Consider the following 115343-nt stretch of genomic DNA (forward strand, 5'->3'; position numbering starts at 1 on the left):
TCAGCACGAGCACGGCGATCAGGACAGCGAGGAAAATCAGACCGTATTTAATAAAATATTTTTTGCCGATCGTATCGTGCGTCCCGATGAAAAAGCTGCCTTTTCCCCCGTCGGGAAATAGAAAATCGTGATGCCTCAGCAGGTAATAATTGTTATCCAGTTGGGAATCCGTCAAGCCCGAATAGTAACTGAAAGCCGGCAGCGAATTCAGCACATCCGGGTGATTCATCGTGGGCGAAATATACAGGATCTGCTCGTCCTTGCGGATAATGAGGCCCATATTCACACGCTCGACAAGAGCTTCCCACTGCTTCCACTGCCCGGGATCGCCGGCGCTTTTGGGGTCCATCGCAATGGCGCTGCGGATTTTGTTGTAATTGTCATCTTCCATCTGGGCGACTTCCTTGAGCGGATTGCCGTGGGTAATGTCGATATGGTATTCCCTTTTGAGATCCTGGATGAGCATAAAATACAGCCCGGTTACAGTCAGTCCGACCAGAATAAGCGGGATGACCAGCATGGCTATGTAGGAAAGCAGCAGCCGGGTACGGATGGACATGAACGTCTCTCCCTTGCTTTGATTTTCGATTGTAAACCGGCCGGCCGTCTAACCGCATGCAGCCGGACCGCAGCCGTAAAAGCGTATGTCCTCAATATACTACGCCGCAGGCCGTGCGGGAAGCTCGGTAACACACGCAGCAAAGAAAAAGGGTCCGCCGGCCTAAACCGGAACAGACCCTTACCCCGAACATCCGACCCTTTTGTAAGTAACACAAGATTAGTTCAGTTTGCCTGTAAAATGCCGATGACGCCTATTTCGTTCTCATCCGGATCCAGCAGACCGAACCGGTCCCGGTTGAACTCTCTGGTAAGCGCGGACAGCTTAATCCCGCCGGCCCGCAGCGTCTCGAAGTCGTTCCGGGGGTCCGTCGATCCGATCGTAAACGCCATATGAGCCAAGGCGGAGAAACGCGGAGTCTCAAACACGCACACGTTTATATTATCAAAGGAAACCGCTTCCACTTCCTTATCCAGGGCAGGGAGCTTGTAAGCGAACCGGTGCTGAACAATGGCGCCCAGCTGGTTTTCGAACCACTCTACGGAGCGCTGCAGATCACGGACGGGCAGGAACGCTCCGCCAAGCCGGATAGCTCCTTCGGTCCCCGAGTAAGCTTCTTCTCTCCAGCCGACGATGCCGATGGGATTGCGGTCCGGATCGCTGATTTTGAAACCCTGCATATGGTGAAAAGGAGCGAGTTCTTCCACGATCTCCACTCCGCTTCCGGTCATGGTCCGGTAAGCCTTCTCCGCATCGTAAACGTTCACGTTGAAGGGAGCCTCGTCGTACCGGTTAAGCTCTTTCTGCTGAACTAAGGTGAGACAGGTTCCTTCAAGGAAGGAGAGCCTGGCATGCCGCTCGTCCCGGCCCAGTAAACGAAGGCCCAGCACCTGCTCGTACCAGGGCACCGACCGCTTCAAATCGGTGACGGGCACGAATACATCCACCAGTTTGGTAAAAGTCATTGTAATTCCTCCTGAGCGTTGATGGAACTCCGGGCGCCCTTGTCTCGCTGCGCCCTCCAACCTGTTCCGAACGCCCGGAATTTCTCTAGATTCCTTCATCTATTGTACCTTGTTTTGTATCAATACACACGATGTACAATATCCTCGAAATCCGGCTCCTGCATATGTACGTCGGCAATTTCGCCCCAACCGCCGGCAAGCTGCAGAACCTCCATCGGGCCGATGTCCGTGCGGTTGAATTCCAGCACAAGTTTTTCTTTCTCCGCGGCAGTGACACGGAACGGGTACTCCTTGCCCGCCTCTCCGCTCGCAAACCCGCTCGCTCCCCGGTACCGGATCGTCATAATCGTCGGCAGCCCGATCCGCCGCCGCATGCCTTCCACGGTACCGTCATATCCGATGGTACCGTCGTTGATGACGATCACGCGCTCGCAAAGCTGCTCGATATCGTCCATATCGTGCGTGGTGAGCAAGATCGTTTTGCCCGCTTCTTTGTTCAGCTTATGCAGAAAGCCGCGGATGCTCTGCTTGGCCGCTACATCCAAGCCGATTGTCGGCTCGTCGAGGAAGAGGATGTCCGGATCGTGCAGCATGGCGGCCGCCAGATCCGCCCTCATCCTCTGACCGAGCGAGAGCTTGCGGACCGGCGTATCCATAAATTCGCCGAGGCCGAGAAGCTCGCCGAGATCCGCAAGCTTTCGCTTCAGGTCCTCATCCCGGACCCTGTACATAGCCGCAAGGATCTCGTAGGAGTCACGGACCGGCAGGTCCCACCAGAGCTGGCTTCTCTGGCCGAACACGACGCCCAGCTTGGCGACCACCCGTCTGCGGTCGCGCTGCGGGCTGAGGCCGGAGATCCGCACTTCTCCCGAAGTCGGATGCAGAATGCCCGTGAGCATTTTGATCGTCGTGGATTTTCCGGCCCCGTTAGGACCGATAAACCCTACGAAGTCTCCCTGGCCGATCGTGAAATTAACGTCGTTCACCGCCGTTTTGGACCGGTATTCCCTGGACAGCAGGCTTCTCAGACCGGCCATCCGCCCTTGTCGGACGATCGGCGTACGAAACGTTTTGTTTAAATTCGTCGCGGTAATCAAAAATTTCCCCTCCTTCTGTTCCCGCTTTCACTCAGCGCATCATGTCTTTGATCCATTCCGTCAGACTCCGGCTTGTGCCGTAGCCGTAATTGAAGAGTTTGCGGGTTTCTTCAAACCGTTTCTCCGCCATCTCCGTACCCATTACGACGGAAACCAGCCTCCGGCCGTCCCGGACCGCCGTTCCCGTAAAGCAGTACCCGGCCTGATCCGTAAACCCGGTCTTCAGCCCGTCGGCGCCCGGATAGGAGAAGGAATCGTTCGTATGCGGCAGCATGCGGTTGGTCGTTTTCAGCGTCTCGAACCTTCCCGGCAGGCTATAGTCCGCCTTAGCGGTCAGTTCCAGAATGCCGGGATGCTCCCGGATAAGATAGACCGCGAGCTTGGCCGCGTCTTTGGCCGTCATGAGCGTCTCTCCCGTATTTTTCTTGGGAGCGAAGGGTCCCAGATCGGCGCGCGTCAGCCCGCTTGCGTTGGCGAATACCGTTTTATCGGATAGGCCGATTTCTTCCGCTTTCGCGTTCATTTTCACCACAAATTCATCCTCTGTTCCGCCGAGGTGCTCGGCCACCGCTACTGCGGCATCGTTGGCGGACACGATGGCCATGGCGGCCAGCATATCTTTAAGGGAAAGTTTCTCTCCGGTCTCAAGCCCGATCTGGGCACCGGTCACCTCGCTGGCGTACCGACTCGTTGTCACCTGGTCATCCCAAGAAGCACGGCCCGCTTTCACTTCCTCGTAAACGAGCAGTTCCGTCATCATCTTGGACATGGAAGCCGGGGGGAGGCTCTCCTCCGCGTTCCGCTCGTAAATCACGCGGCCGCTTTCCGCTTCCATCAACAAGGCGGACCTGGCATTGATAGCAGGTTCCGCATGCTTTCTTTCATTCCACAACCAGATACCGGCGACCGCGAGGACGGCCAGCAGCAGGACTCTCCGTTTGATCCGTTTCACGTCGTCACTCCGCTCCTTCGGTTCTTGTCTATGTCTCTCTATGTAGAAAGACGAACCAAGCCCCCAAAAAGACTCGCCTCCTTCGTTAAGACGGCCCAGGGATCTTATCGGGCGGTTCTCATGCAGAGACCCGGCAGCAGCCGCTTTGCCGGTTCTGCAAGAGTCCGCGGGAGCGACGAGGCGTGGAACGGCGTTCCGACTTCTCTACGTTCCTGTGCTCTGGTAACGTGAAATGCCCAACTTCCACAGCCTTCCGGCCAGCAGGACGAAGACGAAGGCCATGACCGCTACCGCAGCCAAAGCCCATGTGCCGTACTCATGCCGGATGATGACGGAAGCCGGCACATAGTTGGCCAATCCGACCGGAAGGAACGTCAGCAGAATGTAGCGGAGCCAGCCGGGGTATACGTCCAACGGATACTGGGCGGCGGATCTTGCAGCGTCCTCCGTCACGTTCTGGAGTTCCTCGATCCGGGTGAGCCAGAAACCGGCCGAGGCCGTAGCCAGTCCGATGGCGAACAGGATAAGGGCTCCGGAGCCGACGGCGACGACTGTCAGCGGCACGGCCTGCCAACCGATCTGGCCCGTACGCATCATATGGGTCATCGCATACGCGAGGATGAACAGGCCTTGCCCGAACTCTCCGACCAGCAGGCGGAAATTTTGAGTCATCAGCACGAAAAGCACCGGCAGGGGCCGGATCAGAAGAGCGTCCATGTCTCCGCTCACCAGGTATTTTTCCAGATGATGCACATCGGAGGCCAGAGACCGGTAGATCGCTTTGGACAGCAGGATCACCGCGTACAAATAAGCCACCTCATGCAGCGACCAGCCCTTTACGCTTCCGAAGCGGTCCAGCACAAGCGCCACCATCAGAAACTCCGCCACATTCACAAGAGCCGCCATCAATGAAGAGAAAATAAAGTTGAACTTGTACTGCATCCGGCTTCTTAATGAGGCCCGGATCAGCAGCATATACATCCGCAGTCCGCTTCTCATCCTCCCTGCACCTCCAGCTTTTTGCGCATCGCGCCTGTCGCCAGCATGCATAATCCCGTAAAAAGAACGCACCAAAACAGCGCTGCCGGCAGAGCGGCAGGCGTCGTTCTTTCCGTGAACAGCGAAACCGGAACATACAGCAAATAGGGATACGGAGTCAGCCAGCTAAGCTGGCTAAGCCAGGCGGGAAGCCATTCCAGCGGGATAAAGAAGCCGGAAAGCAGCATGGAGAACGCATAGTTCACCCAGTAAAGCCAGCGGGATTCGGTCGTCCACATGGCGGCGGCGCCGATCAGGTAATTCATGCAAATGGAAATATAAGCGGCGAGCAGAAGCGATAGAGCGGTCCAGCCGTAAACGGAGAGCTTCCCGGGAACCGGGATCGAAAACAGGAAAAAATAGAGGATGTAGATCGGAAGAAATTTGTACACGAACTGGTACGCGATTTGTCCCCATTCCCGGTACATCTTATGTAGAAACAGGGGGACGGGACGCATCAGATCCAGAGCAATTTGTCCGGTGCGTACGGACTGCTCCATGCCGAGACCGTTCGTGATGAAGAGCACCAGCCATAAAGAGGCCTGGTTGAAGGCGATATACGCGGTCATTCCCTGGACCCCGTATTCTCCGAGCGAATGACTCTCTCCTATACCTGCCCACAGGGACACGTAAACAAATCCGAACATAAAGCTGGACACGTTATGAATCATATGCGCGCCCCGGTACTGCAAATTCCGCGCGTAAGCTTTACGCGCCAAGACAGAAAAAAGCATCCAACACCTCCGGTTCATCAGTAGACGATCGTTTCAGCGTGAAATGCGTGTAGAGGGATTTCATCTTACCAAATGCCACCAATAAAAATCAACCCCGGAATTAGATTCAATTTACTCTTTCCGACAGTAAAGAAATATAGGATGATAAACTGGAAGCCGGAATCCGGAACTGAAAGATTCTAAAGGTAAGAGAGGAAGCTGTCACCGTGGAAATAACCAAAACCGCTAAGCTTAAAAAGGCGATCTCGGAAGGCGGCATTTATAAATCGTTATTTCAGCATCACCCCGATGCTATTTACGTCATGGATACACAAGGACGTTATTTGGACGCCAACCCTGCCGCGGAGCGGATCAGCGGCTATTCCAGAGAAGAATTCATACAGCTCGGCCGGGAAACTCTTTTTAGCGAGCACGCCGAACAGGGCAGAACCTATTTCGAGCGGGCGCTGCGGGGCGAAACGCCAAACTTCGAGGTGGAATTTTGCCGGAAAGACGAAGCCGTATTCCATGTAGAAATTACCTATATTCCGATCATCGCGGACGGAGAAATAGTCGGCGTCTACGGAATGGGCCGGGATATCACGGAGCAGAAGACCGTCCGCAGCAAGCTGCAGGAGTGCGAAATTCTTTACAACCTGATCTCCGAAAACGCGGGCGACATTATTACGTTCACGAATCCCCTAGGGATTTGCGAATATGTGTCCCCCTCTATTCATAAATTGCTCGGGTATGAACCCGAGGAAATCGAAGGGACCTCTATCGGCGATTATTACATTCCCGAAGAAATCAAATCCGGCTGCTCCGAAAGCCCGAGTGATGACACCGATTTGCTCACAGGGCGCTTCCGGCATAAAGAGGGACATTACCTCTGGTTTGAAACGACCGTGAAAGCCGTCCGCAACGCCGAAGGACAAGTGGAGAAAATTCTCGGCATCGGACGCGACATTACCGAACGCCAAAAAATGGAGGATAGGATCCGGGCCAGCGAGAAGCAGTACAGGCTTATCTCCGAAAATTCACTGGATTTTATTTCGCGCCACTCCGCCGACGAACAGGCGCTCTATCTGTACGCATCCCCCGCCTGCCTTTCTTTGCTCGGGTACGAGCCGGAAGAGCTCATCGGAACGAGCGCATACGACTATTTTCACCTGGATGATGTGTTTCTCGTTACCGAGTATTTGCAGGCGAATCTCGCCGAGGTCGGCATGTATACCGTCTCCTACCGCATCCGGCGCAAGAACGGAGAGTACATCTGGTTCGAAAGCAGCGGCCGTTACACGTATGACGAGAACAGCGGGATCGTTCAGGAAATCATCGCGATTTCCCGCGATATTACCGAACGCAAAATTGCGGAGAACAAGCTGAAAGTAAGCGAGCAGAGATACAAGTCCCTCTTCGACTATAATCCATCCAGCGTTTACTCGTTCGACCTCGAAGGCAACTACGTTTCCTTAAACGCCAACTTGGCGAGAATGACCGGATTCAGCCGCAAAGAACTGCTCCATCACTCGTTTACTTCCCTGATCGAGCCGTCTCTGTTGGAGAAAACCTTAACCCATTTCCATAACGCGAAACGGGGCATCCCGCAAAACTACGAAACGACGCTGATCCGCAAGGACGCGTCGCTCATTGATATCAGTGTCACGAACGTTCCAATCGTCGTCGACGATGAAATCGTAGGCGTATACGGAATTGCCAGCGATATTACGGAAAGAAAAAAGTATGTCAAAGAAATCGAGCATCTGAGCTACCAACATTCCCTAATTCTCGGTTCCGTGTCGGAGGGCATTTACGGACTGGACCGGGACGGCAGCGTCATGTTCGTCAATCCGGCGGGAGCGTCGATGCTCGCATACTCGCAGGAAGAGCTGATCGGGGTCAATATCCACGACAGCATCCATCATACGAAAGCGGACGGAAGCGATTATCCCCACCAAGATTGTCCGATTCACGCCACTATGAAGGACGGGCTTTCCCGGCTTGTTCAAGAAGAGGTTTTCTGGAGGAAGGACGGGTCGAGCTTCCTAGTCGAATACAGGATCAATCCCCTCTACGACAAAGGGGAGATTATGGGAGCGGTCGTCGTTTTTACCGATATCACCGATGAAAGAGAAATTATCCGCGCCAAAGAAATCGCCGAGCAGGCCGCCCGGGCGAAATCGGAGTTCCTCGCGATGATGAGCCATGAAATCCGTACGCCGATGAACGGCATCATGGGGATGACCGATCTCCTGCTGGATACAAGGTTAGACGAAGAACAGCGGGATTATGCCGAAATCATCCGTGAAAGCAGCGATGCCCTGCTGCAGATTTTGAATGACATTCTGGATTTCAGCAAAATCGACGCAGGCAAAATGACGCTCATTATGGAGCCGTTCGATCTTCATGCTGTCGTGAAGAGTACACTGGAACTTTTCGCTCCGAAGGCCGCCGAGAAAAAGCTGGAGCTTATCTCCACGATCGAGCCGGATGTTCCGCATCTATACATGGGGGATGCCTCCAGGGTGCGCCAGGTGCTCGTTAATCTCGTCGGGAACGCGCTGAAATTTACGGACAGCGGTTCTGTCGTTGTCTCCGTGGAAAGTCTGGCCGCCGTGAAATCCAAACCCGTTCTGCTCGGGTTTTCCGTCGCCGATACGGGCGTGGGCATTCCCGCCGACAAGCTGGATCACCTGTTCCAGTCTTTCTCCCAGCTGCATCCGGTGCTGAACCGTAAATATGGCGGCACGGGACTCGGCCTGTCGATCTGCAAACGGCTTGTCGAACTCATGGGCGGAACGATCTCCGTGGAAAGCAAGGAAGGCGCGGGGTCTGTTTTCCGTTTCACCCTTCCGAACGCTCAGATAAAACAACAAGAAACCGAGGAAGAACAGGCGCTGGGCGAAGAACAAGAGGAATGGATGATCTCCCAGTTGAATTCCCGGCCCGCTCCGCTTAAAATTCTCGTGGTGGAAGATCACCCCGTAAACCGTCAACTGTTCATCAAGTTCCTCGAAAAGCTCGGTTACGGGGCGGATATTGCGGAGAACGGGATGGAAGCCGTTGAAGCCGTTACAAGGACGGAGTACGACCTTGTTTTTATGGACATGCAGATGCCGGTCATGGACGGGCTGCAGGCTACCCGGCTGATCCGCCAACTTCTGCCCACCGGCCGGTATCCCGTCATTATCGCCGTTACCGCATCCGCACGTCCGGCCGATAAAGAAAAATGCCTGGAGAGCGGCATGCAGGATTTTATCTCCAAGCCGATTCTCTTCGATGAAGTGAAACGGATATTCAGCCTTTGGGGCCGAAAGAACGACCGGGAAAGCCCGGATCAATAGTCCCCTCCGTTCCAATCATTCGGATTCATTCCGGGCTCTGCCGGGTAACGATGGGTAATCCACTTTTAAGGGAGGTTGCCTGTAATGACACGAAAAGCAAGAGGTGTTTTTCAATCAAGCGGGGATGCCCTTCGCGCTATCGAAGCGTTAAAAGAACACGGCTACAGAGACGAAGATATTTCCGTACTCGCCAAACATAGAGAAGAATTCGGACCTTACACGGAAAGACAGGAAATTGCGGGTAAGGAGGATACGAAGGCGGAAAAAGGCGCCATCGGCGGAGCCGCTATCGGCAGTGCCGCGGGACTGATCGCGGGAATCGGCCTGATGGCCGTACCGGGCATCGGCCCTATTCTGGCCGCGGGACCTCTGGCTGCCGCCTTATCCGGTGCGGCGATCGGAGCCGGAGCGGGCGGCGTAACGGGCGCGCTTGTCGGTGCGGGGATACCCGAGGAAGAGATCGAGAATTATCACAGCCATGTAGAACGCGGAGATATTCTCATCGTGGTCGATACCCCGGAGGACAAGTGGGAGCTTGTAAACGGGATTCTCCGGGAAAACCGTGACGGCAGCCGCGCCGCCGGTGAGCATTCGAAGAGTGACGTGTACGAAGCCACTCCCCACGCCGTCCACGATGATCCCGATCTTCTGAGCAATAAGGAAGATGTCAATTTCCGCCGGTAACGGAGAGCGGTGAGTCTTCACCGGCTTTATCGAATGCCGACAGCCTGCGGCGGTAGTTTCGCGGGCGCAGCAGGGCTGGTTCTCAAGCGTGTTTTGCCGCTTGGGGGCCAGCCCTGCTTTTTGCGCGTGAAAAGAGGAGCTAACCGAGGAAATAAGGAGATTTGCAGCATTTAGGTGGAGGATGTATAAAAGCTATCCGCTCCGGCAAGGCTGTTACTAGATTGCTAGATTCGAACGGGAAACGGAGCGATAGAGATGATGAGAAGCGTGATGACGAAGAGCACCTTACAAAAGAGCGCGCGGACGCAGCTGCGGTGCGGACGGAAGCCGAACCGCGCCGAAGCGGGACAACCCGCTGCAGCGGGACCGCAGGCAGAGCCGCGGCGTGGTAACCCGGCGCGCGGGCTGCTCTGGGGCATCGCGCTGTTGGCCGCGCTGCTGCTCGCCGGCTGGTCTGCCGCCGCGAAACCGACGGCCGCGGACGCAGGCCGCTCCGACCTTGCCGCGCTGCTGGCCGCCGCAGACGGCGTGCTTGCGCCGGACGCCGCCGTCACGCTGCGCTACGCGGCTCCGCTGCCTGCCGCGGCAGGTGACGACGCGCTCGCCGCAGCGGGCGACGCGCTGGCTGCGCGGCTGTCGCTGCCGGCAGGCACCGTCAGCCGCGCTTCCGGCCACGCCGTCTACGCCACGGCCGCTGCGGCGGGCGGCGGCTCTGCGGCGGGCGGCGGCTCTGCGGCGGGCGGCGGCTCTGCGGCGGGCGGCGGCTCTGCGGCGGGCGGCGGCTCTGCGGCGGGCGGCGGCTCTGCGGCGGGCGGCGGCGGGCTGTCGCTGCAGCTCGCCCGCCTTGACGACGGCAGCGCGTTCGTCATCGCCCGGCTGGAGGCGCGCGCAGCCGACGGCCTCCCGGCCCTGGAAGCGCGCCGGGAAAGCCTGGAGGCCGCCCTGCAAGCGGCAAGTGTGCAGGCGGACTGCAACGTCGTCCTGCAGGGAGCCGCAGCCCGGCCTTCGGCAGGAGCCGCGGCTCAGGCCGACGGGCTCCAGGCGCTGCTTGCGAAGCGGCTCGGCGCCGCTCCGCTGGAGCGTTATGCCGACGGAGAGACCGTCAGTATAACGATGGGCGTGCCCAAGCTCCACGCTTCCGTAATCAGCGGCGGCAAACGCGTCAATCTGCAGGCCGCGGTTCACACGGTAACTGAAAGTGGACTGCAGCGTATCACAATTGGCACGCCGGTCATTACAACCGAATACTGAACTCATGCCGTTATTTTAATACGTTCTGCTGCGGTTCCATATCTTCTGCCTGACTACTTACCGTTGTTCCCGCTCTAAATCCGTACCTGCTTCCTTCGTCAAACAGCCCTATGTCCGTATCCCATGCTCCTCTTTTACCAACCTGCCGCAGTTCTATCTTCTCCACGCCACGCAAGCCAGGCAAGCTGCATGAAATGCGGCTTGCCTTTAACGAATCGCATCGTATGTGCACCCTGCGGCTCGGTTTACCCAGCGATCCTTTTAATCCAAGACCGGAAGAAAATTTTTTCAAAAATTAGCGTCTAACTAGCGGAATCCGTTTAAGTAATTTTACCGGCAAGTGCGCAGCGGCAGCAGGAATCTTGAGCACAGCTCATGCCTGACCGGAGCGCAGCCACACCCTTATCGTGGGCATCATGCGAGACACCCGACGGGTCCATACTTTAATCCAAGTTTTATTGAAATCGCTTACAATTATAATCCGGGAGGCGGTACAATGACACTGCGTTTTTTTCAATGGTTCGGTAAATGGAGTTTTCCGGAAGGTTTCGGACGTAGAGTAGCGGCAGGCCTAATTATAACGGCCGTCCTTGTCTCCCTGGTATTAAGCGCGCTGCTAAACAGGCTCGTGCCGGGTTCCATGACATATGGCGAACTGATGACCCGCTCGCAGCCCGCTTCCTTTTATCTGCCTGACGAAGATTTCACTTACCGCGACCAGAGCGTCATTGAATCGTTTACCCGCCTGGCCCTCACCAAGCAAGCTTTGCGGAAAGAAGAAGCAACCTCCGCCTTTATTCCCGGCAAGGAACCTCTCCGGCTTTCTTATGAAAATTCCAAAGGCCGGATTATTCTCGTCGACGCGGATGGCCGGATTTATACGCCGGTATCCAAAGCGGAGTTCCGCAATGAGTCCCGCCTGCACTGGCTCTGGTGGAAGCTGGATACCGGCCGATCGTCCTACCTGTATTACGTTACCGAGCCTGACGCGGCTGTAGCCCGGCTGGCCGAACAGATCAAAAATTCGGCTCCGGCATTAGGAGCGGCGGGCTGAACACTTAACATCATGCCCTGCCGAAGAACGTTGTTCTTTGCTCCTCGCCCAAGCCCTTTCTTTACCCGCTGCTTTTTTTTCACAGCGCACGGCTATCCCGACCCCCTGCAGAAAACCCGGCCTTCCGGTATGCGCCGCGTCCGGTTCCGGCGGTTTCCTCCCCGGGGCCTTTTTCAGCTTTCGAGCAGTGCAATCAGCTTTTGCAGGAGAACCGGTTCTTCATCCCGGAATTGGTCGAACCGGAGCCTCAACCGTTCATACATTCCCTTATCCTCGCGGAATTCATGGCGAATGTACTGGTCCCTCAGCTTCATTGCTCTTTTGGCCAGATCTTTATAGCCTTCCACAAGCTCCTCGTCATACGGAATGATCCCCTCATTCACGAGATATTCGATCCGCTCGCTCATCATTTTTTTATGCTCCCACAAGAGATGAAGGTGCCGCACATCGTTGCGGACTCCCAGCCGGGGATCGTTTTGCTCTACGGCGTCATAGTACATCTGCAAATAGTCGTATACCCTGATTCCGAAAGCTTCATCCTCGTCCGGGTTGTAATTGATCCGGTTTAAGCGGGTCTCCCCGTTAAGATAGTCGCGCAATTGGTCGATCGCGGCTATTTTGTCAAAAGGATAGTGGAATTCCGCCTCGTATTTGTAAAAATACGTATGGTGATCGGACGTTTGCCCCTCCTTCAGCAGCTTTTTCATGGAATTTACGGCATCGAGAAACTCTTCGAAAGTAATTTCCAGATTGCGGTATACTCCCGTATTGTCGAACATGGAGGCATAAAAGATCCGTTCTTCCCAATTGAATCCGTACAGAAAAAGGTGATGGGGAAACGGTTCCTGCTGATAGCAAGCTGCCGGCGACAGCCTGGATTCGTCCAAAAAAACAATACAGTAATACTCGTTACGGATCTGATCCGCAAAAAATTTCGGCCAATCATCCAGCGCCAGATTTTCCATAAACGTATAATTGACGGTGCATGTGAGCAAGAACGGGTTGTTGAAATTCAGTTCATTGGGCTCGCCCCGGAAAAAGTCGACGTAGCACTGCCTGCCGTCCTCCAAAAACTTCTTCGTGCAGGACAACTGGATAAAATTGCTGTAAAACCAGGGAATCGTTTCTTCGTGTCCGCTCGTAATGGAAAGTGTGTAGCCCCACCGCAAAAAACCTTTAAGTGGCGGATTCGATAACGGAAGCTGAACGGCGTTCATCTGATTCTCCCCTTTCTGAGATGTAATCCGGAATGGTGACCGGCAGAGTTCCGGCAGGCTCCGATATGCCCGTCAGAACACGGGCCAGGGCCTGCAGGCTATACGGATGATGCTCGTAGCAGGCCAGGAAGCCTTTGGCCTCCGGGAATGCAGCTAGATCGACGGGGTTGCGCAGGGAGACCGGAATGACTTTGGCGCCGCCCTTCAGCAGCTCGCGGACCAGTGCAGTTTGTCCAGGATTGGAAGCCGTGTGGAAAATGCCGGCGACGATCTGCCCGTATCGCTGCGCTTCGGAAGCCATGGCCGCAATCTCATCCGGCCCCGGGCTGGTCCCGTACACGCGCTCCGTGAGATTCGCCCCGATAAAAGGGCGCAGAAAGCCCGCCAGGGTAGCATCGTGTACCGGCTCGTCTTCGGATTTGCAGGCAGCCGTAATGTGCGGCCAGAGTACCAGCGTGTCGACGTCCGGAGACAGCCTGCAGAAATCCGGCTCACGGTTGACGGCCGTGATGCTTTCCTCGCGGAGCCGCTCTATCGTCCCCAGCGTCTGCGGATTCTCCAGCAGAAGCTGCGCTTCTTCCCAGCTGCGCTCCCGCAGCTCTCCGATGCGGCGCTCTTTCAGGCGAAGAATACGCTCCACGGAAGCGTCGATCCGCTCCTCCGTCAGACGCCCGTCCGCCACGGCACGCTCCAGAGCCGCCACCGCCTCCAATTGGCTTTCGTACGTGTGGCTGACGAGCAGAAGATCCGCTCCGGCCATCATGGCCCGGACGACTGCCTCGCCCACGCCGATTCCCTGCGTCACGGCGTCCATTTCCATGCAGTCGGTCACGATAAGCCCGTCGAAGCCCAGCTCCTCCCGCAGCAGTCCCGTCAGGACTTCCCGGGAGAGCGTGGCCGGAACAGCCTCGCCGCCGGTGAGCAGCGGAATACCGACGTGGGCCGTCATAACGGCTTCGGCCCCGGTCAGGGCTGCCCGTTGGAACGGCACAAGCTCCACCGACCGCAGCCGTTCGAGGGAATGCCTCACGACCGGCAGTTCCGCGTGGGAATCCGTCTCCGTATCTCCGTGCCCCGGAAAATGCTTGATGACGGAGGCGACCCCACCGTCCTGAAAGCCGAGCATGGCGGCGATCCCCAGCTCGGAGACTAGTTCGGCATCGTCTCCGAACGAACGGACATCAATGATCGGATTTCGCGGATTGATGTTGATGTCCACCACCGGCGCGAAATTCATATTGATGCCCAGCGCCTTCAGCTCTTCCGCCGTGCCTTTGGCGGCTTCGTAGAGCAGCCCGGGATTACGTGCCGCTCCCAGCGCCATCGCCGCAGGCAGCTGCGCAATCCCCTGCCTTACCCGGACTACCATGCCACCCTCCTGGTCCGTCCCGATCCACAGCGGTATGCCCGTCACCGCCACAGCCATCCGCTGAAGTTCTTCCGTTAAAGCGAAAGCTTGCCCCGGGTTGTCCAGGTTGCGGGAAAAGAGCACGACCCCACCGGCCAAATGGTTCTGCAAAAGGTCCCGGATATTCGCATCCGGTGTAAGACCTTCGAAACCGGCCATAAGCAGCTGGCCTATTTTCTCCTTAAGCGTAAGCTCGTTACACGCTCTCATTGAGTTGCCTCCTCTGCCGTTACATTTGCGACCAATCGAACAAAACGCCCATGACATCGGACTTCCGCCCGGCGAGCCGGGAATACACCGATACGGCTTCGAGCGGGCTTACTTCCTCGCTAATGAGACTTGCGACGTCCAGCTTTCCGCGACGGAGGGATTCGAATATGAATCCGTTCATGTCCGCTTCCGTCCAGCCTTTAAACCCTTCCATCATCCGGCCGTGAATCCCCAGTATGCTGACCGAATTAAAGACGACTTTCGGCCCGATGGTCTGCTTCGAAGGTTCTGTCGAGTCCCCCAGCAGGATCACTTTGCCGAGGTCCCGGGTGAGCTGCGTACAGTGCGGCAGTACAGCGTAGGAGCCCGTGACATCGTACACCGTGTCCAGCATCCTGCCTCCGGTGAGCTCTTCCACGGATCCGAATGCTTCGGCCACCGGAAGATCCAGCAGATCCGTCGCCCCGTTTCGGCGGGCTTGATCCAGACGGGAGCTCTCCGGCGCAATCGCGATAATTTGGCGCGCACCGCTCGAATTCAGATACTGCACCACGAGCTGGCCGATAAGACCGAGCCCGACGACGCCCACTCTTTCGCCGAATGCGGGCTCGGCGCGCAGGACACCCAGCAGGGCGACTTTCGCGATCTGCGTAAAAACCGCCTCTTCGTCAAGAACCGTATCGGGAATAAGCGCCGCTTCCCGGTAATCGGCCAGGAAGTACTGGCGGTGTCCGGCTGGGCAGATAATCCTGTCGCCGGTTTGGATTCCTTCCACCCCGCTGCCCGTCCGCAGCACTTCCGCCGCCATGGAGTAGCCCGGATAGAACGGATAGCGGACCCAAGAGGACCAGACTGTTCCCTCGTCGAAGCGCCCTCTCAGACAGGCCAATTCCGTGCCCGTACTGATCAGCGACTTTTTGGCCGCACATAAAATTTGTCCCGGTCCCGGCTCGGGCACCTTCTCCTCCAGCAGCTCGATCCGGCCCGGCTCCTGAAATACGCAGTTTAACGAGGTGTATCCCTCACTTGTCGCAACATCCGGCATGCTTTGGCACTTCCTTTTCTAAGTGTAGGATGGGAATCCAGAATTCTTCGAAAAAATTTTTCCGCCGGAAGCTCCCTTGCAGACCCGGCACGGGGCGCCAGCTCAGGCACGGAGCGCCAGCTCAAGCACAGGGCGCCAGCTCAAGCACAGAGCGCCAGCTCAAGCACAGGGCGCCAGCTCAAGCACAGAGCGCCAGCTCAAACACAGAGCGCTAGCTCAGTCACAGAGCGCCAGCTCAGGCACGGGGCAGCGGCTGGCTCCAGCAGGAGGCGATCTTCGTGCATACTGCCCGCCCCGGCCGTTTATCGGCCTCAGAGCCGTCTTAGCTGCTCGCGCTGCTATACCCCCTGACGGCTTGTTTCCAGAGCAGCCGTACGGCAGCGAAGAGCAGCAGCGATCCGGCCAGCGCCAGCCCCGCATAGAGCCAGCTGAGCTGCCCGAGCAGGAACATCGGTCCGAAATTGGTAATCAGGAACAGAGGAATAACAAAGGTGCCGATCCGGCGGACCCAGGCCGGGTAAATGGCCATCGGAAAATTGTTGGCGTCCCAGACGGAATGGGCGATCTCCGACACCGAGCCCGTTTGGACGAACCAGAACGACAGCAGCGCCGGAATAATCATCAGGCAGTACGTGATGACAACGGAGACGACGAGCAGCAGGGCAAATCCCGCGAGCTGTATGAACGACAGCGGAATATCCATGGCGTGCCAGCCGATACCGACCATCACGAACCCGACCAGAATGTCGGGGATCGGGAGCGCCAGATCCACATAGCGCAGGGAAGCCATGAACTGGAGAGAAACCGGTTTCGTCAACATGAGGTCTAGCGAACCGTCTTTGATATACTCGGGAATTTTCATGAAATTTGTAAAAAACAGGCCGACATAAATTCCGGTCGCCACGGTATGCATCCCTATAAATAGCAGCAGCCCTTCGGGCGGTATCCCGTCTACATGAAGATCGGTACGGAACACGACGAGCACATACAGCAGCTTGGCGAGCAGGTAGACGGATTCGACCAGCAGGCTCATTATAAAATTGCCTCTGAACTCCATCTGGGCAATGAGGCAATTTTTGATGAACATGCCGTACAGGTGCGCGTATTTTCTCATGATCTTAAACATATGGAACGTCCGCTACCCCCCAACCGCCGAATATTTCTTCATGGATACGCGCCACGTCAGGCGGGAAAGCCAGAAGAACAGCAGAATCCACCCGCACTGGATCAGCAGCCCCTGGTACATGGCCGCCGCTTCCGTCTTGCCGCTGAGAACATTGACCGGAAAATAAATCGTATACGGGAACGGCGTATATTGAAGCGCCTTCACAACCGTTTCCCCGAAAATCTCCAAAGGAAACATGCCTCCGCTCAAGATATTGACAAGCAGACTTGAAATGACGAAAAAATACGAGATTTCATGCAGATAAAAGGCGCTGGCGCAGATGCAATAGGCGATCAGAAAGTTGAGCAGAAGCGCCCCGCACAGCGTGAAGGCAAACAAGATCAGCCGTACGGCCTCCACATCGAGCACTTCCCTGGCGGACGCAATCCAGATAATCCCGATAAGCAGAAGCGCCGTAATTCCGTAATAGATCGCCTTCTGCCCGAAAAAGGACACCAGCCGATAACCGAAGTAGCTGACCGGTTTGATCAAGTATTTGTTAAGACCGCCGTTTTTGATATCGTCGGCAATCTGGTGCTCGAACTGGGTAGCGATCAGCTTGGACACCAGACCCGCCAAAATGGTGTACAAAATAATTTGCCCGTACGAGTACGAGAACAGCGCCGCCTGGCCGGAATGCCGGTACACCGCCGTCCAGATGAAATACTGAACAAGGATCGGAAAAGCGGCTCCCAGCAGACCGAGAAAGAAGTGAAACCGGTATTCCATCGAATGCTGGATGCCCATCGAAAAAACCGCCATGTACAATTTACGTCTGTTCATCCGACGGATTCCTTGCGGTAGAGCATCGAAATGCTTTCCTCGATCGGCACGTCTTCGATTGTCCAGTCGACGATCGGAAACGCATCGAGCACGGCGCGCGACACTTCCTTCAAGCGGTGCTTCGGCAGCTCCAGAACGGCATTGTAGCCGTCTCCGCTGACGAGTTTGCCGAATTTGACCAACCGCTGCTCGGCAACGGGCTCTGAGAACTGCAGCCGGATAATTTTCTGCTCGCCGAAAAGATCGTTGATCTTATGGAGGTCCCCGTCATACAGCAGACTTCCTTCGTTAATGATGATCGTCCGCTTGCACAGGTCCTCCACATCCTTCATGTAGTGGCTCGTCAGCAGAATCGTCGCGCCGAACTGCTCATTGTAATATTTCAGAAACTCCCTGACCTTCTTCTGGGAAGGAAAATCGAGGCCGATCGTCGGCTCGTCCAGATAAAGCAGCCGGGGCCGGTGGATAAGAGCGGCGATCAGCTCCATCTTCATCCGTTCACCCAGGGATAGCCGGCGCACCTGCACGTTCAGCAGCTCCTGAACATCCAGCATTTCCGATAACTCGGCGAGGCTCCGGCGGTAAAGATCGTCGTCCACGTCATAGATACATTTGTTCAGATAAATCGACTCGCTCGCGGGAAGATCCCACCAAAGCTGGTTTTTCTGGCCCATCACTATGGAAAAAAGCCGTTTGAATTCGTTTTTCCTCTCCCACGGCACATAGCCGAGCACGTCGGCTTCCCCGCCGGTGGGATACAGAATGCCCGACAGCATTTTGAGGGTCGTGGTTTTACCCGCCCCGTTGGGTCCGAGAAACCCGACGCACTCGCCGGGGCCGATGTCGAAGGAAACGGATTTAACCGCTTCCTTCACCAGCGACTTGCGGGCGAATAAATTTTTCAGAGAATTTTTAAGCCCGGCTTCTTTCCGGTAATACACGAACGATTTGTGCAGTTCCCGCACACGGATGAAGTCCATCCCTGCCCCTCCTGAACGATTGCCTGTTTTGCCTGATTGGGCGGCATAAAGTTTAAACGTTTAAATTCCGTTGTTATAAAGCAGTACGCATTTGGAGCAAATCGGCATTAGACCGCAGGCCAGAATTTCGCGCTGCTTGCGGAGATCGTCGCCGTGGAAAATATCCGCCACGCTTTCTTCATTCAAGTTGCCGACGCTGAATTCCGGGAAAAATTTGCACGGATTCACTTTGCCGTCCGGCATAACGTCCATCCGGTTGGAGATCGAAAAGCACTTCGTCCGTTTCATGGCCGGCTTCTCGCTGCCCCGGACAAAGTCTTCCACTTCCTCCGGCTCCAGAGCGGGCTGGTAGCGGACTCGAACATTCCATACCCGGGAATTGACGCGGTTCAGTTCAGCGATCAGCGTGTCATAATTGTCGGGCGAGATGTGGAACGTGAACGAATGCCAGCTGTTCTTGTGGCCTTCTTCGAAACGGGCGGCCAGGTGCGGGAAATGGGCATCGAAGTAGGTGTCCATTTTCTCCGCCGTATCGGTGGGGATGTACCAAGGGAAGCAGAAGTAGACGGAATCGACGCCCATTTCTTCGAAGTATTCCATAAAGCTGTACAACTGGCCGACCATCTGGTCGTTTACGGTCAAGGCTACGGACACCTTGCCTTTGTACACGCCCTGCTTTTGCAGATCCAGAAGGAGTTGGACGGCGTGAATCACTTTCTTGAACGTGCCTTTGCCCCGGATCGCGTCATTCTCCTTCTCGAAGCCTTCCAGGCTGACCAGCATGACGAGATTTTCCGACATTTTCAGAATGGAATCCAGCTTCTGCTCAATGAGAATGGCATTCGTGCAAATGGTCGTGTACCGGTCTTCTTTGGCCAGCAATTCCGCCAGTTCATCGAACTTGGAGTAGAATAACGGCTCTCCGCCCCACAGGAATACACGCGATTTGCGTTCTCTTGTTTCAGCCAGAAGCTTCTCCACGACGGGAATCTCGATTTCATCGTTCTTCACTTCTTTGGCAAAACCGTGATGGAAGCCGTCCGGATTCCATTCGAAGCAGTGTTTGCAGCGCAGGTTACAGCCGTTATTAAGCTTGATTCCGATCTCGTAAGGCACGGGAGCCGCATAAGCCGGATCTTCCCTGCGCTTCCTTCCCGTTTCCGCCAGCGGAACCAGGGTCCTTTTCATATTTTTGAACGTAAGTTGGTCAAACGTAACTGCTGTTTTCGGCTGCATAAGTGTTCCTCCCAAAATGGTTGATTTTTGACCGCTGCTCCAGCAATCGTGTGCAAATTCCCTTCAGCAGATGTTCCGAAAAATCCCGGGCTTTCCACTCCGCAAAACGGATACCGAATCCGCAGGACTCCCAGTAGGTTGAATTATGAAGCTCATGGTCGCCGAACGGCTCCAGCATGACAAAAGGGATTCCGAACGACAGCGAATCGTTCAGGGTAGCTCCCCCCGGCTTGCTGATGATTGCTGCGCAATTGCGCATCAGGTCCGTGTAAATGGAGTAATCCCGGAGCGGGTACTCCCGGAGAACGCCGTCCTCACGGACATAACGGACCATCGGCGGAAACGTATGCCGCCCCTGTGCATCCCGGCTCCACGGATCCCAAGAGGCATCCGTTCCGAAGTAGCGCGTAAACCCATCGTCCTCCTCCACCTCGGAGGGGTCATAGACGATCACATCGAGCCGGCGCCCGAGCGCACGGAGTTCTCGGATCGTCTCGGCGTAAGTGCCGATCCCCCAGCCGCCTCCGTGGATCAGAATGCTTCCGGCACGCTGCCCGTAAGGCAGGGGCTCCGCTTCGTCCGAAGCGATGTAGCCGCCCGGGGACAGCTCCGAAGGCTCGTAGAACCAGACGTTGTCGTAGCCGGGATACAGCTGCTTGTGCACTTTAAACGATGGCGTATCCCACGCGTCCAGCCGGATCAGCCGGATATCCAGGGGCCGGCCGGCAGCCGCCTTGTAACGCTCCAGGATCGGCAGCCAGAAGCCGGTGAACACCGCAAACCGGGTATTACCGTCCCGCATCCAGTCCTCGAGCAGCCTCAGGACCGCTTCCTCGTTCAGGGAAGTGTCGACGGGCCTAGCCAGCTTATGCCCCATACGGGCTACGGAGAAGTCCGCATGGAACGCTTTTTTGGTAGCCCGGATCTTGTTCCGGACTTCTTCGTGATACAAGTTCTCCAGAACTTGAACGTCGGATCCGACTCCTCTGCCCTGCAGGTACGTGTGCAGATGCATAGCCGGAATGTATGCGCCGAGCGAATTCCCCGACGCCAGCAAGGTAACCGAAGATGAATTCATGCGCAGCTCCCGAGTTGCAGATTTAGTTGTACACTTTAACGGATAACCCGGCGAGAACGTGCCGCAAGCTTTCGATCAGTTCGCTGCGGTGTTCGTCGTCACGGCCGACCACCGATACATACAGCCGTCCCTTCGGCATGCCTCGTTTGTTCAGCGTTCCCTCGGCCATGCGGCGGCGGGTCAGAATCTCGTTGACTATCACGGTATTGGATGAAAGAGGAACGATCCCGTACCCGCCGGGGGCCGCCAGCAGCAGACCGGATGCGCGCAGAGCGTGCAGCAGACTGCCGAACGCGAAGTCTTCCGGAAAACCGAGGGAAAGGAACGTAAGCCAACCCGTACGGCCGTGCTTCTCCCAGCATTTATCGAGATAAGCGTTAATGAGGCCCATGGACTTGCGGGCGTTAATCTCCACAATGGATACGACTTCCCCATCTTCCAGTATCATGGAGTCAAAGCAGACGAAGCCGTGGTAGCCGTCCTCCGCCAGAAGCCGGAGCGCTTTCTCCATGACGCCGAAATAGCCGGCGTTCTCCAGAAGGGAAATAAACGCTTCGTCCGCTTTGATCGACCCGCCGTAATTTTGCTGATGGTTGATCATCCGCTGAACGGAGATGAATTCCATCTCCCCGCTCTCCCGGATGAGCCAGTGAGAGCTGAAATCGACTGCTTTCTTCAGCAGAGGCTCCAGCAGGAAATGAGAACGCAGTCCGCTTCCCTCCTGCTTACGCAGGTGGTCCGCAATCCTCCGCTGCATCGCTTCGCTATCGATGAGCAGATTGCCCTTGCCCGAAACGCCGAAGGGATCTTTCAGCAGGTAAGGCCCCTGCTTCAGAAGCGCATTCCCGGCAGTCTCCACTTCCGCTGCGCTGTCCGCCTCCGTGCCGTAACACTTCTCGCCGATTCTGGCCAAGAGACGGTTGGAGTACATCTTCGAATTGACGCGTACAACCGTCTCCAGGTCCGGCAGAGGCTCCAGCGGGCCGGCAGCCCGCAGGTATTCTTCCGTCTCCGCCGTAATGGCGTACGGAGACAAGATGCCGGCCGCACCGGTGACTCCGGTCTCTTCCGCCGATTGCGCTTGCCGGGAAGCTCCGTCGGCACTCGCCGGGGCGAAGGGCTCCGGCTGCCCCGCACCGGCGGAATAACCGGAACCGGCGGCCTGCAGCACCCTGTTTTCCGGATTAACAAGCTTGGCTTTGTCGGCCGCAAGCCGGAACACACACCGCTTGAAATCGTCCTGTACCGGCAGAGGCTCCCGCTCGTCGTTCAAATCATAGAGATAACGGTTCCGGAAGGAGAAGCCTAACCCGTCCAGGTACTCGTGCAGCGCTGGGTCGATTTTGCATCGGCTGTATAAAATATCGTCCGGTCCGCAGAACGGAAACAACAGGTCGTCCATACACAGGACGATCGATTCGCGGTCTTTATCGGGCATAGCCGGCAGCCGGGCCAGATCCGGATCCCTCCAGCGCGTTTCGGGATCGAAGGTTCCCATAACGGTTTTCGGAATCACGCCCGCCTCACTGCTTGACATCTTCGTACAGCGGCTGCGCCTGAGACTGGCAGCTTTTCAAAAAAGAGATAAACGCTTCGATCGACTGGAGATGCTCGTAATCGAACTGGTCGTAGTCGATGGCCACGTTCAGCTGATCCTCGACTTTCAGCATAAACTGGATCATTTGCAGAGAATCGAGGCCTATATCGTTGTTAAGGTCCGTTGCGGGGGACAGGGAATGACGGAGTTCCGGCTGATCTTCTTTGATAGCGCACAAAATGTCTACGATTTTATCGTACATGACTACACTCCTTTAAAGGGTTAATGTGTGAGGGTGCAACCGAGTTCTTGTGTTCACGAACTCCAATACAAACGATAACCTGTTCGCTGTCTCCCCTCCTTTTTCCATATGTTACAATTATTATCCTCCGGCTGTTAAAAGCTGTCAATGTTTACAATCCTGTATATTTATTAAGTTTTGTTTACAGAAATATTAAATATGTCGCTTATGCAGGCTTTTTCTGCCCTTTTATAGAGGGAGCAACGAATAGACACGGTTGGAAAATCGTGTTAATCGGGTCTGTCCCGTTTCATCCTTTTCCCCTCCGGTTAAGAAGAAATACAACAGAACAAGAGAGGAGAATGAGTCATGAAATCTTCCTTGATGCAAAAGGTTGCGACAGGAGTTTTAGTGGCGGTGCTCCCGAAACTCGTTGACATGGCCTTCGAAAAAATGAGAAACAAAAAACAGAGCCGCGTCCAGTAACGGACAACAGCCCTGTCTGCCTCCGGGCAGCTGACTTCCTCACACCGTTCATGCCTGTCAGGCGCGCTGTACAAGGCCGGAACGTTCGCATAGAAGAAAGCGTGAAAAAAATCCCTTCTTAAAGTAGACAAAGTTTACTTCGGAGGGATTTTTTTGATGTTTTTTTAAGTTCTGGCCGGGTGCTATCTAGACATAAAAAATATGGTAAAATATACAAATATGATCGTAATTTTGGTTTATTTTCTTTACCCGGAGGTGATGGTTTGATTGCTCTTCTGTATTCATCCCTGAGCATTATCGCATTGATAGCTATAAAATACCTAAACTTCAGTCGCGAGATTCGTGTTACCACGGCGTGCTTGCTTATCGCTGCTGCCCTCGTCTGTGCCTATCTGGATTACAAAAAAAACAAACGTTTTAACTCTTACATGAAAAACGTCAGTATAACTTACTTGATTTTTATCGCGATTTTCGCGTATGCAGCGGTGAGTCTGTAAATGTTCATCCGATTTTCTCCCCCTTGCAAGCATAAAAAGCCCCCTGACGGAACACTTGAGTGTGTCCGTTTACGGAGGCTTTTCGATGTTTAATTCTTAGTTCCGTACGCGTTCATTCCACTACCCCTTGACCGCGCCGGCAACCATGCCCTTCATGATCTGCTCCTGGAACGCCAGGTAGATCAGAATGGTCGGGATAACCGAGATGGCCATGGCCGCCATCGTCAGCCTGTAGTCCGTGCCGAAGCCGGTAGCGAACTGCGACAAGCTGAGCGGAAGCGTCTTGAGGGACGGCTTGTTGATAAACACGAGCGCGAACGCGAAATCGTTCCAGTAGCGCAGGAACGCGAGAATTCCGACGGTGGACAGCGCGGGAACGGACAGGGGCAGCAGCATTTTGGTGAAAATGCCCCAGTAGCCCGTACCGTCGATCAGCGCCGCTTCCTCGATTTCCTTCGGCACCGACGTCATGTAGGCCGCGATGATGAAGATGGCTACCGGCAGTTCAAAGGCGACGTACGGCAGAATCAGCGCGCCGTACGTATCGAGCATGCCGATTTTTTTCAGCATGATGAACAGCGGCACAAGCGTACTGTGCACGGGAATGAGCATGCCAAGCAGGAAGTAGCCCATCAGCGGTCCGCGCATGCGGAACGAGAAGCGGGAGAGCACGAATGCGGTCAGCGCGCCGATCGCCAGGGTAAGCACCAGCGCAACCAGCGTGACGATCGCCGAGTTGATAATGGCCGTCTCGATGTCGGCCACTTTCCAGGCCTGCACGAAGTTGTCCCATTTCCATTCCGCCGGAAGGCCGAACGGCTTGTCGAAAAATTCGTCGTTGGTCTTGAATGCGCTGATAAACAGCCAGATCAGCGGGTACAGCGTAACGAGCGCATATATCGCGAGCAAAATATTTAAAATCGAGCTTTTGGCGAACTTGCCAAAAACGTTCTCTCTACGGGCGGGTTCCGTCCCTTTCACGGGAGGAACGGCGGTTCCGGTCATCTGTGGCATACTAGCCCTCCTCCTTTCGTCATACAGCCTGATTCCGTCTCATGAGACGCTGGCTTCCGGCGATCAGCACCAGGCTGATAATGATGATCAGCGTGGAAATGGCGCTGCCGTAACCGAAGCGGTAGACGGAGAACGTGTTGTTGTACATATAGGAGGCGAGCAGTTCCGTTGAATGCGCAGGACCGCCCCCGGTCATGACATAGATCAGGTCGAAAGCTTTCAAGCTTCCCGAAATACAAAGCACGATCGTGACCTTCACGGTATCCCAGATCATCGGCAGCGTAACGGAGAACAGCTTGCGGCTTCCCGTCGCCCCGTCGATCATGGCGGCATCGTCAATATCCGAAGGAATATTTTGAAGCGCCGCGATAAACATAATCAGATAAGGCCCGATATAGTTCCAGATAATCGGAACGGTCAGCGCGAGCATGGATACCGATTTGTCGGAAAGCCAGGCTTTCTTCCACGATTCCAGCCCCACCGCATCCAGCAGGAAATTCAGAATCCCGATTTGCGGGTGATAAATGTAGCTCCAAATAATCCCGACAACGACCGACGAAAGCACCATCGGCATAAATACCGCCGAACGGATGAAACGCTGGAAAAAGTTGCTCTTGCGCAGCACCAGGGCCAGCACGAGCGCGATCGGCACTTGTCCGAAGACGGAGGCCGCTACCACGATCAGGTTATTTTTTAACGCGAGCCAGAAGATCGGATCCTTCAGGGCTTCGACATAGTTATCAAATCCGTTGAACTTGGCTTCTCCAATCCCTTTCCAGTCGAAAAACCCGTAATACGCCGACCAGAAAATCGGGATAATGACAAATACGCTGTAAATAAGCAGCGCAGGCAGGAGACCAAGCACGATAAAGTTGGTCCTTCTTGACGAGGAAGTCATGGCGTCTCTCCCCTCCTGTTGGTGTACCTTCTAGGCGGTTCAAAAAGAATTTCTACTAAACCTATCAGGAAGTATGGTTATTCGCCGGTGAAGCAGCGTGCGGAAACAGCTTCAGACTGCGTAACGCGAGCAGACTGCGAGACTTATTTCCGCCGTGCTTTCATACCGGGAATTCCGTGTGCCCGGCTTTTCACCGGGATCGTTCTTTTTATGAGTTCAATCGTCCGAAAATTTTCCGGCTTCCCGGCCGCGCCGATATCCGGCCGTCCGTTGTTCCGGCAGGTCTTTCTCCGCCGTTCTGGCTCTCTCCGATTCTCTTTGTTAAAAACGGGGCGACTGGCGCCCCGCTTCTTCTACTTTCGGAATCCTGTTATTTGCCGAGGGACTTCGCCTGTGCATCCTGCAGTTTCTTCGCTACATCTTCCGCTTTGCCGCCCATCAGAAGCTCCTGAATGCCGTTGTTGATCACTTCGGAAGCCGCCGAGGAAAGCTGGGAATCATAAACCGGCGTACGTTTTACCTGGCCGACCAGGTCGTTCACTTTCGCGAAAAGAGTGGAAACCTTGCTCTTATCCAGCTCGACTTTATAGGAGACCAACTGGTTGGACTCCAGCGTGCGCTTCTGCGCCTCCGGTCCGGCCAACGCCTGGATCAGCTTGTCAGCCGCTTCTTTCTTCGCGCCCTCCACTTTCTTGTTGAGGCCCAGGCCTATGCCTACAACGCCGGAGAGGGATTGCGGATCGCCTTTGCCGTTAGGAACGGAAGGCAGCACCGTGACTTCGATGTTGTTCAACGCTTCCGGCTGCGCGCCGTTGGTCAGGTTGGTCAGCGCCCATCCGCCGTCGATCATCATAGCCGCTTTGCCTTGTGCAAACATTTGCTCCATTTGCGTGTTGTCGATGGAGTTGAAGCCTTCCTGGAAAGCTCCCGCCTTGCCGAGATCCTGCAGCGCTTTCAAAGCGGATACGAATTCGGGATCCGTGAACTTCGCGCCGTCTTGTGCCGCCGCTTTCATAAACCATTCCGTACCGGTGTAACGGTCTGCCAGAGAGCTCAGGATACTGGACTGCGCAAGCCATGCCGCTTTATTGCCGAGGGCGATCGGGGTAATTTTCTTGGATTTGAACGTTTCGACCGCTTTCATCATTTCATCCCAAGTTTTTGGTACCGTTACGCCGTTATCGTCAAAAATTTTCTTGTTGTAGTAAAGGATAGAGGTCGGGGACAGCGACATCGGAATGCTGTATACTTTGCCGTCTACCGTAAAATCGTCGAAGGAGTTCGGGAGGAAACCGTTCTTCCATTCCGCATTTTTATCGAGCAGATCGCCCACAGGCTGAAGCAAGTTACCGCTTACAAATTCTTTGGTCATAGCGCCCGGCCACATCTGGAACAGGTCCGGCATTTCGTTTGCCGCTGCAACCGTTTTCAAACGCGTTTTGTAACCGTCCGGCGGAATTGCCTGTACTTCAAGCTCCACATTCGGGTTCGCTTTTTTGTATTCTTCCACAATCGCCCGCATCGTTTTGGCGCGTGCGTCTTCACCCGTAAAGTTGTGCCACAGGGAAAGCTTTACTTTCTCGGTTCCTTTAGCGGCGTCGCCCGTGCCCGTTGCTGCCGGCTCTTTGCTGCATGCGGATAACAATGAGAGTGACAGAATCAACGCAATACCTGTTTTTGCCGTTTTTTTCATCATGTGTAACCCCTCCTTATCTCTATTCTTTTTTAGTATAAAAGGGGACGGCCATTGTCAAAAGGGGAGTGATTTCGGGGATAGGGTGGGGTAAATTCAGCCTTTTTATACGCCTCCCCCATCCAATACCTGGAAAACAAGAAGGCCCCTACGATGCCGGCAAGCATCGTGGAGCCATATGTAAACCCTGGCAGGCCCGGGTTTATCCAGACCTTTCGGCTCCCCATTGCCCTGCAAGGCTCGAATCTACTAAATTTAAGAAGGTAAAAATTTCCAGCATTCAACCCGATACCCGCGTTCAAAAGCAAGTATCCGGCCAACCGGCCGGCCCCCGCTTCCCATGCTTTACTGCTTGCCTTCGCTTCGCGCACGGAATTCCGTCGGCGTCTGTCCCGTGTATTTTTTGAACAGCTGGCTGAAATATTTAATATCCTCGTAGCCGACCTTCTTGGCCACCTCGCTGACCTTGACGGGGGTTTCGCTTAAAATTTCGGCGGCCCGGCGGATGCGCTCCCTCATGACGAATTCAATGTAGTTTACGCCCGTTTCCCGTTTGAAAACTTCACTGAAATGATTCGGATGAACATGCACGTGCCCCGCCACCTGCTGGAGAGTCAAGGTCCGCTCGAGATTATCCTGGATATAGGCTATCGCCCGCTTGATATAGAGAACGCCGTCTTCGGACACGTATTGATAGTAGGTTTCCATAATGACGCGCAGCCGCAGGTACAAGTTCTCCTGGAGATCGCTCTGTCCTTGGGTGCCCGTGCCGTCTCCCGGAAGTTTGTCTCCCTGAGCACGTTTGGCCGGGTCCTGATCGGGCAGACGGGGAAGCTGCGGCATGCCGAGCGCAGCCGCGGTCCGTTCCAGCCACCGGTGGGCCGCAACGACGAGCGAATCCGAGTAAGCCTTCAGCGAAGCGGGCGTTGCCTCGGCGTCGGCGATCTCGCCGTCCAACGCCTTCTGCACGAAGTGGCGCAGCTCGATCGGATTGCCGTTCTTCAGGAGAATCGTCATTTCCGATTCTTCCTCCTTTGAGCAGACCGTGCGCCCGCCCTTGCGGCCCTCTACCGCTTCGTAGGCAAGCAGCGTCTCCGCCCCCGCGAAGCCGCGGAACGATGAGGTATAGACCGCCTCCCGGTAGGATCGGGGCACCTGCTGGAGCCCGTTCACCCGCGAGCCTGCGGAGGTGAACAATACGCACTTGAGCTTGTCCGAGACGCGGCCGAGCCTGCTGCGCAGAGCATCCGCGTCCCTGCTGTCCGCCCGGAGCAGAACGACGATGTCGTCTCTGCGCCGCAGGGTTTCGCAGGGCAGCAGTTCTCCGAGCATGTTGTCGACGGCGAACTGGAGCAGACTTCCCGAAGCGCGGCTGTCGCCCCAGCCCTGTACGCTGATCAGGAGTACCTGCAGGCACACGCCCGCGGCCGCTTCCGGCAGGTGAGGCAGGCCGAGCTTGGTCAGCACCTGGGGCACCTGCTCCAGCGAATCGGCGTCGTCGATGCCTTCGGTCATAAGACGCTCCAGCAGCCCGCTGCGGAAGGCGCGGCGCTGCATATTGTCCGCTTTGCGGGCATCCCACTTGCTCACAATGCGCTGCTTCGCTTTCATCACGGCCCGGATAATTTCTTCCGGCCGGCTCGATTTCAGCAAATAATCGCCTATGCCGCCGCGGATAGCCTGCTGGACGTAAGCAAAATCGTCGTAGCCCGTCAGCACGATAATTTCGCTGTCCGGGAGCATCTGCTTCACCTTCTCGGCCATCGTGATTCCGTCCATTCCGCCCATGCGGATGTCCGTCAGCACGATATGGGGATGCTCGGCGGCGGCACGCTCCAGCACTTCTTCCGCCGACTCCGCGGCCGGAAGAAGACGGAAGCCCAGCTCTTCCCACTGAATGACCGTGCTTAAACCGGTGCGGATAATGACTTCGTCATCGACAATCAGAATATTCATGCCGTCCCCGCCCCTTCTGCAATCGGTATCATAAATGTGATCACCGTGCCTTCTCCGACGATGCTGCGGATATGCAGCCCCGCCTCGCTGCCGTAATGAAGCTGCAGCCTCCGGTGGACGTTGCGCAGCCCGTAACTGCCCGGCACGACAGGCTCGTCCGCCGCAGACAAAGCCGCCCGGATTTCGTTCAATTTATCGGGTTCGATTCCTACTCCGGTATCTTCCACCATAAAAGTCAGCTCCGTGCCCATCCGCTGCGCGTAGACGCGGATACTGCCTTTTTCGCGCTGCTTCTGGATGCCATGAATGAGCGCATTCTCGATGAGCGGCTGAAGAAGCAGTTTCAATACCGGCTTCTGCCGGATATCCTGATCCACGACAAACTCGATATCGAATTTGTCGGGATAGCGGACGGCCTGGATGGCGGCATAGTGCTCGGCGTGAGCGACTTCCTGCTGCACCTCGCAGTACTCCGCCCCTTTGTTCAGGCTGAACCGCAGAAAATCACTGAGATGGCCGACCATCTCGGCAATTTTCATATCCTGGCTCATCAGAGCCATCCAGTGGACCGAGGAGAGGGTATTGTACAGAAAATGCGGATGAATCTGTGCTTGAAGAGCGAGCATGTCGGCCTCCTTTTTCCGCGCTTCATTCAGCTTCACCTGTTCGGTCAGCCGTTCTATCCGGTCGCTTAACCGGTTGTAGCTCCGCATAAGCTGCCCGACCTCGTCGGCCGAAGTGACCGGAAGGGCTTTCATAGGTTCCTCCGGGTCGGTGTCTTTGAGGAACCGGGTCAGCATAAGCAGCGGTTTCGTCACGCGCTGGACGAAGAAGATCACGAGCGAGGCGACCAGAACTACCGCAATAGCGACCGCCGCCGCGGTTAAGAGCAGCACGTAACGGTTCTGCTCGCGGAAGTTTTTGTACGGCATAATGCCGACCAGCTTCCAGTCCACGCCGGGCACCGTATCGTACAACACCGTATTTCTATCGGTGCCCTGCCCCACATTAAAAGACCCCGAGGTCCCTGTTATACCGGGCATACCCGGCATCCATTCGGACAGAGGACGGTTCAGCCATTCCATTCCGGCACCGGCAATGATTTTGCCCTGTTCGTTCACGAGCAGGACGCTGCCGCCTTCGCTGATGTTCGATTTCCGCAAGGTATCGGCAATCACTTGCTGGTCCAGGCTGATGGTGAGACTGCCCAGATGGGCGAATGTATTCACGCTGCGGATGGGCCGCACCAGGGAAATCACATTTTTCTCGCCGATAGTGGTCTGGTTCTTATACAGCGGCGTCCACCATTTCGGCCGGTTTCCGGGCTCCGTATCTTTGGGACCCGGCCAGGGCGGCATGCCGGAGCTGACGATGCTTGTATTGGATAAGGAGGGAAGCTCTCTCGCCGAGTCTATAGTGATTTCGGCAATATAAGGTTTCGAAAACGCCAGGTTGGTCAGAAACCCTATAATAATGGTAGGTTTGAGCGCATCCCACTGGGTATCGGACAAATACTGCTGCACGTCTCTCTGCCCGATCAGGAAGATCGACATGTTCTCTACATCCTGGACCATAAGCTCCATGTTGGTTCTCATCTGGGTCAGAAGCCCGAAACCGGACTGCTTCGCCTTTTCTTCCGTAACCGACGAAGCGATTTGATAGGAAAATATTCCGAAAGACAACAGCGGAATTCCTATGGATACCAGCATCAGAAACGATAGTTTCCGCTTGAGCGAACGGTCCAGCCAGCGCCTCATTTTCTATCCCTCGCTTGTTAAATGTTCAGATATGTCGAAATAGGTAGATAGCACCATCCTAACATACATTCCGGTCCGTTATCCTAACTTTTTAAGCCTTTCCCCGAGCCATACAATTTCCAATTATGCCGAAAAAGGGTATAATAGTAGAAACGTCCGAGTTTCCCGTCTACTAAAAAAGGCATCGGAATGATGCTGGCAAAGGAGGTCACCCTATCATGAATCATGAGGAAACGGGCAGACGCCTTTTTCAGATGGCGGAGGATTTAGCGGAGTATGTGACTCAGCTTCAATACAAGTATCAGCCGGATCTGGTAGAACGGTTCGGCGAACGCGGACGTTTGCTGACGATTCAAGACTCCGGTTACAGCATCAAGTATCTGGCTGAGAGCGTCTATATGCAAAGTCCCGACTTGTTCAATCACTACACATCCTGGATAACGGAGCTTCTGTCCGGCTACCAAGTATCCAGGGAAGACGTGGCGCTGAATTTCCAGATGATCGAACAAGCGATTCACGCTCATTTCGAGGACGCGGATCGCGCATTGATTTGCGAGTACCTCGAAGTCGGATTCCATCAGATTCAAACAGCCCGGACTTCGGAGACCTTCTTATCCGAAGAGCGGCCTTTCTCGGAAACGGCAATCGCTTATACCGAAACTATCCTTCGGGCGGACCGCCGCGAGGCGTTGAAGCTCATTTTAACGAAGCTGGAGGAAGGCATGGCGATAGCCGACCTGTACCTTCATGTCTTTCAACCGTCTCAACGTGAAATCGGCCGGCTGTGGCAGACCAATCAGATTACCGTCGCACAGGAGCACTTGTGCACGGCTGCCACACAGATGATAATGTCGCACTTGTATCCGCACTTATTTGCAACCGAGCGCAGCGGTAACACGATGGTGGCCGCCTGCGTGGGACAGGAGCTGCATGAAATCGGATTACGCATGGTCGCCGATCTTTTCGAACTGAACGGTTGGGACACCTACTATCTGGGCGCCAATGTCCCTACGCGCAGTTTGATCCGCACCCTTGTCGAGAAGAAAGCACAATTAGTCGCCATCTCGGCGACAATGACGTTTCACGTGCATCTGGTGGAAGAGCTAATTGCCGAAATCCGCAGCAGTGAAGCAGGACAATATGTGCACATTCTGGTGGGCGGACTGCCGTTCAATATTGACCGCGATCTCTGGCGTAAGGTCGGAGCCGACGGTTATGCGAACGACGCGCAGGAGGCCATTCGGCTGGCGGACCACTGGAAACACCACCGTATCGGAAACGAATTAGCCCGGTCCAATTGAGACCGCTCGTTTACCGAGGAAGGAGGATTCCGCGTGGATCCCAATATGAAAACAGAGGATGAACGCCTGGAGATCACTCATTATCGTCAAACGATTGAGAAGCTTTCCCAGCAGGTAATTCAAGCGCGACAGCGCGAAGAACAAGCCCTTACCGAATTCAGCTCCCTGAACAACGAGCTGGTCACGCTGCAGAGGCAGCTTTCCAAAACAAATGTAGAACTGATACAGTCCAAGGCGGAAGCCGAAAGAGCCAACGAGGCGAAAAGCATGTTTCTTGCCACCATGAGCCATGAAATCCGCACACCTATGAACGGCATTCTCGGTATGGCCGAGCTCCTCGCCGACACTCTGCAAACCGAAGAGCAGCAACAGTCCATAGCCATCATAGAAGAATCCGCTTCACTTCTCCTGACGATCATCAACGATATTCTCGATCTTTCCAAAATCGAAGCCGGCCATATGCAGCCGGAACCGGAAACTTTCGAAGTCCGAAAACTCCTTAATCACGCCCTGAGACTCCTGGAACCGAACGCTTCCCGTAAGCGAAATAAGCTGAGGGGGACCGTCGATGAATCCGTCGGCCAATTTCTGACCGGAGATGCAGGAAGAATCCGACAAATTCTGATTAATTTAGCGGGAAATGCCATTAAATTTACCGACGACGGCGAAGTTCATATCCGGATCCGTGTGCTTCAAAGCTCGTCCACCTCCCAGACTCTGCGCTTTGAAGTAACGGATACGGGAGTCGGTATCCCGGAAGAACACGTCAATCGTGTGTTCGAGCCGTTTTACCAGGCCCATACCGAGCGGGAAGACGCCCAGAAGAGCACCGGCCTCGGATTATCGATCTGCAAGCGGCTTGTCGAGTGGATGGAAGGCCGCATCGACGTGACGAGCAAGGTAGGCATAGGTTCCTCCTTCTGGTTCGAGCTGCAGCTCGCGCTTCCGTCGGAAGCCGAGTACCGACAGGAAGCGGCGGCCGCGCTGCAGGTTAACGGAAGCGGCATCGGCCCCGCCTTCACGGACGAAGAGCGGAGCCAGCCTCTTCTGCTCGTCGAAGACAACGCCATCAACCGCCAGGTTGCCCTTCTTCAGCTCCAGAAGCTGGGCTTCATGCACATCGACACGGCGATCAACGGCGAAGAAGCTCTGGAAGCGCGCTCCCGCAAAGACTATGCGCTCGTGCTGATGGATTCGCAGATGCCCGTCATGGACGGACTCCAGGCGACCCAGCTTATCCGCGAATGGGAGAATGCCCGCCGGCATCCGCGGAGCGCCATCGTCGCGCTCACGGCAAGCGCCATGCAAAGCGACCGCCTACGCTGCCTGGAAGCCGGTATGGACGACTTCTTGACGAAGCCGATCCAGCTGTCGAAGCTTCAGTCCGTCATCCGCAGATGGCTTCCTGCCGGTCCGCCCGAGCCCGTGAACGAGCATGTGCTCATACCGGAGGTTATCCAGGAGCTCAACGGGCTGGATGAACCCGGCTCTCCCGGCGTGCTGGCCATGCTGCTCGGCATGTACCAGGAACAGACGCCTTCCAAGCTGAATCAGCTGGAAGAAAAAATGCGGGCGGGCGATCTGACCGCCGTTCAATATATTGCCCATGACCTTAAATCGACAAGTCTTAGCCTAGGGATCGATCAATTTTCGAAGCTGATCGAGAAAATCGAGAATCAGGCCAAGAACGGAGCCGTTCATCTATCAGGTACCATCTTTAAAGAGCTGTGGCAGGCCTACGATAAAGCTTGCCGGGAACTCAAAGCATTTCTCTAAATGTCCTAAAATAGCTGTCTAAAGGCTGGCGGAGAACGATATGAAATGTCGAAAACGAAAGAACCTACCCTGAATGGCGTTTAAACTTCCCGAAGTTTGAACGCCATTTTCATTTGCCGAAAGGCTTGTCCATGATAGACGGAATAACACCGATTTGATTCTCGCCCCGCTTCATGAACAGCTACCGGAATAACTCACTATTATAGATAGCGGGGGATATCAATGAAAAACGAGAAAACCCAGCAAGCGGCCGGTTATTTGTCGGACAAGTACGAAGGTCACTCGGTTATCCTTAACGGCTGGATGCTCACGGACACCCTCTCTCCGCAAGCCGGACAGGAGGATCTCTCGGAACTTATCGGGCATATCGCCGAGAGCCTACCTGAACCTGACAAGGACGTTCGGCGGAACGCCCTTTTTTCGTTCCTGCTTCATTAGAGGGATAGTCCGCTATTTTTCGGGGAAAAGATAAGCTTTTGAAACGGACACGTTCAAGCGGAGATCCGGCGAAATTTGTATTCCCTATCCGCAGCCTGTAAAATTTATAACAACCGTACTTTCGAAAATCCGGCCAGCAGTCTGGCCGGTTAGGAGGATTTATTGTGATTGTGGATATAAAAAATATGAAAAGCTGGGCGCATTTTCTGCTCACCTACAAATTTGCCCTGGATGAAGTCGGCACGAAGCTGCAAATCCTGAACGAGGAGTTCCAGTTCATTCACGACTACAACCCCATCGAGCATATGAAAACGAGAATCAAATCGGCCGAAAGTATCGCCACCAAGCTTAAACGCAAAAATCTCGAGATCACGATGGACAACACCCGCTCGTATATCCGGGACATTGCCGGAATCCGCATCATCTGCTCGTTCTCAACCGACATCTACCGGATCTATGACATGATCTGCGGCCAGAACGATGTGCGGGTCGTTCAGACGAAGGACTACATCAAGCATCCGAAGCCCAACGGCTATCAAAGTCTCCATCTTATTATTGAGATTCCCGTCTTTCTCACTAACCGGATCGAGCATGTGCCCGTGGAGATCCAGATCCGCACGGTGGCCATGGATTTCTGGGCAAGCCTGGAGCACAAAATCTACTATAAATACAACGAAGGCGTTCCGGCCGAAATCCGTCAGGAACTTAAGGATACTGCCGATCTGATCGCCTCGCTGGACGCCCGGATGCTCGCGCTGAACAACGAGGTGCAGAGCCAGAAGGCGCTCGTCAAACCCGAAGCCTGACCGCTAGACCCGTTTTGCGGTTTCCGGGCTAAGCGGTGCCGTAGGACGATCCGGGACCTGTGTACGGCGGCCGCCGCTTTCGGAACACGGAACACAGAGCACGAACAACGGACACTTTGCCGGTAACGACAGCCCCCGTACTTTCATCTGAAGCAGGAGTGAAACCATGGTATCGTTTATACTCACACTCAAAAGACTCGTCGGCGGCCTATGGCACGCTTTTAAAGAAAAAGATTTTCAGGTTCTGTTCGTGCTGATTCTGCTGATTCTACTGTCCGGCACGATTTTCTACACGCAGGTGGAGGGGCTCTCCGTCCTGGATTCCCTTTATTTCTGCGTGGCGACGCTGAGCACGGTGGGACATCCGGACTTCGTTCCCCAGACCGAGCTGGGTAAAATCTTCACGATCCTTTACATCATTGCCGGTACCGGACTCTTCCTGGGGCTGATTCTGCGGGTCGCCTATGGCATTATGACGAGCAAAAAATAAACCGGATTCCTTCGGGAGAAGGGTTCCGGTTGATGAAAGGCCGCTTTCGCGAGAAGGCGGCCTTTTGCTAGGCGGCCGTACTAAGAAAAAACCCCGTCCTCCCTTCCGGGAAAAACGGGGCTCGGCACCTCATTTATTTAATCATGGCAAAGATGTCGTCGTAGGTCAGGCTGGACGGAAAGATCTTGTTGGAGAACGGTTTGTTATCCTCCAGGTGGTACTCGCGGAGCGCATCGGTATCTTTCAGCATGTTACCCGTCAGAATGCAGGCCACGGTCTCGTCCTTGTCCACAATCTGCTGGGAAACGAGCTTGCGCAGACCCGCTACCGTCGCCGCGGAAGCCGGCTCGCAGCCGATACCGGCCCCGTCGATAACGGCCTTCGCGTTCAGAATCTCCTCGTCCGTGACGGACACGGCAACACCGTTCGTCTCCTGGAGGGTGCGCTGCGCTTTGCGCCAGCTCGGCGGATCGCCGATATTGAGGGCCGAGGCTCTCGTGTACGGATTCGGCTCCGCTTCCAGCGCCGTTTTGCCCTCTGCGACCATCTTGTAGAAGGGACTCGCTCCCTCCGCCTGCACGAGCGCCACGCGCGGCAGCTTATCGATCAGACCGAGCGCGTAAAGATCGGAGAGCCCTTTGCCGAGAGCGGAAACGTTGCTCAGCGCGCCGCCGGGTACGAAGATCCAGTCCGGCAGCTTCCAGCTCATCACCTGCGCCAGCTCGTATACGATGCTTTTCTGGCCTTCGATGCGGAACGGGTTGATCGAGTTACAAATATATAAACCAAGCTTCTCGCTGTTCTCCTCCAGAAACTTGATGCCGTGGTCGTAGGTTCCTTCAATGGAGAAAATATTAGCGCCGTAAGCTAACGTTTGCAGCACTTTGTTCAGGGAAATGTTTTTGTTCGGCACGAACACGTAAGATTTGCGGCCCGCCAGAGAGGCATACATCGCAAGAGAAGACGACGTGTTGCCCGTAGAGGTGCAGGTAAACCGGTCGTAGCCCAGCGAACGGCCGTGCGTAACCGCAACGGTCATGCCGTTGTCCTTGAAAGAACCGCTCGGATTCTCGCTCTGAGCTTTAAGCCAGACGCTTCTTGTCCCCGCATAAGAGGCAACCGCATCGCTCCGGTACAGCCCCGTGTTTCCTTCGTATTTGGTCACGATCGCCGAATCTTCCACTTCCGGGAAAATCAGTTCTTTATAGCGCCATACCCCGCTTGCATAAGGGGAAAGCCTGTCGGAAAGCCGATTGTGGAAACGCTGTTTCAGCTCCTCGGCGTCCAGACCGGCAAAGTCCTGGGAAATATCAAGCATTCCATTGCACGTACAGGTATAGCGGAATTCGGCAAACACCTTGCTGCACTCAACGCAAACATATTTCATCGCGGTTCGATAGACTAGCGTCTATCTTCCTCCTCACAAGATCAGATTTACCGCCTCATAAGAGTGGCGGACATATTAGGACGGGCCAGCTATTATTTCTACGTCAGATCTATGGAATGATTAACCAATGCGATCTTTTGTGGTATTTTTGCATACTCTATGAAAAAAATCAATCATTTCCGCTCAGAATGAGCCTTCGATTTCATTTTTATAATGAGAGATATCGGCGTGCAGAACGATCCGCGGAACCCGGTCCTCCAGCTCCACCTTGCACAGGCAGGTCGGATGGATATAAGGAAGCTCCCACAAATCGCGAAGATCGCGGCCTTCGAAATACGCCATGATCAGCTTGAGGGCAACCGTGTGAGTGACGATCAGAATGCTTTTGCCCGGATTCTCTTCGGTGATTCTCAAAATCTCTCCGACCGCTCTCTCCCTTACGTCCTCATACGATTCGCCCGTACCCGCGCGAAACTGATGGGGCGCTTTCCAGAAAGCATGATGCCGCTCGGGCTCACGCTGCTCGATGTCGGGCAAACGCTGCCCCTCCCACTCCCCGAGGTTCATCTCTCTGAGGCTGTCCCGCTCCGCAATGTCCAGCTTCCGTGCGCCCCGTATAATCTCGGCTGTCCGGACGGCCCGCGGGCTCGAACTGGAGTAAATGCCGTCCAGCGGCACCTCCGCCAGCGCTTCGCCCAGCCAGGCCGCTTGCGTTTCGCCCAGAGATGTCAGCGGAGAATCCTGATGCCCCTGCATCTTCTTGGCCACGTTCCATTCGGTCTGCCCGTGACGGGTCAAATATAAAGTCGTTACCGCCATTTGTATTCCTCCCGTTATGGTTTTCATCCTCTGTAATGTGCCGCCGTTGATTGAAGAGAGCTTCGCTGCACAAGCCGGAATCGCTTCAGCTCTACCCGGCCGGAGATTTGGCAGACTCGCCCGCCAGGCGCTTCTCAAAACAGATACTCGCTTCACTGCCGATATATTCGCCGTATCTGTCGATTTCCACATAGCCGTGCTTCTTATAGAAATGAAGGGATTCCGGCTGTTCCAATTTTTCAATCAGCAGCCATAGATCCGGATGTTTGGCATCCACGTGTTTTAAAGTAAGGTCCTCCATCTCGCGCACTCCTTTTCATCTGTGTGCTGTTTCTCTATGAAAGATTTGCTTATAAGCGATTGAGCCTCTTTACATACATTCGGTTTTTCCTTTTGGAAGTCCTTTTCCCGGTCCGTAAGTCTATATAGAAAGTTGGCCTTGTGGATAAATCGGGTTGTGGATATGTTAATAACAGAAACTCGATCTATACACAGATAGGCTTTTAAAAGTGTAGATTATGGGGATAAGTTTGTTGATAACTGCTGATAACTAGAAAAAACCGCCTCCCCTACAGAGAAAAATCTCTTTTTGGGAGTGCGGTTTCTGGGGATAACCGGAAATTCGCGGTTACTTTTCCATAGAAAGTTCTTCCTGGGGCCGGGCTGCGGGCCGCCGGTGGGACACATGGCTATGAAGCACCATACCGGCCACAATGATCCCGATGCCGAGCCAGGACAGCGCCGAAGGAAGATCGGCGGACAGCAGCAGCACCTCGCCCGCCAGGGCAAAAAGCACCTCGCCCGACTGCGTCGCTTCCACGGCGGCCAGCTTGGACACGTCTTCCCGCACCATGTCCGTCGCCCGGAAGAAGAGAATCGTGGCGATGACGCCGGAAGACAGCGCGACGATGAGCGACTGGAAGGTCTGCTCCGTGCTCGGCAGCCCGGCGCTCGCGTATGCCCAGCCCGCGAGGAGCAGCCAGAACGGCAGGCTGGCCAGCGTCATGCCGAGCACGCGCTGGAACACGTCCAGCCCGCCGCCGCACAGCTCCATCATCTTGCGGTTGCCGAGCGGATAAGCGAAGGAGGCGATCACAATCGGCAGGACGCCGAGCAGCAGATCCTTCGCCGTCAGCGATCCGGCCTGCTCAAGCTGAAGCAGGAAGATGCCGGCCAGAATGACGAGCGACATCGCGAGACCGCGCAGCGGAATCCGGCTGCGGACTTTTACGGGCCCGGCGGGAGTCGCGGCCGTCTCCCAGAAGAGCGGGGCGAGCAGGGAGCCCGAAATGATGGTAAGCTGCCACGTTCCGGCGGTCAGCCAGCCGGGAGAATAGGACGCGGCGAAGCACATGGGCGCGTAAAACAGCCCGAAGCCGACTGTGCTCCACAGGAGCCATTTCCACGGGTGCAGCCGCATCGCCCGGAAGAGAGGCCGCAGGTTGCGGCGGCCCGCCACGATCAGGAGCAGGAACGGGACCATGAACAGGTAGCGCAGAGAGCCGCTCCAGAGCCAGCTCCCTCCTCCCAGCTCCATTTTACGGTTAAGCACGAACGTAATGGCAAAGAAAAAGGCGGATAAAATGCCCAGCAGTATCGGTTTCATGGATGTTCAGCCTTTCTCTGCTTGATTGCTCCCGGCCAGTCGCTCCCCCAAGGTGAGCCAGTTCTCTTCGACCAGACGGGAGACGGCCGCCGCATCGCCCTTCCGGCAGGTTTCGGTGATTTCGCGGTGCTGCTCGACGGATTGAAGCCCGTGAACGGAAGCGAACCGGGAAATTTCCAGCCGCTGCACTTTAGGCAGGATGCCTTTCAGCGCGGACAAGATTTCCGGGTTGCCTGCCGCCCGGAGAAACACGGCGTGGAAACCACCGTCCGCCTCGATTGCCGCCGGAATGTCGTTCCGGCCAAGAGCTAGCTCCAGCGCCCTGTTGGACGCTTCCAGCGCTTCATACTCTTCCGGGCCCAGACGCGGCACGGCCAGACGGGCGGCCAAGGCATGGAGCGCCGCCACTACGGTGAAGGCGTGCCTGCCTTCCTCGGGCTTCAGCGGCGTGACGCGTGTCGCGGAGCCGGGAACCGCTTCGACGAGCCCCTCGTCTTCCAGGCGCTTGAGAGCCTCCCGGACAGGCGTGCGGCTTACGCCGAATTGCTCGGCCAGCTCCTGGTCGCTGAGCTTGGCGCCCGGCTCGAGCTCCAGCGAAACGATCGCTTGCCGCAGCGCCTCGTAAATCTCGTCGCGGAACGATTGGCGTTTAATGCGTTGAATGGTTGGTTTCGTTTTCATAAAACCAATATATTGGTTTATAGATTAGTTTGTCAACCTCTTTTCCGGGAACAGAAAAAGCAGGCGGGCGTTATCCGCCCGCCTGCCTCATCCAGTTTACAAGTCCTACTCCTTGCTCGCTTTGAATCTTTTCGACCGACTCATCGCCGGCGACTTCCCCGTCCCGGATCAGAATAACGCGGTCCAGCAAAGGCTCGATCTCGTCGACTTCGTGGGTGGACAGGACAAGCGTCTGTTCCTCCATGTCCACGAAAGAAATCACGGTCCGGATGATCGATTCCCTCACCAGCGGATCCAGACCGGACAACGGTTCGTCCATCACGATCAGCGGAACCTGTCTGGCGAGCACGAGCACGATTTTCAGACGCGCGCGGTTGCCTTTGGACAGCCGGACTACCTTTGTCTTCAAATCCAGCCCGAAAGATTCGGCCAGCTCCAGCGCCTTCGCAATGTCAAAGTCTTGGTACATCGCGGTGTAAAAACGCAGCGTACGCTCCACCGTATGAGCCGGATAGAATACGTCCTGCTCCGGCAGGAACGCGATCCGCCGCGAACTGATCCGCGATACCCGCTGTCCTTCAAGCTCCACCCTTCCTTTGGAAGGCTGCAGCAGTCCTGCCATCAGCTTCAGCACGGTCGATTTCCCGCTTCCGTTCGTGCCGATGATGCCGATAATCTGTCCCCTCGGTATGTGGAAGCTGACGTCTTTCAGCACTTTTTTGCCGATAAAGCTCTTGCTTACCCCATCGAACACAACGATAGGTTCCGTACGGTACCCGGTTTCTGCCATTTTCATTTCCTCTCCTCTGAAAGACCCTTAATTCAGCTTGAGAAATTTCTGTACATTCTCTATAATCTGCTCGTTGGAGTAGCCCAAATCACGCATTTCCTCCGCGAATCTTTTTAATTCTCCTTCTTTCAGCTCATCCCGGAGCCGCGTTAACAACGACTCGTCTTCCGTAACAAACATCCCCTGTCCCCTCCGGCTTTCGACTATGCCCATTCTCTCCAGCTCCATATTCACTCTCTGGACCGTATTGGGATTAACCCCGAACTGTACGGCAAGTTCCCGGACCGAGGGCAGCTTGCCTCCCGGCGGAAATTCCTTGCGGATGATTTGCCGGCATACCCGCTGAACCAGCTGCAGGTAAATCGGCTGCGAGCCCGAAAACTGTTCAGGCATGAACTTACACCTCCACTTTGCGATCCAAAAGCCAGGCCGGTATATACACGACGACAGCCAGAGTTGCCAGCGACCAAATCATTTCCCCCGAATAAAAAGGATCGCCGTCCAAATCAAAGGCGTAGCCCCACTTGAACAAAAATTGATACACCGGGCTCATTTCAAACGTATATTCCACGAGCATGACCGCCCCGATCAGAATAATCGCCGCCAGCCAGCGCAGCCGGCCGACCCGGTTGCTTAGTGCCAGAGCCGTGAAGTACACCAGGACCGCCAAGGCGGCGATAGAAAACGCGATAAAGAAAAAGATAAAGGCTTCTTTAAAGCCCGAGCCGTGAAGCAGACCCGAGAAATAACTGACATGTCCCGCTAAATAAAACGGATCCTCTCCCGCACGTTCGATCAGCGTCGTTTTCTCCACCTTGTACATCCACAGGAACATCGTAATCGAGACGAGCAGACCGCTGATCATCTCCGTCAGCGCAGCCGCATATTTCGCCCCGATCAGCTTCCAACCCGGCTGCGGCAGCTGAAACCAGAGCGGTGCCCGCTCCCGTTCTTTACCGAAACTGATCAGCAGATAAACGGACGGAAGAAAAACATGCAGATAAATGATGCCCAGCCACAAGGGGGTGACAATCCCCGACTGGTAGCGGTAAGCCATAAACGTCATCAAAGCGATCATACCGACGGAAAAAGCTGCCCAGGTCTTTTGAGAGCCGGTCACGGCTGTCCGTAAGCCGATTTCTTTCTTGAATAAATTCCACCATGCGTTCAAAGTGTATTCCTCCTCGGTCAGTTCTTTGTGTTACTGTATTAATTAAATAGTACACTGGTACAAAGGGAGTGTCAACCCGTATTTTTCCTTTGCCAGCTACTTGATTGAGGACCTATAAAAGTTAGAACTTACACCGGGAACCTCCATCCGCTACGATAAATCGTAGTGAATGGTCCTTTTTAATCAGAAAGGAGACTATCCGGAATGACACCCCACCTGATGAAACTTGTGAAAAGAAAACTGCTGAGCGCAACCGTTTCTTCACTCTTGTTCGCGTTCTTTTCCGCCTGGTACACACGGCATAAACCTTTCTTTTATCACCCTGCGGGAGCCGACCCGGGAGCTTTTTCCCGGTTTATGTCCGTGGGGTTTGTCTACCTGGTCTACTCCGCTCCCGTTATTTATGTATACGGCACCTTTACGTCTCTGCTGAGCGATTTTATCGGTTTTTGCGTCCTGCCTTACAGTAAGCTGCGGCTTGTCGTTTCGGGAATCATGCACGGAGTGTTCGGACTGATTCTTTTCCCTGCCAGTCTGGCGGCGGCCGCTTTGTTTTTTGTTGCGGATATAGTTCTGGCAGCCCGTTTCTCCGGTCAAAAGGAATAAAAAAAAGCAGCCGCACGGGCTGCTTCTAAAGGCAGGCTTTTTCGCCAGGTATGAATTTTAACCGCGTAAACTATACGCGTCCTGAATCAAATGGGCGGCTTCTCCCGGCGGAACGAATTTCATTTCGTTAGCGAAAAACTCAGATGCCGACGACGGTTCAATCGGGACCGCAAGAAGCAGCTCCCAGCGCGCGGTGCTCGGTGCTCAGCGTCACATGAAGGTGGTCAACCCTATCGGGCCGCCACTCCCCTCCGCTTAGCGCGGAAGCTGTACGGTCATTTCCAGATTGTCCAGGAAAGTGACCGGCGTCATCCGTTTGGTCAGCAGTTCCAGCGAAGCGTTCTTGCTGACCGCAGGGAATTTCAGCTCGTACTCGTAGACGTCGTCGTCGACGCTTTTCAGCTTCTTGCCCGTCTCGTCCAGTCCTTTGCCGTTCTCGACCAGCCAGATGCCTGTTGTTTGCATCGGTGCCGTTTCACCTGCGGCCGCTACCCGCACAACGGTTTTGTCCTCGCCGAAGTCCACGCCCGCGACGGAAATGCTGCCGATTTTCCCCTGATCCACTTGGAGCGGATAAATTCCCTTCGGAGGCGTTTTCACATCTGCTTTGTCCGCAAACATCGTCGACGTATCGTCGTAATACCCGCCGATATAAGGCTTGATCGTCAGCTCCTGCGGCTGATCTTTCAACGCTTCCACCGCTTCCTCATGCCCCATGCCCAAAGTACCGTCGGAGAATGCGAACATCCCGCCGCTCCCGCTCTGTCTCTCATATATCCATCCGTTGCTATCTATCACCATGTAGTCCATATCCATGATTTTACGGTCGATTTCCGGGTCCAGATCAGCGGGATCGGCCGGTAATTTGCGAGAGATCGTAAACTCCGTGCCAGCTTCGGAAGCGTTGAGATATTCCAAGGCGAACTCCACTCCGCCCCAATGTTTCTTTAAGGAAGGAGTCAATTGGAACACCGGTGCTGCGTTTGTGTCTTTAGCTGCGGCTGTTACCGCGGGCTGTGCATTAGCTTGGTGAGCGGACGCATACGGCCCTGCTGCTGTCAGGGTTCCTCCCAATACGATTGCGGCGCTTAATACGGCAAGTGTTGCTTTTTTCATGATTTCATTCTCCTTTTCTGTAGCAGGACGGGATGATTGCACGGCTTCCAGGTTTGCGTTGCTGTGCTGCGTCCTACATACCTATAGGCGAGAAAAGGAAGGGAGTGGTTCAAAGATTTGGGGGATAAATGCTGCCGGGTCATAACCAAAGAAGTGCTGAGAAGCAGAATACTATAAAAAATAACCACAAACGAGGTTTAGTTGCCTGTGGCCCATTTACTTAGTTCGTCCTTATAAATAACCCATTTTCACTTGCCATCTTTGTACAATCATTAAATGTTTCTTTGGTGCTGCAATAGACAGGGAAACTCAAATCAAAATTTCCAATAACGACAAAACTTCCAAAAAAGAAATTCGAAAAGCAAACCTCTCTTGTCGATAAGCTTAGTATCAATTTTATGATAGAAATATCTCTAACTTTTATTAATGTATCTTCCGTGATACTTTTTTTCATATTTAATACCAAGTTAACCTCTTCTGAATCAAATTTTTTCTTTAATTCCCTATTATTAATGCTCTTAAAATTTCTAATGAATATATGAAAGTCTGGATATTCTCTGATGCACCTGAGTACAAATTCAATAAAGTTCTTTTCATATTTGATATTATGTCCTTCGTAACTAATTAGCCTAAATGCTTCTTCTTCATTTAGAGCACTTTTGTATTTATCAAGAATCCCAACAACTAATTTATTAGGATGATCAAGATTTTCAACATCCAATCGTCCAAAAGTGCTAATTATTTTTTCAATTTCATTAATAGAAGCATATTCTATGGCTTCCAAAAAAGCACCTCATTTTCTTAGAAAATTAGCAAATTAGTCAAGAATATTAGGGAGGGCTCAAAGGAAGTGTGCACCGAAATAAATGTACTTTCGATATAGCCGATAGATCAGCAAAAAAGGGGGAACCCGTGAAGAAACCCCCTGTTCTCCAAGGGTTTAGACTTTCAACTCTTTTGATCTAGTTTCATCGTTACACGGTGTAGGCCTTATATACAAAAAAGCCGTACCAAAATCATCTGCGATGAATTTCGGTACAGCTCTTTTCTTTGCTGAACCTCTTTGCTCAATTTCTAGAAGAGCAGCCTCTCTATTTGGCCGGTATCACGAAGTGCGCACCCGAAATAAACGTGCTTTCGATATAGCCGATGGTGAGATAAACGTCCTGTTTCTCGGCCGCTGCGGCAATCGGGTCGAAATGGAAGGTGGCTGTTTGGGTCGCCGGGTCATAGTCCGTTTTGGTAATTTCAAATTCTTTGTAAAGGGACGGATCTTGTAAATCCTCCCGACCGATGGAGATCAAATCAATGTCCGCTCTGAACTTCCCGCCGTAGCCGTCGTCCTGCACCTTCGGCTCTTCGAAGAAAACGAATTGAACCGTACCGTTGGAAGCTAGAACGCTTTTAATGTTTCCCTGACTGGCTTGAACGGTTTTGGAAGCAGCGACGGATTGGTCAGATGCCAGTTTGACGACGACCTTGAAATCCTCAATCCAGGAATACCAGCCGACATTAAGCTTGCCCGTAGCCGGGTCGATTGTAATGCCGTATGAAGAGTCCCCCTCGTCCTGCCATCTCTGGTGATCGTTTGCGAATTCCAGGCTCCAGACGACCTTGGCGTCTTTGACGGCCTCGCCGTTCTTGTTTTTAACGGCCGCTTCAAAAGAAATGCTTTGGGCTGACTCGTCCGTTAGTTTCACGGAATCCGGGCCTGTGATGGCAATGGTGCTCTCCGTCAGCTGAGATACCTCCTCCGGGCCTGGTCCCGTGGTCTCCGTCGGAGCTGCCGTTTTAGTGGCTGCCCGCTGCAGCGTAACAATCGTTTCGGCGCGGGTGATCGGCGCTTCGGGCTTGAAGGAATGGTCCGCATAGCCGCTCATCACGCCGGAGCTGACTACGGCCGCAATCGCCGAGCTTCCCCACGACGCGATGGCAGACTGATCGAGGAAAGCCTCGGTTGTTTCGCTCTGAGCTGCTGTCTTATTCAGCAGCCGGGAGACGATCACGGCCGCCTCCTGGCGGGAAATCGAAGCGTTGGGACGGAAGCTGCCGTCCGGGTACCCCTCGATATAGTTGGCCTGGACCGCTTTGGCGACTTCACCGTACATCCAATCGGATGCCGCGATGTCTTTGAAGGAAGCCGTGCCCTGCGCTTCCAGCTTGAACGAGCGGTTAACCAGCGAAACGAACTCGGCGCGGGTTACCGCTTTGTCCGGCTTCAGCGTACCGTCCGCATAACCCTGTATGTATCCTTTGTCTACCCATTGCTTCGTCTGCTGCTCGGCCCAGTGTCCCGAGATATCGCTTGCAGCGGACGCCGAAGCGGCCCAAGATAGTTGAGCGGGCGCCATCACGGTGCATGCGAGCAGCGTGACTGCCATTTTTTTGCGTAATCCTGTACTTGTTTTCATTCGATGATGCTCCTCTCCGAGAGTAGTCTCCTAACTATTCGCCCCCTTCCACAATTCCCCTTCATTTCGAGACTAATAACCTAATTCTTTAGACCTATGTAATATAAGGGGATGAAAAAGCTGATCCCCTCCCGGCTAACCGGCTTCCCCTCTTCCGGGGCGGAATAAGAAAAAGCAGCCGCAACGGACTGCTTTTAGGGGCGGCTTTAACGCAAAATATATGTAAGTAAACATAGTAATTTTGTATCTAATCCACATGTAGGGTAATATGGGTATATAGTCCTTTTTACGATGTGACAAAAATTCCCCCTGAAAATATTATCATGAAAATTGCCTTCGTAAAATGGAACATTTATAAAACAAATATCAACTTTTCACTAGATTTTCCGACCGTCCTTCACTATGCATCCAATGAATACAGGTGCCTGATTCACTGGCGAGCTACAAGCTCACCGTACAAGCATCCTAACTTTAACCACTTAATAAACGGGAGTGACTGAAAAGTATGCAATTGCAAAAAGGACAAAAAGTCAATATTACCACTGGAAGAAACAACCCGGTTAAATTAACTATGAAGATTGGCTGGACTGCTAGTTCCAACATGAGTATAGATGCTGCGGCTTTTATATTATCTGCTCGGAACTATTGTGAGAAGGATGAGGATTTTATATTTTACGGTAACCCGACTGCTGTGAACGGAGCCGTGGCGCATTCTGCAACAAATTGTAAGGGTGAAGAATCCATTGATATTAATTTGTCCGAACTTCATGAAACGACTGCCAAAATCGCATTTACTGTAACCATTCATGAAAGAGAAAAACAAGGCTATTTTTTTAAACATGTAACCGATCTATATCTTCGATTAATCAATGCGGATAGCGGGGAAGAATTGCTCCGATTTAACTACGGATCTGATTTGTCTAACGAAACGGCCATAGTGGCAGGTGAGTTATACAGGCACGGAAGCGAATGGAAATTCTATGCAATTGGTAGTGGGTTTTATGGTGGGCTTGAAGCATTATGTACAAACTTTGGACTTGAGGTTATTAACGAGGAACCGGAGACGGCTGCATCTTCAGAATCCGTAGAGAAGCCGATTCTTTCAACTATTGATTTGCGTAAAAAAACATTAAAAAATACATTGGTAAAGAAAGAAATTGTTCATGTTAAAGCTAGAGTAGGTATTGTACTAGATATTTCAGGCTCTATGATATCCTTATACCGTGATGGTACTGTGCAAGAAGTTGTTGAACGCATATTAGCGGTAGCCAGCCATTTCGACGATAACGCCTCCCTGGATGTGTGGGTGTATGATCATTATTTCAGCCGATTACCAGCGGCTACGGAACAAAATTTTGACACGTATGTGATAGACCACATACTTAATAATACGGATATTCATAAGTTTGGCACGAATAACGAACCTCCCGTTATGGAAGATGTGATTCACAAATATACGAATGAAGAGAATTCCGACCTTCCCGCGTTTATTATCTTTATTAATGATGGTGGGGTTGTCAAGTCTATTAAGAAAGTTATTACCAAAGCCTCTGTCCAACCGATTTTTTGGCAGTTTGTCGGAATAGGCCGTTCGGATTTTAAAGTGTTAAAGAACTTGGACACAATGGAAGGGCGAGTCGTAGACAACGCGAATTTTATTCATTTAAATGATATTAGTGCTGTTAATGATGAGACGCTCTACGATCAGCTTTTAAATGAATTTCCGTCATGGATTAAAGAGGCCAAACAAAAAAGGATAATTAGGTAATTAAAAAAGGTCATGTGAAGATTAACTATCTTCCATGACCTAATTATTAGCTTGTAATAGTACCATTAATTAATCTTAACTTCGTTAAGTTCTGCAATGGACTCTGCTTTTTCCGATGATGCACTCATTATTAGATAAACGAATAAAATTGTAATTATAAATCCTCCAAACATTATAAACACCCCAATCATTTTTTTAAAAATATATGAATGGTATTGTATATATATGCTTGTAGGATGTCCTTTTCTACTCTTTTTTATTCACTAAATAACGAATGATCCTTTATTATAATTTCTTTCTCAATATGAGTCGCTAAAATACCAAGTTCAGGCTGCTGTAAACTCACTTCATGACCAAGGAAGCTTTTCAAAGCCAAATAAGGAAAATTGATGCCACTCAGACAAGAGATATATAAGCCCCCCGAGGTGCGCGGATTAATCTCTAAAAGTTTAGGTACTTTATTTTGGTAAATAAACTGAATATTAAAATTGTACATAAGCGGCAGTACTTTGTGTATGTCGTGAGACAACTGTATTAACTCGGTATTTTCTTCGAGCTCGCGAATCCTTCCCTCAACTTTTTTTCTGGGAACAGCTGCAAGAAGCCCTTCCTTGTTTCCTAAACAATCCACACTGTACTCATGGCCCTCCAGCAATTCCATAACCATCAGACTTTCGAAGCGATCCACACTTGATAGTATTCGAAGTACCTCTTCAAGAAGTATGCGATTAGTTACGGGTTCGTAAAGGCTATTTATATTTTTAGAAGTCTCTTCGATTATACGAAAACCTGCTCCGCCTTCCCCTTGTGCCGGTTTAAAGCAAACTTGGTGACCCTTATCTTTTAATACCTGATAAGCAGATTCAAATTCAGCAGCGGTACTTACGATGAAATAGTCCGGCAAGGTAAGACTTTCAACTGGTTTTAGCGCCTCGAACAATAGCCCCTTATCCGCAACGATATTTAGAAGCTTATAATCCCCGCTTAACAGCACTCTTGTACCTGTTTTTTCGAATTCAGCAGCATGCAACGAAATTTCGGTTAACCCAAAATGTGGAATAAAAATATCGATTTGATGGTATCGACAAAATTCAATACAGTATTGAACATATTGATCTATGGGCAGAATAGGCTCTAATTCAGCATAATCAGCCACCTGCAGCATAGGGGAATGTTTTTTGGGGTGAGTTGCATAAATTTCAAATTTTAGATTATCTGAGTTATTACGAATCATTTCCACATAATGACTAGCTGCAGAAAATGTACGATTAAACCATATTCGTTTTTTCATACTGGCTCCTTTTTTCCGTTCTCATTCCAGACACCATGCTTATCGCTTCTTTAATTCCATCCAGGAGTTCTTCAGAAGCTTTTATTCCAGCACTCTCAGTAAACCTGTATACGTTCGAAGAGCTATACGTATCGAACAGTTCCCCATGTCCCGGAGCAAAAATAAAATCAGCAGCTAGCAGCATACTTTCATCTAATAATGAATCACCTGACGCTGCAATATAAGAAGCTCCTATTCTTGTCTTCAAATGAAGCAGTGCAGCGCCTTTGCTTATTCCCGATGGGATCATATACAATTTACGTCCTTGGATGGAGAGAGTCCAACCGAGAATGGATAGTTTAATTCTTAAATTTTCGATGGTAGAGGCAGGTAGCTTATCACGTTCGATGATAATGACAAAAAATATATCATCACATAATCTTCCTCTCAGCGCCCATTCAGGAGACGATAGTTCATCAAACAAAGCCTTTACCTCAGTATGAGATGCAGAGGTCTTTAGAGCAGTCTGAACTATTGCTGACCACTCGACATCTGGAACACCTTCAAAAAGAATATTGGCCCCATTACTTGTAATGGCATATTTAGGCGTATATGTGTTCACAATATGAAATACTCTTTGATACTGCTCTATCGTTCGAGTAGTAACCGGAATGAACGTAGCAATTTGAGAAATATCATTCAGTAGAGATAAAGCTTGTTTTGACATAAATGAAATATATTCATCCTTGTAAAGCTCGACCGGAATCAGATCTTCATCATTAATTCCTGGACCCATGGATGTTTTAGAGTAAATTAGAGTTCTGTCTAAATCACTTGCAAAAATCATTCTATTCACCGCCTTTAACCGGCTTAATGATTCCACAGCAAGAATAAGTCAGCCCAGGATAGACTTCAACTGGTACATGACGGTCTTGCGCTAATAAAATAATGTGTTTTAAATTCGGGTTATCCAGACGATCAACAAGTATTTTCCATGGGATTCTTCGTAATAAGACCCTTGTGGTTTCCCCCACGCCAGGTTTAACAAGATTAATGTCGGCAATACCAAAGTCCCTTTGAATTCGTTGGATATCTTTCATACCTTGCCAGCTAGCATGAGGTTTAGAATCCATAAGCCGCTTAGACATTATCTTGGCCTCTTCTGAGATTTCAGTAAAATATGCAGATACTTTATCCACAAAAAGGTTTGAAAGATCTTCAGATAACCACTCTTTGTAAAACTTTGCTCCATGAAACTCGTCCGGACCTATGAGATCATCGCGGAGTACTGTTCTGCTCATTAAACCAGAAACAGTGGAGTTGAGGCATGCACTCGGGATTAAAAAATCTTCTCTTGTGCCATAGGTTTCCGAGCATCGGCCAGGATCAGCTAATACTGCCAGATCGTCATTAAGTGTAATCCCTTTATGGAGAAGCGCTTCCCTAGCCTCTCTTAAAACATTGCGAATAGCGCCTTTCCCTGTCCAGCCATCAATAAATTGTATGTCCATTCCCGGGTGATTCTCTATCATATATAAAACAGCGTTTTCATCAATTCCTTTTCCACGAATGATAGAAATGCTGTAATGCGGCAGGTTTACATTATACATTCTTTTGAGGTATCTCTTAATTAGAATACCTATGGGCGTACCTGCACGTGCCAAAGAAGCTAAAACGATATTCAGGCCTCGCTTTGATACGATAAGTTCAGACACAATGCCGCAAGCAACCGCCACTCTTCTCGCCGTGCTCTCTAATGTATCAAGGAATAATTGGATATATTCATCCGTTGGTTTGTATTCGACAGGTAACATTTCAGAGTAATGTGTTCCCGATTGTATGGCTGCTTCCCGATCCCCCGTCTCTTTTTCAAGTACTACATTACTCAAATCTTTCAAAAGAAAAATTACATCTTCTGATTTATAGCTTCCCATCGGAACAGGTGCATCTATTTTTTTATTTTTGTAATCGTGGAGATTCACTTGGGCAAGTCCTCCTAATTAGATTTATTTAAAAATGAACGATGTGAACGGCAGGGACTTCTGTAGATCCCAAAGCATCTAAGAAAGAAGCGAGATTGTTCTCATCGGTCTCGCGTTCGATAAACACAAAAATTTCATCATAAGTATCCTTGGAAACATTGTAGAAGAAGTTGGGAATCTTCGAATCCTCTGGAGATTCAAAACGATAGACATTATGGATCGCATAAGAATTTTCACTATTTGGGTGAATAGGGCTGCGGGTACTTGATTGATAAGAAACTCCGCTCCCCATTTCAGCTGCGATTCTCATGGGTATGTACATAAACTCTCCCATTCCCATACATAACGTTTTTTGACCGATTCTACAAGATTTAAGGTACTTAGCGCATTCCGCGACTTGCTGGTCCAATTCACATGTGTCTTCGCCGTTCATGCCAAAGCGGCCGGTTAGTTTCAAAAAGGGTAAATGGTTATTACCATTCAAAGAATTTCTCGACGAGAAAGGCAGCTTATGAAAAAATTGTCCTACATGATGTGTTTTTAGTTGAAATTGAGGGTTAGGTGAAGTCCTAGCCTTGTCTGTATTCAATTCAATAGGAGTGCCTGCAACAGAAATTTGACCTTGTATCAACGAAAGACAAGTAATCGTGATACCTAGCTCCTGCTCGATCTGATGGAATCGTTGGATGTCTTGTTCGGATCGCCAGTCAAGAAGACTTGCCACAACGTATTTAGATCTAGGATGCTTCTGGTGAAGATCCTGAATGATATTTAAAGCGGTCTTGCCTGTTGTAATTTCGTCATCCACAAGAATTACGGGTTCATTACCCTCAAAAAACGTTTCGTTTAAGGCATAACATCTATGAGCGGTTGCATGAGAATGTTCTTCTTCAAATTTTAAAGTAGGTTCTAGCTCATTAATGAGGTCTCGTGTGGTGTGAAGGAATTTCGTTGGTCCTGAAAAAATATCGAACATACTATGTCCAAGAGCAGTTGCAGTCTCCGCAAACCCAATAAACATGGTTGGTTCTGACACCTGCAGAGGGGTAGATTTAATCGATTTATACATATTCTCTGCCTGATCTTCATTATCAAAAGCCTGTACAAGATCCTGAAGACAATGGGGCTGTGGTCCACCAAGATGATTTTGCAGCAAAATTCCCAAGGTTGCACCGCTAAGTAAAGCGACATTTGGATTAACAGCTAAGTGTTTACCAAGAACTTTACTCACAAATAAGAAACTTCTTTTTTTATTGATTCTCGCGGCCATCTTAAAAAAGGTATCTAACGGCAGGTTTAATTCATTGTGGGTTATCTCAATTGTTACTTGGAGATCTCCAATAATATTATACAAACGCTTTTTCTTGAACGAACTCGTCTTGTCCGATAAGTAAGGAAGTGAAGTTCTTGTGTTCATGTAGCACCCCGTATACTTGAGAACGAAATAAAATCCGATTAGCCCAATTGAGATGGGGTTTGATTTCGTTCATTTTATTGTTGTACTGGCTTTTAAAAACTCCTAGGCTTCCATTATTATTAGCAATCATGTTTGTGGCATCAAGGAACTCCTCATGCGTTACCACGTAAAGAGATTGCACAGGAAGGTTATGAGTAGGATGTATAATTGTCTTTCCAATGATACCATTTTCTTTGTCCAGAGTGACTTCACGAAGTAGTCCATCCACGTAAATATTAATAAATTCATTTCTCAGTTTTCGACCAGCAGATCCAGCTGAATCTTCGAATGGAGTTTCTCGAAGCTGGGGTTTTAGCAGCCGGTCACTTTTGAAATATTCCCAAACGGGCCCGGATATCACGAATTGATCTTCTACTCTTCCGAAGACGTTTATTATATCCGTGATACAATCCCGAATGACTCCAATATCGTAAATAGTCATATCAGGACCCCTACGAAGACCAAAAAGACTAGAGAAATCAGTAGCCCCGATTCGGACGTTTAATACATATTGTTTATATTGCTCCAGCAAATCCTTAATTCCGAGTAACGAAATCGTTCTGGATTCACGGTAAATAACATCAGAAGTTTCGAGGATAGGCATTCCGTAAAGCGTTGGATAAGCGATTTCTTTTTTTTCATTGTAATTACTAATAGTTTCAAAATAACGGCGTCCATTTTCTGTACTGAATTTGGGAAGCGTAAATCCTGTAACAATACGAATGACTTCCCCAAGTTTCTTAATCATGTAATCTAATTGTTCTGGACTCCGCACTCTAATGAAGATCAGCGGCAGCTTGTCTTCATCAATAGAGCCGCTCTTTAACAAAGAATGGACCTTATACAACTGTTTATATAAAGATTCTTCTGCAAGGCCCACTTGCTTTTCTCCAATTGCATCTTCCAAATCAAGGACCATTGAAACAAGACCTTTAACTCTGCCGGATACGATCTCTTCAGCAATTTGCTGTCTGGTTGCAGGCATATATAAAGCGGCTCCAACAGCATGGGAAAGAATATCTTTGCTAGAGTAATTTGAAAAACAAATAGGCTTCGAATAAAATAGCGTTTTCTCTTCTTCGCTGCTCAAATAATTGAAGTAACGCATTGTTTTACCTCCAGCAATTAATTAAACCTTTATCTTTTCATAAACAGGTAAACCTGATCATTTTCAAGAGGATAAAAATATCCCCCCTGCTCCGAGACGGGATATTTTCAAAAGGGATATTTAGGCATGTCCGTTTAATTAAATAGACTCTGAAGATTTTTCCGCTTTTTTTCTAAGGGCACTCAGAATCATGGCTCCAACAAATACCGCTATCAAAAGTCCAAAGAACAAAATATGAGACATTTCGTAGCCTGCTACTCCGGCAAGCATTTTACCTCCGATAATGATAATGAGAATAAATGCGGCTTTTTCCAATTCGGGAAAACGTTCAATAAGCTTTAAGAACACTTGAGCCACACCGCGCATCATTAGCACGCCTAAAATTCCTCCCAAGAACAATACCCATACCTGCTCGCTAATTCCAAAAGCTGCAATTACACTATCCACACTGAATGCAATATCCATAAGCTCAACAGTTAGGACAGTACGCCAGAATCCCGCACCTTTGTTTTCAACATCTCCTTCATCATTGCCCTTTCTGGCGATATACGGCAGGAGAGGAACGCGACCTATACGAGCAAATCTGAATTCCAAATCGAAAAGATTGCTGCAAGCAATCCACAACAGATAAAGACCTCCGACAATCTTAACCCAAGTTATTTTAACTAGGAAAGTACCGATACTAATGGCAATAAAGCGGAAAACATAAGCCCCGACTATACCATAGAACAAGGCTTTCTTCTGTTGTTCTTTAGGTAGGTGCCTAACCAGTACGGCAAGTACTAAAGCATTATCTGCTGAAAGCAGTCCTTCAAGAAGAATCAGTGAAGCAATAATCCCCCAGTTCACTGGATCGGAAAGTATCGCGGTCGTATGCTCCCAGTTAAAAAACTCCAGGAAGTTATTGAAGAAACTTGCAAAAAAATCATACATTATTGTATATCCTTCCGAAGTTTATAGTTATTTTCTTCCGGCTACCCATCTTAAATTCCAATCATAAGCATGATCCAGTTTTTGATGATCTGAATGATAGTCCACTAATCTTTCTATACTGAAGGTCTGGTTATTGACATTTTTAATCATCGCTATCGCACACATTCTTTTGTTGTTATCGTGTTCGTTAAGCCGTACTTCGATCTCCGGACCCTCACTTTGTTTGATAGTGACAACCCCATCTGCCTGTGACCAGTTCGTTACTCCTTGATATATGAATGCAAACACGACGATTCGATCGATTGCCGAAACAAACTTTCCATTAATCCTCAAATTTTCACCGGAAACAACAGAACCCGTTCGATCGTCACCATCAAGGGCTATATAAGGAAAGGAGGCCAGAGATCCAAATACATTTCCAAGCGCTTGAATGACCCCCTTGCTTCCGTCCTTCATTTCATATAAACAGCCAAGATCGAGGTCTATTCCTTGGGATCCAAAAAAAGACTTTGTTTTCTTCTGATTCCAATTTAAATTGATCAGTATTTCACCGATAGGGCCCGAACCTTTTTGTAGATTGATCGCATCCCCTCGTTTTTTTAATTCGATCTTTTTCAGATTGATAGGAGAAGCCGGCGAAGGTTTTGAGGCAGTTATGATTTTAGGCTGTTCAGGAGGTTTAGATGGTAGCGTAGTTTTAGCTTCTGATTTCACTTTTATTCCAAAGCTGCTGCAAAGTGCCTCAAGACCACCAGAATAACCTGATCCAATGGCATTAATTTTCCATTCGCCCTTGTATCTATACAATTCTCCTACTACAATTGCAGTTTCTACGGAGAAAGCATCTCCGATGCTATAGCGGATTAACTCGGCCCCGCTGGAAGGATCAATGATCCGTAAATAGCTATCGTCAATGAGTGAAAAGTTCTGCTTTCTTTTCTCACCTTCATAAATGGTTAGAGCAAATGATATTCGTTCATATAAGGGAGGAACATTTTGAAGATTAATTGAAAGCTGTGCATGGTCCGCTAGTCCTGAATATGCCTGTTTATTAGATTCAATAACGGAAATTGAATTGTTGGGTCCATGAGGATTCCCGTAAAAAATTAAATCTTCATCCTTTGTCACTTTAGATGATGCAGACAGTAGAAATGCAGAAAAATCAACTTCAATAGAACTATCGGATGTTTTCCAACCCATCCCTACAATTATGTTATTAATCGAGGGATTTGTTTTTGTAAGATCAGCCTTCTGACCTTTTACCAATGGAATGGGCATAAAATCAACCTCTCAAGGCGATATAGAGGATGCTGTACAGCCACAGCATCCTACTTTATTGATTACTGAGCATCCAATCCGTAATTCTTGCAAAGCGCTGCTAAACCACCGCTAAAACCGGAGCCGATTGCTTGGAACTTCCATTCGTTACCTTGGCGGTAAAGTTCGCAAATTACTACTGCAGTTTCAAGGGAAAAATCTTCTCCGAGATCATAACGAAGCACTTCTCTTCCCGAAACTTCATCCACTAACCGAACAAAGGCGTTTGATACGTGCCCAAAATTTTGATTGCGGACCGCTGCATCATGTATGGTAACTGTAATTCCGATTCGTTCAATATGATGGGGAACCTTCGAGAAGTCTAGATTGATCTGCTCATCATCGCCTTCGCCTTCACCCGTACGATTATCACCAGTATGAACTACGGCCCCGTTATAAAGGTTGGAATTGTTATAAAAAAGGAAATCCTCCATACCTTTTGCCTTCCCGTCAGCTCCAAGAAGAAAAGCAGAAGCATCAAGGTCGTAATCCTGGCCCGTATTATATTTGTTAATATCCCAGCCAAGGCCGATAATAACTTTAGTTAAACCCGGATTAGTCTTAGTAAGATCAATCCGTTGACCTTTTGATAAACTTATTGTCATTTCATTCACTCCTTTGAACAGGTTTTAGAATGTGGGCATAAAAAAGGCCGCCTGTCATGAGACGGCCTTTTTTTGTCAGTTAAGGCCAAAATCCTTCACAAGGCCTGCGAGACCATTTTGATACCCGCTGCCTACCGCGCTAAACTTCCACTCAGCACCGTGGCGATATAGTTCACCTACAACAATTGCAGTTTCCACCGAAAAGTCTTCGCCCAGATCATAACGAATAATTTCTTCATTCGTTTCCTCGTTCACGATGCGAACATATGCATTTGACACTTGACCGAAGTTTTGACTACGCTCTTGCGCTTCGTGAATAGTAATACAAAATGACACTTTTTGAACTTCGGCAGGTACCGATGCGAGATCAACTTTCAACTGTTCGTCATCGCCATCACCGTCCCCAGTACGGTTATCTCCCGTATGTACCACAGAGCCATTAGCATTTTGGTTGTTGTTGAAAAAGATGAAATCTTTGTCCGAAGAAGCTTTACCTGTATCATTCAAACAAAATGCAGATGCATCGAGATCGAAGTCTTTGCCGCCATCATATTTATTAGTGTCCCAGCCGAGGCCCACAAGTACTTTTTTAAGACCAGGATTTGTCTTCGTTAAATCGACTTTTTGGCCTTTTGAGAGATTGATAGCCATGAAATTTTGTCTCCTCACTAGTTATGAATTAGATATAGCGCTGTGCCAGTAGATTAATATGAGCAGCATGAGCTCCCTCGCCAATAGCATTAAACTTCCATTCGCCGTTATGACGGTAGAGCTCACCCACGATAAGAGCGGTCATTCCCGCGTAATTGTCTGTTAGGTTGAAGCGAAGCAACTCTTGATTGTTCGAAGGATTAAGAACACGAATATAAGCAGATTTGATCATACCGAAGTCCTGGCCCCGCTCTTCACATTGATAGATATTTACACATGCAAGAATCTTATGAACATCCGCAGGTACCTTATCCAGTGAAATTTCAATCTGCTCGTCATCTCCCTCACCTTCGCCCGTCAAGTTATCTCCGGAGTGACGAACTGAACCACAGGGACTTTGAAGATTATGGAAGCAGACAAGATTTTGTTTTTTCAGCAGCTTTCCATTTTCACCCAAAAGTATCGCCGAAGCATCACAGTCAATATTCGCCTTGATTTTCTTAGTGCCAAAGAACCCCTTTTTCTCAGATTCTAAAGGGTCCCAACCCAGGCCTATAGTAATGTTTTTTAATCCGGCGTTACTTTTTGTTAAGTCTACTTTTTGGCCTTTCACCAAAGAAATTGTCATTTTTCACACCTCCTCTCAAGTAAATATTTCCCTAATTAGATTATAGTCTAGTTACTACAAGATAGGCAATTTTTGGACAAGAATTTTCGATATATTTTGCTATTACGGCAGAATAATTTATTGGTTTCTAATTTCCAGATGGATTATTAAAAAAAGAACCTCCTATCTCGGATAGGGGTTCTAGTTCTAAAGACCTATATCATAAACCAAACTCGCTTGAATTTAAACCAAGTACATTACAAATATCGCGAACAGAGGACTTTTCTTGCTCATCAAAGTCTCCATCAGCTGCACCCACAGCACAACATACACTAATGATAACGCGTCCTACTTCCGGTTTCGTTTTAAATTTACCGATTACACGAAGAGCTTCTTGCTTTCCAACCATTACGTCAAAGTCCATATTTCCTGCATAATAATTAAAACGCTCAATTACTTCGCTCATATTAAAAACATTTAATTCAGGACTTCTTCCAAGGTAACCCGCCATTTTTTGCTTTTCAGAAGCATCTATCGTTCCATCCGCAACTGATACAATTGCGCAACCCGCCACAATCGCCTCAAGCAAGTCTTTACTTTTATAGCGTTTAACTCCATCCATAACATTTCCCTTTGTTCTTGATAGCCAATTTGAAAATGAACTCAGTGTACTCACTGTCATTCCTCCATGAATTGTATTTTTTTATTACTTTAATAATAGAATTACTTCTCTTTAATTTCAACTATTAGGAAGACACATCGTTTATTTACTGAGATACAGCTCTTAACTTTATAAAAGTAACTCCTCAGGTAATTTAATGGTTTTCGCTAAATCCCAAGTTCACCAAAACAAAAAAAGCCGGTTTATCCATCCGGATAACCAGCTTCATTCTCCAAACCTATTCCTCCGGCACCGCATCCAGCCCGAAAATATACTGCTGAAGGGCCTGCGCCACGCCGTCCTCGCTATTCGTACCGGTGACGGCATCCGCCGCCTCTTTCAGCTCCGCGTCGGCGTTGCCCATCGCGATGCCCAGTCCGGCGGCCTGGATGAGCATCCGGTCGTTATGATGATCGCCGATGGCCATAACCTCGTGCATGCCGATCCCGAGCAGCTCGCATACTTTGCGCACGCCTGACTCCTTGGTTACTCCAAGGGCGGAGATTTCCATGTTCGTATCGGCAGAGCGGGTCACTTCAAGCATACCCATCTGCCGCACTTGTTCACGAAGGCCCGCGATGGTGGGCAGATCGTGGTGGCCCATGCCGAATTTCATCCAGTCCCGGTCGAACATCTCTTCCGTCCACTCTTCCCCGTTCGTCAAGCTCTCCACGCTGTAGCCCCAGTACCAGGCATCCGCCCCGACCGCCAGCTTATGCAGCTCGCGGATTTGCTGGCGGGACAAATAGTGGCGCTCCCACAACCGGCCCGGTCCTTTCCAGATCTCGGCCCCGTTGAGCAGCACCATGGGTACATCCAGCCGGAGCTCGTCCCAATACGATTTGGCGGTCTGAATGCCCCGTCCCGTCGAGAAAATAACGGTAACGCCCGCCTCCGTCGCGCGCCGGATCCAATTCCGGTTCACCTCGGATATGCGCTTGTCCTCGGTCAGCGTGGTGCCGTCCAGGTCCAGCGCGACCAGTTTGTAAGCCGACATGCCGCAAGCCTCCTATTCCACGAAATATCTGCCGTGTTCGTTTAATGCGACCGGCTCGCCCCGGCGGACGGATTCGTAAGCCGCTGCGGCTACGGCGGCGGAACGGAGACCGTCCCTTCCGGTAACCGGCACTTCTTTGCCCTCCCGGACGGAGCCGATAAAAGCCTCGACCATGGAGCGGTTCATATTCTCGCCCCAGTGGCTCCACCGGGCTTTGTCCGCCCCGTCGCTGTACACTTCGTTCTTCTGGCCGAAAGCGTCGACGGAAAGCATGCCTTCGGTCCCGACGATTTCCAGGGTGACGTCTCCCCAGTAAGGGAACGAACGGGTACGGGACCAGCTGGTATCGATCGACGCGAAGGCGCCGCTTTCGAACTTCACGTGCAGGAATCCCGTGTCTTCCACCGGGATATCGTGAAACAGCGTAGCCGTTTCCGCATAAACCTCCGTCACATAGCTGCCCAGCATCCAGTGCAGAAGGTCCATCACATGAACGGAGTGGTCCAGCAGCGCTCCGCCGCCGGAGAGCGCCGGGTCGACGAACCAGCCGCCCGGCATCGTCCCGCGGTTGGTTCCTTTGACGGCCACGATCTCGCCGATTTCGCCGCGGTCCAGAGCCGTTTTGGCCTGAATGACCGCAGGGAGAAACCGGCACGGAAAGGCCGTCATCAAGCGGACGCCGCTTTCCTCGCATGCCCGGACCATCCGCTCCATTTCGTCCACATTCAGGCCCAGCGGCTTCTCGCATAGCACGTGCTTGCCCGCGCGGGCGGCCGCAACGGTCATCTCCGCATGACGGATGTTCTCCGAGCAGATGACCACGGCATCGCAGTCGTCCGCCAGCAGCTCCCGGTAGTCGGCGTAATAGCGGATACCGGGGTCTTCCTCCAAGTATTCCCGGACCCTCGCTTCGTTCTCGTCCGCTATGGCCGTCACTTGTACGCCCGGTATGTTTTGGAGCAGGCGGTAAATTCCCGCCGCATGCCCGTGCGCAAAGCTGATCATCCCGATGTTAACGGTAGACATGCCGATTCTCCCCCTCCCGTGCGTTTATATCCCGCAGCTTGACCGGCCGCCCCGTGCGCGCGGATTCGATCACGGCCAGGCTGGTCCGCAGGGCGCTGCATGCGTCTTCGGCCGTCACCTCAGGCTCCCGCCCGGTACGCACGCAATCGGCGAAATGGGCCAGCTCCAGGTAATACGGATTGTACGTCGACGGGCTTTTCGGTACCGGAACAGCCGCCGCCACGCTAGACCCGGCCGCTGCTCCCTTCGCTTTAAACACGCGGAGCGACACGGCATCCTCGCTGTTAAAGCGGATTACGCCGCCGGTGCCCGCCAATTCCACACCTGTCGTAAAAGGACCCGGGAATCCCCAGTACGCTTCCAGGTGGGCGATCTCCCCGCTGCCGAAACGCAATGTCGCCAGCGCGTAATCGGTGTCTCCCTGCCTCCGGTTCATCGCATACACCGATACGGCGTTGCCGAAAAGGGTCTGCGCGAAGTCGATATCGTGAATCATCAAATCGAGAATGACGCCTCCGCTTCTGTCGCTGTCCGCGTACCAGGGCTTCGCCAAGCCCGGATTAGCCCCCATGCGCTTCGCGTGCAGAACCGCCGGGGTGCCGATCGTCCCCTCGGCAGCCTTGCGCCGGATATCGGCATAGCTCGGAAAGAAACGGACGACGTGGCCGATGAATAAGCGGACGCCCTGCTTCCTGCATTCGGCGGCCGCTTCCTCCGCCTCGTCCGCCGACAAGGCGATCGGCTTCTCGCAGATCACATGCTTGCCGGATCGTGCCGCCCTGAAAATAAACTCTTTATGCAGATGGGTAGGCAGGCAAATATCCACGATATCCGGATTCGCCTCCCCGATCATCCGGTCGAAATCTTCGTAAGCCTCCGTCTCCAGTCTGTCGGCCAGACTGCGCGCAGCCCCTTCCTGCGCGTCGCACACGCCGGCAAGCCGGATACCGGGCATTCTTTTCCATTCGGCCGCGTGAGTACGTCCCATCGTCCCGCAGCCTATTACAGCGACTTTCATCTGACACTCCCCCAATTCCACGCGTATCGGATTCCTCTTTTTCCATGAGTTCCGCACGTAAGCGTACTGTCTATATCCAACATCTAGTTAGCCGGCGGGCCCCGGTCTTCAGCCGCAGAGCTATCCTTTGACCGCCCCGAGCGTAGCTCCCTGCATAATGAGTCTCTGGAAGAGAATGAACACAAGCACGGAAGGCACCATCGCAATCGTCACACCGGCGAACAGGGTCACCCAGTCGGCCGTATATTCCATCATCTTGTTCGCCTGGTACATCTGTACGGCAATCGTATATTTTTCCGGATCGCTCAAGTAAATGAACGGCCCCATGAAGTTATTGTAGTACCCGAGAAATTTGAAGATCGCGACCGTCACGATTCCCGGCGTGGACAGCGGCACAATGATGCGCAGGAAGATTTGAAAAATCGAAGCGCCGTCCATATTCGCGCTTTCTTCCAGATCTTTGGGCAGCGATTTCATAAATCCGCCCAGCAGCATCAGGTAGAAGACGCTCTCCCCTAAGGCGGATAACAAGATAAGCCCTGTAAGGCTGTTCGTCAGGTGCAGCTCCCGCATGATCACATATTGGGGGACAAGCGCGTTTATGCCGGGCAGAAACAAAGACAGCATAATCAGTCCCCAGATCACCTGACGGCCCTTGAATTCCAGCCGGGTCAGCGCGTACGCGTTGAGCGTCGTAAAAATAAGGCTGACCACGAGGCTTCCGCCGACATAATACAGCGTGTTCAGCAAAGACTTGCCGAAGCCGTATTCGGTCCAGGCCGTCTTGTAATTGGACCATTCCAGCTTTGCCGGAAGGCTCCAGATATCTTTAAAAAATTCAGGATTGCTTTTGAGCGATTCGTAGAACACCCAGCACAGCGGGAAAATAATCGTAAGCGCCCAGGCGTATAAGCAGAGACGCCAAATCACATCCATAAACGTCCGTTTTTCTTTCACTGGAATCCGCTCCCTGTCCGTAGGTAATGACTAGTATTCAACGCCCCGGTTCGGTAAAAATTTATCCATCAGCAGCTTGGCCGTCACCAGGATAACAAAGAGAATCATGCCTACCGAAGAGGCGTACCCATAGTTGATGTACTCTTTGCCGAAAGCGAGATTGAACATGTACAAGCCGATCACATCCGTCGAGCCGGAGGGCCCGCCGTTGGTCATGATGAGAATAAGCTCGAACGTTTTCAGCGTACTGATGACCAGGAACAGCACGCTCACCCGGACCACCGGCATAATGAGCGGCAGCGTAATTTTAAACAGGCGGGTCATGTGACCGGCGCCTTCCAGAATAGCCGACTCGTACAAGGACTTCGGAATCGCGGTCATCGCATTGACGAAAATAATGACATAGAGGCCGACGCCGCCCCAGACCCACGGAGGGATCAGGGCCCATAAGGCCGTATTATCACTGCCCAGCCAGTAGAAATTTTTCAAATCGATTCCGAGCAGTCCGAGTGCCCCGTTAAGGAGCCCGTACGTACCGTCGTAAATGAACGCCCACAGCAGAGCGACGACCACAATGGACAGCACGTTCGGGAAGAAAAACAAAATTTTCAGCAGCTTATTTTCCCTATAAGTCTTATAAGTGACCAGATAAGCAAGGACCAAAGAGATCAGGACGACAAGGGCAGGCACCGTCAGCATGAAAATCAGATTGTGGCGCAGCGCCCGCCAGACGTACTCATCCTGCAGGGCCGTCACGAAATTTCTCAAGCCGACGAACTCCGGTTCTTTCAGCCCGTCCCAGTCCAGCAGCGCATAATACACGGACAGAACGTTGGGAAACAACGTAAAAAGCAGATAACCTCCAAACGGCGGCACGATGGCAAGGATCAGAAAAATCCACTTCTGCGTCTTCGCTTTATCCAGCCCCATCCGGCTGGTCAAACTTCTTGGCGCTTTCACGGCTATTGGGTCCGACAAGGGAAGTCAACTCCTCTTATGAAAATGAAAGCGAAGAGGGTTCCCTCCCCGCTTGCTGGCTTTTATTTCTTCTGTGCGGCGACCGCTTTCTGAAGCAGCGCTTCCGCTTCCTCCAGAATCGGCTTCGGATCCTGTTTGCCCAGTACGATTTTGACGGTGGCTTCTTCGACGATCTTCACCGCTTTCGCGAGGTTCGGGTCCGAAATGCTGACCGTTCTGTGCGCTTTGTAGGCACGCGCGTCGTTTTCCTTGATGTAGGTCAGAATCGCCTGCGCCGAGCTTGAAAGCTTGACTACTTTCGACGAATCGTCCGTCAAGTCTTTGCGCATCGGCAGGGCGCCGGATTTCTCCGCCGCAAACTGCTGGTTCTCCAGCGTAAGCAGCCAGAGGGCGAATTCCTTCGACCATTTCTTGTTCAGCTCGGGCTTGCCGCTCCACAGATAGAGGAAGTTCGTGATGCCGCTTCTCACCCAGAGCTTCTGGTCCGCTTTATCCCGGAACGGCACGGCCATGTAGCCCCATTTGAAATCGGCCGGAGTCGTTTTCTTCATTTCATTCTCCACGTGGCTGCCGGTCGATACCATCGCGGCCTGGCCTTGAATCACCTGCATCTGGGACTGGGTATGCGTAAGCGCCGGAAGCCCATCCGGGAAGTAGCCCTGTTTGCCGAGTTCGTAGAGCCGGTTCCAATGCTCAATGCTCTCTTCGCTCAAGTATTGAGGGCCTGTGTAAGTTTTGTAGTTCTCGATAAATTTGTCCGCGCCGCCTTTCATATCGGCCAGTTCAAACATTTTCGCCGGTCCGAAGGCCCAGTCGTAATAGTTCGGGTGAACGCCCGGGAACGTAATCGGAGCGATCCCCGACGCCTTGATGTCGGCCAGAAGCTTGGTAAACTCCGACCATGTTTTCGGATTCTGGTTCCAGCCGTTTTTCTCGAATAAAGTTTTGTTGTAAAACAGCCCGCCGAAAGAGCTCGAAGACGCAAACTCGTACACTTTCCCGTTCACCCGCGTGAACGACTCGTACATGCCCGGCAGAATGAGCTCCTTGACGGTTTTGTCCGGCGCGTCCGGCAGCTTCTTGTCGAAGAGTTCATCCCAGGGCTCCAGCTTCCCGGCTTCGGCGAGAGACACGATTCCCTGCGCTCCGGCCGGGGGCGTGGTGTTGAAAATATCAAACATATCGGCATCGTTATTGGCCGAAACCTTCGTCTGGATCATATTCTTCATGTCTGCCGATGCGGTGACATCGAAGGATACGTTCGGGTACTTTTCCTTGAAGGACTTCACGGCGTAATCGAACCATTCCCGGCCATAGCCTCCCATAAAAAAGCCCACTTTAAGCGTTACTTTCTCATTCTTAGGGAGCCCGTTATCGTATACCTCTCCCGATGATTGGGGACTCGCCTGCCCTCCCGCATTTTTCGCATCGGAACCGCCCGCACAACCTGCAAGCAGCGAACCCGACAACGCCACAGCCAAGCTTAAAGATGTAAGCCTTTTCATGTTTGGTCTCATTTTTGAAACCCCTTTCATGTTTGCTAAAATGGTTTGGATCCGATCGGGAAAACCGGAAAATAGGTGGAGGCGGTGATCGGCGAATGGTTTCCGACTGTACGCATCCTGTGGTATAATAATAAATAAATCAATTTTATTAATTAATATCGTACCTTGTTTTTCCGGAGGATTCAATACAAATATTTAGAAAAAACACGGTTTTTCTTTTAAAGATTTGTAAAACGATTCGTCCCTATTCCCTATAAACTGGCGAAAATGGTGAATCTTCAATGTTCTTCCAGCTTTCCTTCCCACGTCTATCCGGGGATGGTAAACTAATGGATAACATCCATTTCGTCTTCGTTTTAAGAAAGAGGTTATTCTATGTCCACTTCCAAGCATGCGAGCCATACGCTGCTTAAATCGATTAACCAGCAGAAGGTGCTGCATCTTATTTATTCCGATTCCCCGATCTCTCGCGTGGAACTTGCCCAGAAGACGGGATTGAGCCAACAGACAGTGACGAACATCGTAAACCGCCTGCTGGAAGACGAAGTCATTCTGGAAGGGGAACCCCAGTCGCTCGAAAGCGGCAGCGGCCGCAAACGCGTCCCGCTCCTTCTGAACGGCTCCCGTTTCTCCGCCATCGGCATCGAGCTGTCCGGCACCTACGCCAGAGGAGCGGCTTACAACCTGCGCAAAGAGCGCCTGGCGGAAGCGGAAATGCGCGCGGACTCGTACGAGACGGAGGAGGATATGCTTCGGGTAATCCGCCAGGTGATCAACTCCCTCATCAAAGAGATTCCCCAACCGGACGGGATCAAGGGCATTTCCTTCAGCGTACACGGGCTGGTCGATTCCAGCGAGGGCATCCTTCTCCGCTCCCCCGGCATGGGCTGGAAGCGGATTCCTCTTGGCCGGATACTGGAAGAAGAATACGGGCTGCCCGTTTACCTGGAGAATGACACCAACCTCCTCGCGCTGAACGAGAATATAAGCGGCCGCCTCGTCTCCTCCCGGAACAATGTCACGCTCAAGCTCGGCAGAGGCATCGGAGGCGCCATTTTCGTGGACAAGATGCTCGTCGCGGGTTCCGGCTCCGTAGCGGGCGAGCTCGGCCACTACAAAGCGTTCCTGCCTCCTCGCCTCCACGAATGTTATTGCGGCGGCAAAGGATGCTTGACTACGCTGGCTTCCTCCCACGGCCTAAAGAGAACGCTCGGCTTAAGCGTCGATCAGTTCAGCAGCGCTCTCCGCGCGGGAGAGCCGCAAGCCGTGGGGCTGTGCGAGGCGGTCAAGACAGCCCTTGTTTCCGCGCTGTCCAACATCGTCACACTGCTCAACCCGGATCATATCGCGCTGACGGGCACAATGCTGCCGGTATTCGGCGATTTCTTCCTGGACGAGCTGAAGGACCGTGTTCTCGCCAACGTGCCCCAGACGTGCCGGGATCTCGAATTCGTCCATCTTAGGACAACCGAGGAAGATACCGTTCTAGCCATCGAGCGCGTCCTCCAGAATGTGTTCAAGATTCCCTTGGACAGCTTGTCTTTATAAAACGGAAAGCCCCCGGAAGCGTGTATAAACTCGCTTCCGGGGGCTTTTTTGTGTCCGGCCGTGCGGCTAATCGGCCCGCCGCCTAAAAGGCCGGTCCGGTCAACTCGTGCGGTTAACCGACCTGTGCTGTTTGGCCGGTCCGGCAATCCGCGCGGTTAATGCCGGTGGCCCCTTGTCCGCCGTCTGGACGGGCGCTTCCGCACCGCGTGAAGCTTCCGGTGCGCGGGGCTGGGCGCCAAAGACAGCGGCCAGCCGCATTTATTCTGCCGCCCAGACACGAAGCAGCGCCTGCGCTTTCAGAAGCAGCCACTGCCGGGCTTCCGGAGCTGCCGCATCCTGATGGGCTTTGTTGCCGAGATGCTTCACAAAGTCTTCTATTTTCTTGGCAGCCTGTCTGCTCTGCCCTTTCTCTAGATGACCGGCCGCCTGCTTCAGCGCATTGTCGAGCTGGTTCGTCAAAGGCGAGGTAACCTGACCGGCCGCGACAAACCGCTGCAGACCGGCCCCCAGAGCGGGCAGGTCCATGCTTGTCGTGAACGTGACCGGCAGGCTCATGTCCGAGACGGCTCCCGACTCGTGCACGGCCCGGACGGTGAACGTATACGACGTATCCGGCTCAAGGCCGGTAAATGCGTATACGGAGCCGGTCACGGTCGCCGCCAAGCCCTGCGGTCCGTATACCTCGTAAGTGACGGACGAGGAATCGCCGGGCACCGCTACCGGATTCCAAGAGATCCGCGCGGAATCAGCCGTCACGCCGGAAGCCTTCACTTCCTGGGGAGCGGACAGGGCAAGCCGGGTACGGAAGGAGCCGATATCCGAATAGGTCCGACCTCCGAAGGCATCCTCCGCGGTCGCATACCACTGGTAGACGGTATTCCCGTTCAGAGGGCCCCAGACGGTTTTTGCCGTCGAACCGCTAGCGGCTTCGGCCTCTCCGATTAGTTCATCCGAATATACGTTGACTTCGAGCTTGTCCGTGGCCACCCGCTTTTTCATCGGTTTCAAATCCATCGACAGCTTGAATTCATCCTTGGCCGGGTCGTAATAATTATAATCGTCCAGATAAGGAGAGTACGTGTTCACATAGACGGTATCGGTGCTTGTATCGAAATGCAGCAGCTTGAGGTATCCGTCGCCTCCGTTCGGAATGCCCTGATAGTCGTTAAGAATCTGGTACACTTTGCGGTCAGGCGTACCGTCCTTATCGTCGTCAAGCTGATCGGTCCGAAGGGCGCTGCCGGTAAAATGCCCGCTCATCACCATTTTCACATTCGGATTCGGCACCACCACGTTCTCGTAAATCCGGTTGCCGGCCGCCGAGCGGTTTCCGTTGTTCTGCAAATATTCGTGCACCACGATGATCGCTTTACGGTCCGAATGCTCCTTGAGCACGCCGTTCATCCAGGCGTAATCCTCGTCGCTCATATCCCAGCCCATATAGACGAAAATAAAGTCGTTGCCTTCAGCCGAGATGAGGTCGTAATGGCCCCGGTTGTCTTTATAAGAACCGCCGTAATAAGGCTTGTCCTTAAACCGGCTTTCCCCGAAGTATTTCGAGAATTCCGAGTAATCCGGCTCCGAGTTGGCTCCGCCGTCAAACACGTCATGGTTGCCCGCGGCCACCCCGTAAGGGATTTCCGCTTCGTCCAGCACGTTCATGAACTTGTCCACCCGTTCCCACTGCCCTTTAATCCCGGCGGAATTGACGATATCTCCTACCTGCATCACGTATTTGATGTTCATGTCATCCTTGGCGTCGCGGATAAAATTCACCTGAGATTCGAAGTACTGGGGTAAAATTTCCGCATAAATTTGCGTATCCGGCATGGACACGAATGTAAAATCGTATTGGTCCCGGCGGGGGATTTCATCCTGAATCATCGCCTGTACCTTCCCGTTCCGCGCATAAGGAAGAGCGTCAACCCCAGCGGAAAGCGTAAAATCCTCCTCGGACGGGGCCACCATCGAAGCAAGGGAATCCCACTTCTCCGTCCCGTAGTTCCACGCGTACAGGCTGACCTTCCGGCCCTTCAAGGTGTGGCCTTCCCAGTTCAGCTCGATCCGGTCGCCGGCGCCGGTTTCCTCGCCGACCTCCACCTCGAACCGCTGGTAAGGGAACTGCCCATCAGAATCGGTCGTTACATAGCGGTCATCGGACGTTCCCGCCGAAGCTTTGTCCTCTGCGGAGAACGGCGTCTCCCCCGGTAAGGACAAGACAGCCGGAGGCTCTCTGTCCGCAGCGTGCGAATAGGCCGTCATCCCGGGGTCGCCCGCCGTGATCCGCTTTCCTTTAAAGAACTTCACGTTCAGCGGATCGCCTGCCGGGTCGGAGACGGATACTTCCAGCGAAACGTTCCCGTCCGCATCCTGCGTCCCCTCCGCCGGAGACAAGAGGACCGGCTTATGCGGAAGCTCTTCGGGCGTCGTGAACTTGACGGTCTTCTCGGTCGTCTTGCCGCCCGCGTCGGTTGCCTTGAGAAGAAGCGTATGCGCGCCCGGGGGCAGCGAAGCCGATGAAGCCGCGTACGGCACCCGGATGGGCATGCCGTCCAGCTTGACTTCAAAGGACTTCACACCGGAAGCCGCGTCGGAGGCGCTTGCCTGGATGTCGAACGATCCTTTATAGGATTTGCCCTCCTCTATGTTCGTTGTAAGGATAGGCCCCTGGTTATCCACCGTCACATCGGCCGAAGCTTTGCTTCCGTCCGGAAGCTTCACTTCCACCTTATGGGCGCCGTCGGCCGAAGCTGTCGTGTCCCAGCGGTAAGAAACGCCTTTCCAGTAAGACTCCGGAACCGCGAAATTAAACGTGACGACCGGTAGGAAGCGCCCGTTGTCCCCCATATCCAAGATCGTAGCCGGATTGGCGTATTTCGGGTCTTTCACAACCGTGCCGTCGGCAAGAACGAGCCGGACGTTGCGGATATTAAAATCGTCCAGCCCCGTTTCGGGCTTGTCCTCGTAATAAGGGCGGTTGACGGAACCGGCGCGGATGGCGATCGGGTTGGCCTGCCCGTATTTGAAAAGCTCGGGACGGACGGGCACGACCATCGTTTTGTAATCCTGTGTCCCGAACGGAATGAGATGAAGCGTATCCGCCCCCATCGTCACGACGTTCTGCCCTTTGTCGATATCGTCCGCCTCGAAGACGAAATAGGCGGTTTTCTCCAGCGCCTTGGCCGTCGGCGCAACCGCTTGGCCGTCGACGGTCAGCGTCATCGGCCCGGTCCCCGCGGCCGAAGAGCCGATCAAGACGCGGCTTCCCGACAGCGTCTCCCCGTCGCGCACGTTCAGCGCCGGACTTTTCTCGCTCCCCTCAAGGCTGAGGGTCCGGGGCGCGGTAGCCGTCGTGTTGAAGGTGTCGGATGCCTCGAAATAATACTGCAGAGACGGACTGCCGAACCATTCCATCATTTCAACGGAATAGCGGAACTTGCCGTCCTTTCCGGGGGGAATCGCGACCTTTTTATAATCCGCGGTCTTGTTGGACTTGTAATACAGATTGACGGATGCCAGCAGCCGGTCGTCTTCCGCTTCGGCGGTCAGCTCAATAGGACTGACAAGATCTATTCCGGACGTGTCGGTGACATCCCTTACGGTCGGTGCGGCGGAATCGGCAGCGATGCGGACAGGCTCCGCGGGAACATGGGCGGGATCGAACGTGCCCGGGGTCGCTTTCGTCTGAAGCACGCTAAGCTTCTTCATATCCAGGCTGCCCGCATCGGGCGTGCCGTACTCGATACTCATATCCGCCGCGGTTTCCAGGACGCCCTGGTTATAGCTGGCCCGTACGATGTCCCGGCCCGTGTTGGTCGCGACGACGATCGTTCTTTCCCGCAAATTGTTCAGTCCGCCGGGAATACGGACGATATCTTTATTTTCCGTGAGGGAGGTCTTGAAGTGCGCGTTGAAATCGGCTACGGTTTTTGTTTCCCCGGCGGGTGTGACGGCCCAGAATACCATCGCTTTCCCAGGCGGAATCACAATCTGCCCATCCGTGTAAGGGCGCCAGAACAAATCTTTTCCCGGTTCGCCCGGATACCGGTACAGAATAGAATAATCTTTGAAATCAACCGGCTGATCGCTGTTGTTGTACACTTCCACGTACTCGTACGGATCTTCTCCCCCCTCCGTGTCCCCTCCCGAATCGGGCACGATTTCCGTAATCAGCATTCGGGGTGCGGCAGAGGCTGCGGCAGATGAAACAGCGGTAGGCGTTCCCGCTTCTTCCGCGGTCGCGGGACGGACGAAGGCAAGCGATGAACCCGCCGTCAACTGGATGGCCATGAAACAGGTGAAGCAGCTGGTAAACAGTTTCTTGTTCACTTTTCAACTCATCTCCTTTTTTTCTGCTGGCAGAATACAACCACAGTTACACGCTTCTTCTCCACATTTAATTTATATATCTATTGGATTTATTAATTTCACTTACTCTATTCGCTATCTTCCGAAGTTTTCCTCTATTAACTTTTTGTAAAATAAAAAAAGAATTCACAGGATCACTACGCTCCCATGAATTCTTGTGTTCTTGACGGCTCCGCTTCCTGAACGCCGAAATTTTCGTGGACCTCTAAAATTTCCGGTACTGTGTCCAGCTTAGGCAGCGGTCAATAAAAGGGATGGCCGTCTCTATGCCGTTCTCCCCCCTCAAGCTTGCGCCGAGCTCGGCCGTTTTGTTTCTCACTCGTTTATTTTCAAGGGCCCTTAACGCTTGCGTCAGTTTCTTCCGGGTTACCTTGTTCAGGGGCAGGCAGCTTCCCGCTCCCGCTGCGGCGGTCAGTCTTCCCCACACGTGCTCTTCTTCGGTACCCGGACAAACGAGAGCGGGAATTCCCGCTCTCAAGCTTGCATGGGCGGCAGCGGACGATCCCCGGTGCATGATGCTCCGGCAGCGGGAAAAAAGCCAGTCACAGTCCGCCTGCTCCACGGGCAGCGCATTTACGGGCAGCTCATGTCGGAGCCCGCCCAGTGCCTGCCAGTCGGCCTCAATGACGGCTCTGCAGGAAAGCTCATTCGAGGCATCCAAAGCGGTTTGGATACAATGCGCCTGTGTCTGCAAAGGCAGCCCGCTAAAACCGAAATAAAGAGGAGCCTCTCCCTCATCCAGCCATTGCCCCGTATCTTCACGGAATTTACTTGAACAGATGGAACCACCGGTGCCTCCTATCATTCTCCATTCACCCGTTACGGTCTGTCCGGCCAGTCCTTCCGATACGCCGTGTCTCTCCAGGAAACATGCGCTGTATGCGTGCAGGACAGGAATATCCCGGGAAACCGGCTTGATAGAGGCCGCTTCGCACGTTAGCGGCCATCCATACCCCGGTTCCCGTTGGCCCGCTGCTCCATAGAAGAAGGGAAGCTTCCGAAGAATTCCTGATACGAAAGCGGCACTACGGGACACGGGGCAGGGAGGAGTCAGGGCGGCTGCCATAAGTTTGCTGTTAAGCTCATCCGAAACGGCCAAGGCGTGATCAAGCATGCGCAGGTCGGAAATAATCAAATCCGATTCCGCGCAGACTTCCCGTAAATTTGCCGTTCCGCCACCGGCATTTTTTCCCTCCAATCCGCCCTCTCCCGTCCCGAAATATCTCCAGACGCGCTCGTGCATCCGGGCGCGGCCTGTGCCGGAATAGGCCGGACAGATATCCGAACCGGCAGGTACCGCAACCCCCGCTTCGTAGCCGCCGGATTGAAGCGCGGAAGCGAGTGCGGCAAAAGGCTTCACCGCTTCCGGATTACCATAAGCTAACAATGTGATTTTCATACGTTTCACCTATGATTCCTGCCAAACTTTCCGAACCGCCGGGCGGTGCCCCTAATTTATTTTTACGGCAAACAAATAACTCGTCTCGCCTTGATCCCAATAGGAACGCAGCAAAATGGAATAAACTCCCGGCTCTCCCGGCAGACGGATTCTCCCTTGATCCATGTTTATGACCGTATATTTTTCCTTCCCGCCCACGTTTGTGATCAAGGAGCATTCCATCCGGTTCGGCTCTATCCCTTTCGGATAACGGATTCCGATGTACGCGCCGGGTTTGGCGTCGACTGCAGGATATTCCGCCTGCTTAAGCATGGTAAGATCGGATCGGGGATCCCGGATGCAGCCTGCCCAGCACGAATTCCCCTGCAGCAGGGGAATATCCTGCATCCATACGGACTCGTTCTCGAGTCTCTTCTCATAGACGACCTCGGGCTTCGGAGCGGCCACGACATCGTCGAACCTTACACTGTGCTGGTCGATGCTGGTTATTCCCGTAATCGCGTTATATCCGACGTCGGAAGCCATATTTTCGGCTACAAAGCGAAGGGGAACGTACACGTGTCCGTTATAGTCAATGACCGAGAATTCCGTCTGCTTTCCGTTGACAATGAATTTCTGGGAGCTGAGAAAATCCAGGCTGAAGCTTAACGCGTAAGCCAGTATGCTCATTAAAGCCAATAAGCCGAGTGCTGCCGCTGCGATAATTTTTTTCAAAAAGACCGGCCTTTCTTTATCGGATTTAAAGACGATCCCTTCTTGTCACTCGTTTAAATAGGTTGTCGCTCTGTTCTGAATCAGTTTGGCCACTTCTTCCGCCGGCTTCTGTCCGCTGAAATAGGCCGGTGTTTCCTCGTTGATAATCGACAGCACTTTCATATCAAAAGCGGAGAAGCTTTCGGCTTTCCGAATCAATTCTTTATAAAGATTAAACTGATCGTCGGATATCTTCGCCGTTTTTCCTGTCGGGAGCTTAAACGTTCCGGCCTTTACCTGCTTTTGGATCTCATCCAGCTTTTTGTCGTTCACTTCTTTAAGCAGGGAAAATCCTTTCAAATCCTGCAGGGACTGCACGTCTTTAGAGTAAAGGAAGGAAAGGAACGTCCACGCTTCCGCCTTGACGGAGGATTTGGCCTGTACCGCAAACTCGTGAGCCGGAATGATCCGGATTCCCCCCTTCGTGCCCTCGGCATGCGGTTTCTGAAGCAGCTTCGGATTGGAGTAATACTCGTGCGGATTTACGACCATATCCTGAGGCGTGAGAAAAGCGGCCGAATAAAACAGGGCGGTTTCTCCTTCTGCAGTTTCACTTTTCATTATTTTCTCGTCGTACATGTTCTTGATGGATTTCAGCAGATCCGTGAAAGCGGGCGAATCGAACTTCGCTTTCATAGTCGCGGGATCGACAAGCTCCCCGTAACGGTCCATGATGATCTCCTGCAGGGTTACTCCCGGGTCTTCCGCAAAAACGGGCCGCTTCGCTTTGCCGCCTCCCCCGTCTTTTTCCATCACCTTTTTCGCCGTTTCTTCAAACTGGTTCCACGTCCATTTGGCATCATCGATTTGGACGTTCGCCTTCTTGATCGAATCGCCGTCTCCTATGTAGGTTCTCAAGTAGAATGAGGCGGGGAGCGTATATAACCCGCCGTCCTTTTTCTTCATCCCGCTTAAAATGTTCAGGTTTAATTCTTCCTTCTTCAACGTTTTGTCTTGGTCGAACATCTCGTTCAGATTGGCGAGAAGCTTGCCGTGCACATATTTATCGACGGGCAGATCGCTTAATTCGACAATATCCGCCCCCTTGCCCGACAGTAAAGCCGTGTTCGTCGTCTTCACGTATTTCTCAAAATCCCCGGCTCCCCATTTTTCGCCCGCCTTCTTATAGGATTGAATCTGCAAATCGATGTCCGGGTATTTCTCCTCGAACTTCTTCTCGACCGTCTGGAAGAACGGATCGGAACTTTTTAAGGACAGGGTCACGACGGTTTTCCCGTCTTTGCTTTTCGGCTTTTCTTTAGCCGAAGTCCCGCCGGCCTCCCCGCTTCCCCCGGCTCCGCAAGCGCTGGTTGCAAGCGCCGCACAAATGAACACGACCCACATAGGTTTTTTCATCATCCGTAATCCTCTCCTCTATCGGTTATCGTCTTTCGTTATCGTCTTCGCAGCGATTCCTTGCTATTGCAGGCGAACCCGGTTGTTATCCTGCAAGGGCTCGCTGCTTTTGAGAATAATGAGATCTTTTTCATTCAGGCTGTCGGTTTGAATCACGGTCTCCGAACCATTGGCTTCGCTGAAACGGACGGGGACTCTGCGAACTACGAAAATGTTGCCCAGCGCGCCCCTCTGCTCTTCGATCTTATAAATGAACTTGCCGTCGCGCTCCTGATGGACCGCGTCGCTTGAAACCTTAAATCCCTGCTGCACGGAACGCTTCGTGAGCTTGACGAAGGCACGCTCGCCGCCTTTCAGCTCCGGGTTCTCCACTTTAACGCGCAGCGTTTTCCGCGTCACTGTGAGGACCTTGCTCTCCTCCGCCTCCCCGCCGGGAGGGCCCGCCGCCGTTGTCAGCGGTTCCGCATCCCCCGCCTCTTCAACGGTGCCCTCGATAAGCCGGGGCTGCTGATCCGGCGTGCCGAGCCCTACCTCCAGCTTCGTCCCGGCGGTAATCCCGAGGCTGGTCAGCAGTGCGGCATCGGCGGCGAATTCGAGCCGATATCCCTTGGCGCTGTCCGTGATCACGATTTCGGGCTCTCCCGCCGTCGTAGTTCCGGCGCTGGCGTTCACTTTCGTGATCACGCCCTCGAACGGAGCGGCCAGATCTTTCCGGTCTGCCAGTTCTTCCCGCAGACCTTGGATTTTGCGCTCCTGCACGCGGATATCGAGCTTGCGTGTCTCCAGCTCCCGTCTGACGCTCCGGACCTTCATTTCGTCGCCCTCCTTGGACGCCTCAATGAACTGGTCCTGCGCGTTTTGCAGCTCGATCTTCAGCTTCTCCAGCTGCGTGGTTTCGTCCAGCAGCTCCCGTTCGGCGGACTTGCTGTCGTAGACGACCAGCTTCTGTCCTTTTGTCACACGGTCTCCTTCTTTAACGAGAACCGCTTTGATCTTCCAGCCCGCAGGACTTCCCAGCTTCTCTTCCGCAAGCGGACGCAGAACCCCGGTTCCTTCGAGCGTATGTACAAGACTTCCGTAGATCGCGCTTTCCGTTCTCACTTTGGGTAAAGTCAGTGCCTGCAGCGTATTGCCGAATAAGGTGAACAGGATCAGTCCCCCGATAAACAAACCGGCAATGATCCGGATATTTCTTTTGCGCTTAAGATCTTTAATCGCTTCCTGCTCCATTCCCGAGCTTTCCTCCCCTTGCAGAAGCTACCCTTTGATGCCGGACAATTGAATGCCTTCGATAAAATTCGTTTCCGCGTACAGAAACAGCAGCACCATCGGCGTCATATAAAGCATGGATGCGGCGAAAGCGATCCCTCTCTCCCCTTGATGCACCCTGGATAAGTAAACGGAGAGCGGCTGCTTGAACGGATCGTCCAGAAAAATAAGTGGCTGCTCCACCATGTTCCAGTAATCGACGAACAGCAGCACCACCAAAGCGGATACCCCCGGTTTAACCATCGGGATAATAATCGTGGAGAAAATCCGCCAATGCCCGGCTCCGTCTATCTTGGCCGCTTCGATATAAGCGTACGGGATGTGCAGCATGTACTGCCGGAGCATAAAGACGCCGAAAGCGGCAAAAATTCCGGGCAGAATGATGGCTCCGGGACTGTGGAGCAGCCCCAGTTTATCCGCCATGATGTAATTGGGCACGAGCGTCACCTGAAACGGCATGAGCATCGTCAGGACATAAACGAGAAACAGGGGCTCCCGGCTGCGAAAACGCAGCTTGGAGAACGCGTACGCAGCCAGTGCGGCTACGGCCGTCTGCCCGGCGATGATGGGAACCACCAGAAAGACCGAGTTCCAGAACATCCTCATAAATCTCGGACTATGAATCAGCACTTCGCCGTACTGTTCCAGCGTGACCAGATCGGGCAGCAGCTTCAGATTAACGAAGGCGTCCGCTCCCGAACCGGCTTCGTTCATCTGGCCGATGAGCCCGTAGTTCATCCCGATTTCCCGCTCGGTCATGAGAGAGTTTGTGAAAGTTATCACGACCGGTACTAGCAGCATTCCCGCGATAACCGCCAGCATGACCGTTATCGTCCCTTTTTTCAACAGCTTGAACAGTTGCAATCGTCTTCCCCCGCTATTCAAGAAAACTCCGGAAACGGCGTTCCAGTGCAAAAAGGACTAAAACCAGAAGCAAAATACAGCCCGTCATCAGTGTGGCCGCTGCCGTCAGCTTGGGAACATCCAAGGACATGAACATGTTGTTCATATAGTGCTGCAGCATATAGATGCTGTCTTGCGGATAATCCCCCGCTATCAGGTACGTTTCGCGGAACACCTTGAATGAATTGATGACGGACATGATCGTGACGAAAAACAGCGTCGAGGTTAAGTAGACCAGCGTAATACTGCGGAATTGGCGAAACGGGCCCGCTCCTTCGATCCTGGCCGTTTCGTAATAGTCATGGGGGATTTGCTGAAGCCCCGCCAGGAACAAAATAATGTTATACCCGATATTCTTCCACAGATAGACGGCGATCACGACGCCTTGGGCGGCATCCGTCTTCATCCAATCCACACGCGCCCAGTGGAAATGGCTCAGCCAGGCGTTAACCGATCCGTTCCAGTCCAGCAGAATCTGCCATATGAGAATGATCGAAGCCGCGGGAACGACAAGCGGCAGCACGAACGCGGTCCGGAGCCATTTCCGGATATACAGGTTCTGATGAAGCAGCATCGCCAGGCTTAGCGACAGAAGAATCATCAGCGGAACACTGACCAGCGTAAAGGAAGCGGTATTCCGGGCCGCCTTGCGGAACGATTCGCTCGCCAGAAGCCCGCGGTAATGCTCGAAACCGACGAACCTGCGGTCGGCCGTACTTTCCACGAACGAATCATACACGCCCATGGCAAACGGGATGAGATAGAAGATCATAAATCCCAGCGCGCTCGGCGCCAGAAACATCAGAACGGCCGCCTTATCCGAGCGGGCATGTCTAAACATCCGCGGCTTCAATCGGGTACACGAACTGTCGTGGTTTCATACTTGGACCGGTCCTTTCCTCGTTTTCGGATAAGCGGAGACTCTCACCGCCAGTTCCAGAATAGGAAAAAAACTTTAAAGAACAAGTAGGGTAAAATTAAAATTTTTCTTAAATCGTTTGCTTAAGGGTTGCCCCCGCTTCGTGTTCCGATTCATTTCTCGGCAGCCGGACCTCGAACAGCGTCCGGACGGGATTGCTCTGCACCGTTACCGTACCGTTATGACGCTCCACAATATTCTTCGTGATGAACAGGCCGAGTCCGGTACTTCCCGTCCGGTGGCTGCGGGCCTCGTCCGCCGTATAAAACATATCGAAAATACGCGGCAGCTCCTCCGGCGGAATACTGTCCCCGTAATTGATGACTTGAACGACTGCCTCTTCTCCTGCGGACGCCGCGATAACGTCGACATACCGTCCGTCGCCGCCGTAGCGGATCGCGTTCGTCAGAAGGTTTTCGAACACACGCGCAAGCAGCTCCCCGTCCCCCCATATATGAAGGGGCTGATCCGCATTTATTCTCAGCGTGAGCTGATTTTTCTCGAACATCGGGTACAATTCCTCGTTAAGCTGGATAAGCAGCTCGCCGAGATCGATCCGGTTTCTCTCGACCTTGAGCATGCCGTAATTCATCCGGGTAATTTCAAACAGTTCGTCCACAAGCTTCTCCAGTCTCTGCGACTTGGTGAACGCGATCTGGGTAAAATGCCTGACCTGCTCGGGAGACAGCTCCTTGTCCCCCAGTATAAAATCCAGATAGCCCAGTACGGAAGTAAGCGGCGTACGCAAATCGTGCGCCAGATTGAGCACCAGCTGATCTTTGCTGCTTTCCGCAAAATCTCCCCGGTTCACGGCTTCCTGCAGCTTCTCGCTTGCAAGGTTAATGTCCTTGGCGATGTCTCCGAATTCATCGTTGGAAGCCACATGGACCCGGCTGTTGAAGTCGCCGCCCGCAAGCCGGTGGATACCGTCCGATATTTCCCGGAAATAGACCGCATACGACCGCGTAAAAAAGAAGAAAAACAAGATCGCCATCGGGATAAAAAACAGCAGAAAAAAGTTGATATCCCCGATCTTGTGCAGAAACAGACGGAAATACGCGAGCGGGTCTTCAAACTTGACTTGGGTACGATAATACATTTGAAGAGCTTTATAGATGAGATAAGTAATAAGGCCGGCCAGAAGCATGCTTACGCCGAGCAGCAGTATCATTTTAGTCCGGAAACTCCGCAGCATATTAGGCATTGAATGTGTACCCTACTCCCCAGATCGTTTTGATCAGTTTGTTCTTGTTTACATCTTCCCCGAGCTTTTTGCGGAGGGTACGGATATGGACCATGACCGTATTCCCGCCTTCGTAATATGCGCCTCCCCATACCTGCTGGAAAATGTTTTCCACGCTGAACACCTTCTTCGGGTGTTTCGCCAGAAGATACAAAATATCGAATTCCTTCGGGGTCAATTCGATCGGATTTCCGTACAAGTTGACGGTACGCTGCTCGGGGTAAATAACCAAGCCTCCTGTCTCCAGGATCGGCTTGTCGGCCGCCGCCGCCTGATTCAGCTGCAGAAACCGGCGCAGATGGGCATTCACGCGGGCGACCAGCTCCATCGGGTTAAACGGCTTCGTAATATAATCGTCGGCGCCTCTTACGAGACCCGAAATTTTATCGAGATCCGTCGTTTTGGCGCTCAAAAAAAGGATCGGCATATTGTGTTTCTCCCGGATCTGGCGAGTCACTTCATACCCGTCCATTTTCGGCATCATGATGTCCAGAATCGCCAAATCTACCGAATGGGTCTGAACGGCTTGCAGGGCATCCTGTCCGTTATGTACTTTGAGGCAGTCATATCCTTCTTTTCTCAGATGCATGTCTATTAAATCCGCAATTTCTACTTCATCATCGGCTATCAGTATGGTAATGCGCTTCATGCTATCCACTCCCGTATCCATTCAACGTTTTATAAAAGCGGCAAATCGGTTCCATCCGGGCTTTCATAAGCAGTCCCGCCCCACAATCATACTCATTTTTTCCCAGTAAGCCCAGACGGTTATAAGCACAACGGAAGTTCTCTTAGAGAATTGTAACTATTTTGAAAGTTTTTCTTAGGGAGAACTTAAAATTTAGGCCCCATACTAGTAAACAGCTGAAGCCTCGCGACAATGGAGAGGAGAAACACCATTTATGAATTTGAAAACGATCCTTCTGGGTGGAATTACCGCCGCAGTTGTACTGCTTATAGCCTGGAATTCCCTGACTCTTACCCGGCACGGCGAGGCTTTGCCCGTACCTGATTCAGTTGTATCCGAATCCGCTGCAATACAGCCGGCTTCCGGCAAAGCGGATAAGGAGCAGCCTTTTAATGAATCGATAGAGGGGGAAGCCGCCGTCCTGATGGATGCCGAAACCGGAACTTTTTTGTTCAAGAAAAATAAAGACCTCCGCCTCTATCCGGCAAGCACGACCAAAATCGTAACGGCGCTGGTTGCGCTTGAAAAAGGCGGCTTGCAGGACCGGATTACGGTCGGTGACGAAGTCCGCTTGAAGACGAAGGGAGAAAGCACGGCGGGATTGCAGGAAGGCCAGAGCCTTACGCTCCGGGACCTGATCGTTGCCATGATGCTGCCCTCGGGCAATGACGCCGCCAGAACGGTCGCCCGTTATATTGCGGAGAAGGACAAGGGCCGGAAGCTCTCCGCTCAGCAGAGCATCGATTATTTTGCCGGGCTGATGAATGCGAAGGCCTCCAAGCTCGGCGCCAAAAAGAGCCATTTTACAAATCCGCACGGGCTGCACGATCCCGATCATTACACGACTGCGGGCGATATGGCTCTATTGGGCCGCGAAGCCATGAAAAACAAAACGTTCAGCTCCATCGTCAGTGAGCCTAAGCAGGCCGTCACCGTATCGTCCGGTTCCCGGACTTATGTGAACCGCAATCAGCTTCTTCAGGAAGAAAGCGAATTTTATATCGAGGGGGTGAACGGGGTGAAGACCGGCTTTACCGACGAGGCCGGCTATTGTCTCGTATCCTCGGCCGTCCTGAACGGAAAGAAGGTGATCGGCGTCGTGCTTCATTCGAGTTCGGGCGGCATCTATACGGATACCCGCTCCCTGCTCGCGTATGCCGCGAACGAATAGGATCGTTTGGCTGCCTGTACCTCGCAGTAAACGATCAGGCGGCTGCCGCCCTCTTACGAGAACCGCTCCGCCGTTCTTCGCAAGCCTCCCGGCATACCGTCCGCATACCCGATGGAAACGGCGGCGATTTTGCCGGGCTCGTCTGTCGTATGAATTCTCCTGCAGCCGGATGCTTCCTCTGCCTTGGGCCAATCCACATTCGCATAGAAAGGCTCCGTGATGCTGCACTTTTCTCCGTTTCCTTCATGTTAGCTTCCTCATCTTAACGATTTGTAACTTAAATATTAAGAATAGATATGAAGAAAATAACATTATAGTTAACATTTCAAGCCATTTCGGGAGCCTATTTCGTTTGCTCTGAGAAGGCTTTCCGCTTCCTGGGTGACGAATTCGGTTCCGGCTGTATTCTTTCCGCAGGCCCATATAGTGATTTGAGGGATTCAAAAGTGCATTTCATCCGAAAATGATCTATGCAAAGCCAAAAAATTATATCATGCTTAGATGGGGTTCTAAATAATAGAATCGAATCTGAGGGGTGTCTCTTATGTATAGAGTGGCGATTTGCGACGATGTGGAAGAACAGCGGGACCTTGTTAAAAACATTCTGATCACTTTATCGGTTAAGACCAACATAGAATTTGAAATGAGTTTGTTCGGTTCGGGAGAAGAACTGGTATCCTATTATGAGCGCGGGGAAACACCGTTTCATATTTTAATCTTGGATGTTGAAATGGGCGGGATGAACGGGATTCAAACCGCTGCAAAAATAAGAGGGATGAACCGCCTCGACGAACAAATTATTTTTCTGACGAGCTATCCGGAGTATATGGTCGAAAGTTTTGACGTCATGACATTCCAGTATTTGATAAAGCCCGTTGCCCCCTCTATCCTGGAAGAGAAAATCATCAAGCTGTGCCAATACTTTCAGTCACTTGATAAAAAGTTTATGATCATCAAATCAGCCTATGAAGAAGTCGTTATCAAATATGATGATCTCATTAGTATTGAAGCTGCCAAAAGTTTAACCATAAAAAGCAAGCTGCATTTTACGACCGTTAATCAAGCCTATGAAAGCAAAGGAACCCTTTCGGATTATGCTCTTGCCTTAAAAGATCATAAATTTCTACAAATCCACCGATCCATTATTATTAACCTGCTTCATGTGAGGAGGTTTGCCAAGGGAGTTGTTCTCATGTCCAATGGCATGGAATTACCCATAGGCCGTTCTAAAGTTAAAGAGGTTAAAGATGTATACACCAAATTTATGATTATGAAGGTCGATGGCTATGACTCAAACTAATTTACCCATTTTCTTTAGTATGGTACTTGTAATGGGTGTCCAAATTAATTTTTTCTTCAACTCGGTTTTCGATAAAACCACGCAAAAACGCAAACGTTTCATTTACTTTCTTATCTTCGGGCTGTTCGATTACCTGTACCTCGTTACTTCCTTATCGCCTGCGTTATCTTCGATTGTATCCTTGCTTCTCATCTTTACTATTGCGCAATCTTATCAAGTGGAATTTAGAATGAAAATTATTTTTTCCATGCTTTACGGCGTTTTGATGTCTATCTCTAATACGATCTCCCTTTATATTTTATATACGCTGGATAACGTTGAATTTGACACCCTTGACCTTGTAACTCAGCCCACCGCTCAAATTTCCTACACAAAGCTTATTTTCCTCAGCTGCATGATCATGTTCGTCGTCATTCAGATTATACGACTCATTGCCAAACGCAGAAGCTTTTCTTTGCCTTATCGTTACTATGTCTTATTTTTGGTTATTCCACTCCTAAGTATCTATCACTTGAATATTCTAACGTATAAGAGCTTCTATTCTTTCCTTTCCGCCATCGGCTTTCTTTTCTTAAACGTGATGATTGTCTATATTTTCGATACGATTATGGATAAATTTCAATTCATGCACGAGAATGCCCAGCTCCAGCAGCAGATGGACTATCAGGATGCGAATTACGAAAAAGTCGTTCACAGCTTCAAATCCATCAAAAGAATCATTCACGATACGAATCAACAGTTCTTGTATATCGAAGAGTGTATCAAACGAAATGAGCTAACGGCCGCAATGGAACATATCAAAACGACCTTAAACAAAGTCGAAGGAGCCTATCAGCGGGTGAATACGGGAAATCTGGTTATAGACGCCCTTGTCACCAATACACTTGATATCGGACAAGCCAATGGCATAAGAATCGATACCAGGCTTAACCTTCGCTCGCAAGAAATCCCCATTGACCGTTATGACCTATGTGTGGTTATGGGAAATATGCTGGATAACGCACTTGAAGCTTCCAAACAGATCAAGATCGCGGAAGACCGGTACATTCTCATAAAAATACATGCGACCGAGTCTGCCCTTCTCATACACATCTTGAATCAGATGGAGAATGAAGCTTCCCACTTACAGAGCCGGAAACCAAACCCGGAATTTCACGGGATCGGTTTAACCAATATCGCCAGAATTTGCGACAAGTACGGCGGTCATATGACCATCGAAACGAAACACAAACAGTTTAATAATATGGTCCTGCTGCCTTTCTTAACGAACAATCCTTAGACAACATGTTGTTTAGGGATTGTTTTTTTCGTTTCAGGGCGTTTTTTTATTCGTCTATCATTTTCCATATATGATTAATTCAGCAAGAAAATTTCAAACTGAATTGCAAGGAGGAATTATTCATGAAGAAAATGGTTTCCGTATTGATGACCACCATGCTTTTAACCGTGCCGGTCACCTCTGCATTTGCTCAAACGACTCAGGATCCTGTTAAGGAAAAGGCAAAGGTACTGGCTTCGAAGATTGTGTCCGACTATGGGGCAAGCGGGATACAGTATGCGATCAGGGATCACGGATCCGTTGTTTTATCCGGCGGCGCAGGTGTAAAAGATAAAGCTGCCGATAGCCCGGTAACGAAGGAAACAATGTTCGGAATAGGTTCTGTAAGTAAAGTGTATGTAACGGCCGCAGCGATGAAGCTCGTGGATACCAAACAAATTGAACTCGATAAACCGCTGACCACGTATTTGAAAGACTTTAAGATGGCCGATGAACGATACAAAAAAATTACACCGCGCATGTTGATGAATCATTCTTCGGGACTTTACGGCAGTCACTATGAGAATGGCTTTTTGTTCGATGACAATGATACGAAAACTCATGATGAATTACTAGCCAAATTACGATCCGAACACTTAAAGGCAGACCCCGGTGAATTTTCGGTCTATTGCAACGATGGTTTTCAGCTGCTTGAAATCTTGGTTGAACGCATAAGCGGGTTAAGTTACAGCGAATTTCTTAAAACCCATTTTAGCAAACCTCTTGATTTAAGCTCTACGGAAACACCACGCGATACATTTGACAGAAACAAGCTTGCAAAAACGTATGCTCCTGAAACCGGTCAAGTTTTGCCTGTTGAAAATGTCAATCTCATCGGGACGGGAGGCATTTACTCCACGGCTGAAGAAGTAAGCAAGTTCGGCGATCTCCTAATCGGGAACCGGACGGATATCTTATCCGAGAAGTCGGCCAAGGCTATGCAAAGTCATGAGTATAGAAAAGGACTGTGGGTACCGGAAGAGACCAACACCATTAATTACGGTCTCGGTTGGGACGCCGTCAAGTTAGCCCCGTTCGATGAATACGGGATCACGGCGGTATCCAAAGGCGGCGATACGCAGATGTATCATGCGAACTTAACCACCCTTCCGGAACATGATATTTCTATAGCGGTGCTTTCGTCAGGTGGATCTTCCATCTACAATAGTATTATGGCATCGAATGTTTTATTGGAATACGTAAAAAAGAAAGGCATCATTAAAGAGATTTTACCTGAAAAAAAATTCCAGCCAACCGTGAAAGTGGATATGCCTTCGGAACTGCAGGCTTACTCGGGATTATACGGTGCTACCGATAAAACAGTACATCTGGAGATCAAAAACGGAGAGATTGATATCCCCTCTTTAGGAGGGTTAACCCCGCCTCAAAAATTTGTCTATACCGGCAAGGGGCAATTCAAGAACAAAGAGGGAAATCTTACCCTAAGCTTCGACCGGTTAAAGAATGGAAAAACGTATTTGAAATTTAACAGGCACCTGGACTTTCCGGGATTAGGCCAAACGGTCATGGCTGCGTATGAATATCAAAAGCTGGACCGCAATCCTCTTGACCAACCAACCAGAAAGGCTTGGGAACAAAGAAACGGGAAGCGTTACTACGCCTTGGATGAAAAAATCACTTCCGTCGGTTATGGGAACCAAGCGCTTTTAACCAAAGAAATAACCGTTGATGCCGATTACGGATACGCCTCCGGCACTAAAATTGTGAACAAGAATAAAGCCGTCAACGTAACGGCTGTTCCAATCATGAACGGTAGAGATTCTTTCGACTTGAATTTTTATAAAAGGAATCATACAGAGTATTTAACAATCACTGGACAATCGTATATCCGTGAAGATGATATTCAGCCCTTCTCCCAAGGAAGCTCTGTAATTCGCAGCATATCATCCAATGGTCAGGCCGCATGGTACAAGATTGATAAACAATCGGCCGGTCGGACGTTAACCGTTAAGGCTCCGGCAAGCGGAGGATTCGCCGTTTATGACGCGAAAGGAAAGCTTGTGAACTTCTCAAAGATAAGCAAAAATGATTCGGCCGTACTGCCTGAGGGCGGGCTGATCGTTTTCGGCGGTAAAGCTGGCGATGTATTCAAAATCGACTTGAAGAAATAAAACGAGATAGCGAAGAAACCAGACAGCGGACCGCTGCCTGGTTTCTTCGTTTCTTTTCAATGGATAGATCTCTACGGTTCTTGAACGTTATTTGACCGGCTGAACGTCATAACCTTTCGCTTTCAACTGGTCGATGACCATATCTTTCACCACATAATGGGCGGAACCGACGACAACGAAAGAAGTTCTTTCACCGTCTTGCTCCAGAAGTTCCGCAATCTTCTTGGCCATGTTTTTATCGCGCTCGCCGATCAGTTTCTTGTTAAGCTCGCCTTCCATCAAGCCGCCCCGGACAAGTCCGTCCGCAACGCCTTTCGCATCGCCTTTACTCCAATCCAGCTGAAGCTGCTTGAAGGAGTTTGCCGCTTCCTTGCCTCCGTCCGCGAGAAGTTGATCCAGCAGGCTGTTCAGATCTTTCTCCTGGGCTTCGGGAGTCAAGGAGTTGAACACGTCGGCTTGCAATTTAATTCCTTCCAGCTCATGAACCGGTTTTCCCGTCAGCAGCGCTTTAGTGAGAAAATAGTGATCAATTCCGGACGCCGATGCCGCTGTAATTTGTTCGGGTCGGTCGAAAAAGGAAAGCATCGATAGGTTGCTGGAGACGGCAAAGGGCTTATATCCGTCGAGCGTCTGCTCCGGAATCCCCATTTTTTTAAGTACTTTTTGCAGTTTCTCGGACGTTTCCTTCGACACATGATCCTGGATCTTCGTGCCGTCGTCATACGTCATCAGATTGGTGAAATAGCTCATATCTCCGGATAACGTATCGGCTTCCACCCACAGATCATCCGAAGCTTCGAATGCTTCCTTTATGTTTTTCTGGAGCGGATACATCTCGGGGATTCCCAAGTGGACCGACCCAAACAGGTACAGGGTGTTATTGTTATGCTTCACCTTCCAGAATACGCCTTTCGCTCCCTGTCCGGCCGTATCGTAACTGAACTCCACCAATCTCGAGGCGAGTACGGCGGCTTGTTCAGACGTACAAGGCTGATCGAGCTCCAATCCTTCGTTTGATCCCTGTACGATGCCTTTCTGCTGAAGGTATTCGATCGGAGAAGAAGACCCGAGCCCGAAAGTGGCCGGCAGCTCGTAGCGGGCCAGTAAGCCGTGCATGGCACGCATAACCGTGTCTCTGGTAATCACTTTATTTTCCGATACCGGCAGAGGTATCTCTTTTTTACTGAAACCGAGCTGATCGAGTTTGGCCGCCGTGCTTTCGATTAACGATTTAAACTTTACAGCGTCAATCGCTTGTTGAAATTTACCGTCGTAGTACCAGCCCATCGGATAAATCCCGTATTTCTCTCCCTCGTTAAGAGTAGAGAGAGACCACGTGCTGATCGATGGGGTCGGGGCGGGAGGTTGCTCTGCCCTTACGGTTAAATTGGTTCCCCCAAGCAGCATCGTAACCCCTAATACACCGGCTGCCATTCTGCGGTTCCACTTGCTCCATAGATGAACTTTCATTTGCAACATGCCTCCTGATCTTAGATGAGAAAAATAACTTTAAATCGGGTGTTAACCCGTTATTACTACTACAGCAGCGGCTGTGCAGATGCGCCTTACCCCTGAAAAGCCTTCATCGCTTTCCGTAGTTCCTTCCAGGACGGGCGTTTGCCGTACATCAGCACGCCGGTGCGGTAAATTTTTGCGGACAGCCAACCCAGTACGAAGATCGAACCGAGCATGATCGCGATCGAGATGACGATTTCCCACCAAGCCGGGTTTCCGAGACCGATGCGCAGGAACATAATGAGCGGCGAGAAGAACGGGACATACGACATCGCGATGACAAAAGGTGCCTCGGGGCTCTGCAGCCCGAACATAGCCGTCATGAAGGCGATGATGATAAGCAGCGTGACCGGCATAACCGCCTGCTGCACTTCCTCGCTGCGGCTGACCAGCGAGCCGATCGCCGCGAAAATAGTCGCGTAGATAAAGAACCCGCCCAGGTAGAACAGAAGGAAGTAACCAAGCAAATCATAAGGGATCAGGGACAAATCCAGATCCATCGACTGCAGCGCCGCCCCGTTCCACGGAAGCATCAGGTTCACGGCGACCACGACGCCGAACAGCACATTTTGCAGCAGTCCCATCAGACAGATGCCGATGATTTTACCGAACATCTGCTTAAGCGGCGAACCGCTGGAGATGAGAATCTCCATCACGCGCGAGCTTTTTTCCGCGGTGATTTCCGTAGAAACCATGCTGCCGTAGCCGATAACGCTCATGTATAGCAGGAAGAGCAGCGCATAGACCAGGATAAAGGCGATTCCCAGCTCCTCCTTGGACTTGGCGGGTGTTTCCTTCAGCGCCACCGCTTCCGTCGTCAGCTTCACAGGCTCCTGGATTTTCGCCAGCACGGCCGGCTCTATACCCGCCTGAGAGATCTCGCTGTTCGTTTTAATCGTCTGCAGCGCGATTTTCAGCAGCTCGGCCGTCTCATCGGTGCCCGGGTTCATGGAGAATCCGCTCGCTCCCGTTTGATAAAGAAGCTGCGGGAATTCCCCGGCACCTGCCGGTTTAGCGGTCAGGACACCCTTGACCTCTTCGTTTTTGAGCTTCTCCAGGACTAGTGCGGCATCCGCGTCCGCACTGCCCTTGCTTTCCAGCGCCACCACCTCGACCGTTTTGGTGCCTGTCTTGTCAGCGGCAAAATACTCCGTCAGCTTCTGCTGAATATCCGTGCCGTCAGCCATAACCCCGATTTTAACGGCGGCCTTGCCACCTTCGCTGGAAAATTGCTGAATGATTGCCGGAAGATTCACGACGGCCGATATAAGCAGTACGAAAATAAGTGTCGTGATTTTGAACGACTTCGTTTTTAACCGGTTCAAGAGGGTGAACCGGATCACAGTCATCATGCTATTCATGAGACGATCCCACCTTTGCGATAAAGATTTCGTTCAGTGTCGGCTCCATGAGCTGATAGCGGTAAATATCCGTCTGTGCGGCCGCGTGGGCCAAAATACGCTGTGCGGCGCCGGCTTCCCGGATACGGATCTCGTAACCGTTCAGATGCTTTTCCACCGAAGTGACTCCTTCAATCGTCTCCAATCCGGGGACCGCCTCCTTCGTTTCCAGAAGAACGCGCTCTTTCGGGAACGACTGCTTGATCTCGCGCAGGTTGCCCTGCAGCACCGTGTTGGATTTATGCAGGATGCAAATATTTTCGCAAAGCTCCTCGACATGATCCATCCGGTGGCTGGAAAACAGAATCGCTTTTCCTTTGTCCCGAAGCTCTTTGACCGTTCCTTTCAGAAGCTCGACGTTAACCGGGTCCAGACCGCTGAACGTTTCGTCCATGATAATGATCGACGGATCGTGCAGGACGGACGCGATAAATTGGATTTTCTGCTGATTTCCTTTGGACAGCTCCTCTACCCGCTTGTCGTAGTATTCGGGGACGTCGAACTTGTCCAGCCATTCCTTGAGCGTCCGGTCTGCCTGCTTCCGCTTGATGCCCCGGAGCTCCGCCAGGTAAATAAGCTGCTCCGAAACTTTGTATTTCGGGTACAATCCCCGTTCCTCGGGAAGATACCCCATCAATCTGCGCAGCTCGTCGCCGTACCCCTTGCCGTTCCAGCGGATGGTTCCTCCGTCCGGATAAATAAGTCCGAGCGACATACGCATCGTCGTCGTTTTCCCCGCGCCGTTTCCTCCAAGCAAACCGTAAATCTCCCCCGGCTTCACTTGCAGGGAAATTCCGTTGACGGCCGTTTTTTCTCCATATTGTTTCGTAACGTGTTCCAGTTCCAGCGGCAACATAGTGATTGCTCCCTTCTCGATCGAATGGTTAATTTTTCTCTATCTCTCTTTGTTTTCTACCTTTTTCGCTATCTGCTCCTGAGCCAAAAGCTCCAAAATATCTTCAAGTTCCAGAGCGGTCGTCCGCACCGGTGCGTTACCCTGCGAGGCGAGGGCCGCTTCCGTTTCACTGGAGGACCGGGATATAATCGGGATGAGCCCTCCGTGCTCTCCTGTACCCATGGACACTACACCGGGCAGGGGACCTGAAGCCGGCTGCGGCGTTTCGCGGACCCATATGCGCTTCCAGTCATCCAGCAGCTGATCCTTCTCATAGACACCGATGAGGCGGCCCCGGTTGATATACACAATGTAATCCGCAAGCCGCCGGACTTCCTCCATCACATGGGTCGAGAAGAAAATGCTCCGGCCTTCCCGGTCCATAAACTTCACGAGATGCTCCATCATCCGTTTGGTGGCAAAAGGGTCCAGACCGGACGTCGCTTCGTCCAGCAGCAGAAGCTCAGGCTCGTAAGCGGCTGCCAGAATGTAGCTCAGTTTGCGCTTCATTCCCTTGGACAGCGTCTTCAGCTTCAACTTGCCGCTTAACTCAAACTCTTCCATCATGCGGCGGTAGAGCGGTTCGTTCCACGTCGGATACCAGCGGCAGACGAAATCATGAAGTTCTCCGATCGTCGTGCAGCCAAGTTCCTCCCAGTTCGATTCCTCGGACACGTAGCCGATACGTCTCTTGATGTCGGTTTCGGTGTCGTCCTCCCCGTACGGTCTGCCGAGCAGTTCCACCTTACCGCTGTCTGCCTTGGTCAAATTCATGAGCATGCGGAAAATCGTGCTTTTGCCGGAACCGTTTTGTCCGACCAAGGCCACCACCGTTCCGGTTTCTATCTCCAGGTCGATCGGCCCAAGGGGCATATTGCCCAGTATCTTTTCCACTCCGGACAGCCGGATGGCGCAACCTCCGTAACTCGCAGCCTCTCTATTCATTTCCTCCCTATTCATTTCCTCCCTATTCATTTCGGCTCCCCCCCTTCTTCCGGTTCTATGGCAGGCATAGCTAAAGCAGGGATTTCCGCACTCATTCCTTTGTTTTCCTGATCATCACTGCCGGAATTATTTGTACCCGGACTTTCTGTGCCCGGTTGATGGTTCCCCGCCGTTCCCTGTCCCTCATTCGTAATTTCCAGCAGAGCCTCTTCGAACAGCTGCTTCAGTTCCTCAATGGTACAGCCGACACGCAGCCCGCTGCGCAGAGCATCTTTCATCGCTTCCACCACCGCTTCCTTCCGGTATTGCTCTCGGATCACTGTACCGACCTTAGCGACAAAAGTACCTGTTCCCTGACGGGTCCTCAGAATACCTTCGTTCTCCAGATCCTGATACACACGCCGGATCGTGATGACGCTGCATGACAAATCTTTCGCAAACTCGCGGATGGATGGCAGCAGCGTACCTTCGGGCAAATGCCCGCTGAGGATCAGTTCTTTAAGCTGAACTTGAATCTGATGATATAAAGGCTCCGGATTGTCCGGCGAAATTTGGATCGGAATATGCAACTGCATCACCTGCTTTCAAGCTTTCGTCATTCTCGGCAAAAGGTACGTCACTCATGATGCAAACAAATCCCGCTGTCCGAACTTTCTATTAAGGATCTTCCAGGAGCTCCCTAATGCAGCTGCACCGATTAGGACCGATCCTGCCGGCACAATCGCCCCATATTGTTCAATCCCGCTTATCACAAGAGGCCATACCATGTAGTTCCCGGCCCACCATAGCAGGATGGAAAGGATCAGCGTGGCCAAGAGCAAGAGCAGACTGAAACGGAAGAAGGCTTTTCCCCTCATCGACATTTCTCCGTACAGGTAGACCGAACCAACCGCCAGCACCGTTCCCCACCAGAAGAAGATCATGCCCAGCCAGGTGCCCCATCCTACGGGTTCGAGCCATTGCAGGGACATCATCACACGGATGCCCACATGCAGAAGAAGAATAAAAAAGCTTGAGTACAGAATGTAAACCAGAAACCGGCTCGTCACGATTTCTTTGTTTCTTACCGGCAAAACCCTTAACTGGAGGATTCGCTTCGTATACGTATCGTTTTTCCAATAATTCATATTTCGTGAATCGATCGGGTAACCGGCCACTTGAATGATCGATAGGACAAACAGGTTGAACACCACCGTCAAAAACCCGTTCACCCCACCCTCCATCGAAACTTCGGGCTTCATGAAAACAAAGAGCACAAACATGGCATTCAAATAATAAAGCAGGCTCCAGATATATCCACCATAGCGGACCATTTTAATATCTTGTTTGGCCAGCCACCATACATTTTTCCACACGCTCATGTGAACACCTCACTGTGTCTACTGTACTCACTGTGCTTGCTGTGATTACTGTGTATATTTATATTAACAGTAAGCACACAGTTCCGCAACCCCTTTTCCACTTTTTTCTTCTTCCTATTCTCCACTCCCTATTTATTTGCTCCCGCTAATTTCTCTTATTCATTTCTCCTGCTCGCTGCCTTACCTTGTAGTCTCACCTTATATCCCCTGCTTGCTGCTCGCTCTCTCCTGTTCACTTCCTCCTTCTCATTCTGTTTGCCACAAAAACAAAAAACAGCCTCCTGTTTTCGTTTGAAAACAAAAGGCTGTTTAATCTCGCCTACGCGGCTATGTGTAAAGGTTCAGCTCTTCTACAAGCCGAAAATCGCATCGATAAGAGGTTTCGTCTCCCCGCCAGGAAACAGAATGTACAGCAGAATGTAAACCACTACGCCCGTAGGTGCCACGAACAACCAAATGGTTGCCGTAATAGGTCCTACTTTCCGGTGGCGTATCCAGTTCTTTTTGAATGCGAGAATCAGGGTGACGATACCGAACACGGCTCCCACCGTAGCGAGCGTAATATGGAAAAATAAAAAGATATGGTACGCAAGCTTAAGGCTTTCCGGTCCGTCAAATGAAGTATTGCCTTGAAAGATGGTACGCGACATATAAATGGTGAAAAAGATCAGCGCAGAGATTGCCCCCGCAATCATCAATTTCGTATGAGTCTCCCGGTTGCCCTTACGAATCTGATACCAACCGAAAGCGACGAAGATGGCGCTGATCACGATAAACATCGTGCTGATCGTCGGCAGTACATGCATGATTTAAATCCCATCCATTCCCTATATTAAGACGCAGAGTCAGTGGCCAAATGCTCAGGCCGTCGTCAGACCGCTGTTTTCCTGCTGGTCGTCCGACAATTCGTCCTCTTGTGCCCTCTCCGTACGATACCACTTGAAGAAAATCATAGCAAGGGCAGAACCGTAAACAATTTCTTGAATCACTTTCATCAAGACTCCGCCGAGCTGTTGGTCGTCAAGCAAAGGCAGCGCATGGAACGGAATCACCACATTCGCATACATCGCATAGATCGGTTCGCTCGCAAAAATAATGAGCGCACAGGCCGGAGTGAGCAAAATGCCGTTCACCGCGATATAAGCCAATTTCATCAGGCTGGACAGCTTTTCGTGCTCCGGCAGCGGTGTGAAGACCGGGAACCACATGGCAAAAGCCGTAAACAGCAGAATCGCGTGATAACCGAGCAGCATCCATTCGTTTTCCATCAGAGTATCCATAATAAGCGGCAGATGGTAAATCGAGAATAGCAGGTTAAACGCCAGAACCGAAATTAGCGGATGGGTGAAGAAACGCAGCAGGCGGTTCATAACGGCCCCTTTGAAAAGAGGGCGGATCAACCAGGCCGGCAGCCCGTTCAAGATAAAGATTGGCATGATCAGATACAAGAGAGACTGCTGCAGCATATGAACGCTGAACAGATAGTGATGGCCCAGATAGTTGATCGGGCTTCCTTGCCCGATGTAGAACAAGGCTATCCCGGTGTAGAACGAGAGCTTGACCTTGGAACTTACAGGTTCTTCTCCCGCGGCCGCAGCCTTGGAAGGAGAGGTCAAACTACGATAGACGAGGCCGACAACCACAACGAACAGCAGAACAACAGGGTTCCACATCTCAAAAAAAACCATCGCTGTGTCAGCTCCTTTACCTTTTATTTTCTTGCCGGATGAAAAAAAGGAGCGGCTTGTTGCAACAATAGCCAACGAAGCCGCTCTTCTTCTTTTTAACTTACCACCAGGTCCAGTAAACCCCTGCGGCAACGGCCGTTAAGGCGACTATGCCTCCAAAGATGATTCCCACGATCGGGAACAAGTGGCCTTTTTCCTTCATGTGCATCCAATAAGCAAGTTGAAGGGCTATTTGGATTAACGCCATGAAAATAAGGAATCCGTACAGGAAAGACTTATCCAATCCACCGTACATGACAAGCGCGAAAGCAATCATGGTCAGGAGAATCGAAGCAATATACGAAAAGTAATGGTTCGCCGGGCTTTCCTTCTTGTAACGTTTACTTGGTGAAGTTGTTTCGTTTGTGCTCATCTTAAGGACCTACCTTCCCCATCAGATAAACGACCGTAAAGATAAATACCCATACTACGTCGATAAAGTGCCAGTACAAGCTGGCGACATAGAACTTCGGTGCGGTAACGACGGTAAGACCTTTGCGTGTTCCCTGGATGATCAGAAGAGCGATCCACAGAACCCCGAAAGCAACGTGGCCGCCGTGGAAGCCTACGAGCGTATAGAAGGAGGTCGAGAACGCACTGGTCGTAAACCCGTGTCCTTCATGTACATATTCGTAGAACTCATACACTTCAAGCCCAAGGAAGCCAAGACCGAGCAATACCGTAATGGTTAACCAAAACAGCAAACCTTTTACGTTGTTTTTGTGCATCGCCATGATGGCGAATACACTGGTCAAACTGGACGTCAACAGAATGAACGTGGCCCAGGCGACCGTAGAAAGCTTGAACAGTTCCATCGGAGTCGGACCCTCCGGAATCTGGTTCCGGAGAGCGATATAGGTGGCAAACAGCGTACCGAACAAAACCATCTCGCCGCCGAGGAAGAGCCAGAAGCCAAGAACCTTATTCTTGCCTTCCAGCGTAGCCTTCTCGGGCTCCAGCGGCAACGTACCCGCGTCGTGCGTATGCGTGCTCATCGTTTAACCCCCTTGTCGTTAAGCTCCTCCGGTTCGATATGCCAACCGTGGTCGTCAAAGACGGAACGAAGCAGCATGCAAAGGAGTGTAATGCCGATACCCACGATACAGATCAAATAGATGTGGTACATGAAGCCGAATGCGGCAATAAACAGCCCGAGAGCCATAAACAACGGCAGGATCGATGGAGACGGCATATGGATCGAACCAACCGGTTCAGCCGGAGTCATCTCTTTGTTGCCCGCCATTTTTTCTTTCCACAGAGCATCAAGACCGCGAACAAGCGGAGTTTGTTTAAAGTTGTATTCCGGTGCCGGAGAAGGAATCGTCCACTCCAGCGTACGGCCATCCCACGGGTCGTTCGGAGCATCTTGAGGTTTTCTGTTCGTCGCGATCATGTTGATGATGAACACGAGAGTACCGATTCCCATCAGGAATGCGCCTACCGTACTGACAAGGTTACCAGCAGTAAGGCCCGGATCGTAAGTGAATACGCGGCGAGGCATACCCATCAGACCGAGGAAATGCTGCGGGAAGAATGTCAGGTGGAACCCGATAAAGAAGGTCCAGAAATGTATTTTACCCAAAGTTTCGTTCAGCACGCGGCCGAACATTTTTGGCCACCAGTAGTAAGAACCGGCGAACAGGCCAAGAATCAGACCACCGACGATAACGTAGTGGAAGTGAGCGACAACGAAATAAGTGTCATGATACTGGAAGTCGGCAGCCGGTACGGAAAGCATAACCCCGGTTACCCCGCCCATTACGAACGTCGGAATGAACGCCGTTGCGAAAAGGCTGGACGTCGTAAAGCGGATTTGTCCGCCCCAAAGGGTGAACAGCCAGTTGAAAATTTTGATCCCTGTCGGTACCGCGATCGCCATCGTGGCGATGGAGAAAATCGAGTTGGCGACTGGCCCCAAACCTACGGTAAACATATGGTGAACCCAAACCATGAAGCCCAGGAAACCGATCAGAGCCGTCGCGAATACCATCGAGCTGTAGCCGAAAAGGCGCTTGCTGGAGAAGGTACTTACGATCTCGGAAATGATACCGAACGCCGGAAGAATCAGAATGTAAACTTCGGGGTGCCCGAAGATCCAGAAGAGATGCTCCCACAGGACGGTGCTGCCGCCGCGGGCCGGATCAAAGAAAGCTCCGTCGAAGATACGGTCAAACATCAGTTCAACCAAACCTACGGTAATCGCAGGGAAAGCGAACAAGATCAGTGCGGACGTGATAAACGACGCCCAAGTAAACATCGGCATACGCATATAGGTCATGCCGGGTGCACGCATGTTGATGATCGTTACGAGGAAGTTAATCCCCCCGAGGAGGGTTCCCAGACCTGCAATCTGCAGACCGAGTACATAGAAATCAACCCCGGTCGTATTGCCACCAATCGTCACGGCCTGCGTACTATCTACTATGGTTGATAGTGGAGTGTATGCCGTCCAACCGGCATTGGCTCCGCCGCCCATGAACCAGGAAAGATTCAGAAGGATGCCCCCGAATAAGAAAAGCCAGAATCCAAGGGAGTTTAGAAACGGAAACGCAACGTCTCGGGCCCCTATCTGCAAGGGGATTATCGCGTTCATAAATCCGAAGATCATAGGCATGGCCGCGAAGAAGATCATCGTCGTACCGTGCATGGTTGTCAGCTGGTTGAACGTATCACCGATAAAAATTTTCAAATCTGGATTCATGAGCTGAATCCGGATCAGAATGGCTTCCAGTCCGCCGATCAGGAAGAACAGTCCGCCGGCCATGAAGTACAAAATACCGATCTTCTTATGATCCACGGTGGTCAGCCAATCCATCAAGCCGGTGTATCGCTTCACTTGATGGTGTGCTTGCGCATGCGCGTGGGCGTGTGCTTGTGCCAACGTATTAACCTCCTTTTTCCTGAGAAGTCTTACTTCAAGCTGTTCAGATATTTAACAATCTCGTTAACCTGATTATCTTCGAGCGGTACTTTAGGCATTAAAGTTCCCGGCTTCTCGGATTGCGGATCATTGATCCATTTCTTCAAATTCTCGTCGTTGTGTTCCAGAACACCGGCGAGCATTTCACGGTCCGCGTAACCGTTCAGGTTAGGACCGAAACCGAGTCCTTTCGGATCGATCGCATGACACTGCAGGCATTTCTGTTTGAACAGCTCTTCGCCTTGCTTCGCATCTGCAGGAACAGCGGCAGGAGTTTGCATATTCGTCACCCAAGCGTCAAAATCACCTTGTGCGAGCGATTTCACTTTAAAGTCCATCAAGGAGTGGGACGCGCCACAAAGCTCCGCGCATTTACCTTTGAAGACATCGACTTCGTCAGCTTTCAAATAATACACATTCGTCATGTTCGTGTTCGTATCCATCTTGCCGCCGAGAGACGGAACCCAGAAGGAATGAGTAACATCCGCGGAGGTAAGCTCAAGCGCGATGTTCTTTCCTGTAGGGATTACAAGATCCTGAGCGGTCGAAATGCCCAGCTCGGGATACTCGAACTGCCACCAGAATTGGTGAGCGGTCACTTTAACGTGGATAGCATCCTTATCCTGCACGTAGTTCGTAGTGTGCTTGAACGTATAATAAACCGTTGGTACGGCCAGCACGATAAGCAGCAGAATCGGAATAACCGTCCAGACAATCTCCAGCACGTGGTTACCTTCCACTTGCTTCGGAATGCCTTCTTGTCCCTTCCGTTTACGGAAACGGATGATTACGAACAAATACAATGCAAATACCACTACTACAACCAGAAGCATGATGGCGATCGAGATCTTCATCAGAAACAGCTGTTCTGATGCCACCGGCCCTCTAGGTCGCAAAGCGGAAAGCGTCGGGTCACCACAACCCGCAAGGAGGAACGTCATCACCGCAAATAGGGGGACTAGACGCCAATTCTTTTTCCATCGACTCATTGCTTATCAACCCCACTTTGTAAACCAATATTTTTACCACGAACGACAGGCCTATGTCAATCAACCTTATCACTTAATTAACTATAATTAGGTAAAACTTTTTTGTCAATTCTTCTTGGAAAGTTCACAAATTGTTCTAAAAGCTGTTACATTTTGCGATTTTTTTGTTGATTTGTCTTGCATTGATTTCCTTCCTGCTCGGTTTTTAGCATTAGGATGCATCATTGCGTCCCGTATAATTCACACCCTCCCGCTTCATCCTAAATTTATGTCAGTCTTCAACAAGGAGGAGCAATCATGAAAAAGATCATGCGCCGTTTCATCCCTGCCCTTTCCGCGGCCGGCTTCATTATTGTAACTGTATCGGGGTGCTCTAATACGTATCCGAAGGAAACCAGTTACGGACATCCTAAGCAGCGGATTGAGGGACAAGGCCAGAGCCGGGCTTACCAGACCCAGCAGCAGGTCAGCCCCGTTTCCCACAATAACACTTTCTTCGCTTACGATCATGAGCTGTCCACGCAAATTGCGGCCATGCACGGGGTAATGGGCGCAATCGTCATGAGAACAGACCGCAATGCTTATGCTGCCGTCATGGTGGACCACTCCGCTTCCGGAACGAAGGCGGGCCGCAGCGAAACCAAAACGCACGGACCCCGGGACAAGAAAAACCGGCTGCCCCAGCCCTACTACGAGAACCTGTATACGAACGAGCTAGCCTCGGATTTCCTCGGCTACGTGACGGTCCAGGATCATAAGAATTTATCCCATAACTTCAAGCAGGAAATAGCCCTTAAAATCAGGCAGCTCGATCCGACCGTACACGATGTGTACATCTCGGCTAACCGCGAATTCATTAACCAGCTCAACCATTATAAGCTGGATGCCCTGTCGGGCGCTTCTCTCAAGCCTTATGTGAACGAGTTTAATCAAGGAGCGACACGCATATTCGGGACGAAACCGCAGCCGTAACCGGAAAAGGAGATTCATGTCAGAAAAATCTCCTTTTTATAGGAAGAAAGTCATGCGGAAACACCCTCCTTATTAAATAAGTAGACAGAGGAAACCAACCCATAGCTTTCCATCGTGCGGCCGTTAGGGTAGAATGGGAAGCATACCTACATTCGAAGGAGCTTACACCAATATGTCTTTTCCATTTATAGACCTCGGCGTTCGTCCGGAGCTGGCCAAACTGCTGGCTCGAAGCGGCGTATCCGAACCGACTCCCATCCAGCAGCAGGCGCTGCCCGTCGTTTTCCGCGGCGGCGATGTGATTGCCCAGGCACAGACCGGAACCGGCAAGACGCTCGCCTTCCTGCTTCCCATGCTGGAGCGGACTAATCCTACACGCGCCGAAGTGCAGGGGCTTATTCTGACCCCTACACGGGAGCTCGCCATACAGATTGCGGCGGAGGCCGCCAAGCTGGCACCCGCCCTCGGTATTAACGTCCTGGCCGCATACGGCGGACAGGATGTCGAGAAACAGCTGCGCAAGCTTTCCTCGACAGGCGGTGTCCATCTGATCGTCGCGACCCCGGGACGACTGCTCGATCACCTGCGCAGAGGATCCGTCGCTTTGTACAAGATTTCCATGCTGGTCCTCGACGAGGCCGATCAAATGCTTCATATGGGATTCTTGAATGAAGTCGAGGAAATCATTGCCCAGACTCCGCAGAGACGCCAGACGATGCTGTTCTCCGCGACGATGCCGGACCCGATCCGGAACCTGGCCAAGCGGTACATGGTCAATCCGGAAGAAATCCGGGTAAAAGCGAAACAGGTTACACTCACGGAGATTGATCAGTCCGTGGTGCGCGTATCGGATCGCGGCAAGCTTGACGCCCTGTGCAGAGCCATCGATACGGACAAGCCTTACCTCGCGATGATATTCTGCCGCACGAAGCGGAGAGCGGCTTCCTTGAACGCCGACCTGCAGGAGCGCGGCTACAAGTCGGATGAGCTTCACGGAGATCTGTCGCAAGCCAAGCGCGAGCAAGTCATGAAGCGGTTCCGCGACGCCAGCATCCAGCTGCTGGTCGCCACGGATGTGGCTGCGCGCGGCATCGACGTTGAAGGCGTTACACACGTCTTCAACTATGACATCCCGCACGACGCGCAGAGCTACATCCACCGCATCGGCCGGACGGGACGGGCGGGCCAGACCGGTGTCGCCGTCACGTTCGCCAGCCCGCGCGATCAGGTCTACGTCGATCAGATCGAGCAGGGCATTCGCCAGCAGCTCCGGCGGCAGGACGCACCACGCCGTGAACGCGGCGAGGAGACCGACGAGCGCCGCGAACGCGGAGGACGCAGCCCCCGCGGCGAGCGGAGCGGCGACGGCAGAGCGAAGCCTGCGGGCAAAGGCGGCGGGCGCACCCGCGGCGGCGATGGAGCGGGACGCTCCGAAGGCCGCTGGGAGCACCGCACCGACGGGCCGCGCAGCGGTTCGGCCGGCCGGGGCCGCGGTCGTGCGGATGCGCGCGACGCGGGCGGACCGCGCAGCGGCGGCGCTGGACGCGGCGCACGCAGCGAAGGCGGCTTCCGCGGCGATAGCGCGGAGCGTCGCGACGGCGCTGACCGCGGCGGGCGCGGACGCAGCGGAGCGGACTCCCGCGATGCACGCGGACGCGGCGGCTCGGAGCGCGGCGGCTTCGGCGGCCCGCGGAGCGGTTCGGGACGCGACAACTTCGGCGGCGCAGGACGCGGCGGCAGTGCCGGGCGCGGACCTCGCGGCGATAGCGCGCGCGACGGCGGACGCGAGCCGCGCAGCGAAAGCGCGCGCGATGGCGGACGCGGCGCACGCGACAGCGTGGCGGGCCCGTTCGGCGAAGCCGGCTGGGGCGTAAGCGCCAAGCAGCGTGAAGAGGCGGAAGCCCGCAGCAGCCGCGGACGCGGCGGCGCGGATTCCCGCGGTTCACGCGGAGGCGGTTCCGGCCGCGGCGACTTCAGCGGCTCGGGACGCGGCGGCAGCGCCGGCCGCGGATCGCGCAGCGGAGGCGGCTCAAACGGCCGCGGAACAGGCCCGCGTGGAGGCGGTCCGCGGAGCGGCGGATCGAATCCGCGGGGCGGTTCCAAGCGCGGCAGATAGTCAGCCGACGTTTGTTGAGCCGGCAGCTTTGCGGCGGCTGGTTAACGGCCGACGAACTACCTTTTAAGCTTCGCCTCGGATAACTCCTCCGCCTTGCGGAAAGAGGCTAGGCCGAAATGTTTTGCAACGAACCGGAACTTCTTGTTCCGGTTTTCTTTTTTTACCTGGTTTCAACGGGGGTCAGAAGCTGCTTCTTAATATAGAAGAAACTCTACAAAACAAGAAGACACAAATTCCATTTTAGTTAATTATAGGTAATTACCCCCTTGATGCAGTGACTTTCCTCACAGAGCTTTGCCTGAAAGGTCTTTTAGCAAAAATGTGGTATCATATAGAGGAACAAAGGAGGGTGTAATCCAGTGAATTTAGTATCGATTGAACCAACCCCTAGTCCCAATACCATGAAACTTAACTTAGATAAGGCGCTTCCTAAGGGCCGCAGCCTGACTTTTACCCGGAAACAGCGCGACAACGCTCCCGGCTATATTCAACAGCTCCTGGATATCCCCGGGGTAACAAGCGTTTTTCAGGTAGCCGATTTTATCGCGCTTGACCGCTCCCCCAAAGGAGACTGGAAGCAGATTCTCACACAGGCCCGGGAACTGCTCGGCAGCGGCAGCTCTCAAGCCTCTCTGCCCGGCGAAGACGAAGCGGGATCGGGTTTCGGGGAGGTTAAGGTGCTGCTCCAGACTTTCCGCGGCATCCCTATGCAAATAAGGGTAAACGCAGGCGGCGAAGAAGCTCGTGCCGCTCTTCCGGAACGTTTTACACAAGCTGCGATGAAAGCGACCGAAAAATCTCCTCACCTGCTCAAGGAGCGGAAGCTGCAAGAGCTCGATGTCCGTTACGGAGAACTTCAGGATGTGCTGAACGAGGTTGTGCAAGAAGTGGACGCGTCTTACGATGATAAAAGGCTGAGCCTTCTGACGGAACAGGCCGCTGCGGGACTGTCCGAGGCGGACTATACGGAAGCCCAGCGCCCGGCCGAATTGACTGAAGAGGAAATTCGCGTGCTTCTGGACGATCCGGATTGGAAAAAGCGATATGCCGCTTTGCAGAGTGTCAAAGCTACTCCGCAGACACTGCCTCTGCTCGCCAAGGCGCTCGGCGATGAGAAAACGTCCGTACGCAGGCTTGCGACGGTTTATCTCGGCGATATCAAGGAACCGGAAGTACTTCCTTACCTGTTCCAGGCTCTGGAGGACCGCACCCCGGCCGTCCGCCGTACGGCGGGAGATACTTTGTCCGATCTGGGGGATCCGGCTGCCGTTCCGGCTATGTCCAAAGCCTTGAAAGATCCCAACAAGCTGGTTCGCTGGCGTGCCGCCCGTTTTCTATACGAAGTCGGTGACGATTCCTGCCTCGAGGCTTTGCGCGAAGCGGCGGACGATCCGGAATTCGAAATCAGCATGCAGGTCCAGATGGCAATAGCCCGTATCGAAGGCGGCCATGCCGCGGAAGGATCGGTCTGGCAGCAAATGACACGCAGCCGCCAGGGAAACGACCCGAAACAGGATTAAAGTTCATCGTCAACCGTTTGAAGATCACCACACTTGGACGCAGGTCCTACAGCTCTTCCATATGAAAAAAGCGTGCCTTTCCGTGATTTGCAAAACCTGTTTGCAAACCCGGAAACCGGCACGCTCTTTAGTTTAACGGGCTTTTTGCGGAGCAAACTCGCCGAAATACCGGATCCGCTCCTCTATGGTCGGATGGGAACCCAGAAACCACTGCAGGAGCGCCGGCTGAGTGACCGGACTCAAATTAGCAGCGGCGAGCTTCTGAAAAGCACTCACTCCCGCCTCGCCGTCTCCGGTCATTTTCATCGCATACGAATCGGCCCTGTCTTCCATCAGCCGCGAAGCGGCGTTGTCTATTGGAGTCACCATAAGCGTCAGCAGGGAGACAATGGCTAGCAGCAGCGGCAGTCCCGCCATATCCCGCGGACCGCGGAGTCCCCGCGCTCTGCCCCAATTGCGCACCGCTATCTCGTAAATCCGGCTTCCGCCCCAAAGAAGACCGAAACTCATGACAAGCCCCAGTCCGCTCCCCCAGAAGACGTGCCGCTCCGCATAATGCCCCATCTCGTGCGCCATAACGACCAGAATTTCGCGGGTATCCATTTTTTGCAGAAGCGTATCCCACAGAACGACTCTGGCATTGGACCCGATTCCGGACACGTAGGCGTTGAGCTGATTCGTCCTCTCGGACATGTTGACCTCGTATACGTCATCCGCCGCGATTCCGGCTTGCGATGCCAGATGCAGCAGCTCTTTCTTCAGTTCCCCCGCCCGCAGCGGCGTAAATTCATTGTATAAGGGTTCGATAATCACCGGCTGGATAAACTGGAGAAACAGCAGGAGCGGTACGGAAAAAGCCCACAGCCACAGCCACCATTTTCGGGGGCTTCGTTTCATCAAGGCAAGGACAAGCAGGAGAACGAACGTCGTGGTCAGCCATTCGATCCCGAGGTTCTTCGCATGGTCAACCAGCCAGGTCCCCAAGCTGACATTGGAAACCCCGTAATGCCTCTCCACATTAAGCATAAGGTAGTCGAACGGCAGCATAAGGACATACACGACCAGCAGGAACAAAAAAACAAACAAGCCTGTCCGCAGCAGATAGCGCCGGGTCCAGCCTTCAATGCGGTCCCTGAACCGGATAGCCGTTCCCACAAGCAGAATCAGCAGAACAAGCTGCAGCGGAGTCTGCAAAAAGTACACAATCGAGCGGATACGCGATAACGCTTCGGCCCGGCCGATCTCTCCTTCGCTCATAAACGTGTGCGGATCTATGCTGGTGCCCGCCGAACCGGACGGCAGACCGTAAATGTCCCCTCTGCCGAAATATAATCCTACCGCAGCCGCGTAAACGGCAAAACCGAGGATCAGCATGACTTTCCAGTTCTTCATCTTCCTCCCCCGCTTCCTCGGTATTCGGACCGCTTCGTACCTGCAGCGTCCCTCATGATGTATATGCCGTCCGGAAGCCGAAAAAGACGGGTTTGTCCTTATTCCGGGGGAAATTTATTTACTTCGCCGCTTAAGGCGGTCTTCAGTGTTTGTCCGTGCAGCAGCACCTTCAGACGCCCGGGATCAAGCTTCCGCTGTTCCCAATTCAGCCGCAGTCTGTCCAGCGCTTCTTGCGGCGTATCGTCGGCAAGGCGGAACGAGCCGTAATGCATAGGCACGAAAATCTCCGCTTGCGTGTCCGCAAAAGCCTGCACGGCTTCTTCCGGCGAAACGTGCTGAGTGGACATAAACCACTCGGGCTCGTAAGCGCCGATAGGCATCAAGGCGTAGCCGATGCGAAATCGCTCCCCGATCATCCGGAAACCTTGAAAATACCCGCTGTCGCCCGCGAAATAAAGACTGTCCGGGTCCGTCCCCGGCCTGCCGGCATCTTCTATAATCCAGCCTCCCCAGTGGGAGGTATTCGTATCCGTCAGCGAACGGCGAGTCCAGTGCTGCGCGGGAACGAAATGAAAGCGCAGGCCGCCGAACTCACAGCTTTCCCACCAGGAAAGCTCCTCTATATCCTCAAAGCCTTTGCGCCGGAGCATCTTCCCCAGACCTTCCGGGACCAGCAGCTTGGGTTTTCCGGGAAGGGCGCGCAGGGAGCCGATATGGAGGTGATCGTAGTGCCCGTGCGAGAGCAGAACCGCATCGACCGGAGGCAGTTCGCCGAGAGCAAGTCCCGGTTCCGCCAGCCGCTTGTCGAATCCCATACGGCTTGCCCATACCGGATCCGTGACCAGGTTCATGCCGTTTTTCTGAAGCAAAAAGGTAGAATGGCCGATCCACGTGATCGTCGTCTCGCTCCGGTTGGCTTTCAAATAGCCGGGATCTTTATCCGGACATGTTTTTACAAGGAAGGAAAGATCCTTCACTTTACCGCTTCTTTCCTTACGCCATTTGCGGAGATCCGAGAATGTGCTTAGTCCCGCGGCGGGGTCCATGTTTGTATACCTTTTCCTGCTCATCGCATGCTCCTCCATTTTCCCAGCCGGTCATGCGGCCGCTTCGTTTTTTCCTTTATATCCTATTGTACGAACAGCAGCCGCCGAGCGCAAAAAAACGCAAAAAAACCAAGCTCATAGCAGTGTTGCGGTCACAGACCCCATGTGACTTCTTCGCTCCACTGTGCGCGCTATCCTGAAGATAGGCGCCTGGCTTGGTTTTCGGGATGTAAGACTAGCCGACTAGTCTCCAAGTCCCTGTTAGTATCATCATAGTACAAAACGTTCCCGGGCGCCATCCTTTTTTTGCTAATTACAGGCTTATTCTTGCCCGGGTTTCCGCAGAAAGAAGGCACGCCTCCAGGACCTTCATGCCTTTAATGGCATCTTCGGCCGGAAAACGGTAGGGCTCACGGCCCAACACAGCCCGCCCGAAGTCGTCGATCTGCACGGCGTACTGGTTCACGGATGGCGCGGACTCCGTCCGGCGGGCTCCGTTTACCGTGACCGTAAAATCGGCCCCTCTTCCCTCCGGTGCGACAAAAGCGCTCGGCACTTCAATAGTTCCCGCCGTGCCGAGGATTTCGATCGTATTGCGGGGAGCCGCCCACATGCCGCAGTCGAATGTCATAGCGACGCCATCCGGAAACTCAGCGAGCCCCGACGCCATCATATCCACGCCGCCGTGTCCGGGCGAGAAGAAAGCTTGCACCGTAACGGCTTCGGGTTCTCCGCCAAGCAGATAACGGGCCGCATTAAGCGTATAGCAGCCGATATCGTAAAGCGAACCGCCGCCCCACTCTTTGCGGCAGCGGACATTTCCCGTATCCGCGGAGTTATCGAACGTGAAGGAGGCGCGCATCGCGCGTATAACGCCCAACTCTCCGGCCGCGAGAATCTCGCGGATGCGGTCGTACCGGGGATGGTGCCGGTACATAAAGGCTTCAGCGAGGAGAACGCCCGCTTCCCTGCACGCTACGGCCATTTCTTGCGCCTGGGCGGCTGTAAGGGCAAGCGGTTTTTCACAGAGCACATGTTTCCCCGCTCCTGCGGCCTTAATCGCCCATTCAAAGTGCAAATGATTCGGGAGCGGAATGTACACCGCATCCAGGGTCGGATCGGCGAGCAGCTCCTCATAGCTTCCGTAGGCAGCCGGTATTCCGTGACGCCGGGCCGCTTCCGTAGCTTTGAACACATCGCGGCTGGCAATAGCGGCAAGCTCCCCTGTAGACGATGCGTGAATGGCGGGCACAATTGCCCGCAGAGCAATGGAAGCGCACCCAAGAATGCCCCACCTTATTTTTCGGTTCGAAGATGACATGGTCTACCTCCCTTTCCCGCTTTCATGGTACGATAGAGTCAGTATAGCTTACCGCTCCGGTTCCGGATAGAGGATGCGCACGAATCAGGCTCAAAGATTGGACGAAATGCAAAGAAGCGCGCACAATAACTTACAGGAGGTTCTTCCGCCACATGAAATCTTCCCGTGTTCCCACCCGGAGCTATTCCGCTCTGCTGGGCAGCCTGGCGGCCGTCTTCATCTGGTCAGGCATTCGGCCGCACGATTATTTCACCTGGATGTTGGAAGTGACGCCCGGACTCATTCTGATCGCCGTATTAATCGGTATTTACCGGCGGACTCCGCTTACCCTTCTCACATACACGCTGGTCTGGGCTCATGTCATGATATTGTTTGTAGGCGGGCACTACACTTATGCGGAAGTCCCCCTCTTCAACTGGCTTCGGGACACCTTTGATCTGGAGCGGAATTATTACGACCGGCTCGGTCATTTTATGCAGGGCTTTGTACCCGCCATTCTCACGCGCGAGATCTTGATCCGCAAAGTTCCCGTACGGCCCGGAGGCTGGCTTGCGTTCCTTACGCTCAGCGTCTGCCTGGGGTTCAGCGCTTTCTATGAACTTCTGGAGTTCACTGTCGCCAAACTGACCGGCACGGCGGCGGAATCTTTCCTCGGCACTCAAGGCGATGTCTGGGACACCCAATGGGACATGATGTGCGCTCTGATCGGCGCCGCCCTTTCCCTGCTGCTTCTCGGCAAATTGCATAACCGGGCGATGAGACTCCCCGGAAGCTTTTAAATTTGATGTCTCGAATTCACACGATCGAAGGGAGCAGGCACTACCCTATAAACATGAATCAGCAGGAGATGGAAAAACGTATCATCGAGAACTATCAGCGCGACGAACGAATGATGATTCTGATTTTTGCCCAGTGGTGCATCAATCACGGACTGGACCCGGCCGCACTGTATGCGCAGGCCTATCCCCAGCAGGGGAACAACACGGAGCTTCAGCAGGCGCTGGAACTTACGGTTTCCAAGGAAGAAGCGGGAGAAATCCCCGACGACACTCTGCTCGGCGTGTTGTCCATGTTCGGAAATGAAGAGCTTGCTTTTGTGGTGACGGAGGAAATCGCCAAGCGGCCTCCGCGTAAGTAAACATTCATACTTTCCCCCGGCCCCCTTCGTAGAAGCGGGGTTCTTTTGGCTGCGCGGGGCCGGTTGTTCATTCTACAATTTTCCGCAAAATCACTTTTTCCGAATAATTCCATAAAACCGGGTTACATTACTAAGGAACGGAAAGGAGGATTTCCATGCAACCGATAACCGAAAAAGAATTGAACTACCTGGCCGACTCCTTGACCAATGAGGATTTGCTGATCAAACAGGCGGCGAACGCCATCGCCAACGGCCAAAACCCGGCTATCCGGCAGATCGCGGAGCATCTGATCCAAAGTCACCAGCAGCATTACGTTCAAATTTTGTCCACTCTCCAGCAGCATGTCCAGCTTGCTCCCAACCAGCCGCTGCAGCAATAACTTTACTCAAACCCGACAAAAGGAGGGATTTCCTGTGACCCAGCAGCCAAACAACCAAAACCGGCAGCTTTCTTATCAGCAACAGCAGCAGCAAAAGCATGACCAGCGCCAACAGCAGTTGGAGCAGCTTTTCCAACAGGATCAGTCTGCGTATCCGTACTCGCAAGCTTTCCAGCAGCAACAAAACCAACAGCAAAACCAACAGCAACAGCAGCAACAGCAGCAAAACCGCCAAAGCGGCTCCCCCCTGAGCGATAAGGATCTCCTCTACACGGTTCTTGCCGATCATAAGCGCGTGATCAGAGAATATGCAACCGCCGCGACGGAGTCCACCTGTCCGGAGATTCGTCAGCTTTTTAACCACCTGACCCTGAATACTCTCCACCTGCAAGGGGAACTGTACACGTTTATGAAACAAAATAACATGTATTCCCCCCCTTCTCCCGCCCTGCGTCAGGATATCGACAAACAAATTTTTAACGCCCAGCAATCGGGACAACAAACCCAGCAGCGCGTGAATCCTTACCTGTCTTCCGGGGGCCAGTACCAAGGATCCTCTTACACACAGCCTCCCTACACTCAGGCGGGACAAGTGCAGCAGCCCTACACGATGTAGGAGTTCACACGAACTCAGGAAAACGAAGAAGCCTCTTCCCCGGGCGGGAGGAGGCTTCTTCGTTTTCGGCGAGGCCGCAGGTAGCCTTGCGGGGAAGCTGGCGGCCGTCAGGCGGTCCGCCGCCATATTGGTCGCAACCGGGAGCACTGGACGTCGCACAAACGCAGGAACGCCGTAATATCGGACTGAACATCGAAAAAAACTATCTAATTTCCTGTGCGGGAGCAGAAACTTCTCCGGAACTTACGCGTACATATGATAGGAAGACTCTTTTCTTCCGCAGTCGATTCGTACGTTCAAGGAGGCAGCTCAAAATGACAGCCTTATGGGGAACATTAACTTTGCTCATTTTCGGCTTTTTAGTTGTAACCGTTTTCATAAAAAGTATCCAAGGTGCCCGTGACCAATACGGCGTGTCATCGTTTGATTACGAAGAGGAAGGGCACGCGTCCGCAGCCCATCATGAGTGGATGGCGGAACCGGGACCGGACAACGCTTCGGTCAAGGAATGGACGACTGCTGAAGAAGAAAGTGCCCGAACGGATGGAATACACAGCCGGCAACCGGTTCAATTGCGTGCCGCTTCGGAAGCCGCTTCGGAAGCGAAGCAGCCGATCGGTTAGCGCTCGCTTCAGTTCGTTTTAGCCCCCTTGTTCCCGCTTCGGACGGGTTGCGGAACTGCCTGCAAGACTGTCATTCTCGCGAGATTTCGCTCAATATGAAAAACCGTATTCCTCCAGTGGACAAGAGGAATACGGTTTTTGCTTTTGCTGCTGCATACAGCCTGGCAAGCTTGCCGGGCAATCGAACAAGCTATCACGCGCCGTCATTCGCTGTCATGTGTAGACCGATTCTTGGCCTATTTGTAAATCACGCTGCCTTCACGCCGGAATTCGGCGGCTTTATCGGCCATGCCCGCTTCCGCCGCTTGCTGTTCGCCGAGGCCGTTCTCGCGGGCATATTCGCGGATGTCCTGCGTAATCCTCATGGAGCAGAACTTCGGACCGCACATAGAGCAGAAATGGGCGGTTTTGGCCCCTTCCGCAGGGAGCGTTTCGTCGTGGTACTCCATCGCCCGTTCCGGATCAAGCGAAAGGTTGAACTGGTCGCGCCAGCGAAACTCGAACCGCGCTTTGGAAAGGGCGTTATCCCGGTCCTGCGCTCCCGGATGGCCTTTGGCCAGGTCTGCCGCATGCGCAGCGATTTTATAGGCGATTACGCCTTCGCGCACGTCGTTTTTATTCGGCAGACCCAAGTGTTCCTTCGGCGTTACATAGCAGAGCATCGCCGTGCCGAACGAGCCGATCATCGCCGCACCGATAGCGGACGTGATGTGGTCGTAACCCGGGGCGATGTCCGTTGTCAGCGGACCGAGGGTGTAGAACGGCGCCTCCTGGCAAACTTCCATCTGCCGGTCGACGTTCTCCTTGATGAGATGCATCGGAACGTGGCCGGGGCCCTCGATGATGACCTGGACGTCGTGCTCCCAGGCAATCCGGGTCAGCTCTCCGAGCGTATCCAGTTCGGCGAACTGCGCTTCATCGTTCGCATCCGCAATCGAACCGGGACGCAGGCCGTCTCCGAGCGAGAACGAAATATCGTAGGCTTTCATAATTTCACAGATATCTTCGAAATGGGTGTAAAGGAAGTTTTCCTTATGATGCGCCAGGCACCAGGCAGCCATAATCGAGCCTCCGCGGGAAACGATTCCCGTCGTTCTTTTCGCCGTCAAAGGAATATAGCGGAGGAGTACGCCCGCATGAATCGTGAAGTAATCGACCCCTTGTTCGGCCTGTTCAATAAGCGTATCGCGGTAGATTTCCCACGTGAGTTCCTCGGCCTTGCCTCCCACTTTCTCCAGCGCTTGATAAATCGGCACCGTTCCGATCGGCACCGGTGAATTGCGCACGATCCATTCGCGCGTCGTGTGGATGTTTTTGCCCGTGGACAGGTCCATGACCGTATCGGCTCCCCAGCGAGTCGCCCACGTCATTTTTTCCACCTCTTCCTCAATCGAAGAAGCTACGGCCGAGTTGCCGATGTTCGCATTCACCTTCACAAGAAAATTGCGCCCGATGATCATCGGCTCGCTTTCCGGGTGGTTGATATTCGAAGGAATAACGGCACGGCCCCGGGCCACTTCATCGCGGACAAATTCGGGCGCCACATTCTCGCGGATGGCGATGTACTCCATCTCCGGCGTAACGATCCCCTTGCGCGCATAATGCATCTGGGTCACATTGCTCCCGGGCTTGGCACGAAGCGGTTTCCGGTTAAGACCGGGAAACACTTCCGTATTCGCCAGCGCTTCCTCGCTGCGCAGCCCGTTGTCCTCCGGCTTCACGGTGCGGCCCTCGTAAGCCTCCACGTCGCCACGCTCCACAATCCAGCCGTACCGGTTCGCAGGCAGACCCCGGCGGATATCGGTTGCCTCTTCGGTATCCGTGTACAAACCGCTCGTGTCATAGACACGGACCGGGGCATTCTCTTCTTCGCCAAAACGCCCGGAAGACGGGCTCAATTGAATTTCCCTCATCGCTACGCGCACGTCCGGACGAGAGCCTTCCACATAAACTTTGCGGCTCCCCGGAAAAGCGGATACGTTAGGCTCCTGGATTTCTGTACTTTTGGTCATTTTAAAAATCCCTCCCGAACTTTATTGGCTCGTTTTACAAGCCTTATTAATGGACGTTTATGGCTTAACGGCGGTTTGACACACCTTCCGAACACGTTTATGACTCGCTAAAAGTTACCTCCCGGTCTAGCAGACGACGGTTACCGGCCGCATACGGCTGTTTATTCCGTAAACCGGCGGGAAAACCGACGGGCCGCTTCGCGCGGATCGTCGGCGCCGCTGATGGCCGAGATGACGGCCACGCCGTCGGCTCCGGCCGCCAATACGGCGGGCGCGCCCTCCGGCGTAATGCCGCCGATGCCCACCAGCGGCAGCGAAATGCCGCCCGCCCGCATGGCGGCAAGGATGCCCGGGCCCTGCACGGCACGGGCATCCGGCTTCGTCGCCGTGGCGTACATCGGGCCCGCGCCGAGGTAATCGGCGCCGCAGCGGGCCGCCTCCCGCGCCTCGGCGGGGTCATGGGCGGATATGCCGAGAATCCGCCCCTTAAATCTTTGGCGCAGTCCGGCCCGGTCCCACTGCGCCAGGTCTTCCTGGCCGACGTGTATTCCGTCGGCCTCCAGCTCTTCCGCCAGGCGGAGATCGTCGTTCACGATGAACGGGACTCCCGCCTGACGGCAAACGCCGAGGAGCTTCCTGCCCAGCTCCGTCCGTTCTTGGCCCTGCAGGGCGCCGGGCCCCTTTTCCCTGAACTGGAACAGCGTGACGCCGCCTTCTATGGCAGCCTGCAGAACGGCAGCGGGGTCTCTGCCCCCGCAGTTGGGGCTCCCCATCACAAGATAAACCTTCAACGCCTCCCTGAGATTGCCGGTATACCGGGCTTCGGCAGCCGTTTTTGTCATCGCAGCCATCCCTCGCCTTCTCCTGCCGCAGCCGGCACCGGTTTGAATGAACCGCCTCCCGGCCCCGGTCTGTTGTATCCCCAATGATTGGTCGGTCCATGTCCGGCTCCTATGTTCAGAGGGTTCGCCAGAGCCGCCTGGATAAAACGTTTGGCGAGCAGTACCGCTTCATCTACAGGAAGCCCCGATGCAAGCCCCGCCGTCAAAGCGGCAGCGAAGGTACAGCCGGTGCCGTGTGTATGCTCCGTCTCTATCCACGGGGCCGCAAATTCCGTAAACACGCGGCCGTCGTACAGCAGGTCCAGGGATTGAGCGCGGTTTCCGCCATGGCCGCCTTTCAGCACGACGTAATTTACGCCCCACGCATGAATTCGGCGGGCGGCTTCCTTGCGATCCGCCATCGTGGCGATCCGCATTCCCGTCAGCGCCTCCGCCTCCGGGATATTCGGCGTCACAATTTGCGCCAGAGGCAGCAGCAGACTCGTAAGCGCCTGCACGGCATCCACCTGCAGCAGGCTTGCTCCGCCTTTGGCGATCATGACAGGGTCCACAACCAGACGGGACCATTTGTAGAAAGATGCACGGTCCGCTACGGCTTCAATGATCTCCGCACTGAAAAGCATGCCTGTCTTCCAGGCGGCGGGCCCGATATCTCCGGCAACCGCGTCGATCTGAGCCGTCACCATGGAAGGAGGGATCGGCTGCACACCGTGAACCCCCCGCGTGTTCTGTGCCGTTACGGCCGTCAAAGCGCTTGCTCCGAATACGCCGAGCTCCTGGAACGTTTTGAGATCGGCCTGTATGCCCGCCCCTCCTCCGCTGTCGGAACCGGCAATCGTCGCAGCCACAGGAACGAGCGGGGCTTGACGGGAAGTCTCCGGCGGATACTGCTCTTTGTTTAAGGACATGTTCATCAGGTTGCACCTCCGTTAACTTGAAGTGGCCGACATTATTCCTCTTTTTCGCATAGGTCTACACGACTATAGAGTTACAGGTAGTCACACAGTCGGCAGCAGGATTTGAAATTCCTAAGGCAAGTACTGTTTCTGATGCGGGTTGGTCTGACTATTGATTCGCCGTTTGGCCCTGGTGTTGGTTTGCTTTTTGGTTCGCTGTTGGTTCGCTATTGGTTCGCCGTTTGGCCCTGGTGTTGGTTTGCTGTCTGATCCTGGGTTGATCACAGTTGTTCCGTTCTTCGCTGTACATTCTGGCTATTCATTCGGGACCATTCGTTCCTGCCGTACATCCCTGCCGTCCGATGCTGCGGCTTTGGATGGCGTTGAGTAATGTTCGCCGCCACAATTCGCTCAAACTTTCGCTCTTGCTCTTACCCTTAAGGCGCCAACCCCCGCAAGCACCACATCCGTCAGCCTACGCTGACTCCCTCCATAGGACTGCTCGCAGACGCATAACGCTTGCGGGGGATGCGTCCGGCTTCATATCCGGCTCTGCCCGCTTCCAAAGCCAGCTTCATGGCATACGCCATCCGCACGGGGTCCTCCGCGCCGGAAACTGCCGTGTTCAGAAGCACTCCGTCCGCTCCCATTTCCATGGCCAGCGCGGCGTCCGAAGGAGCCCCGATGCCTGCGTCCACGATGACGGGTACGCGCGCTTCTTCGATAATGAAGCTGAGATTCAGCGGGTTGATGATCCCCTGCCCGGTACCGATCGGCGAAGCCCCCGGCATGATCGCATGTACGCCCATCTCCTGCAAACGGCGGGCCAATACGACATCGTCCGACGTATACGGCAGGACAAGAAATCCTTCGGCCAGCAGCATTTCGGCAGCCTTCAGCGTTTCTACCGGATCCGGCAGCAAGGTCTTGTCACAGCCGATCACTTCCACCTTGATCATGTCGCAGAGTCCGGAAGCTTTCGCCAGCTTGGCGATGCGGACCGCTTCTTCAGCCGTTTTGGCTCCCGCCGTATTCGGCAGCAGCTTGAACTTGCTTACGTCCAGCATGGACAAAAAGTTCGGCTGTTCCGGGTCATAAATATTCATCCGCCGCACGGCAAAAGTTAAAATCTGCGCTCCCGAAACCTCGACCGCCTTTTTCTGAATCGTGAAATCCGGGAATTTCCCCGTTCCGAGCAGTAGCCTTGAGTTGAATTCGTAAGGTCCGATTTTCAGCATATTGTCAGCCTCCTCCTACAAAATGAACGATTTCGATCCGGTCGCCGTCCGCCACCGTGGTTTCCGCATGCTCTTCCGCCTGCAAAATATGTCCGTTCGTCTCCACGATAAGCAGATTGCGCTTTAATCCAAGGTGCCGGATCAGCCCTTCTACGGTATGTACGGTTTCCGGTACCGTAATGTCGTCTCCGTTTACATGCAGCTTCACTCGTCAAATACCTCCTTCACTTGCAAAATACAGCCCCCGGGCTTCCGAACAGACTGCTCTCCTTGATCGGCCTACGGCCTTACAGCCCCGGCCCCTGCCACGGCCCTTCTGTCCGGCCGGAACGCTTCGAGCAGCTCACGCGCGCCCGGCAGAGCTTCTTCGGCAGCGGCGGCCCCGCCCGTGAGCACCGATGCGGCAAGCACGCCTGTCGCCTGCGACAGCAAAATGCCGTTACGGTAATGCCCGAGGGCGGCGAAGAGCCCTTCGCAGGCCGTTATTTCGCCGATGTACGGCATCCCGTCGGGCGTCTGAGGCCGCAGCCCCGCCCAGGCGCGCTCCCACTCGGCAGCCGCAAGCGCCGGAACGAGCCGCTGTGCCTGCGCGGCCAGCGAAAGCAGGCTGCCGAGGCGCGGGCTGCGGTCGAAGGAGCCGGGCTGAGCCGTGGCTCCCACGATGATCCGCCCGCCCGGCTTGGGCACGATGTAGCAGCCGCCCGAAGCGATCGTCCTCGCGAGAAGAGGCTGCCGTACGGTGAGGGAGAAGCATTCTCCCTTCACCGGATACACGGGCAGCTCCACGCCCAGAGGCGCCAGTATCTGAGCGCTCCAAAGCGAGGACGCCAGCACCGCCCCGGCGCAGCGGATCTTTCCTTCGCGGGTCTGCACACCGCTCACCCGGCCCGACTCCGTCAGGAGTCCGGTCACGTCGGCGTGCTCCATGATCTGCGCTCCGAGCCGCGCCGCGCCGGCGGCCAGAGCGGCCGACAGTTCCGGCGCCAGCACGTGCCCCTCGTCGGGCAGGTGAAGCGCCCCTCGGAGCTCCTTGCTCAGCTCGGGCTCCAGCCAGCCTGTCTCGCACGGACTAAGCCATTCCGCCCGGCCGCCGGCCGCCTGGTGGAAACGGGTGTCCGCTTTGAGCGCGGCCGCTTCGGCATCGGTCCAGGCGGCTTTGAGCATCCCCCGGCGGATGAGGCCGATATCCAAGCCCGTCAGTTCCTTAAGCTCTTCCGCCAGATCGGGGAACATATCCCGGCTCCGGCGGGCAAAATCAAACATCGGCCCCGCCTCGTGCATTTCGGACTGGGCTCCGAGCATTCCGGCTGCCGCTCCCGACGCCTGCCCGGCAATACGTTCCTTTTCCAGCAGAGTCACACGGACTCCCCGCTTCGCCAACTGATAGGCTATTGAGCAGCCGATGACGCCTCCTCCGATCACGACTAGATCCGTATCCCGATTCATCTCAGTTCTCCTCCCGTTTTGTCCGGCTGCCGGGCAAGTTCCAGCTCATACCGGTAATGCTTCGCAGCGTCCGCCGGATTCTCCGCTTCCCATATGCCGCTCATGACGGCCACGCCCGTGGCTCCCGAGCGAATTACCTCGGCGCAGTTTCCCGGACGAATTCCTCCGATCGCGATAACCGGGTGGCCTCCGCAAGCCAGCACCGTTTCCCGGAGCGCTTCCGCTCCGCGCGGGGCAGCACCGGGTTTAGAGCCTGTGGCGAATACATGGCCGAATATCAGGTAATCGGCCCCCTCTTCCACAGCGAGGGCTCCTTCCTGCGGCCCGTGAACGGAGACACCGACTCGCAGGCCGGGAAACCCTTTTTTCACGGCGGAGGCAGGCAGACCGCTTCCCGGAAGCTGCACACCCGCCGCTCCGGACAGCCAAGCCGCATCGGCGCGATCGTTGACGACAATCTTGCCCGGCGGAACCCCGCAGGCGGCAAGCCCGGAGAGCAGCGCCCACAGCTCCCGCGGAGATTGCGTTTTTTCACGCACATGAATGGCCGTTACGTAAGGATGGATGGCGG

At 52.8% G+C, this 115343-nt stretch carries 106 protein-coding genes and 1 pseudogene (2 of these 107 cut by a window edge); 25 read left to right on the top strand and 82 right to left on the bottom strand.

Translation table 11 applies throughout. The annotated features are described in order from the left end of the window. The 6 genes from AC58P5_RS20980 to AC58P5_RS21005 all read right to left on the bottom strand — a co-directional run. Positions 1-559, bottom strand: partial view of a sensor histidine kinase gene (locus AC58P5_RS20980; RefSeq protein WP_497389998.1) — the beginning only. The gene continues 920 nt to the left of window position 1, outside the view; the window shows 559 of its 1479 coding nt (coding positions 1-559); the start codon lies at positions 557-559; its stop codon lies beyond the left edge, outside the window. A 224-nt stretch (positions 560-783) separates the two neighbouring features. Then, on the bottom strand, positions 784-1524 hold the full coding sequence (locus AC58P5_RS20985) for a VOC family protein (RefSeq protein ID WP_497390000.1): 741 nt from the start codon (positions 1522-1524) through the stop codon (positions 784-786). Positions 1525-1643: 119 nt separating this feature from the next. Beyond that, positions 1644-2621 (bottom strand): ABC transporter ATP-binding protein, encoded by a 978-nt coding sequence (locus AC58P5_RS20990; protein ID WP_497390002.1) that lies wholly within the window; start codon positions 2619-2621, stop codon positions 1644-1646. A gap of 31 nt (positions 2622-2652) precedes the next feature. Next, positions 2653-3573, bottom strand: a complete 921-nt coding sequence (locus tag AC58P5_RS20995; protein WP_497390004.1) for a D-alanyl-D-alanine carboxypeptidase family protein — start codon at positions 3571-3573, stop codon at positions 2653-2655. Between the two features lie 204 nt (positions 3574-3777). After that, positions 3778-4572, bottom strand: coding sequence for an ABC transporter permease (locus AC58P5_RS21000; protein WP_497390006.1), 795 nt, complete (start codon positions 4570-4572; stop codon positions 3778-3780). Continuing rightward, positions 4569-5345: an ABC transporter permease gene (locus AC58P5_RS21005; protein WP_497390008.1), complete on the bottom strand. Its 777-nt coding sequence runs from the start codon at positions 5343-5345 to the stop codon at positions 4569-4571. Before AC58P5_RS21005 ends, AC58P5_RS21000 begins: the two co-directional genes overlap by 4 nt. Positions 5346-5551: 206 nt before the next feature. On the opposite strand from AC58P5_RS21005, the gene AC58P5_RS21010 reads away from it, so the two are divergent. From AC58P5_RS21010 to AC58P5_RS21025, 4 genes are all read left to right on the top strand, one after another. Continuing rightward, positions 5552-8668, top strand: a complete 3117-nt coding sequence (locus AC58P5_RS21010) for a PAS domain S-box protein (RefSeq protein ID WP_497390010.1) — start codon at positions 5552-5554, stop codon at positions 8666-8668. An 84-nt stretch (positions 8669-8752) separates the two neighbouring features. Further along, positions 8753-9352, top strand: a complete 600-nt coding sequence (locus AC58P5_RS21015; protein WP_497390012.1) for a general stress protein — start codon at positions 8753-8755, stop codon at positions 9350-9352. 255 nt (positions 9353-9607) lie between these two features. Then, positions 9608-10603, top strand: a complete 996-nt coding sequence (locus AC58P5_RS21020; protein ID WP_497390014.1) for a YwmB family TATA-box binding protein — start codon at positions 9608-9610, stop codon at positions 10601-10603. Positions 10604-11099: 496 nt separating this feature from the next. Continuing rightward, positions 11100-11657, top strand: coding sequence for a hypothetical protein (locus tag AC58P5_RS21025; RefSeq protein ID WP_497390016.1), 558 nt, complete (start codon positions 11100-11102; stop codon positions 11655-11657). A gap of 173 nt (positions 11658-11830) precedes the next feature. On the opposite strand, the gene AC58P5_RS21030 is transcribed toward AC58P5_RS21025, so the two are convergent. From AC58P5_RS21030 to AC58P5_RS21100, 15 genes are all read right to left on the bottom strand, one after another. Then, entirely contained in the window at positions 11831-12874 is a 1044-nt protein-coding gene (locus tag AC58P5_RS21030) for a hypothetical protein (RefSeq protein WP_497390018.1), read from the bottom strand. Beyond that, a complete protein-coding gene (locus AC58P5_RS21035) occupies positions 12834-14492 on the bottom strand; it encodes a glycoside hydrolase family 3 protein (protein ID WP_497390020.1) in 1659 nt (552 codons plus the stop codon). The genes AC58P5_RS21030 and AC58P5_RS21035 overlap by 41 nt, the downstream gene beginning before the upstream one ends. Positions 14493-14511: 19 nt before the next feature. After that, positions 14512-15537, bottom strand: a complete 1026-nt coding sequence (locus AC58P5_RS21040; protein WP_497390022.1) for a zinc-dependent alcohol dehydrogenase — start codon at positions 15535-15537, stop codon at positions 14512-14514. Positions 15538-15859: 322 nt separating this feature from the next. After that, complete coding sequence (locus AC58P5_RS21045) at positions 15860-16663, bottom strand: ABC transporter permease (protein WP_497390024.1); 804 nt, start codon at positions 16661-16663, stop codon at positions 15860-15862. 12 nt (positions 16664-16675) lie between these two features. After that, complete coding sequence (locus AC58P5_RS21050; RefSeq protein ID WP_497390026.1) at positions 16676-17485, bottom strand: ABC transporter permease; 810 nt, start codon at positions 17483-17485, stop codon at positions 16676-16678. Beyond that, complete coding sequence (locus tag AC58P5_RS21055) at positions 17482-18465, bottom strand: ABC transporter ATP-binding protein (RefSeq protein ID WP_497390028.1); 984 nt, start codon at positions 18463-18465, stop codon at positions 17482-17484. The genes AC58P5_RS21050 and AC58P5_RS21055 overlap by 4 nt, the downstream gene beginning before the upstream one ends. 60 nt (positions 18466-18525) lie before the next feature. Continuing rightward, the gene (locus tag AC58P5_RS21060) at positions 18526-19701 is read right to left on the bottom strand and encodes a radical SAM protein (RefSeq protein WP_497390030.1); all 1176 of its coding nucleotides are present in this window, start codon (positions 19699-19701) and stop codon (positions 18526-18528) included. Then, positions 19673-20779, bottom strand: coding sequence for a hypothetical protein (locus AC58P5_RS21065; RefSeq protein ID WP_497390032.1), 1107 nt, complete (start codon positions 20777-20779; stop codon positions 19673-19675). The genes AC58P5_RS21060 and AC58P5_RS21065 overlap by 29 nt, the downstream gene beginning before the upstream one ends. 22 nt (positions 20780-20801) lie before the next feature. Then, positions 20802-22295: an ATP-grasp domain-containing protein gene (locus AC58P5_RS21070; protein ID WP_497390034.1), complete on the bottom strand. Its 1494-nt coding sequence runs from the start codon at positions 22293-22295 to the stop codon at positions 20802-20804. 7 nt (positions 22296-22302) lie between these two features. Next, a complete protein-coding gene (locus tag AC58P5_RS21075; RefSeq protein ID WP_497390036.1) occupies positions 22303-22578 on the bottom strand; it encodes an acyl carrier protein in 276 nt (91 codons plus the stop codon). A 1082-nt stretch (positions 22579-23660) separates the two neighbouring features. Further along, positions 23661-24554, bottom strand: a complete 894-nt coding sequence (locus tag AC58P5_RS21080) for a carbohydrate ABC transporter permease (protein ID WP_497390038.1) — start codon at positions 24552-24554, stop codon at positions 23661-23663. 19 nt (positions 24555-24573) lie between these two features. Beyond that, the gene (locus tag AC58P5_RS21085; RefSeq protein WP_217561232.1) at positions 24574-25452 is read right to left on the bottom strand and encodes a carbohydrate ABC transporter permease; all 879 of its coding nucleotides are present in this window, start codon (positions 25450-25452) and stop codon (positions 24574-24576) included. A 370-nt stretch (positions 25453-25822) separates the two neighbouring features. Further along, positions 25823-27145 (bottom strand): sugar ABC transporter substrate-binding protein, encoded by a 1323-nt coding sequence (locus AC58P5_RS21090; RefSeq protein WP_497390409.1) that lies wholly within the window; start codon positions 27143-27145, stop codon positions 25823-25825. 345 nt (positions 27146-27490) lie between these two features. Further along, the gene (locus AC58P5_RS21095; protein ID WP_497390040.1) at positions 27491-29101 is read right to left on the bottom strand and encodes a response regulator; all 1611 of its coding nucleotides are present in this window, start codon (positions 29099-29101) and stop codon (positions 27491-27493) included. Continuing rightward, positions 29098-30858 (bottom strand): cache domain-containing sensor histidine kinase, encoded by a 1761-nt coding sequence (locus tag AC58P5_RS21100; protein WP_497390042.1) that lies wholly within the window; start codon positions 30856-30858, stop codon positions 29098-29100. The genes AC58P5_RS21095 and AC58P5_RS21100 overlap by 4 nt, the downstream gene beginning before the upstream one ends. A 218-nt stretch (positions 30859-31076) precedes the next feature. On the opposite strand from AC58P5_RS21100, the gene AC58P5_RS21105 reads away from it, so the two are divergent. The 5 genes from AC58P5_RS21105 (at position 31077) to AC58P5_RS21125 (ending at position 35669) form a co-directional block, all read left to right on the top strand. Then, the gene (locus AC58P5_RS21105; RefSeq protein WP_497390044.1) at positions 31077-32159 is read left to right on the top strand and encodes a cobalamin B12-binding domain-containing protein; all 1083 of its coding nucleotides are present in this window, start codon (positions 31077-31079) and stop codon (positions 32157-32159) included. A 33-nt stretch (positions 32160-32192) separates the two neighbouring features. After that, positions 32193-33935, top strand: coding sequence for an ATP-binding protein (locus tag AC58P5_RS21110; protein ID WP_497390046.1), 1743 nt, complete (start codon positions 32193-32195; stop codon positions 33933-33935). A gap of 222 nt (positions 33936-34157) precedes the next feature. Beyond that, positions 34158-34373 (top strand): hypothetical protein, encoded by a 216-nt coding sequence (locus AC58P5_RS21115; RefSeq protein WP_497390048.1) that lies wholly within the window; start codon positions 34158-34160, stop codon positions 34371-34373. A gap of 185 nt (positions 34374-34558) precedes the next feature. After that, positions 34559-35179, top strand: a complete 621-nt coding sequence (locus tag AC58P5_RS21120) for a GTP pyrophosphokinase (RefSeq protein WP_497390411.1) — start codon at positions 34559-34561, stop codon at positions 35177-35179. Between the two features lie 166 nt (positions 35180-35345). After that, positions 35346-35669: a potassium channel family protein gene (locus AC58P5_RS21125; protein ID WP_497390050.1), complete on the top strand. Its 324-nt coding sequence runs from the start codon at positions 35346-35348 to the stop codon at positions 35667-35669. 133 nt (positions 35670-35802) lie between these two features. On the opposite strand, the gene thrC is transcribed toward AC58P5_RS21125, so the two are convergent. The 8 genes from thrC to AC58P5_RS21165 form a co-directional block, all read right to left on the bottom strand. Continuing rightward, complete coding sequence (thrC, locus tag AC58P5_RS21130) at positions 35803-37056, bottom strand: threonine synthase (protein WP_497390052.1); 1254 nt, start codon at positions 37054-37056, stop codon at positions 35803-35805. A 183-nt stretch (positions 37057-37239) separates the two neighbouring features. Further along, the gene (locus AC58P5_RS21135; RefSeq protein ID WP_497390054.1) at positions 37240-37875 is read right to left on the bottom strand and encodes a histidine phosphatase family protein; all 636 of its coding nucleotides are present in this window, start codon (positions 37873-37875) and stop codon (positions 37240-37242) included. 91 nt (positions 37876-37966) lie between these two features. After that, positions 37967-38176: a hypothetical protein gene (locus tag AC58P5_RS21140; RefSeq protein WP_497390056.1), complete on the bottom strand. Its 210-nt coding sequence runs from the start codon at positions 38174-38176 to the stop codon at positions 37967-37969. 327 nt (positions 38177-38503) lie between these two features. Further along, on the bottom strand, positions 38504-39481 hold the full coding sequence (locus AC58P5_RS21145; RefSeq protein WP_497390058.1) for a DMT family transporter: 978 nt from the start codon (positions 39479-39481) through the stop codon (positions 38504-38506). A 6-nt stretch (positions 39482-39487) separates the two neighbouring features. Continuing rightward, the gene (locus tag AC58P5_RS21150; protein ID WP_497390060.1) at positions 39488-40162 is read right to left on the bottom strand and encodes a GntR family transcriptional regulator; all 675 of its coding nucleotides are present in this window, start codon (positions 40160-40162) and stop codon (positions 39488-39490) included. A 70-nt stretch (positions 40163-40232) separates the two neighbouring features. Beyond that, the gene (locus tag AC58P5_RS21155; RefSeq protein ID WP_497390062.1) at positions 40233-40952 is read right to left on the bottom strand and encodes an ABC transporter ATP-binding protein; all 720 of its coding nucleotides are present in this window, start codon (positions 40950-40952) and stop codon (positions 40233-40235) included. A 27-nt stretch (positions 40953-40979) separates the two neighbouring features. Then, entirely contained in the window at positions 40980-41345 is a 366-nt protein-coding gene (locus AC58P5_RS21160; protein WP_009671720.1) for a GntR family transcriptional regulator, read from the bottom strand. A gap of 4 nt (positions 41346-41349) precedes the next feature. Then, the gene (locus tag AC58P5_RS21165; RefSeq protein WP_497390064.1) at positions 41350-42123 is read right to left on the bottom strand and encodes a hypothetical protein; all 774 of its coding nucleotides are present in this window, start codon (positions 42121-42123) and stop codon (positions 41350-41352) included. Positions 42124-42327: 204 nt separating this feature from the next. Here AC58P5_RS21165 and AC58P5_RS21170 point away from each other — a divergent pair, with 204 nt between their 5' ends. Continuing rightward, positions 42328-42729: a hypothetical protein gene (locus tag AC58P5_RS21170; RefSeq protein ID WP_497390066.1), complete on the top strand. Its 402-nt coding sequence runs from the start codon at positions 42328-42330 to the stop codon at positions 42727-42729. 255 nt (positions 42730-42984) lie between these two features. On the opposite strand, the gene AC58P5_RS21175 is transcribed toward AC58P5_RS21170, so the two are convergent. The 3 genes from AC58P5_RS21175 to AC58P5_RS21185 all read right to left on the bottom strand — a co-directional run bounded on the left by AC58P5_RS21175 (position 42985) and on the right by AC58P5_RS21185 (position 46256). Beyond that, positions 42985-43845, bottom strand: coding sequence for a hypothetical protein (locus tag AC58P5_RS21175; protein WP_497390068.1), 861 nt, complete (start codon positions 43843-43845; stop codon positions 42985-42987). 220 nt (positions 43846-44065) lie between these two features. Next, entirely contained in the window at positions 44066-44629 is a 564-nt protein-coding gene (locus AC58P5_RS21180) for a hypothetical protein (RefSeq protein ID WP_497390070.1), read from the bottom strand. 307 nt (positions 44630-44936) lie between these two features. Then, entirely contained in the window at positions 44937-46256 is a 1320-nt protein-coding gene (locus AC58P5_RS21185; RefSeq protein WP_497390072.1) for an S-layer homology domain-containing protein, read from the bottom strand. Between the two features lie 505 nt (positions 46257-46761). Here AC58P5_RS21185 and AC58P5_RS21190 point away from each other — a divergent pair. After that, positions 46762-47277: pseudogene (locus tag AC58P5_RS21190) on the top strand (TerD family protein); the annotation flags it as partial. A gap of 75 nt (positions 47278-47352) precedes the next feature. Beyond that, entirely contained in the window at positions 47353-48024 is a 672-nt protein-coding gene (locus tag AC58P5_RS21195) for a vWA domain-containing protein (RefSeq protein ID WP_497390413.1), read from the top strand. Positions 48025-48280: 256 nt separating this feature from the next. On the opposite strand, the gene AC58P5_RS21200 is transcribed toward AC58P5_RS21195, so the two are convergent. The 17 genes from AC58P5_RS21200 to AC58P5_RS21280 form a co-directional block, all read right to left on the bottom strand. Next, entirely contained in the window at positions 48281-49315 is a 1035-nt protein-coding gene (locus AC58P5_RS21200) for an ATP-grasp domain-containing protein (protein ID WP_497390074.1), read from the bottom strand. Beyond that, a complete protein-coding gene (locus AC58P5_RS21205) occupies positions 49293-50141 on the bottom strand; it encodes an HAD family hydrolase (RefSeq protein WP_497390076.1) in 849 nt (282 codons plus the stop codon). Before AC58P5_RS21205 ends, AC58P5_RS21200 begins: the two co-directional genes overlap by 23 nt. Position 50142: 1 nt before the next feature. Next, positions 50143-51228: a cysteine protease StiP family protein gene (locus tag AC58P5_RS21210; protein ID WP_497390415.1), complete on the bottom strand. Its 1086-nt coding sequence runs from the start codon at positions 51226-51228 to the stop codon at positions 50143-50145. 76 nt (positions 51229-51304) lie between these two features. Further along, positions 51305-52693, bottom strand: a complete 1389-nt coding sequence (locus tag AC58P5_RS21215) for a phosphoribosyltransferase family protein (RefSeq protein WP_497390078.1) — start codon at positions 52691-52693, stop codon at positions 51305-51307. Further along, positions 52623-53840 carry an HpcH/HpaI aldolase/citrate lyase family protein gene (locus AC58P5_RS21220; RefSeq protein ID WP_497390080.1) on the bottom strand — a complete coding sequence of 406 codons (1218 nt, stop codon included), beginning with the start codon at positions 53838-53840 and terminating at the stop codon, positions 52623-52625. The genes AC58P5_RS21215 and AC58P5_RS21220 overlap by 71 nt, the downstream gene beginning before the upstream one ends. Before the next feature lie 138 nt (positions 53841-53978). Further along, positions 53979-54776 (bottom strand): TerC family protein, encoded by a 798-nt coding sequence (locus tag AC58P5_RS21225; RefSeq protein WP_497390417.1) that lies wholly within the window; start codon positions 54774-54776, stop codon positions 53979-53981. A gap of 24 nt (positions 54777-54800) precedes the next feature. Continuing rightward, positions 54801-56051, bottom strand: coding sequence for a TerD family protein (locus AC58P5_RS21230; protein ID WP_497390082.1), 1251 nt, complete (start codon positions 56049-56051; stop codon positions 54801-54803). Positions 56052-56113: 62 nt separating this feature from the next. Then, positions 56114-56695 (bottom strand): TerD family protein, encoded by a 582-nt coding sequence (locus AC58P5_RS21235; RefSeq protein ID WP_497390083.1) that lies wholly within the window; start codon positions 56693-56695, stop codon positions 56114-56116. A gap of 75 nt (positions 56696-56770) precedes the next feature. Continuing rightward, positions 56771-57346, bottom strand: a complete 576-nt coding sequence (locus AC58P5_RS21240) for a TerD family protein (protein WP_497390084.1) — start codon at positions 57344-57346, stop codon at positions 56771-56773. A gap of 28 nt (positions 57347-57374) precedes the next feature. Continuing rightward, a complete protein-coding gene (locus tag AC58P5_RS21245) occupies positions 57375-57974 on the bottom strand; it encodes a TerD family protein (protein WP_497390086.1) in 600 nt (199 codons plus the stop codon). 199 nt (positions 57975-58173) lie between these two features. After that, positions 58174-58620: a tellurite resistance TerB family protein gene (locus AC58P5_RS21250; RefSeq protein ID WP_497390419.1), complete on the bottom strand. Its 447-nt coding sequence runs from the start codon at positions 58618-58620 to the stop codon at positions 58174-58176. 232 nt (positions 58621-58852) lie between these two features. Further along, positions 58853-59611, bottom strand: coding sequence for a Cof-type HAD-IIB family hydrolase (locus AC58P5_RS21255; RefSeq protein ID WP_497390087.1), 759 nt, complete (start codon positions 59609-59611; stop codon positions 58853-58855). A 12-nt stretch (positions 59612-59623) separates the two neighbouring features. Continuing rightward, complete coding sequence (locus tag AC58P5_RS21260) at positions 59624-60637, bottom strand: Gfo/Idh/MocA family protein (RefSeq protein WP_497390088.1); 1014 nt, start codon at positions 60635-60637, stop codon at positions 59624-59626. After that, positions 60624-61655, bottom strand: a complete 1032-nt coding sequence (locus AC58P5_RS21265; RefSeq protein ID WP_497390089.1) for a Gfo/Idh/MocA family protein — start codon at positions 61653-61655, stop codon at positions 60624-60626. Before AC58P5_RS21265 ends, AC58P5_RS21260 begins: the two co-directional genes overlap by 14 nt. Positions 61656-61775: 120 nt before the next feature. Then, entirely contained in the window at positions 61776-62612 is an 837-nt protein-coding gene (locus AC58P5_RS21270; protein WP_497390090.1) for a carbohydrate ABC transporter permease, read from the bottom strand. Positions 62613-62642: 30 nt separating this feature from the next. Continuing rightward, positions 62643-63590, bottom strand: coding sequence for a carbohydrate ABC transporter permease (locus AC58P5_RS21275; RefSeq protein WP_497390091.1), 948 nt, complete (start codon positions 63588-63590; stop codon positions 62643-62645). Positions 63591-63652: 62 nt separating this feature from the next. After that, positions 63653-65095: an extracellular solute-binding protein gene (locus AC58P5_RS21280; protein WP_497390092.1), complete on the bottom strand. Its 1443-nt coding sequence runs from the start codon at positions 65093-65095 to the stop codon at positions 63653-63655. Between the two features lie 375 nt (positions 65096-65470). Between AC58P5_RS21280 and AC58P5_RS21285 the strand changes: the two genes are divergently transcribed. Then, positions 65471-66643 (top strand): ROK family transcriptional regulator, encoded by a 1173-nt coding sequence (locus AC58P5_RS21285; protein WP_497390094.1) that lies wholly within the window; start codon positions 65471-65473, stop codon positions 66641-66643. A gap of 99 nt (positions 66644-66742) precedes the next feature. Here the strand turns inward: AC58P5_RS21285 and AC58P5_RS21290 are convergent, their stop codons facing one another. The 10 genes from AC58P5_RS21290 to AC58P5_RS21335 form a co-directional block, all read right to left on the bottom strand. Next, positions 66743-66901: a hypothetical protein gene (locus AC58P5_RS21290; protein WP_497390096.1), complete on the bottom strand. Its 159-nt coding sequence runs from the start codon at positions 66899-66901 to the stop codon at positions 66743-66745. After that, positions 66902-70972, bottom strand: coding sequence for an FIMAH domain-containing protein (locus AC58P5_RS21295; RefSeq protein ID WP_497390098.1), 4071 nt, complete (start codon positions 70970-70972; stop codon positions 66902-66904). A 244-nt stretch (positions 70973-71216) separates the two neighbouring features. Beyond that, entirely contained in the window at positions 71217-72410 is a 1194-nt protein-coding gene (locus AC58P5_RS21300; protein ID WP_497390100.1) for a glycosyltransferase, read from the bottom strand. Between the two features lie 51 nt (positions 72411-72461). Then, entirely contained in the window at positions 72462-73124 is a 663-nt protein-coding gene (locus AC58P5_RS21305) for a stalk domain-containing protein (protein ID WP_497390102.1), read from the bottom strand. 45 nt (positions 73125-73169) lie between these two features. Then, the gene (locus AC58P5_RS21310) at positions 73170-74522 is read right to left on the bottom strand and encodes an ABC transporter substrate-binding protein (RefSeq protein ID WP_497390104.1); all 1353 of its coding nucleotides are present in this window, start codon (positions 74520-74522) and stop codon (positions 73170-73172) included. Positions 74523-74582: 60 nt separating this feature from the next. Continuing rightward, positions 74583-75749 (bottom strand): efflux RND transporter periplasmic adaptor subunit, encoded by a 1167-nt coding sequence (locus tag AC58P5_RS21315; RefSeq protein WP_497390106.1) that lies wholly within the window; start codon positions 75747-75749, stop codon positions 74583-74585. Between the two features lie 27 nt (positions 75750-75776). After that, a complete protein-coding gene (locus AC58P5_RS21320; RefSeq protein WP_497390421.1) occupies positions 75777-76610 on the bottom strand; it encodes a carbohydrate ABC transporter permease in 834 nt (277 codons plus the stop codon). 55 nt (positions 76611-76665) lie between these two features. After that, a complete protein-coding gene (locus AC58P5_RS21325) occupies positions 76666-77532 on the bottom strand; it encodes a carbohydrate ABC transporter permease (RefSeq protein WP_497390108.1) in 867 nt (288 codons plus the stop codon). A 148-nt stretch (positions 77533-77680) separates the two neighbouring features. Beyond that, entirely contained in the window at positions 77681-78814 is a 1134-nt protein-coding gene (locus tag AC58P5_RS21330; protein WP_497390110.1) for a sensor histidine kinase, read from the bottom strand. After that, positions 78807-79502, bottom strand: a complete 696-nt coding sequence (locus AC58P5_RS21335; RefSeq protein ID WP_497390112.1) for a response regulator transcription factor — start codon at positions 79500-79502, stop codon at positions 78807-78809. Before AC58P5_RS21335 ends, AC58P5_RS21330 begins: the two co-directional genes overlap by 8 nt. A 253-nt stretch (positions 79503-79755) precedes the next feature. On the opposite strand from AC58P5_RS21335, the gene AC58P5_RS21340 reads away from it, so the two are divergent. Further along, the gene (locus AC58P5_RS21340) at positions 79756-80712 is read left to right on the top strand and encodes a D-alanyl-D-alanine carboxypeptidase family protein (protein WP_497390114.1); all 957 of its coding nucleotides are present in this window, start codon (positions 79756-79758) and stop codon (positions 80710-80712) included. Between the two features lie 53 nt (positions 80713-80765). On the opposite strand, the gene AC58P5_RS21345 is transcribed toward AC58P5_RS21340, so the two are convergent. Continuing rightward, positions 80766-80909 (bottom strand): hypothetical protein, encoded by a 144-nt coding sequence (locus AC58P5_RS21345; RefSeq protein WP_497390116.1) that lies wholly within the window; start codon positions 80907-80909, stop codon positions 80766-80768. A 347-nt stretch (positions 80910-81256) separates the two neighbouring features. Between AC58P5_RS21345 and AC58P5_RS21350 the strand changes: the two genes are divergently transcribed. The 3 genes from AC58P5_RS21350 to AC58P5_RS21360 all read left to right on the top strand — a co-directional run bounded on the left by AC58P5_RS21350 (position 81257) and on the right by AC58P5_RS21360 (position 85462). Further along, positions 81257-82012 carry a LytR/AlgR family response regulator transcription factor gene (locus AC58P5_RS21350; protein ID WP_497390118.1) on the top strand — a complete coding sequence of 252 codons (756 nt, stop codon included), beginning with the start codon at positions 81257-81259 and terminating at the stop codon, positions 82010-82012. Continuing rightward, complete coding sequence (locus AC58P5_RS21355) at positions 81999-83291, top strand: ATP-binding protein (RefSeq protein WP_497390120.1); 1293 nt, start codon at positions 81999-82001, stop codon at positions 83289-83291. The genes AC58P5_RS21350 and AC58P5_RS21355 overlap by 14 nt, the downstream gene beginning before the upstream one ends. Before the next feature lie 122 nt (positions 83292-83413). Next, the gene (locus AC58P5_RS21360) at positions 83414-85462 is read left to right on the top strand and encodes a serine hydrolase domain-containing protein (protein ID WP_497390122.1); all 2049 of its coding nucleotides are present in this window, start codon (positions 83414-83416) and stop codon (positions 85460-85462) included. Between the two features lie 87 nt (positions 85463-85549). On the opposite strand, the gene AC58P5_RS21365 is transcribed toward AC58P5_RS21360, so the two are convergent. The 12 genes from AC58P5_RS21365 to coxB all read right to left on the bottom strand — a co-directional run bounded on the left by AC58P5_RS21365 (position 85550) and on the right by coxB (position 97214). After that, positions 85550-86932, bottom strand: coding sequence for a TraB/GumN family protein (locus AC58P5_RS21365; RefSeq protein ID WP_497390124.1), 1383 nt, complete (start codon positions 86930-86932; stop codon positions 85550-85552). A gap of 95 nt (positions 86933-87027) precedes the next feature. Next, the gene (locus tag AC58P5_RS21370; RefSeq protein ID WP_497390126.1) at positions 87028-88338 is read right to left on the bottom strand and encodes an ABC transporter permease; all 1311 of its coding nucleotides are present in this window, start codon (positions 88336-88338) and stop codon (positions 87028-87030) included. Continuing rightward, positions 88331-89233 carry an ABC transporter ATP-binding protein gene (locus AC58P5_RS21375; RefSeq protein ID WP_497390128.1) on the bottom strand — a complete coding sequence of 301 codons (903 nt, stop codon included), beginning with the start codon at positions 89231-89233 and terminating at the stop codon, positions 88331-88333. Before AC58P5_RS21375 ends, AC58P5_RS21370 begins: the two co-directional genes overlap by 8 nt. A gap of 39 nt (positions 89234-89272) precedes the next feature. Continuing rightward, a complete protein-coding gene (locus tag AC58P5_RS21380) occupies positions 89273-90247 on the bottom strand; it encodes an ABC transporter ATP-binding protein (protein WP_497390129.1) in 975 nt (324 codons plus the stop codon). Further along, positions 90244-90786, bottom strand: coding sequence for a GntR family transcriptional regulator (locus AC58P5_RS21385; protein WP_497390131.1), 543 nt, complete (start codon positions 90784-90786; stop codon positions 90244-90246). The genes AC58P5_RS21380 and AC58P5_RS21385 overlap by 4 nt, the downstream gene beginning before the upstream one ends. A gap of 51 nt (positions 90787-90837) precedes the next feature. After that, positions 90838-91578: an ABC-2 transporter permease gene (locus tag AC58P5_RS21390; protein ID WP_497390133.1), complete on the bottom strand. Its 741-nt coding sequence runs from the start codon at positions 91576-91578 to the stop codon at positions 90838-90840. Between the two features lie 350 nt (positions 91579-91928). Continuing rightward, on the bottom strand, positions 91929-92384 hold the full coding sequence (locus AC58P5_RS21395; protein WP_497390135.1) for a DUF420 domain-containing protein: 456 nt from the start codon (positions 92382-92384) through the stop codon (positions 91929-91931). 54 nt (positions 92385-92438) lie between these two features. Next, positions 92439-93266, bottom strand: coding sequence for a cytochrome c oxidase assembly protein (locus AC58P5_RS21400; RefSeq protein ID WP_497390137.1), 828 nt, complete (start codon positions 93264-93266; stop codon positions 92439-92441). A 100-nt stretch (positions 93267-93366) separates the two neighbouring features. Further along, the gene (locus AC58P5_RS21405) at positions 93367-93678 is read right to left on the bottom strand and encodes a cytochrome C oxidase subunit IV family protein (RefSeq protein ID WP_497390139.1); all 312 of its coding nucleotides are present in this window, start codon (positions 93676-93678) and stop codon (positions 93367-93369) included. A 1-nt stretch (position 93679) separates the two neighbouring features. Next, positions 93680-94300, bottom strand: coding sequence for a cytochrome (ubi)quinol oxidase subunit III (locus AC58P5_RS21410; protein ID WP_497390141.1), 621 nt, complete (start codon positions 94298-94300; stop codon positions 93680-93682). Next, on the bottom strand, positions 94297-96120 hold the full coding sequence (ctaD, locus tag AC58P5_RS21415) for a cytochrome c oxidase subunit I (protein ID WP_497390423.1): 1824 nt from the start codon (positions 96118-96120) through the stop codon (positions 94297-94299). Before ctaD ends, AC58P5_RS21410 begins: the two co-directional genes overlap by 4 nt. Positions 96121-96215: 95 nt before the next feature. Beyond that, complete coding sequence (gene coxB, locus AC58P5_RS21420; RefSeq protein ID WP_497390143.1) at positions 96216-97214, bottom strand: cytochrome c oxidase subunit II; 999 nt, start codon at positions 97212-97214, stop codon at positions 96216-96218. Between the two features lie 297 nt (positions 97215-97511). Between coxB and AC58P5_RS21425 the strand changes: the two genes are divergently transcribed. The 3 genes from AC58P5_RS21425 to AC58P5_RS21435 all read left to right on the top strand — a co-directional run bounded on the left by AC58P5_RS21425 (position 97512) and on the right by AC58P5_RS21435 (position 101822). Then, positions 97512-98186 (top strand): hypothetical protein, encoded by a 675-nt coding sequence (locus tag AC58P5_RS21425; protein ID WP_497390145.1) that lies wholly within the window; start codon positions 97512-97514, stop codon positions 98184-98186. A gap of 172 nt (positions 98187-98358) precedes the next feature. After that, a complete protein-coding gene (locus AC58P5_RS21430) occupies positions 98359-100302 on the top strand; it encodes a DEAD/DEAH box helicase (RefSeq protein WP_497390147.1) in 1944 nt (647 codons plus the stop codon). 359 nt (positions 100303-100661) lie between these two features. Then, complete coding sequence (locus AC58P5_RS21435) at positions 100662-101822, top strand: conserved virulence factor C family protein (RefSeq protein WP_497390149.1); 1161 nt, start codon at positions 100662-100664, stop codon at positions 101820-101822. 132 nt (positions 101823-101954) lie between these two features. Here the strand turns inward: AC58P5_RS21435 and AC58P5_RS21440 are convergent, their stop codons facing one another. From AC58P5_RS21440 to AC58P5_RS21450, 3 genes are all read right to left on the bottom strand, one after another. After that, positions 101955-103214: a M48 family metallopeptidase gene (locus tag AC58P5_RS21440; protein ID WP_497390151.1), complete on the bottom strand. Its 1260-nt coding sequence runs from the start codon at positions 103212-103214 to the stop codon at positions 101955-101957. A 98-nt stretch (positions 103215-103312) separates the two neighbouring features. After that, the gene (locus AC58P5_RS21445; RefSeq protein WP_497390153.1) at positions 103313-104284 is read right to left on the bottom strand and encodes an MBL fold metallo-hydrolase; all 972 of its coding nucleotides are present in this window, start codon (positions 104282-104284) and stop codon (positions 103313-103315) included. Between the two features lie 289 nt (positions 104285-104573). Continuing rightward, a complete protein-coding gene (locus tag AC58P5_RS21450; protein ID WP_497390155.1) occupies positions 104574-105581 on the bottom strand; it encodes a Gfo/Idh/MocA family protein in 1008 nt (335 codons plus the stop codon). Between the two features lie 152 nt (positions 105582-105733). Between AC58P5_RS21450 and AC58P5_RS21455 the strand changes: the two genes are divergently transcribed. From AC58P5_RS21455 to AC58P5_RS21475, 5 genes are all read left to right on the top strand, one after another. Beyond that, positions 105734-106360, top strand: a complete 627-nt coding sequence (locus tag AC58P5_RS21455; RefSeq protein WP_497390157.1) for a DUF2238 domain-containing protein — start codon at positions 105734-105736, stop codon at positions 106358-106360. A 53-nt stretch (positions 106361-106413) separates the two neighbouring features. Next, the gene (gene yxiS, locus AC58P5_RS21460) at positions 106414-106719 is read left to right on the top strand and encodes a protein YxiS (RefSeq protein ID WP_036739927.1); all 306 of its coding nucleotides are present in this window, start codon (positions 106414-106416) and stop codon (positions 106717-106719) included. Between the two features lie 155 nt (positions 106720-106874). Next, complete coding sequence (locus tag AC58P5_RS21465) at positions 106875-107099, top strand: hypothetical protein (protein ID WP_497390159.1); 225 nt, start codon at positions 106875-106877, stop codon at positions 107097-107099. Positions 107100-107133: 34 nt separating this feature from the next. Continuing rightward, positions 107134-107715, top strand: a complete 582-nt coding sequence (locus tag AC58P5_RS21470; RefSeq protein ID WP_497390161.1) for a spore coat protein — start codon at positions 107134-107136, stop codon at positions 107713-107715. 314 nt (positions 107716-108029) lie between these two features. Continuing rightward, on the top strand, positions 108030-108338 hold the full coding sequence (locus tag AC58P5_RS21475; RefSeq protein WP_497390163.1) for a hypothetical protein: 309 nt from the start codon (positions 108030-108032) through the stop codon (positions 108336-108338). Positions 108339-108574: 236 nt separating this feature from the next. Here the strand turns inward: AC58P5_RS21475 and thiC are convergent, their stop codons facing one another. The 7 genes from thiC to AC58P5_RS21510 all read right to left on the bottom strand — a co-directional run. Beyond that, entirely contained in the window at positions 108575-110350 is a 1776-nt protein-coding gene (gene thiC / locus AC58P5_RS21480; RefSeq protein WP_497390165.1) for a phosphomethylpyrimidine synthase ThiC, read from the bottom strand. A 161-nt stretch (positions 110351-110511) separates the two neighbouring features. Next, on the bottom strand, positions 110512-111201 hold the full coding sequence (gene thiE / locus AC58P5_RS21485) for a thiamine phosphate synthase (RefSeq protein WP_497390167.1): 690 nt from the start codon (positions 111199-111201) through the stop codon (positions 110512-110514). Continuing rightward, positions 111189-112106, bottom strand: a complete 918-nt coding sequence (gene thiD, locus AC58P5_RS21490; RefSeq protein WP_497390169.1) for a bifunctional hydroxymethylpyrimidine kinase/phosphomethylpyrimidine kinase — start codon at positions 112104-112106, stop codon at positions 111189-111191. Before thiD ends, thiE begins: the two co-directional genes overlap by 13 nt. Before the next feature lie 452 nt (positions 112107-112558). Continuing rightward, positions 112559-113326 (bottom strand): thiazole synthase, encoded by a 768-nt coding sequence (locus AC58P5_RS21495; protein ID WP_497390171.1) that lies wholly within the window; start codon positions 113324-113326, stop codon positions 112559-112561. A gap of 4 nt (positions 113327-113330) precedes the next feature. Beyond that, positions 113331-113534 carry a sulfur carrier protein ThiS gene (gene thiS / locus AC58P5_RS21500; RefSeq protein WP_497390173.1) on the bottom strand — a complete coding sequence of 68 codons (204 nt, stop codon included), beginning with the start codon at positions 113532-113534 and terminating at the stop codon, positions 113331-113333. A gap of 71 nt (positions 113535-113605) precedes the next feature. Next, positions 113606-114772, bottom strand: coding sequence for a glycine oxidase ThiO (thiO, locus tag AC58P5_RS21505; RefSeq protein ID WP_497390175.1), 1167 nt, complete (start codon positions 114770-114772; stop codon positions 113606-113608). Beyond that, a protein-coding gene (locus AC58P5_RS21510) for a thiamine phosphate synthase (protein WP_497390177.1) crosses the window boundary here: on the bottom strand, positions 114769-115343 show its 3' portion. 82 nt of this gene lie beyond the right edge of the window; 575 of the gene's 657 nt are visible here — the last part of the coding sequence; its start codon lies beyond the right edge, outside the window; it ends in the stop codon at positions 114769-114771. The genes thiO and AC58P5_RS21510 overlap by 4 nt, the downstream gene beginning before the upstream one ends.

Source organism: Paenibacillus sp. JT31N7 (assembly GCF_059692095.1).

Excerpts from the sequence above, each read along its gene's own strand:
- AC58P5_RS21495 (WP_497390171.1), bottom strand. The coding sequence starts at position 113,326 with ATGCTGAAAATCGGACCTTACGAATTCAACTCAAGGCTACTGCTCGGA.
- AC58P5_RS21325 (WP_497390108.1), bottom strand. The coding sequence starts at position 77,532 with ATGTTTAGACATGCCCGCTCGGATAAGGCGGCCGTTCTGATGTTTCTG.
- AC58P5_RS21120 (WP_497390411.1), top strand. The coding sequence starts at position 34,559 with ATGAAAAGCTGGGCGCATTTTCTGCTCACCTACAAATTTGCCCTGGAT.
- AC58P5_RS21140 (WP_497390056.1), bottom strand. The coding sequence starts at position 38,176 with ATGGAGGACCTTACTTTAAAACACGTGGATGCCAAACATCCGGATCTA.
- AC58P5_RS21015 (WP_497390012.1), top strand. The coding sequence starts at position 8,753 with ATGACACGAAAAGCAAGAGGTGTTTTTCAATCAAGCGGGGATGCCCTT.
- AC58P5_RS21205 (WP_497390076.1), bottom strand. The coding sequence starts at position 50,141 with ATGATTTTTGCAAGTGATTTAGACAGAACTCTAATTTACTCTAAAACA.
- AC58P5_RS21160 (WP_009671720.1), bottom strand. The coding sequence starts at position 41,345 with ATGCCTGAACAGTTTTCGGGCTCGCAGCCGATTTACCTGCAGCTGGTT.
- AC58P5_RS21095 (WP_497390040.1), bottom strand. The coding sequence starts at position 29,101 with ATGAATATTCTGATTGTCGATGACGAAGTCATTATCCGCACCGGTTTA.
- thrC (WP_497390052.1), bottom strand. The coding sequence starts at position 37,056 with ATGAAATATGTTTGCGTTGAGTGCAGCAAGGTGTTTGCCGAATTCCGC.
- AC58P5_RS21355 (WP_497390120.1), top strand. The coding sequence starts at position 81,999 with ATGACTCAAACTAATTTACCCATTTTCTTTAGTATGGTACTTGTAATG.
- AC58P5_RS21400 (WP_497390137.1), bottom strand. The coding sequence starts at position 93,266 with ATGGTTTTTTTTGAGATGTGGAACCCTGTTGTTCTGCTGTTCGTTGTG.
- AC58P5_RS21425 (WP_497390145.1), top strand. The coding sequence starts at position 97,512 with ATGAAAAAGATCATGCGCCGTTTCATCCCTGCCCTTTCCGCGGCCGGC.
- AC58P5_RS21390 (WP_497390133.1), bottom strand. The coding sequence starts at position 91,578 with ATGAGCGTGTGGAAAAATGTATGGTGGCTGGCCAAACAAGATATTAAA.
- AC58P5_RS21055 (WP_497390028.1), bottom strand. The coding sequence starts at position 18,465 with ATGGACTTCATCCGTGTGCGGGAACTGCACAAATCGTTCGTGTATTAC.
- AC58P5_RS21155 (WP_497390062.1), bottom strand. The coding sequence starts at position 40,952 with ATGGCAGAAACCGGGTACCGTACGGAACCTATCGTTGTGTTCGATGGG.
- AC58P5_RS21150 (WP_497390060.1), bottom strand. The coding sequence starts at position 40,162 with ATGAAAACGAAACCAACCATTCAACGCATTAAACGCCAATCGTTCCGC.
- AC58P5_RS21175 (WP_497390068.1), bottom strand. The coding sequence starts at position 43,845 with ATGAAAAAAGCAACACTTGCCGTATTAAGCGCCGCAATCGTATTGGGA.
- AC58P5_RS21285 (WP_497390094.1), top strand. The coding sequence starts at position 65,471 with ATGTCCACTTCCAAGCATGCGAGCCATACGCTGCTTAAATCGATTAAC.
- AC58P5_RS21300 (WP_497390100.1), bottom strand. The coding sequence starts at position 72,410 with ATGAAAATCACATTGTTAGCTTATGGTAATCCGGAAGCGGTGAAGCCT.
- AC58P5_RS21240 (WP_497390084.1), bottom strand. The coding sequence starts at position 57,346 with ATGGCTATCAATCTCTCAAAAGGCCAAAAAGTCGATTTAACGAAGACA.
- AC58P5_RS21220 (WP_497390080.1), bottom strand. The coding sequence starts at position 53,840 with ATGCGTTACTTCAATTATTTGAGCAGCGAAGAAGAGAAAACGCTATTT.
- AC58P5_RS21170 (WP_497390066.1), top strand. The coding sequence starts at position 42,328 with ATGACACCCCACCTGATGAAACTTGTGAAAAGAAAACTGCTGAGCGCA.
- thiD (WP_497390169.1), bottom strand. The coding sequence starts at position 112,106 with ATGAACATGTCCTTAAACAAAGAGCAGTATCCGCCGGAGACTTCCCGT.
- AC58P5_RS21375 (WP_497390128.1), bottom strand. The coding sequence starts at position 89,233 with ATGTTGCCGCTGGAACTGGAACACGTTACGAAACAATATGGAGAAAAA.
- AC58P5_RS21085 (WP_217561232.1), bottom strand. The coding sequence starts at position 25,452 with ATGACTTCCTCGTCAAGAAGGACCAACTTTATCGTGCTTGGTCTCCTG.
- AC58P5_RS21090 (WP_497390409.1), bottom strand. The coding sequence starts at position 27,145 with ATGAAAAAAACGGCAAAAACAGGTATTGCGTTGATTCTGTCACTCTCA.
- AC58P5_RS21255 (WP_497390087.1), bottom strand. The coding sequence starts at position 59,611 with ATGTCGGCTTACAAACTGGTCGCGCTGGACCTGGACGGCACCACGCTG.
- AC58P5_RS21465 (WP_497390159.1), top strand. The coding sequence starts at position 106,875 with ATGCAACCGATAACCGAAAAAGAATTGAACTACCTGGCCGACTCCTTG.
- AC58P5_RS21050 (WP_497390026.1), bottom strand. The coding sequence starts at position 17,485 with ATGAACAGACGTAAATTGTACATGGCGGTTTTTTCGATGGGCATCCAG.
- AC58P5_RS21060 (WP_497390030.1), bottom strand. The coding sequence starts at position 19,701 with ATGCAGCCGAAAACAGCAGTTACGTTTGACCAACTTACGTTCAAAAAT.
- AC58P5_RS21380 (WP_497390129.1), bottom strand. The coding sequence starts at position 90,247 with ATGAATAGGGAGGAAATGAATAGGGAGGAAATGAATAGAGAGGCTGCG.
- AC58P5_RS21370 (WP_497390126.1), bottom strand. The coding sequence starts at position 88,338 with ATGAATAGCATGATGACTGTGATCCGGTTCACCCTCTTGAACCGGTTA.
- AC58P5_RS21440 (WP_497390151.1), bottom strand. The coding sequence starts at position 103,214 with ATGAAGAACTGGAAAGTCATGCTGATCCTCGGTTTTGCCGTTTACGCG.
- AC58P5_RS21410 (WP_497390141.1), bottom strand. The coding sequence starts at position 94,300 with ATGAGCACGCATACGCACGACGCGGGTACGTTGCCGCTGGAGCCCGAG.
- AC58P5_RS21450 (WP_497390155.1), bottom strand. The coding sequence starts at position 105,581 with ATGTCATCTTCGAACCGAAAAATAAGGTGGGGCATTCTTGGGTGCGCT.
- AC58P5_RS21455 (WP_497390157.1), top strand. The coding sequence starts at position 105,734 with ATGAAATCTTCCCGTGTTCCCACCCGGAGCTATTCCGCTCTGCTGGGC.
- AC58P5_RS21030 (WP_497390018.1), bottom strand. The coding sequence starts at position 12,874 with ATGAACGCCGTTCAGCTTCCGTTATCGAATCCGCCACTTAAAGGTTTT.
- AC58P5_RS21405 (WP_497390139.1), bottom strand. The coding sequence starts at position 93,678 with ATGAGCACAAACGAAACAACTTCACCAAGTAAACGTTACAAGAAGGAA.
- AC58P5_RS21145 (WP_497390058.1), bottom strand. The coding sequence starts at position 39,481 with ATGAAACCGATACTGCTGGGCATTTTATCCGCCTTTTTCTTTGCCATT.
- AC58P5_RS21040 (WP_497390022.1), bottom strand. The coding sequence starts at position 15,537 with ATGCCGGATGTTGCGACAAGTGAGGGATACACCTCGTTAAACTGCGTA.
- AC58P5_RS21215 (WP_497390078.1), bottom strand. The coding sequence starts at position 52,693 with ATGAACACAAGAACTTCACTTCCTTACTTATCGGACAAGACGAGTTCG.
- AC58P5_RS21320 (WP_497390421.1), bottom strand. The coding sequence starts at position 76,610 with ATGCTGGCGGTTATCGCGGGAATGCTGCTAGTACCGGTCGTGATAACT.
- AC58P5_RS21005 (WP_497390008.1), bottom strand. The coding sequence starts at position 5,345 with ATGCTTTTTTCTGTCTTGGCGCGTAAAGCTTACGCGCGGAATTTGCAG.
- AC58P5_RS21245 (WP_497390086.1), bottom strand. The coding sequence starts at position 57,974 with ATGACAATTTCTTTGGTGAAAGGCCAAAAAGTAGACTTAACAAAAAGT.
- AC58P5_RS21210 (WP_497390415.1), bottom strand. The coding sequence starts at position 51,228 with ATGGGAAGCTATAAATCAGAAGATGTAATTTTTCTTTTGAAAGATTTG.
- AC58P5_RS21025 (WP_497390016.1), top strand. The coding sequence starts at position 11,100 with ATGACACTGCGTTTTTTTCAATGGTTCGGTAAATGGAGTTTTCCGGAA.
- AC58P5_RS21135 (WP_497390054.1), bottom strand. The coding sequence starts at position 37,875 with ATGGCGGTAACGACTTTATATTTGACCCGTCACGGGCAGACCGAATGG.
- AC58P5_RS21200 (WP_497390074.1), bottom strand. The coding sequence starts at position 49,315 with ATGAAAAAACGAATATGGTTTAATCGTACATTTTCTGCAGCTAGTCAT.
- AC58P5_RS21350 (WP_497390118.1), top strand. The coding sequence starts at position 81,257 with ATGTATAGAGTGGCGATTTGCGACGATGTGGAAGAACAGCGGGACCTT.
- AC58P5_RS21065 (WP_497390032.1), bottom strand. The coding sequence starts at position 20,779 with ATGAATTCATCTTCGGTTACCTTGCTGGCGTCGGGGAATTCGCTCGGC.
- AC58P5_RS21445 (WP_497390153.1), bottom strand. The coding sequence starts at position 104,284 with ATGAGCAGGAAAAGGTATACAAACATGGACCCCGCCGCGGGACTAAGC.
- AC58P5_RS21475 (WP_497390163.1), top strand. The coding sequence starts at position 108,030 with ATGACAGCCTTATGGGGAACATTAACTTTGCTCATTTTCGGCTTTTTA.
- AC58P5_RS21265 (WP_497390089.1), bottom strand. The coding sequence starts at position 61,655 with ATGAAAGTCGCTGTAATAGGCTGCGGGACGATGGGACGTACTCACGCG.
- AC58P5_RS21315 (WP_497390106.1), bottom strand. The coding sequence starts at position 75,749 with ATGGAGCAGGAAGCGATTAAAGATCTTAAGCGCAAAAGAAATATCCGG.
- AC58P5_RS21280 (WP_497390092.1), bottom strand. The coding sequence starts at position 65,095 with ATGAAAAGGCTTACATCTTTAAGCTTGGCTGTGGCGTTGTCGGGTTCG.
- AC58P5_RS21230 (WP_497390082.1), bottom strand. The coding sequence starts at position 56,051 with ATGCCCATTCCATTGGTAAAAGGTCAGAAGGCTGATCTTACAAAAACA.
- yxiS (WP_036739927.1), top strand. The coding sequence starts at position 106,414 with ATGAATCAGCAGGAGATGGAAAAACGTATCATCGAGAACTATCAGCGC.
- AC58P5_RS21125 (WP_497390050.1), top strand. The coding sequence starts at position 35,346 with ATGGTATCGTTTATACTCACACTCAAAAGACTCGTCGGCGGCCTATGG.
- AC58P5_RS21045 (WP_497390024.1), bottom strand. The coding sequence starts at position 16,663 with ATGTTTAAGATCATGAGAAAATACGCGCACCTGTACGGCATGTTCATC.
- thiC (WP_497390165.1), bottom strand. The coding sequence starts at position 110,350 with ATGACCAAAAGTACAGAAATCCAGGAGCCTAACGTATCCGCTTTTCCG.
- AC58P5_RS21075 (WP_497390036.1), bottom strand. The coding sequence starts at position 22,578 with ATGTACGATAAAATCGTAGACATTTTGTGCGCTATCAAAGAAGATCAG.
- AC58P5_RS21260 (WP_497390088.1), bottom strand. The coding sequence starts at position 60,637 with ATGTCTACCGTTAACATCGGGATGATCAGCTTTGCGCACGGGCATGCG.
- AC58P5_RS21020 (WP_497390014.1), top strand. The coding sequence starts at position 9,608 with ATGATGAGAAGCGTGATGACGAAGAGCACCTTACAAAAGAGCGCGCGG.
- AC58P5_RS21105 (WP_497390044.1), top strand. The coding sequence starts at position 31,077 with ATGAATCATGAGGAAACGGGCAGACGCCTTTTTCAGATGGCGGAGGAT.
- AC58P5_RS21340 (WP_497390114.1), top strand. The coding sequence starts at position 79,756 with ATGAATTTGAAAACGATCCTTCTGGGTGGAATTACCGCCGCAGTTGTA.
- AC58P5_RS21185 (WP_497390072.1), bottom strand. The coding sequence starts at position 46,256 with ATGAAAACAAGTACAGGATTACGCAAAAAAATGGCAGTCACGCTGCTC.
- AC58P5_RS21360 (WP_497390122.1), top strand. The coding sequence starts at position 83,414 with ATGAAGAAAATGGTTTCCGTATTGATGACCACCATGCTTTTAACCGTG.
- thiE (WP_497390167.1), bottom strand. The coding sequence starts at position 111,201 with ATGGCTGCGATGACAAAAACGGCTGCCGAAGCCCGGTATACCGGCAAT.
- ctaD (WP_497390423.1), bottom strand. The coding sequence starts at position 96,120 with ATGGATTGGCTGACCACCGTGGATCATAAGAAGATCGGTATTTTGTAC.
- AC58P5_RS21235 (WP_497390083.1), bottom strand. The coding sequence starts at position 56,695 with ATGACAATAAGTTTATCAAAAGGTCAACGGATTGATCTTACTAAGACT.
- AC58P5_RS21115 (WP_497390048.1), top strand. The coding sequence starts at position 34,158 with ATGAAAAACGAGAAAACCCAGCAAGCGGCCGGTTATTTGTCGGACAAG.
- AC58P5_RS20985 (WP_497390000.1), bottom strand. The coding sequence starts at position 1,524 with ATGACTTTTACCAAACTGGTGGATGTATTCGTGCCCGTCACCGATTTG.
- AC58P5_RS21035 (WP_497390020.1), bottom strand. The coding sequence starts at position 14,492 with ATGAGAGCGTGTAACGAGCTTACGCTTAAGGAGAAAATAGGCCAGCTG.
- AC58P5_RS21100 (WP_497390042.1), bottom strand. The coding sequence starts at position 30,858 with ATGAGGCGCTGGCTGGACCGTTCGCTCAAGCGGAAACTATCGTTTCTG.
- AC58P5_RS21330 (WP_497390110.1), bottom strand. The coding sequence starts at position 78,814 with ATGCCTAATATGCTGCGGAGTTTCCGGACTAAAATGATACTGCTGCTC.
- AC58P5_RS21395 (WP_497390135.1), bottom strand. The coding sequence starts at position 92,384 with ATGCATGTACTGCCGACGATCAGCACGATGTTTATCGTGATCAGCGCC.
- AC58P5_RS21000 (WP_497390006.1), bottom strand. The coding sequence starts at position 4,572 with ATGAGAAGCGGACTGCGGATGTATATGCTGCTGATCCGGGCCTCATTA.
- AC58P5_RS21310 (WP_497390104.1), bottom strand. The coding sequence starts at position 74,522 with ATGATGAAAAAACCTATGTGGGTCGTGTTCATTTGTGCGGCGCTTGCA.
- coxB (WP_497390143.1), bottom strand. The coding sequence starts at position 97,214 with ATGAGTCGATGGAAAAAGAATTGGCGTCTAGTCCCCCTATTTGCGGTG.
- AC58P5_RS21365 (WP_497390124.1), bottom strand. The coding sequence starts at position 86,932 with ATGAAAGTTCATCTATGGAGCAAGTGGAACCGCAGAATGGCAGCCGGT.
- thiO (WP_497390175.1), bottom strand. The coding sequence starts at position 114,772 with ATGAATCGGGATACGGATCTAGTCGTGATCGGAGGAGGCGTCATCGGC.
- AC58P5_RS21430 (WP_497390147.1), top strand. The coding sequence starts at position 98,359 with ATGTCTTTTCCATTTATAGACCTCGGCGTTCGTCCGGAGCTGGCCAAA.
- AC58P5_RS21290 (WP_497390096.1), bottom strand. The coding sequence starts at position 66,901 with ATGCGGCTGGCCGCTGTCTTTGGCGCCCAGCCCCGCGCACCGGAAGCT.
- AC58P5_RS21080 (WP_497390038.1), bottom strand. The coding sequence starts at position 24,554 with ATGCCACAGATGACCGGAACCGCCGTTCCTCCCGTGAAAGGGACGGAA.
- AC58P5_RS21335 (WP_497390112.1), bottom strand. The coding sequence starts at position 79,502 with ATGAAGCGCATTACCATACTGATAGCCGATGATGAAGTAGAAATTGCG.